General features: G+C 72.0%; 79 protein-coding genes, 4 pseudogenes and 1 riboswitch. Of the genes and pseudogenes, 30 read left to right on the top strand and 53 right to left on the bottom strand.

Annotated features, from left to right (window positions below; genetic code table 11):
* Positions 1-108: 108 nt before the first annotated feature.
* The 9 genes from AB0K51_RS15950 to AB0K51_RS15910 all read right to left on the bottom strand — a co-directional run bounded on the left by AB0K51_RS15950 (position 109) and on the right by AB0K51_RS15910 (position 7626).
* Positions 109-1158, bottom strand: coding sequence for a hemolysin family protein (locus AB0K51_RS15950; protein WP_363454835.1), 1050 nt, complete (start codon positions 1156-1158; stop codon positions 109-111).
* Positions 1155-2495, bottom strand: a complete 1341-nt coding sequence (locus AB0K51_RS15945; protein ID WP_363454832.1) for a hemolysin family protein — start codon at positions 2493-2495, stop codon at positions 1155-1157. The genes AB0K51_RS15950 and AB0K51_RS15945 overlap by 4 nt, the downstream gene beginning before the upstream one ends.
* A gap of 215 nt (positions 2496-2710) precedes the next feature.
* Positions 2711-3160, bottom strand: a complete 450-nt coding sequence (locus tag AB0K51_RS15940) for a PH domain-containing protein (protein WP_363454829.1) — start codon at positions 3158-3160, stop codon at positions 2711-2713.
* A gap of 77 nt (positions 3161-3237) precedes the next feature.
* Positions 3238-4086 (bottom strand): ATP phosphoribosyltransferase, encoded by an 849-nt coding sequence (gene hisG, locus AB0K51_RS15935; RefSeq protein ID WP_363454826.1) that lies wholly within the window; start codon positions 4084-4086, stop codon positions 3238-3240.
* 38 nt (positions 4087-4124) lie between these two features.
* Positions 4125-4397: a phosphoribosyl-ATP diphosphatase gene (locus tag AB0K51_RS15930; protein WP_363454823.1), complete on the bottom strand. Its 273-nt coding sequence runs from the start codon at positions 4395-4397 to the stop codon at positions 4125-4127.
* Positions 4398-4485: 88 nt separating this feature from the next.
* Positions 4486-4971 (bottom strand): 6,7-dimethyl-8-ribityllumazine synthase, encoded by a 486-nt coding sequence (ribH, locus tag AB0K51_RS15925; protein ID WP_363454820.1) that lies wholly within the window; start codon positions 4969-4971, stop codon positions 4486-4488.
* A gap of 83 nt (positions 4972-5054) precedes the next feature.
* On the bottom strand, positions 5055-6317 hold the full coding sequence (locus tag AB0K51_RS15920) for a bifunctional 3,4-dihydroxy-2-butanone-4-phosphate synthase/GTP cyclohydrolase II (RefSeq protein WP_363454817.1): 1263 nt from the start codon (positions 6315-6317) through the stop codon (positions 5055-5057).
* Positions 6314-6895 carry a nicotinamide mononucleotide transporter family protein gene (locus tag AB0K51_RS15915; RefSeq protein WP_363454855.1) on the bottom strand — a complete coding sequence of 194 codons (582 nt, stop codon included), beginning with the start codon at positions 6893-6895 and terminating at the stop codon, positions 6314-6316. The genes AB0K51_RS15920 and AB0K51_RS15915 overlap by 4 nt, the downstream gene beginning before the upstream one ends.
* 56 nt (positions 6896-6951) lie before the next feature.
* The gene (locus AB0K51_RS15910) at positions 6952-7626 is read right to left on the bottom strand and encodes a riboflavin synthase (protein ID WP_363454814.1); all 675 of its coding nucleotides are present in this window, start codon (positions 7624-7626) and stop codon (positions 6952-6954) included.
* Positions 7627-7803: 177 nt separating this feature from the next.
* Positions 7804-7931: riboswitch (FMN riboswitch) on the bottom strand.
* Positions 7932-8083: 152 nt separating this feature from the next.
* On the opposite strand from AB0K51_RS15910, the gene AB0K51_RS15905 reads away from it, so the two are divergent.
* From AB0K51_RS15905 to AB0K51_RS15895, 3 genes are all read left to right on the top strand, one after another.
* Complete coding sequence (locus tag AB0K51_RS15905) at positions 8084-8332, top strand: SCO4226 family nickel-binding protein (RefSeq protein ID WP_363454811.1); 249 nt, start codon at positions 8084-8086, stop codon at positions 8330-8332.
* An 80-nt stretch (positions 8333-8412) separates the two neighbouring features.
* The gene (locus AB0K51_RS15900) at positions 8413-9021 is read left to right on the top strand and encodes an MSMEG_1061 family FMN-dependent PPOX-type flavoprotein (protein WP_363454852.1); all 609 of its coding nucleotides are present in this window, start codon (positions 8413-8415) and stop codon (positions 9019-9021) included.
* A 212-nt stretch (positions 9022-9233) separates the two neighbouring features.
* Positions 9234-10628, top strand: a complete 1395-nt coding sequence (locus AB0K51_RS15895) for an FAD-dependent oxidoreductase (RefSeq protein WP_363454808.1) — start codon at positions 9234-9236, stop codon at positions 10626-10628.
* Positions 10629-10672: 44 nt separating this feature from the next.
* Here AB0K51_RS15895 and AB0K51_RS15890 read toward each other — a convergent pair whose 3' ends face one another.
* Both AB0K51_RS15890 and AB0K51_RS15885 read right to left on the bottom strand, forming a co-directional pair.
* On the bottom strand, positions 10673-11572 hold the full coding sequence (locus tag AB0K51_RS15890; protein ID WP_363454806.1) for an aldo/keto reductase: 900 nt from the start codon (positions 11570-11572) through the stop codon (positions 10673-10675).
* 58 nt (positions 11573-11630) lie between these two features.
* Positions 11631-13016 carry an FtsW/RodA/SpoVE family cell cycle protein gene (locus tag AB0K51_RS15885; protein WP_363454803.1) on the bottom strand — a complete coding sequence of 462 codons (1386 nt, stop codon included), beginning with the start codon at positions 13014-13016 and terminating at the stop codon, positions 11631-11633.
* Between the two features lie 252 nt (positions 13017-13268).
* On the opposite strand from AB0K51_RS15885, the gene AB0K51_RS15880 reads away from it, so the two are divergent.
* A complete protein-coding gene (locus AB0K51_RS15880) occupies positions 13269-13487 on the top strand; it encodes a hypothetical protein (protein WP_363454800.1) in 219 nt (72 codons plus the stop codon).
* A 100-nt stretch (positions 13488-13587) separates the two neighbouring features.
* A complete protein-coding gene (locus AB0K51_RS15875; protein ID WP_363454797.1) occupies positions 13588-14136 on the top strand; it encodes an alkylhydroperoxidase in 549 nt (182 codons plus the stop codon).
* 88 nt (positions 14137-14224) lie between these two features.
* On the opposite strand, the gene AB0K51_RS15870 is transcribed toward AB0K51_RS15875, so the two are convergent.
* Positions 14225-14917 (bottom strand): HAD family hydrolase, encoded by a 693-nt coding sequence (locus AB0K51_RS15870; protein WP_363454794.1) that lies wholly within the window; start codon positions 14915-14917, stop codon positions 14225-14227.
* 174 nt (positions 14918-15091) lie between these two features.
* Between AB0K51_RS15870 and AB0K51_RS15865 the strand changes: the two genes are divergently transcribed.
* Complete coding sequence (locus AB0K51_RS15865; RefSeq protein WP_363454791.1) at positions 15092-15289, top strand: hypothetical protein; 198 nt, start codon at positions 15092-15094, stop codon at positions 15287-15289.
* A gap of 7 nt (positions 15290-15296) precedes the next feature.
* Here the strand turns inward: AB0K51_RS15865 and AB0K51_RS15860 are convergent, their stop codons facing one another.
* The 3 genes from AB0K51_RS15860 to AB0K51_RS15850 are packed head-to-tail and all read right to left on the bottom strand — an operon-like array spanning position 15297 to position 17896.
* A complete protein-coding gene (locus AB0K51_RS15860; RefSeq protein ID WP_363454789.1) occupies positions 15297-16088 on the bottom strand; it encodes a hypothetical protein in 792 nt (263 codons plus the stop codon).
* A gap of 35 nt (positions 16089-16123) precedes the next feature.
* Entirely contained in the window at positions 16124-16867 is a 744-nt protein-coding gene (locus tag AB0K51_RS15855; protein WP_363454786.1) for an SOS response-associated peptidase, read from the bottom strand.
* A 57-nt stretch (positions 16868-16924) separates the two neighbouring features.
* On the bottom strand, positions 16925-17896 hold the full coding sequence (locus AB0K51_RS15850) for an aldo/keto reductase (RefSeq protein ID WP_363454783.1): 972 nt from the start codon (positions 17894-17896) through the stop codon (positions 16925-16927).
* A 188-nt stretch (positions 17897-18084) separates the two neighbouring features.
* Between AB0K51_RS15850 and AB0K51_RS15845 the strand changes: the two genes are divergently transcribed.
* Positions 18085-18774, top strand: a complete 690-nt coding sequence (locus AB0K51_RS15845; protein WP_363454780.1) for a (2Fe-2S)-binding protein — start codon at positions 18085-18087, stop codon at positions 18772-18774.
* 89 nt (positions 18775-18863) lie between these two features.
* Here AB0K51_RS15845 and AB0K51_RS15840 read toward each other — a convergent pair whose 3' ends face one another.
* The 3 genes from AB0K51_RS15840 to AB0K51_RS15830 form a co-directional block, all read right to left on the bottom strand.
* Entirely contained in the window at positions 18864-20057 is a 1194-nt protein-coding gene (locus tag AB0K51_RS15840; protein ID WP_363454777.1) for a hypothetical protein, read from the bottom strand.
* Positions 20058-20142: 85 nt separating this feature from the next.
* Positions 20143-20871: a helical backbone metal receptor gene (locus AB0K51_RS15835; protein ID WP_363454849.1), complete on the bottom strand. Its 729-nt coding sequence runs from the start codon at positions 20869-20871 to the stop codon at positions 20143-20145.
* A gap of 128 nt (positions 20872-20999) precedes the next feature.
* The gene (locus tag AB0K51_RS15830) at positions 21000-24440 is read right to left on the bottom strand and encodes a carbohydrate binding domain-containing protein (protein ID WP_363454774.1); all 3441 of its coding nucleotides are present in this window, start codon (positions 24438-24440) and stop codon (positions 21000-21002) included.
* Positions 24441-24728: 288 nt separating this feature from the next.
* Here AB0K51_RS15830 and AB0K51_RS15825 point away from each other — a divergent pair, with 288 nt between their 5' ends.
* On the top strand, positions 24729-25964 hold the full coding sequence (locus tag AB0K51_RS15825; RefSeq protein ID WP_363454771.1) for a serine hydrolase domain-containing protein: 1236 nt from the start codon (positions 24729-24731) through the stop codon (positions 25962-25964).
* A gap of 214 nt (positions 25965-26178) precedes the next feature.
* Here AB0K51_RS15825 and AB0K51_RS15820 read toward each other — a convergent pair whose 3' ends face one another.
* Positions 26179-27429 (bottom strand): helix-turn-helix domain-containing protein, encoded by a 1251-nt coding sequence (locus AB0K51_RS15820; protein ID WP_363454768.1) that lies wholly within the window; start codon positions 27427-27429, stop codon positions 26179-26181.
* Between the two features lie 325 nt (positions 27430-27754).
* Here AB0K51_RS15820 and AB0K51_RS15815 point away from each other — a divergent pair, with 325 nt between their 5' ends.
* Positions 27755-28189 (top strand): SsgA family sporulation/cell division regulator, encoded by a 435-nt coding sequence (locus tag AB0K51_RS15815; protein ID WP_363454766.1) that lies wholly within the window; start codon positions 27755-27757, stop codon positions 28187-28189.
* A 52-nt stretch (positions 28190-28241) separates the two neighbouring features.
* Here AB0K51_RS15815 and AB0K51_RS15810 read toward each other — a convergent pair whose 3' ends face one another.
* From AB0K51_RS15810 to AB0K51_RS15795, 4 genes are all read right to left on the bottom strand, one after another.
* Positions 28242-29687, bottom strand: a complete 1446-nt coding sequence (locus AB0K51_RS15810) for a CehA/McbA family metallohydrolase (RefSeq protein WP_363454846.1) — start codon at positions 29685-29687, stop codon at positions 28242-28244.
* Between the two features lie 243 nt (positions 29688-29930).
* Complete coding sequence (locus tag AB0K51_RS15805; RefSeq protein ID WP_363454763.1) at positions 29931-31160, bottom strand: cytochrome P450; 1230 nt, start codon at positions 31158-31160, stop codon at positions 29931-29933.
* The gene (locus AB0K51_RS15800) at positions 31153-34236 is read right to left on the bottom strand and encodes an amino acid adenylation domain-containing protein (protein WP_363454760.1); all 3084 of its coding nucleotides are present in this window, start codon (positions 34234-34236) and stop codon (positions 31153-31155) included. Before AB0K51_RS15800 ends, AB0K51_RS15805 begins: the two co-directional genes overlap by 8 nt.
* A 367-nt stretch (positions 34237-34603) precedes the next feature.
* Positions 34604-34741: a hypothetical protein gene (locus AB0K51_RS15795; protein ID WP_363454857.1), complete on the bottom strand. Its 138-nt coding sequence runs from the start codon at positions 34739-34741 to the stop codon at positions 34604-34606.
* On the opposite strand from AB0K51_RS15795, the gene AB0K51_RS15790 reads away from it, so the two are divergent.
* Complete coding sequence (locus AB0K51_RS15790; RefSeq protein WP_363454844.1) at positions 34680-35879, top strand: ABC transporter substrate-binding protein; 1200 nt, start codon at positions 34680-34682, stop codon at positions 35877-35879. The genes AB0K51_RS15795 and AB0K51_RS15790 overlap by 62 nt on opposite strands.
* Before the next feature lie 96 nt (positions 35880-35975).
* Here the strand turns inward: AB0K51_RS15790 and AB0K51_RS15785 are convergent, their stop codons facing one another.
* Positions 35976-39167, bottom strand: a complete 3192-nt coding sequence (locus AB0K51_RS15785; RefSeq protein WP_363454757.1) for a M28 family peptidase — start codon at positions 39165-39167, stop codon at positions 35976-35978.
* Between the two features lie 240 nt (positions 39168-39407).
* Between AB0K51_RS15785 and AB0K51_RS15780 the strand changes: the two genes are divergently transcribed.
* Both AB0K51_RS15780 and ligA read left to right on the top strand, forming a co-directional pair.
* Positions 39408-40832, top strand: coding sequence for a helix-turn-helix transcriptional regulator (locus AB0K51_RS15780; RefSeq protein WP_363454755.1), 1425 nt, complete (start codon positions 39408-39410; stop codon positions 40830-40832).
* Between the two features lie 128 nt (positions 40833-40960).
* On the top strand, positions 40961-42997 hold the full coding sequence (ligA, locus tag AB0K51_RS15775) for an NAD-dependent DNA ligase LigA (protein ID WP_363454752.1): 2037 nt from the start codon (positions 40961-40963) through the stop codon (positions 42995-42997).
* Positions 42998-43026: 29 nt separating this feature from the next.
* Here ligA and AB0K51_RS15770 read toward each other — a convergent pair whose 3' ends face one another.
* The gene (locus AB0K51_RS15770; protein WP_363454749.1) at positions 43027-43401 is read right to left on the bottom strand and encodes a hypothetical protein; all 375 of its coding nucleotides are present in this window, start codon (positions 43399-43401) and stop codon (positions 43027-43029) included.
* Positions 43402-43808: 407 nt separating this feature from the next.
* Between AB0K51_RS15770 and AB0K51_RS15765 the strand changes: the two genes are divergently transcribed.
* A complete protein-coding gene (locus tag AB0K51_RS15765; protein ID WP_363454746.1) occupies positions 43809-44321 on the top strand; it encodes a hypothetical protein in 513 nt (170 codons plus the stop codon).
* Between the two features lie 217 nt (positions 44322-44538).
* Here the strand turns inward: AB0K51_RS15765 and AB0K51_RS15760 are convergent.
* Positions 44539-44796, bottom strand: a pseudogene (locus AB0K51_RS15760) (Uma2 family endonuclease); the annotation flags it as partial.
* 158 nt (positions 44797-44954) lie between these two features.
* On the opposite strand from AB0K51_RS15760, the gene AB0K51_RS15755 reads away from it, so the two are divergent.
* Positions 44955-45233 (top strand): hypothetical protein, encoded by a 279-nt coding sequence (locus AB0K51_RS15755; protein WP_363454744.1) that lies wholly within the window; start codon positions 44955-44957, stop codon positions 45231-45233.
* Between the two features lie 110 nt (positions 45234-45343).
* Here the strand turns inward: AB0K51_RS15755 and infA are convergent, their stop codons facing one another.
* The 5 genes from infA to AB0K51_RS15730 form a co-directional block, all read right to left on the bottom strand.
* Complete coding sequence (gene infA / locus AB0K51_RS15750) at positions 45344-45568, bottom strand: translation initiation factor IF-1 (protein WP_363454741.1); 225 nt, start codon at positions 45566-45568, stop codon at positions 45344-45346.
* Positions 45569-45618: 50 nt separating this feature from the next.
* On the bottom strand, positions 45619-46419 hold the full coding sequence (locus AB0K51_RS15745) for a GNAT family N-acetyltransferase (protein ID WP_363454739.1): 801 nt from the start codon (positions 46417-46419) through the stop codon (positions 45619-45621).
* Between the two features lie 287 nt (positions 46420-46706).
* Positions 46707-47231 (bottom strand): gamma carbonic anhydrase family protein, encoded by a 525-nt coding sequence (locus AB0K51_RS15740; protein ID WP_363454736.1) that lies wholly within the window; start codon positions 47229-47231, stop codon positions 46707-46709.
* A gap of 130 nt (positions 47232-47361) precedes the next feature.
* Positions 47362-48867, bottom strand: a complete 1506-nt coding sequence (locus AB0K51_RS15735) for an FAD-binding oxidoreductase (RefSeq protein WP_363454733.1) — start codon at positions 48865-48867, stop codon at positions 47362-47364.
* A gap of 153 nt (positions 48868-49020) precedes the next feature.
* Positions 49021-49722, bottom strand: a complete 702-nt coding sequence (locus AB0K51_RS15730; RefSeq protein WP_363454731.1) for an SDR family oxidoreductase — start codon at positions 49720-49722, stop codon at positions 49021-49023.
* A gap of 161 nt (positions 49723-49883) precedes the next feature.
* Here AB0K51_RS15730 and AB0K51_RS15725 point away from each other — a divergent pair, with 161 nt between their 5' ends.
* Positions 49884-50468, top strand: a complete 585-nt coding sequence (locus AB0K51_RS15725; protein ID WP_363454728.1) for a TetR/AcrR family transcriptional regulator — start codon at positions 49884-49886, stop codon at positions 50466-50468.
* 66 nt (positions 50469-50534) lie between these two features.
* Here the strand turns inward: AB0K51_RS15725 and thpR are convergent, their stop codons facing one another.
* Positions 50535-51152, bottom strand: coding sequence for an RNA 2',3'-cyclic phosphodiesterase (thpR, locus tag AB0K51_RS15720; RefSeq protein WP_363454726.1), 618 nt, complete (start codon positions 51150-51152; stop codon positions 50535-50537).
* 117 nt (positions 51153-51269) lie between these two features.
* Positions 51270-52964 carry a glycoside hydrolase family 71/99-like protein gene (locus AB0K51_RS15715; protein WP_363454723.1) on the bottom strand — a complete coding sequence of 565 codons (1695 nt, stop codon included), beginning with the start codon at positions 52962-52964 and terminating at the stop codon, positions 51270-51272.
* Between the two features lie 366 nt (positions 52965-53330).
* Here AB0K51_RS15715 and AB0K51_RS15710 point away from each other — a divergent pair, with 366 nt between their 5' ends.
* Positions 53331-55301 carry a sigma-70 family RNA polymerase sigma factor gene (locus AB0K51_RS15710; RefSeq protein WP_363454720.1) on the top strand — a complete coding sequence of 657 codons (1971 nt, stop codon included), beginning with the start codon at positions 53331-53333 and terminating at the stop codon, positions 55299-55301.
* Positions 55302-55372: 71 nt separating this feature from the next.
* Here the strand turns inward: AB0K51_RS15710 and AB0K51_RS15705 are convergent, their stop codons facing one another.
* From AB0K51_RS15705 to AB0K51_RS15695, 3 genes and pseudogenes are all read right to left on the bottom strand, one after another.
* A complete protein-coding gene (locus AB0K51_RS15705; RefSeq protein ID WP_363454717.1) occupies positions 55373-57106 on the bottom strand; it encodes a glycosyl hydrolase family 18 protein in 1734 nt (577 codons plus the stop codon).
* Between the two features lie 217 nt (positions 57107-57323).
* Positions 57324-57734 (bottom strand): carbohydrate-binding protein, encoded by a 411-nt coding sequence (locus AB0K51_RS15700; protein ID WP_363454841.1) that lies wholly within the window; start codon positions 57732-57734, stop codon positions 57324-57326.
* Positions 57714-58511 (bottom strand): annotated as a pseudogene (locus tag AB0K51_RS15695) (Tat pathway signal sequence domain protein); the annotation flags it as partial. The gene AB0K51_RS15700 and the pseudogene AB0K51_RS15695, both read right to left, overlap by 21 nt.
* 347 nt (positions 58512-58858) lie before the next feature.
* Between AB0K51_RS15695 and AB0K51_RS15690 the strand changes: the two are divergent.
* Together AB0K51_RS15690 and AB0K51_RS15685 are read left to right on the top strand one after the other, a co-directional pair.
* Entirely contained in the window at positions 58859-59230 is a 372-nt protein-coding gene (locus tag AB0K51_RS15690) for a recombinase family protein (RefSeq protein WP_363454714.1), read from the top strand.
* 195 nt (positions 59231-59425) lie between these two features.
* Entirely contained in the window at positions 59426-61825 is a 2400-nt protein-coding gene (locus AB0K51_RS15685; protein ID WP_363454711.1) for a SpoIIE family protein phosphatase, read from the top strand.
* Between the two features lie 34 nt (positions 61826-61859).
* Here the strand turns inward: AB0K51_RS15685 and AB0K51_RS15680 are convergent, their stop codons facing one another.
* Positions 61860-62309: a MarR family transcriptional regulator gene (locus AB0K51_RS15680; protein ID WP_363454708.1), complete on the bottom strand. Its 450-nt coding sequence runs from the start codon at positions 62307-62309 to the stop codon at positions 61860-61862.
* Between the two features lie 110 nt (positions 62310-62419).
* Between AB0K51_RS15680 and AB0K51_RS15675 the strand changes: the two genes are divergently transcribed.
* Together AB0K51_RS15675 and AB0K51_RS15670 are read left to right on the top strand one after the other, a co-directional pair.
* A complete protein-coding gene (locus AB0K51_RS15675; protein ID WP_363454706.1) occupies positions 62420-63499 on the top strand; it encodes a substrate-binding domain-containing protein in 1080 nt (359 codons plus the stop codon).
* 178 nt (positions 63500-63677) lie between these two features.
* Positions 63678-65375 carry a hypothetical protein gene (locus AB0K51_RS15670; RefSeq protein WP_363454704.1) on the top strand — a complete coding sequence of 566 codons (1698 nt, stop codon included), beginning with the start codon at positions 63678-63680 and terminating at the stop codon, positions 65373-65375.
* A 110-nt stretch (positions 65376-65485) separates the two neighbouring features.
* Here AB0K51_RS15670 and snpA read toward each other — a convergent pair whose 3' ends face one another.
* Positions 65486-66112, bottom strand: coding sequence for a snapalysin (gene snpA / locus AB0K51_RS15665; protein WP_363454702.1), 627 nt, complete (start codon positions 66110-66112; stop codon positions 65486-65488).
* Between the two features lie 218 nt (positions 66113-66330).
* Between snpA and AB0K51_RS15660 the strand changes: the two genes are divergently transcribed.
* The 4 genes from AB0K51_RS15660 (at position 66331) to AB0K51_RS15645 (ending at position 72747) form a co-directional block, all read left to right on the top strand.
* Entirely contained in the window at positions 66331-67314 is a 984-nt protein-coding gene (locus tag AB0K51_RS15660) for a LysR family transcriptional regulator (protein ID WP_363454700.1), read from the top strand.
* A 101-nt stretch (positions 67315-67415) separates the two neighbouring features.
* A complete protein-coding gene (locus tag AB0K51_RS15655; RefSeq protein WP_363454698.1) occupies positions 67416-68090 on the top strand; it encodes a hypothetical protein in 675 nt (224 codons plus the stop codon).
* 1427 nt (positions 68091-69517) lie between these two features.
* A complete protein-coding gene (locus AB0K51_RS15650; RefSeq protein WP_363454838.1) occupies positions 69518-71116 on the top strand; it encodes a ricin-type beta-trefoil lectin domain protein in 1599 nt (532 codons plus the stop codon).
* A gap of 188 nt (positions 71117-71304) precedes the next feature.
* Entirely contained in the window at positions 71305-72747 is a 1443-nt protein-coding gene (locus tag AB0K51_RS15645) for an arabinofuranosidase catalytic domain-containing protein (RefSeq protein ID WP_363454696.1), read from the top strand.
* Between the two features lie 27 nt (positions 72748-72774).
* Here AB0K51_RS15645 and AB0K51_RS15640 read toward each other — a convergent pair.
* Positions 72775-74022 (bottom strand): annotated as a pseudogene (locus AB0K51_RS15640) (solute carrier family 23 protein); the annotation flags it as partial.
* A 70-nt stretch (positions 74023-74092) separates the two neighbouring features.
* Between AB0K51_RS15640 and AB0K51_RS15635 the strand changes: the two are divergent.
* Complete coding sequence (locus tag AB0K51_RS15635) at positions 74093-75772, top strand: recombinase family protein (protein ID WP_363454694.1); 1680 nt, start codon at positions 74093-74095, stop codon at positions 75770-75772.
* A 775-nt stretch (positions 75773-76547) separates the two neighbouring features.
* Here AB0K51_RS15635 and AB0K51_RS15630 read toward each other — a convergent pair.
* Both AB0K51_RS15630 and AB0K51_RS15625 read right to left on the bottom strand, forming a co-directional pair.
* Complete coding sequence (locus tag AB0K51_RS15630) at positions 76548-77039, bottom strand: hypothetical protein (RefSeq protein WP_363454692.1); 492 nt, start codon at positions 77037-77039, stop codon at positions 76548-76550.
* 12 nt (positions 77040-77051) lie between these two features.
* On the bottom strand, positions 77052-88850 hold the full coding sequence (locus AB0K51_RS15625) for a LamG-like jellyroll fold domain-containing protein (RefSeq protein WP_363454690.1): 11799 nt from the start codon (positions 88848-88850) through the stop codon (positions 77052-77054).
* 947 nt (positions 88851-89797) lie between these two features.
* On the opposite strand from AB0K51_RS15625, the gene mycP reads away from it, so the two are divergent.
* Both mycP and AB0K51_RS15615 read left to right on the top strand, forming a co-directional pair.
* Positions 89798-91006, top strand: a complete 1209-nt coding sequence (mycP, locus tag AB0K51_RS15620) for a type VII secretion-associated serine protease mycosin (RefSeq protein WP_363454689.1) — start codon at positions 89798-89800, stop codon at positions 91004-91006.
* Between the two features lie 31 nt (positions 91007-91037).
* The gene (locus AB0K51_RS15615; RefSeq protein WP_363454687.1) at positions 91038-91571 is read left to right on the top strand and encodes a hypothetical protein; all 534 of its coding nucleotides are present in this window, start codon (positions 91038-91040) and stop codon (positions 91569-91571) included.
* A 531-nt stretch (positions 91572-92102) separates the two neighbouring features.
* On the opposite strand, the pseudogene AB0K51_RS15610 reads toward AB0K51_RS15615, so the two are convergent.
* A pseudogene (locus AB0K51_RS15610) lies at positions 92103-92270 on the bottom strand (nitrate reductase); the annotation flags it as partial.
* A gap of 508 nt (positions 92271-92778) precedes the next feature.
* On the opposite strand from AB0K51_RS15610, the gene AB0K51_RS15605 reads away from it, so the two are divergent.
* Positions 92779-98256, top strand: a complete 5478-nt coding sequence (locus tag AB0K51_RS15605) for an AAA family ATPase (protein WP_363454685.1) — start codon at positions 92779-92781, stop codon at positions 98254-98256.
* A 12-nt stretch (positions 98257-98268) separates the two neighbouring features.
* On the opposite strand, the gene AB0K51_RS15600 is transcribed toward AB0K51_RS15605, so the two are convergent.
* The 10 genes from AB0K51_RS15600 to lanL form a co-directional block, all read right to left on the bottom strand.
* Positions 98269-100047, bottom strand: a complete 1779-nt coding sequence (locus tag AB0K51_RS15600; RefSeq protein WP_363454683.1) for an ABC transporter ATP-binding protein — start codon at positions 100045-100047, stop codon at positions 98269-98271.
* Positions 100029-101795 carry an ABC transporter ATP-binding protein gene (locus tag AB0K51_RS15595; RefSeq protein WP_363454681.1) on the bottom strand — a complete coding sequence of 589 codons (1767 nt, stop codon included), beginning with the start codon at positions 101793-101795 and terminating at the stop codon, positions 100029-100031. The genes AB0K51_RS15600 and AB0K51_RS15595 overlap by 19 nt, the downstream gene beginning before the upstream one ends.
* Before the next feature lie 79 nt (positions 101796-101874).
* A complete protein-coding gene (locus AB0K51_RS15590; RefSeq protein ID WP_363454679.1) occupies positions 101875-101991 on the bottom strand; it encodes an ALQxL family class IV lanthipeptide in 117 nt (38 codons plus the stop codon).
* A gap of 45 nt (positions 101992-102036) precedes the next feature.
* Positions 102037-102153 carry an ALQxL family class IV lanthipeptide gene (locus tag AB0K51_RS15585; protein WP_363454677.1) on the bottom strand — a complete coding sequence of 39 codons (117 nt, stop codon included), beginning with the start codon at positions 102151-102153 and terminating at the stop codon, positions 102037-102039.
* 41 nt (positions 102154-102194) lie between these two features.
* Entirely contained in the window at positions 102195-102317 is a 123-nt protein-coding gene (locus tag AB0K51_RS15580) for an ALQxL family class IV lanthipeptide (protein ID WP_363454675.1), read from the bottom strand.
* A 48-nt stretch (positions 102318-102365) separates the two neighbouring features.
* Positions 102366-102500: an ALQxL family class IV lanthipeptide gene (locus tag AB0K51_RS15575; RefSeq protein WP_363454673.1), complete on the bottom strand. Its 135-nt coding sequence runs from the start codon at positions 102498-102500 to the stop codon at positions 102366-102368.
* 53 nt (positions 102501-102553) lie between these two features.
* Positions 102554-102688 carry an ALQxL family class IV lanthipeptide gene (locus AB0K51_RS15570; RefSeq protein WP_363454671.1) on the bottom strand — a complete coding sequence of 45 codons (135 nt, stop codon included), beginning with the start codon at positions 102686-102688 and terminating at the stop codon, positions 102554-102556.
* A gap of 44 nt (positions 102689-102732) precedes the next feature.
* On the bottom strand, positions 102733-102861 hold the full coding sequence (locus AB0K51_RS15565; protein WP_363454669.1) for an ALQxL family class IV lanthipeptide: 129 nt from the start codon (positions 102859-102861) through the stop codon (positions 102733-102735).
* A gap of 6 nt (positions 102862-102867) precedes the next feature.
* The gene (locus AB0K51_RS15560; RefSeq protein WP_363454667.1) at positions 102868-104682 is read right to left on the bottom strand and encodes an alpha/beta fold hydrolase; all 1815 of its coding nucleotides are present in this window, start codon (positions 104680-104682) and stop codon (positions 102868-102870) included.
* Complete coding sequence (lanL, locus tag AB0K51_RS15555) at positions 104679-107375, bottom strand: class IV lanthionine synthetase LanL (RefSeq protein ID WP_363454665.1); 2697 nt, start codon at positions 107373-107375, stop codon at positions 104679-104681. The genes AB0K51_RS15560 and lanL overlap by 4 nt, the downstream gene beginning before the upstream one ends.
* A gap of 237 nt (positions 107376-107612) precedes the next feature.
* Between lanL and AB0K51_RS15550 the strand changes: the two genes are divergently transcribed.
* Together AB0K51_RS15550 and AB0K51_RS15545 are read left to right on the top strand one after the other, a co-directional pair.
* Positions 107613-110363, top strand: coding sequence for a LuxR C-terminal-related transcriptional regulator (locus tag AB0K51_RS15550; RefSeq protein ID WP_363454663.1), 2751 nt, complete (start codon positions 107613-107615; stop codon positions 110361-110363).
* Positions 110364-110511: 148 nt separating this feature from the next.
* Complete coding sequence (locus AB0K51_RS15545; RefSeq protein ID WP_363454661.1) at positions 110512-110919, top strand: hypothetical protein; 408 nt, start codon at positions 110512-110514, stop codon at positions 110917-110919.
* Positions 110920-110995: 76 nt separating this feature from the next.
* On the opposite strand, the gene AB0K51_RS15540 is transcribed toward AB0K51_RS15545, so the two are convergent.
* The coding region (locus AB0K51_RS15540) for a non-reducing end alpha-L-arabinofuranosidase family hydrolase (RefSeq protein WP_363454659.1) at positions 110996-112291 on the bottom strand (1296 nt) is incomplete at its 5' end.

The raw sequence follows: 112291 nt of genomic DNA, 5'->3' as shown, positions 1-112291 counted from the left end.
CTCCTTCTGTTTATTTACCGTGGCGCGTGTGAGTGTGGGTCTCGCGTCTGTTCACCCGTGCGCGCGTGGGGGGGCGGGGGCCCGGCGGGCGCGGCACCGCGGGCGGGGTCAGCGCGAGGCCGCCGCGGGCGGGCGGTGGTCGGGGTCGTGGACCTCGCCGACCAGTTCCTCCAGCACGTCCTCCAGGGCGACCAGGCCGAGCTGGCGGCCGTCGGCGTCGACCACCGCCGCCAGGTGGGCGGCGGCCCGGCGCATCACCGCGACGGCGTCGTCCAGCGGCAGGGTGGCGCGCAGCACGGTGATCGGCCGCCACAGCCGGGCCGGGACGGGCACGGTGAGGTCGTCGGCCTCCAGGGTGTCCTTGACGTGCAGGTAGCCCAGGACGGTGCCGGTGTCGTCGAGCACCGGGAAGCGCGAGAAGCCGGTGCGCACGGCGAGCTGCTGGACCTGCTCGCCGGTCACCTCGCCGGTCACCGTGACCAGTTCGGCGGCGGGCAGCATCACCTCGGTGACCGGCCGCTCGCCCATCTCCAGGGCGTCCTCCAGGCGTTCGCGGCGGCTGTCGTCGAGCAGCCCGGCCTCGCCGGAGTCGGCCAGCAGGAGCAGCAGCTGGCCGCTGGTGAAGACCGAGTCCACCTCGTCCTTCGGTTCGACCCGGAACAGCCGCAGCACCGAGTTGGCGAAGGCGTTCAGGAACGCGATCACCGGGGTCAGCCAGCGGGCCAGCCGGTCGAGCGGCGGGCCGAGCCACAGCGCGGCCTTCTCCGGTCCGGCCAGCGCCAGGTTCTTCGGCACCATCTCGCCGATCACCATGTGCAGGAAGACCACGAGGCTCAGCGCGATGGCGTAGCTGAGCACGTGCATCGCCGAGTCGGGCACGCCGAGCGCGTGGAAGACCGGCTCCAGCAGGTGCGCGATGGTCGGTTCGGCCAGCGCGCCGAGCAGCAGCGAGCAGACGGTGATGCCGAGTTGGGCGGCGGCCAGCATCGCGGAGACGTTGGACAGCGCGTGCAGCACGGTGCGGGCGCGCTTGTCGCCGGCCTCGGCGAGCGGTTCGATCTGGCTGCGGCGAACCGTGATGACGGCGAACTCGGCGCCGACGAAGAAGGCGTTGCCGAGCAGCAGGAGCAGCGAGAAGGCGAGTTGCAGGGCGCTCATCGGTGGCCGTCCTCGTCGTCCCGGTCGTGCTCGGAGCGGGTGCGGCGCACCTCGACCCGGCTGGTGCGGTGCCGGTCGACCGCGGTGACGGTGAACTCCCAGCCGGGGAGTTCGGCCGTCTCGCCGACCGCGGGCAGCTTGCCGAGCCGGTCGGCGAGCAGGCCGCCGAGGGTCTCGTACGGGCCGTCGGGCGCCTGCAGGCCGATCTTGGCGAGCTGGTCGAGCCGGGCCCGGCCGTCGGCGTCCCACACCGGCAGGCCGTCGCGCGGGCTGAGCGCGCGCAGTTCGGGGGTGTCGGCGGGGTCGTGCTCGTCCTGCACCTCGCCGACCACCTCCTCGACGATGTCCTCGATGGTGGCGACGCCGGCGGTGCCGCCGTACTCGTCGATCACCACGGCCATCGGCTCGCGGCGGCGCAGCAGGTCCAGCAGCCGCTCGGCGGGCATGGTCTCGGGGACCAGCAGCGGCGGGGCGGCGAGGTGCCGGATCCGGGTGTGGTCGCGGCGCTCGGCGGGCACCGCGAGGGCGTCCTTGAGGGTGACGGTGCCGGTGACCTCGTCCAGGCTCTCGGCGTAGACCGGGAAGCGGCTCAGGCCGGTGGCCCGGGTCAGGTTGAGCACGTCGGTGGCGGTGGCGTCCTGCTGGAGCGCGGCGACGTCGATCCGCGGGGTCATCACCGACTCGGCGGTGAGTTCGCGCAGGCCCAGGGTGCGGACGAACAGCGTCGCCGACTCCTCGTCCATCGCGCCGGCCTGGTACGAGTGCCGGGCGAGGGCGACCAGTTCGTCGGGGGTGCGGGCGTGGCCGAGCTCCTCCTGCGGTTCGACGCCGAGGGCCCGGACGATCCGGTCGGCGGAGCCGTTGAGGAAGGCGATCAGCGGGCGGCAGACGGCGGAGAACACCCGCTGCGGGCCGACCACGGCGTAGGCGACCTGCATCGGGCGGGAGATCGCCCAGTTCTTGGGCACCAGTTCGCCGATCACCATCTGGATCACGGTGGCCAGCACCAGGCCGACGATCAGCGCGGTGCCGCGCGCCGCCGAGGACGGCAGGCCGAGGGCGGTGAAGACCGGCTGCAGCAGGGTGGAGAGCGCCGGTTCGGCGAGCATGCCGACCACCAGCGAGGTGATGGTGATGCCGAGCTGGGCGCCGGAGAGCTGGAACGACAACTTGTGCAGGGCCCGCAGGAGGCTCTTGGCGCGCCGGTCGCCGGCGGACGCGGCGCGCTCCACGGCGCCCCGGTCGGCGGTCACGAACGCGAACTCGGCGGCCACGAACAGGCCGTTGGCGAGGATCAGCAGGAAGGCCGCGAGCAGCAGGAGCCAGGCGGTGGTCACTGGGCCGCCCGCCTTCCCTGGCGTGGAAGCTGCATGGCGGCGCGGGTACTACCGGACGGATCGTCCATCGAGGGGAGGTGTCACTCCTCTGGTCGCGGGTGATCGCGGCGGGGCGGATTCGGGTGCCTTTGCCGCGGTTTTACCAGCGTAGACCATACCCGAACGGCTCCGGGATCTTGTTCGACCCGCCCGTCCGGGGGCGTGCCGCGCCGCGGTCAGCGCGCCGCGGCGGCGTGCTGCTCGACCAGGTCGCGCAGCGTCCGGGCGGCCCGGATCGCCTGCTCGCGGCCGCCCGCGGGCTGGATGCCGACCGCGGCGAGCGCGGTGCCGTCGGCGAGGTCGAGCACCACCCAGGGGTCGCCGGCCCGGAAGTTGACCCGGACCACCTCGGCCCAGGCCAGCCGGCGGCTGCGGACGAAGTTGACCACGGTCAGGCCGTCCGCGTCGGCGACCACCTTGGGGCGGGCCAGCATCAGGGCGACCGCGGCGAACAGCAGCCCGCTGCAGACCATCATCACCCGGTCGTTGAACTGCCAGTTCTCCGGCAGCGCGACGGCGAGCGCGGAGAACAGCAGCACCATCACCGCGCACAGCGTCAGCAGCACGGCACGGTTGCGGCGGGGGGCCCAGGTGACGGGCAGGGTGTCGGCGGCGGGGGCGGTCACGGGTGGCTCCAAGGACAGGCGGGGCCGGCGGGCGGCCCCGCCTGATGGCGGATCAGATCGGGTCGGCGATCGGCGGGTCAGAGCCGGCAGGCGTGGATGTTGGTGACCAGGATGGCACGGGCGCCGATCGCCCACAGGTCGTCCATGATCCGCTGGGCCTCCTTGCGGAGCACCATCGAGCGGACCGCCACCCAGCCCTCGGTGTGCAGCGGGGAGACGGTCGGCGACTCCAGGCCCGGGGTGAGCGCGACCGCCTCGCTGACCTTCTCGGCGCGGATGTCGTAGTCCATCAGCACGTAGCGGCGGGCCACCAGCACGCCCTGCAGCCGGCGCAGGAACTGCTCGACCCGGGCGTCCTCGCCGGCGCCCTTGGGCCGGATGATCACCGCGTCGGAGATCAGGATCGGGTCGCCGAACACCTCCAGGCCCGCGTTGCGCAGGCTGGTGCCGGTCTCCACCACGTCGGCGATCACGTCGGCGACGCCCAGGTGCACGGCGGTCTCCACCGCGCCGTCCAGCTTGGTGACGGTGGCCTTCACGCCGTGCTCGGCGAGGTGCTGCTCGACCAGCCCGGTGTACGAGGTGGCGATCCGCAGCCCGTCGAGCTGCTGCACGTCGGCGAAGTCGGTGCCGACCGGCTTGGCGAACCGGAAGGTCGACCCGGCGAAGCCGAGCGCCAGCACCTCCTCGGCGTCCGAGGCGGAGTCCAGCAGCAGGTCGCGCCCGGTCAGGCCGACGTCGAGCCGGCCGGAGCCGACGTAGACGGCGATGTCGCGGGGGCGCAGGAAGAAGAACTCGACCTGGTTGTCCGGGTCGACCAGGACGAGTTCCTTGGCGTCCTTGCGCTGCCGGTAGCCGGCCTCATGGAGCATCTCCGCCGCGGGACCCGAGAGCGAACCCTTGTTGGGGACGGCGATGCGGAGCATGAGAGCGGACCCTTCGCGTTGACTGAAATGGGGTGGATCTAGAGGTACTTGTACACGTCTTCGAGCGTCAGCCCGCGGGCGATCATCATCACCTGAAGGTGGTACAGCAGCTGGGAGATCTCCTCCGCCGCCGCCTCGTCGCCCTGGTACTCGGCGGCCATCCAGACCTCGGCGGCCTCCTCCACGACCTTCTTGCCGATCGTGTGGACGCCCGCCCGCACCAGCTCGGCGGTACGGGAGGTCGCGGGGTCGCCGGTGGCGGCCTTCTGCTGGAGCTCGGTGAAGAGCTCCTCGAATGTCTTCGAAGCCATGATGAGCTCACCTTACGGGTTCAGGGCTGACGGACGGTAAACGGTCCCGCACCGTGGACAGTCCGGTGGACAGCGGGCGGACGTCGGCTCAGCGCCAGGGCTCGGAGACCGAGCGCAGCGCGGCGGCGGTGGCGACCGCGGCGGTGACCGCCTCGTGGCCCTTGTCCTCGGCGGAGTCCGGCAGCCCGGCCCGGTCCAGCGCCTGCTGCTCGGTGTCGCAGGTGAGCACCCCGAAGCCGACCGGGACGCCGGTGTCCACCGAGACCTGGGTCAGGCCGAGGGTGGCGCCCTGGCAGACGTAGTCGAAGTGCGGGGTGCCGCCGCGGATCACCACGCCGAGCGCCACCACGGCGTCGTACCCGCGCTCGGCCAACTGCTTCGCGGCGACCGGGAGTTCGAAGGTGCCGGGGACGCGGACCACGGTCGGCTCGTCGATCCCGAGCTCCTTCAGGGCGCGGTGCGCGCCGTCCAGCAGTCCGTTCATCACCTGCTCGTGCCACTGCGCGGCGATCACCGCGACCCGCAGGTCGGCGCAGTTCTTCGGGGACAGGACGGGGGCTCCGTGGCCGGCCATGGGGTGTTCCTCTGCTTTCCGATGGTGCGTCAGGTGGTGGTGCGGGGTTGCTCAGGTGGTGGTGCGGGGTTGCTCTGGTGGTCTTACTTCTGGTCGTCGTCGAGCCACGGCAGGTCGTGGCCCATCCGGTCGCGCTTGGTGCGCAGGTAGCGCAGGTTGTGCTCGCCGGTCGCGGTGGGCAGCGCGCGGCGGGCGGCGACCTTGAGGCCGTACTCGGTGAGCGCGGTCTGCTTGGCCGGGTTGTTGCTGAGCAGGGTGAGCGAGCGGACCCCGAGGTCGGCGAGCATCTGCGCGCCGATCGAGTAGTCGCGGGCGTCGGCGGGCAGGCCCTGGTCGAGGTTGGCGTCGACGGTGTCGCGGCCCTCCTCCTGGAGCTGGTAGGCGCGCAGCTTGTGGGCCAGGCCGATGCCGCGGCCCTCGTGGCCGCGCAGGTAGAGCACCACGCCGCGGCCGGCCTCGGCGACGGCGGCCAGCGAGGCCTCCAGCTGCGGGCCGCAGTCGCAGCGCAGCGAGCCGAACACGTCGCCGGTGAGGCACTCGGAGTGCAGCCGGACCAGCACGTCCTCGCCGTCGGGGAGGCGTCCGTCGGCGTCCAGGCCGCCGGCGACCAGCGCCAGGTGCTCGACCCCGTCGATCGTCCCGCGGTAGCCGACGGCGGTGAACTCGCCGTGCTCGGTGGGCAGTGCGGTGACGGCGGCGCGGTCGACGTGCAGTTCGGTGCGGCGCCGGTAGGCGATCAGGTCCTCGATCGAGATGATCGCCAGGCCGTGCTCGCGGGCGAAGGCGTGCAGTTCGGGCAGCCGGGACATGGTGCCGTCGTCGTTGACCACCTCGGCGATGGCGCCGGCCGCGGGCAGGCCGGCGAGCCGGGCCAGGTCGACTGCGGCCTCGGTGTGGCCGGGGCGGACCAGCACGCCGCCCTCGACCGCGCGCAGCGGGAAGACGTGGCCGGGCCGGGTGAGGTCGGCGGGCTCGGTGCCGGCCGAGGCGAGCAGCTTGACGGTGCGGGCCCGGTCGGCGGCCGAGATGCCGGTGGAGACGCCGTCGCGGGCGTCCACCGACACGGCGTACGCGGTGCCCTTGCGGTCCTCGTTGACCTGGGTCATCGGCGGCAGCTTGAGCCGGTCGAGCTCGTCGCCCGTCATCGGCACGCAGATCACGCCGGAGCTGTAGCGGATGGTGAAGGCCATCAGCTCGGGGGTGGCGGCGGAGGCGGCGAAGACGATGTCGCCCTCGTTCTCGCGGTCCTCGTCGTCCACCACGATCACCGGGCGGCCGAGGGCGATGTCGGCGACGGCGCGCTCGACCGGGTCGAGGGCGAGCTGTTCGCTGTGCTGGGCGCTCATGCGGCGACTCCCTTGGCGATCGAGGCGGTGGGGGCGGTGCGGGCCTTCGTCCACCAGCTGACCAGGCCGGCCAGCACCAGGACGAAGTAGATGCTGAAGGTGAGGGCGGTGAAGGTGTAGCCGTGGTTGTAGGCGTACGGCACGCCGATCAGGTCGACGGCGAGCCAGGCGAACCAGAACTCGACCCAGCCGCGGGCCTGGGCGTACATCGCGGCGAGCGTGCCGACGAAGATGTAGGCGTCGAACAGCGGGGCCCAGGACAGCTTCGGGACGGCGTGGAACAGCGCGGTGACGGCGGCGGTGCCGGCCGCGGTGGCGACGACCAGCAGGGCCCGCTCGCGCCAGGTGGCGAAGCGCACCGCGATGTCACCGGCGTCGCCGCGGCCGCGGTTCCACTGCGTCCAGCCCCAGACGGCGGTGACCACGACGATCACCTGCTTGCCTATCAGGCCGGGCACCTGCCCGCCGAGGAAGGCGGTGATCAGGACGGCGCCGGCCAGCAGCTGCGCCGGCCAGGTGAGCACCGAGCGGCGCCAGCCGAGGGCGAGCGCGCCGAGGCCGATCAGGTTGCCGATCATGTCGGCCCACTTCACCTGCTCGCCGAAGGCGGTGAAGGTGAGTTCTCCGAGGCCGCTCACTTGGCGTCCTCCCGCACACCCGCGGCGAGGCCGGCCGGCAGGGCGCCCGCGGTGAGCAGCCGCTCGACGTACTTGGCGAGCACGTCCACCTCGAGGTTGACCGGGTCGCCGACGGCCTTGGCGCCGAGCGTGGTCATCTCCAGCGTGGCGGGGATCAGCGAGACGGTGAAGGAGTCCTGCGCCGCCTCGACGACGGTGAGGCTCACTCCGTCCACGGTGATCGACCCCTTCTCGACCAGGTACCGCGCGATCGGCTGCGGCAGGGAGAAGCGCAGCACCTCCCAGCGGGGGGTGCCGTCCGCGTCGAGGTCGCCGGGGCTGCGGGAGATCAGGGCGCCGGTGGCGTCGACGTGGCCCTGCACCAGGTGGCCGCCGAGCCGGGCGCCGAGCGACATCGCCCGCTCCAGGTTGACCCGGGAGCCGGGGCGGAGCGCGCCGAGGCTGGAGCGGTGCAGCGTCTCGGCCATCACGTCGGCGCTGAACTCGCCGGGCTGCGCGGCCAGTTGCTCGTTGTTCTCGAGGACGGTCAGGCAGACGCCGTTGACCGCGATGGAGTCGCCGTGCCGGGCGTCGGCCGTGACGACCGGACCGCGCAGGCGGATTCGCGAGGATTCGCCGATCTCCTCGATGGAGACGACCTCGCCGAGCTCTTCGATGATGCCGGTGAACACCCGGGTTCTCCTCGCGCTTGGGGCGCGGACTCCGGGGCGGCTCGAGGGAGTTGACTGCGGACGGGGATGCCGGAACGCACCCGGTTGCCAGGGCGTCGTCGCCATGGCACGGGTTCGACTCCGTGCACCTGCACACCCCGGCCCTCGGGTGGGCCGTGGTCACTGCAAATCGTCCGCCGCGCACGCCTCCCATCCGGACTTTAACCGTCGGTCCAGGAGTTTCACCTGGTCAACCGGCCGCTGGCTGCGGACGGGTCGCGGACTGTAACCGCCGGTTCGGATTTTCACCGACCCCGGAGTGCGCTGAACGTCACTGCTACTGCACTGAGTATTCTGCCACGCCCCCTTGCCCGGTCCGCAAGGATGCGCCGTGTGGCCTGGTTCACGTCGCCGCAGGAGTCTTGGAGGGAATAGTCCTCCGCGGTGGAGGACTCGGCCGCTCGAGGAGTTGAGCGCGATGGCGATGTTCATGGACGTCCACCACGGAATGGCGGGCATCACCGCCGAGCAGTTGAAGGCCGCGCACGAGGCGGACCTGGCGGTCCAGGGCGAGGAGGGCGTCAGCTTCGAACAGGCGTGGGCCGACCCGGAGTCCGGCACCGTGTACTGCCTGTCGTCGGCACCCGACGCCGAAGCGGTGCAGCGCGTCCACGAGCGCACCGGGCACCGCGCGGACGAGGTGCACCCCGTCCCGCTGCACGTCTGAGGCACCGACGGGGTGTCGGAGCACGATCGGGCGGCGTAGCGTCGCCCGACGTGATCTTCGATGCCCTCGCCGCGGACGCGATCCGCGACCCCGCCCGACTCCGGGCCGTCTACGAGCAGCCGAGCGAACTGGTGCGCCGCAAGCAGGTGGACCACCTGCACGACGCGGCCCGCCGGTTCATCGGCTGCTCGTCGCTGCTCTTCCTCGCCACCCACGACGCCGACGGCAACTGCGACGCCACCCCGCGCGGCGGCCCGCCCGGCTTCGTCTCGGTCCTCGACGACCGCACCCTGGCCATCCCCGACGCCACCGGCAACCGGCGGCTGGACAGCCTGCACAACATCATCGCCACCGGGAAGGCCGGCCTGGTGTTCACGGTGCCCGGCCGGGAGTCCACGCTGCGGGTCAACGGCCGGGCCTGCGTCAGCACCGACCCGCGACTGCTGGAGCAGCTCACCGCCGTGGGCAAGCCGCCGCGCACGGCGATCGTGGTGGCCGCCGACGAGGTGTACCAGCACTGCCCGAAGGCGCTGCTGCGCGGTTCCGCCTGGCGCCCCGAGCAGTGGCTCGCCCCCGACGCGGTGCCGAGCTCGGCGGAGATCACCCTCTCCCACCTGAACGACCCGGCCCTGACGCTGGATCACATCCTGGCGGCCGAGGAGGAGTCGCTGCGGCTGCGCTACGAGTGACCCCGGGCGGTGTGGCCGGTGAACCCGCTCCGGCCGGCTTCCGTGCACTCTGGTGCATCCTTGAAGGACCGCCGCATAGGCGGATCTTTGGGGGGCCATAGGTCCGGCTTATGACCACATAAGCCGGACCTCCGTACCGGGACGGCCCGCCGGCCGGAAGGCTGGCGGCACGCGCCCCGAAGCGAACCCGAAGCGAATTGGAGAACCCGCCCATGACCCGCCCCGTCCGGGTGGCCATCGTCGGTGCCGGCCCCGCCGGGATCTACGCCGCCGACGCGCTGCTGAAGTCCGAGCTGGCCACCGCCCCCGGCGTCTCCATCGACCTGATCGAGCGGCTGCCCGCCCCCTTCGGCCTGATCCGCTACGGCGTCGCCCCGGACCATCCGCGGATCAAGGGCATCATCACCGCGCTGCACCAGGTGCTCGACAAGCCGCAGGTCCGCCTGCTCGGCAACGTGGACTACCCGGGCGACCTGTCGCTGGACGAGCTCCACCGCTTCTACGACGCCCTGGTCTTCGCGACCGGCGCGGAGGCCGACCGCGACCTCACCATCCCCGGCATAGAGCTGGACGGCTCGTACGGCGCCGCCGAGTTCGTCTCCTGGTACGACGGCCACCCCGAGGTCCCGCGCGAGTGGCCGCTGGAGGCCGAGCAGGTCGCCGTGCTCGGCGTCGGCAACGTCGCCCTCGACGTGGCCCGGATCCTCGCCAAGACCGCCGACGAGCTGCTGCCCACCGAGATCCCGCCGAACGTGCACGCCGGCCTGGCCGCCAACCGCGCCGTCGAGGTGCACGTCTTCGGCCGCCGCGGCCCGGCGCAGGCCAAGTTCTCGCCGATGGAGCTGCGCGAGCTCGACCACTCCCCCACCATCGAGGTCGTCGTCGACCCCGAGGACATCGACTACGACGACGGCTCGATCGCCACCCGGCGCGGCAACAAGCAGGCCGACATGGTCGCCGCCACCCTGGAGAACTGGGCGATCCGCGACATCGGCGACCGCCCGCACCGCCTCCACCTGCACTTCTTCGAGAACCCGGTCGAGGTGCTCGGCGCCGACGGCCGGGTGGTCGCGCTGCGCACCGAGCGCACCCGCCTCGACGGCACCGGCAACACGGTGGGCACCGGCGAGTTCCGCGAGTGGCCGGTCCAGGCGGTCTACCGCGCGGTCGGCTACCGCTCCGACGAGCTGCCCAAGCTGCCCTTCGACGCGCTCTCCGCGACCGTCCCGCACGAGGCCGGCCGGGTCCAGGAGAACGGCTCCCCGCTCCCGTCGGTGTACGTCACCGGCTGGATCAAGCGCGGCCCGATCGGCCTGATCGGCCACACCAAGGGCGACGCCAACGAGACCGTCGCCTGCCTGGTCGAGGACCACTCCGCGGGCCGCCTGCGCCCCGCCGCCGACCCCGCCGAGGAGGCCGTCACCGACTTCCTGCGCTCGCGCGGCGTCGACTTCACCACCTGGGAGGGCTGGCACCGCCTCGACGCCCACGAGCGGCAGCTGGGCGCCGCCGAGGGCCGCGAACGCGTCAAGGTGGTCGACCGGGTCGCCATGCTCGACGCCTCCGCGAGCGACCGCGCCGCGGACCGGCGCCCGACCGCCGAGTAGCCGTCGACGGGGCGCCCCGCGGCGCCCCGTCACCTGACGGTCGGTCAGCCCGCCGCGTCCAGGCGGGCGAGGTCCTCCGGGGTGAGCCGGACCGCGGCCGCGGCGAGGTTCTCGCGCAGGTGGGCGGGGTTGCCGGTGCCGGGTATGGCGAGGACGTGCGGGCCCTGGTGCAGGGTCCAGGCGAGGCGCAGCTGGGCGGGGGTGATGCCGTGCGCCGCGGCGACGGCCTCGACCTCGGGGTGCTCGCCGGCCGCCTGCTCGGCCAGGGCGCCCTCCCGCCGGTCGCCCGCGATGGCGAAGAACGGCACGAAGGCGATGCCCGACTCGCCGCAGCGGCGCAGCAGTTCGTCCGAGTCGCGGCTGCCCAGCCCGTAGCGGTTCTGCACGCAGACCACCGGGGCGACGGTGAGCGCCGCGTCGAGCTGCTCGATCGAGGCGTTCGACAGGCCGAGCTGGCGGATCAGTCCGGCGGTGCGCAACTCGGCGAGGGCGCCGAAGTGTTCGGCGACGTCGACGGGCCGGTTGGGCAGCCGCAGGTTGACCACGTCGAGGTGGTCGCGGCCGAGCTGGCGCAGGTTCTCCTCGACCTGGCCGCGCAGCTGGGCCGGCTCCGCCCAGTGCCACTCGCCCCAACTGTCCCGGCCGGGACCGACCTTGGTGGTGATCACCAGCTCCTCGGAGTACGGTGCGAGCGCGCTGTTGATCAGCTCGTTGGCGGAGCGCAGCGCCGAGAAGTAGAAGGCGGCGGTGTCGATGTGGTTCACCCCGCGCTCGACCGCCTCCCGCAGCACCGCGATCGACTGCTCCCGGGGCCGCACCGTGCCGCGGTCGAAACCGCCGCTGCCGGTGGTCCGCATCGCCCCGTACCCCATCCGGTGGACCGTCAGGTCGCCCAGCTTCCACTGCCCGGCGGCCGCCGCGTCGATCGTCGTCTGCTCACTCATGGGCGGAGTCTCGCATGCGAACGGCCGTGCGGGTCAAGCCGCGTGGGCGTCGTCGGGGTCACGCCGGGCGGGCGTCCGCCCGAGCGCGGCCGGCGGCGTCGGAGAGCTTGATCAGGACGGCGGTGAGCAGCCAGTTGGCGGTCAGCGAGGAGCCGCCCGCGGCGAGGAACGGCAGCGCCTTGCCGGTCAGCGGGATCAGTCCGGTGACGCCGCCGACGACCACGAACACCTGCAGGGCGACGGCGGCGGAGAGCCCGGTGGCCAGCAGCTTGCCGAACGGGTCGGAGAGCCCGACGGCGGTGCGCAGGCCGCGCTGCACGAACAGCGTGTAGACCAGCAGCACGGCCATCGCCCCGGCCAGGCCGAGTTCCTCCCCGATGGTGGTGAAGATGAAGTCGCTGCGCCCGGCGAACCCGATCAGGAACGGCCGGCCCTGGCCGAGTCCGGTGCCCAGCACGCCCCCGCTGCCGAGGCTGAACAGCGCCTGCGCGGGCTGGTCGGAGATCAGCGACTTGTCGTGCACCGGCAGGTAGTAGTCGAGCGGGTGCAGCCAGGCCTCCACCCGGCCGTGCACGTGCGGCTCCAGCGAGCCGACCACGGCCGCCCCGCCGACGGCCATCAGCAGGCCGAGCAGGATCCAGCTGGTGCGCTCGGTGGCGACGTACAGCAGCACCACGAAGACGCCGAAGAAGATCAGCGAGGTGCCGAGGTCGCGTTCGAAGATCAGCACCAGCAGGCTGACCACCCAGATCGCCAGCACCGGCCCGAGGTTGCGGCCGCGCGGCAGGCTCAGGCCCCACACCTTGCGGCCGACCAGGGAGAGCGCGTCCCGATTGGCCGTCAGGTAGCCCGCGAAGAACACGGTGATGGCGACCTTGACGAACTCGCCGGGCTCGAAGGAGAGTCCGCCGAGGTCGATCCAGCGCTTGGCGCCGAAGTTGTCGCCGGGGAAGAAGGCGGGTGCGGCCAGCAGCACCAGCGCGCCCGTCATGAGCAGGTAGACGTACTTCTGGAACACCCGGTGGTGGCGCACCACCACCAGCACCCCGACCGCCACCACGGCGCCGAGCACCGTCCACTGCACCTGGGAGGGCGCGGCGGGCAGCTTCTGCCAGTCGCCCTTCTGCGCGTGCCACAGCGCGTACGACTGGTCGAGCCGGTCCAGCAGCACCAGGCCGAAGCCGGTGAGGAAGACCGCCAGCGGCAGGATCAGCGGGTCCGCGTGGCCGGCGAACCGCCGCACCGCCAGGTGCAGGGCGAGGGCGAGCGCGGTCAGGCCGAGCCCGTACGGGAGCAGGCCCGCGGGCAGGGCGTCGTTCAGCGCCAGGTTGGCGCTGGTGTAGCCGGCCAGGCAGACCGCCACGGCCACCAGGAGCAGCCCCAGTTCGAGATTGCGCCGCCGCACGTCCGTCCCGCCGCCGCTCCTGCGCGCGCTGGCTGCCACCGGGCTCCCCCACTCGGTCGTCGGTGCCCGGCCCGGTCGGGCCCGACCCTGCGACGACGCCGACGCGCCGGTGCCGGGTTCCCTCGCGTGCGATCCAACTCACCCCGGCGCACGGCGCGCCGGGGAATGACGGTGGTCGTCCACCCGGTTGAACCCGACGTACGATATACCCATGGGGGTATCGGCGGGTGAGGTTGGGCCCCCTCCCTCACCGCCCGACCCCCGCGCCCCGCTTCGAGAGGAACCCCACCCATGTGCCGACGCGTCACCTGCAAGTCCTGCGGCAAGGCCACCTACGCCGGCTGCGGCATGCACGTCGACCAGGTCCTGTCCGGCGTCCCGAAGGCCCAGCGCTGCAGCTGCGCCGCCGACACCGCCGCGACCGGCTCGGGCTCCGGCTCCGGCTCCTGGCTGTCCCGGCTGTTCGGTCGCCGGGGCGTGGCGGGCGGTGGCACGAGCAGCACGAGGTGAGGTCGGGCCAGGAGAGCAAGCCGGGAGTGGGCATCCGGTCGGCCGGGGCCTCAGCATGGACCGTCCGTTCCGTCCGGCCGACCCTGCGGAGACCACAGCCATGCCCCACATCAGCATCACCAACGACCTCCCGGGCATCAGCGGCCTGATGGCCCAGCGCCCCGACACCGCCGCCCCGTTGAACCAGCTCGCCGAGACGCTGCTGCGCAGCCCGCAGTCCCTGGCGCTGAGCCGAGGCGAGCGCGAGCTGATCGCGGCGTACACCTCGGAACTCAACGAGACGGAGTTCTGCTCGGGATCGCACAGCGCTTTCGCCGCGGCGCAACTCGACGGCGGCCCGGAGCTGGTGAAGGCGGTGCTGCACGGGCTCGACGAGGCGCCCATCTCCCCCAAGCTGCGGGCCCTGCTGCGCATCGCCGCCGCCGTCCGCGGGCCGGTCCGGGCACTGCCGCCGGAGCTGGTGGCCGAGGCGAGGGCGGCCGGCGCCGACGACGAGCAGATCCACGACACCGTGCTGATCGCGGCGGCGTTCTGCCTCTACAACCGCTACGTCACCTGCCTCGACACCGAACTGCCCGCCGACCCCGGCTACTACGAGGAGGGCGCCAAGCGCATCGTCGCCCGCGGCTACTCCCCGGCCGCCGGCTGACCCACGCCGTCAGGCCCGCCCAAGCCGACGAGCAGTCAGGCTCACCCCGACGAGCCGTCAGGCCGCACGCCGCCGCTCCGACGGATCGTCAGGTGAGCAGGCCCGCGACCTCGGTCAGGTCCCGGACTCGCGGCACCTGGCGGTCGGTGCCCAGGTCGTGGCGGTCCAGCCAGATGCCGAGCAGGCCGGCGTCGGTCGCGCCCAGGGCGTCGGTTTCCAGTCGGTCGCCGACGTACGCGGTGCGCTCGGGGGCGGCGCCGAGCCGCTCGCAGGCCAGTCGGAAGATGGCCGGATCCGGCTTGGCGATGCCCTCCTCCGACGACGCGACGGTCCGCTCGGCGAGCTCGCCCAGGCCCATCGCGTGCAGCTTGCGACGCTGGCGCGGGCCGTCGCCGTTGGTGACCACGCCCAGCTGCCGGCCGGCCGCCAGTGCCCGCACCGCCCTGGGCACCTCCGGGTACGCGCGCCAGGACCGCTCGTAGCGCCGCAGGTACCCCGCGAACCAGGCGTCGGCCCGCTCGTCGGTCCACTCGCCGAGCCCGAGCCGCGCCGCCAGCCCCACGGCCCGCGCGCGGCGCTGCTCCTGCTGCGTCAACTCCCGCGCCACGTAGCGCTCGTAGAAGGTCTCCTGCAGCTCGCGCCAGTGCTCCAGCACCTCGGACCGCTCGAACGACCGCCCGGGGAACTCGGCGGCGACGGCCGCCAGCAGGGCCGCCGAGGAAGCGCCGTCGTGATCCAGCAGCGTCCCGTCGAGGTCCAGCAGCACCGCCTCGATGACCATCCCGCACCCCTCCCACGACCCGACCCGGCTCCGGCCGGAACTCCCCACCCTACCCGCCCCTGACGGAGCGCCACCGCGCCGTCGGCAATCCGGCCGACGTCCACCACCCCGCCCGACCCGACCTGCGATCATCGAACCGCACGGTACACACACCACCACGAAAACGGGGATCCCATGATCGGCACCCTCCTGATCGGCGTCCTGCTGCTCACCCTGGGCGGCTGCGCCTGCGTGATCTGGGCCGAGCGCGGCGGCCCGACCTGGACCCGCCCCGTCGCCCGCGCCACCCTGGCGGCCGGCGCCCTGGTCCGCCACGCCCAGCGCCGCCGCCGCGGGCTGGGCTCCGACCGCAGCTCGGGCGACACCGACTGACGGATCGTCAGGAACGCCGAAGGCGCTGAGCCGCGCGGGTGCCCGGCAGGTCGACCTGGTAGTAGCTGCTGTTGGCGCCGCGCAGCCGCTTCGCCAACTCGGCCGCCTCCAGCGCCTGTTCCGCGGACAGCCGGCGCGCCGCCCAGAGCAGCGCGGCGCCGTCCGCCGCCTCCGGCTCGCGGGCGGGCGGCGGTTCGGGAAGGACGACGCCGACCAGGGCGGCCAACGCGCCCGGGTCGATGCCCAGCACCGTCGCGATGTCGGTGACCAGACGCGAAGTCAGTTCCACCGCGCCGCGGGCGATCCCGACCCAGGTGGTCGCCGACAGGTAACTGGGCGTCAGCACGGCCATGACGTACGCCGTGCCCGCCCGCGCCAGGTTCCGGCAGGCGACCATCCGCATCAGCCGATGGCCCGGCCCCGACCGGTCGCCGGCGGTCCAGTCCCACTCCCCGCCGCCGGTGTGCGGCGCCGCAGGGAAGGCGCGGACGAAGCGCAGCACCTCGCCGCGCCGCTCCGGCGTCAGGTGCACGGCGTCCTGCACCAGCCTCGCCACCGAGCTCGCCGCCCCCGGATCACCCGGCGCCAGCTCGTCCGGGACGGGCCGGCCCGCGAGGATCAGCAGATCCGCCTCGTGCAGCCCCAGCAGCGGGGCGAGGTGTCGCAGCCATGCCTCCGTCGGCTCCGCGCCCGCCAGGACCCCGTCGAACTCCGGACCCGCCGCCCACTCCCCCGCGCCCGGCCCCCGGTACTCCAGCAGTCGGGCCAGCATCGCCCCGAATCCCCCGTGCTCGTCCATGTCCGGGAGCGTAGCCGCCCGCAGGCGACGGGGCGTCAGTCGGCCAGGCCCAGCGGGTCCGGGGCGTCGGCGAGCAGGTCGGGGCCGTTGTTGGCGACGCGGTTGACGGTGGTGGGGACGGCGCGGACGCGGAGGTTGCCGTCGGCGGGGCGGTGCAGCAGGTGGTGCAGGTCGGCGCGGTCGGTGTTGGCGGGGTCGAGCCAGTCCCCGAGGTCGTCCCGGGTGACGGTCAGCGGCATCCGGTCGTGGACCCGGCCCGCGCTGTCGGTGGCGTCCTGGGTGATGATCGTCGCGGTGGTCAGCCAGGCGGCCGGGTTGTCGTCGGGGAGCGTGGCGTCCCGCCAGAACTCGTACAGCCCGGCCATCAGCATCACCTCGCCCGTGCTGAGGTAGTACGGCTGCTTGAACGCTTTGCGGCCGTCCCCGGCCGGGACCTGCTTCCACTCGTAGTACCCGTCCGCCGGGATCACGCAGCGCCGGGCGGTGAACGCCTTGCGGAAGGACGGCTTCTGGTCGACGGTCTCCGACCGGGCGTTGATCATCCGAGCCCCGCCGGACGGGTCCTTCGCCCAGGACGGGACCAACCCCCAGCGCAGCGCCCGCAGTTGGCGCACCACCTCGCCGCTCTCGGGGTCCACCCGCTCCAGCACCGCGGGCACCGGATCGGTGGGCGCCACGTTCCAGCTCGGCGCCAGCGCCTCGGTGGGATTCCACCGCGCCACGGACAGCAGCGCGACGAGGTCGTTGGGATCAGTGGTGGAGACGAACCGACCGCACATGGTCCCCACCTTGCCACCGAACCCCGCCCGCCGCACGCACCTCGGCGGTCCCGCCCGTCAGGAGTAGTAGTTGCGCACCCAGCGGTGCCCGGCCAGCACGGCGAGCTGCTCGGCACCGAGCGGGACGCCGTCGCCGACGGGCACGTTGCGCTCGACGTTGCGGACCGAGCGCATCCCGGGGATCACCGTGGAGACGGCCGGTGCGCTGAGCACGAAGCGCAGCGCGGTCTCGGCTAGTTGGGAGCGGTCGATGCCGAGGTCGGCGGTGATCGCCTTCACCCGGCGATCGACCTCGGCGAGGCGGTCGTCGCGGAAGTAGCGGCGGCGGAAGTCACCCTCGGGGAAGACCGTGCCGGGGGCGAGCTGCCCGGTCAGGCCGCCCTCGTCGAGGGCGACCCGGACGATGACGCCGACGCCGTGCTCCTGGCAGGCGGGGAGGAGTTCGTCCAGCGGGGACTGGTCGAAGACGTTGAAGATCACCTGGACCGCGTCGACCACGCCGCTGCGCACCAACTCCAGGGCGTTGTGCGGCTCGTGGTCGTTGATGGAGACGCCGAACAGCCCGATGGCGCCGGACGCCTTGAGGTCGGTGACGGTCTCCAGCCAGTCGCCGCGGCCGGTCCACTCGTCGCTCCACACGTGGAACTGCACCAGGTCGAACCGCTCCAGGCCGCTGGCCCGCAGGCTGGTCTCGACGCTCTGCCGGATGTGCGCGCCGGGGAAGGTCTCCGCCGGGTCGACGCCGCGGCCGGCGGGCCACTGGCGGTTCAGCGGCGGCACCTTGGTGGCCACCACCACCCGCTCGCCGTTGGCGGCGCGCTCCCGCACCACCCGGCCGACCAGCCGTTCGCTCTCACCGTAACCACGGGCGGTGTCGATGAAATTGACGCCGAGGTCGACGGCGCGGTGCAGCGCCCGCAGCGACTCGTCCTCCTCGGCCCCGATCCAGCCCGAGGCGCCGATGCCCCACGCGCCGTAGCCGACCTCCGACACCGAAACCCCGCTGCGTCCCAACTCCCGGTACCGCACCCGGCATCCTCCTCGCGTCACGACCGACCGGCAGACTGCGCCGCCCGTGACGATAGATCGTCAGGCCGCCGGCCGCCAGGGCACATTGCCCGGCGCCGGCGCTACCGGCCGGTACGGCGGCTCGGGCACCGGGCAGCCGTGCGGCTAGCATCGACGGCGCAGGCAGCACCCGCACCGGAGAGACGGCCATGACCCCCGACCCGCACCACCTGACGGCCGCCCGACTCACCGCGCTCGGTCCGTACTTCGCCGTCCGCACGGACCCACCACCGGCCGCCGCCCGCCCGTTGCGCGAGCTCTCCGCCGCGGACGGCCCGCTCGCCGCGCGGATCGCCGAGGTCGGCCGGATCCTGCGGACCCGCGAGCCCCGGGTCGCCGCCTCCACCGCCCACCTGGGGCTGGCCGCCCGGCTCTGGTCGGTCGGCCTCGGCGTCGCCGCGCTCACCGGCCGCACCCCCGCCCTGGACGCCGCGCGCTTCACCCTCCCGCCGCAGGGCCCGCTCGACCTCTGGCTGTCCGAGCCCGCCGGCCCCGAGCCCGCGACGGCCGACACCCTCGCCGCCGCCGTCCTGGACGCCCACCTCACCCCGCTCGCCGAGGCCGTCCGCACGGTCGCCCCCGTCGCCCCGGGCCTGCTCGCGGGCAACACCGCCTCCGCGCTGGTCGGCACCGCACGCCAGCTCACCGCCCTGCCGGTCGCCGCCGTCCTCGCCAGGCAGCTCCTCAGCCACCCGGCCCTCGCCCCCACCGGCACCCTCACCCCGCCCGGTCGTCCGCTCGCCTTCCGCCGCACCTCCTGCTGCCTCTACTACCGCACCCCCGCCGGCGGCCTCTGCGGCGACTGCGTCTTCACCCGCCCACCGGCCCGCCCGCGCTGACGGAGCGTCACGGGGCGTACCCGGAAGCGCCGCCGCCCGGCCGGACCGCCGCCGCTGCGCGGGGTGGTCCGGCCGGGCGGGCGGGGGGATCAGCCCTTGGTGATGCGGGTCCAGCTGAACGGACCGAAGGAGGTGGCGGTGGTCGGGTTGTGCGCGCCCGGGGTGACGGTCAGCTTCAGCCACTCCAGCGGCACGGTGCTGCCGTGGACCACGATGCGGTGGAAGTTCGGGACGTTGTAGCTCGGGTGACTCGTCCAGGCGTCCTCGGCGCAGACGCCGGCGTCGCCGGTGCAGGCCGAGCCCTGGGTCAGCGGGTCGTCCGAGCGGTAGACGTGCGAGTCGCCCATCAGCAGCAGCACCGGCTTGCCGAAGGCGGTGGTGTGCGAGGCCAGGCTGGAGATGATCGGCTCGTAGTTCGCCACGTGCGCGGCGGTCTTGCCGTCCAGGTCCCACATGTCGGCCTGGGTGGTGACCACGACGGAGGAGACGCCGCCGAGGTGGGCCAGGGTGAAGGCGGTGTTCAGCCAGCGCAGGTCGGCGGCGGTGCGCTTGGCGGCCTCGTCGAGCTGCTCCTGGGAGGCGGTCGGCGCGCCGTACCAGGGGTCGGCGTCGTTGTTGGAGCCGCCGGGCACGTTGATCGTGACGAACAGGGTGCCGTTCTTGACCCACAGCACGTTCTCGACGTACGTGGCGTCCTCGGGGTGCAGCCAGTTCGGCAGCTGCGCCTGGGAGAGGACGCGCAGCGAGTCGCTGCCGAGGGTGTGGCCGGGCCGGGCGAAGAACGTCTTGCGGATCAGGTCGAGGTTCTTGGCCGGGTTGCCGGCGGCGTAGTCGACGGGCTGGCCGGTGGCCGGGTCGAGGACCGGGTCGATCTGGCCGGTGGCCGCGTTGTACTTGCCGCCGCCCTCGCCGGCCTTGTGGCAGTCGGCCCACTCGTTGTCGCCGGGGGTGTAGACCAGCGGGTCGGCGAAGGTCTTCCACAGCGCGGCGATGGACTGGTCGTACGCCTCGGTGCAGTACTGCTTGCCGGAGTGGATGTCGCCCACGTGGATGACCGTGCTGACGTCCGGGTCGGCGTTGACCGAGGCGATGAACGCCGGGGTGGCCTGGAACTCGGCGGTGTCGGTCGGGCTGGTGCCGTACGGGGCGTCGCCGTAGACCGCGAGCGTGAACGGCGCGCGGGCGCCGCGGGCCGGACCGTCCTGGTCCGCCGAGGCGGCGGTGGCCGGTATCACGGTCATCGCGAGGGCCAGGCTGGCGGCTGCGTAGAGGCGTCTGTTCATGCTGTCTCCCGGTGTGTTCGCCGTGTGCTGGTGCATTGTGCTGGCGACGCGCACCGCCGCGGGCAACGGCCGGATGAACGCTGGTTCAAGACAGTGGCGGGAAACCGCTCCGCAGGCTCGCCGCGAGCAGCGTGGGCGCCTCGGCCAACGACGGTCCGTACCAGGTGAGATGACGCCCGCTCACCAGGGCGTGCGGCAGGCCGGGGAACGCCTCCGGGCCGTCGGTGGCGGTGAAGCGGTAGGGCTCGTCCGGCAGGATCACCAACTCGGCGCCGCAGGAGCGCAGTTCGTCGATGGGAACGCGCGGGTAGCGCTCGGGGTGGTCGGCGTGGACGAGGGTGACGCCGAGGCGCTGCAGCAGGTCGCCGGCGAAGGTGTCGCGGCCAAGCACCATCCAGGGGCGGCACCAGATCGGCACCACGGCCGGCACGCCGTCCAGTCGCGGCACCGACTGCCACGCCGCGTCCGCCGTCGCCAGCCAGTCGGGAGGCGGGGCCTGCAGGGCGTCGACGAGCAGGCGGCGGAGCGAGGCGAGCGCGGAGTCCAGGTCGCGGATCCGGGTGGTCCACACCGGTGCCCCGGCTGCGCGGAGTTCGGCCAGGTCCGGGGCCCGGTTCTCCTCCTCGTTGGCGATCACCAGGTCGGGCGCGAGCGCCAGCACCCGCGCCACGTCGGGGTTCTTGGTGCCGCCGATCCGGGCGGCGTCGAGCCCGGCGGGGTGGGTGCACCAGTCGGTGGCGCCGACCAGCAGTCCGGGCGCGGTCACCGTGACCGCCTCGGTGAGCGAGGGCACCAGCGAGACCACCCGGCGCACCGGTCCGAGCCGGACGGGCGTGCCCTCGTCGTCGGTCAACTCCCGTGCTGCGGCCACGGAACCACACGCTAGCAGGGGTCGGCGGGCCCGCCCCCTGAGCGCGCCCGCCGACCGCTGGAGAAGAAAAACTACTTCAGGTACGGACCTGCTGTCCCGATCTTCCCGGGCGCGGGGTTGCCCGGGAGATCGAGGACGTAGACCCGCAGGTTGCCCTTGCCGGGTGCGGCGATGGACAGCGTGCCGTCGGTGACCGTCCGCACGTCGCCCGAAACCGCGTCCCGGTAGGTGCCGTTGGGGATGCCGGTGAACGCGGCCGCGTCGGTGACGGTGACCAGCGCGAAGGAGTCGACGCCGCTCGCGGCGTCGGTGTAGCGGCGCTTGAAGGCCATGCCGCCGTTCACCCCCTCGGTGGAGTACTGGCCCATCTGGAGCGCCGGGATCGCCCGCCGGATCTGGTTGAGCCGCTGCACCTGCTGGACCAGCGGCTGCTGCAGCGTGGTGGCGACGGGGCCGCTCGCGCCGGAGACCACGGAGAAGTCGGAGGCGACGACGGTGCCTTCGACGTGGTCGCCGTAGTAGGCGCGACCGGTGGTGGCCAGCGGGCAGGACGGCCCGCAGTCGATGGTCTTCCCGGCCTGGAACTCGATCTCCGAGCCGTAGTACAGCGTCGGGATGCCGCGGAAGGTCCACATCAACGCCATGTTCTCGGCCCAGGCGTCGGTGCCCCCGGTGTAGCGGACGGACGACTTGTTCGGCCCGTAGTCGTGGCTGTCCACGTACACCACGTTGTAGGTGGCGTCGTTGGTGGAGTCGTCGGAGTCCTTGCCGTTGCTGAAGGCGTTGTGCGCGTCACCGAAGTTCATGTGCATCCGCATGTCGATGATGTTCATGCCGGAGAACTTCGAGTGGTCGGGCGCGTGGTAGGCGTTGCCGTTCAGGAACGCGTTGGTGGACGTCGGCTGGTTGCCGGTGCCGAGCTGCTCCTCGTAGGTGTACTGGTCGAGCGCGGCCTGCACGTCGTCGGCGGTGTAGTCCTTGCGCTCCTTCCAGGTGTAGAACTGCGCGGAGTGGTTGACCGAGCCGCGGTTCCACTTGTCGTTGACGAACGCGGCGACCTCGCCGAAGACGAAGAAGTTCTGACCCTTCGTCGGCCCCCAGTCCTGGGTGACGCGCTGCTGGATCGCGGGCAGGAACCGGCGGTTCCAGGTGACCCGCGGGATGTGCACGGCGGTGTCGACCCGGAAGCCGTCCACGCCCATGTCGATGTACTTGTCGTACGCGCCGATCAGGTAGTTCTGCACCTCGGCGTTCTCGGTGTTGAAGTCCGCCAGGTCGTCGGCCAGCCAGCAGGAGCGCGAGTCCTCGCCCTCCCAGTTCCCGATCCAGCAGCTATGAAAGTAGCGAGCCGGGAACATGCCCGACGTCGGGCTCGGCCACTGGCAGTTGTAGATGGTGTAGCCCTCGGGGCTCTTGTACTGGGTGGGGTTGCCCCAGCCGACGCAGGTCTGGCCGGACGGCTGGGTGGTCGACCACAGGTCGCCGTTGTAGTACGACTTGCCGCTCTTCGGCTCGACGGTCAGGCCGTCGTACTCGAAGCCGGGCTGCTTCTCGTCGTAGTACCAGGACCACTGCGCGTCCCGGACGCCGTACACGGTCGGCACGAACAGGCCCTTCGCGCCCCACCGGGAGCTGTGGTTGTAGACCACGTCCTGGTAGATCTTGATGCCCTTGGCGTGCGCGGCGTTGATCAGGTCCTGGTACGAGGCGCCAGCCGACTCAAGGCGCGGGTCGACCTGGTAGAAGTCCCAGCCGTGGTAGCCGTGGTAGTCGTAGTCGGAGCGGTTGAGCACCACCGGGGTGATCCAGACCGCCGAGAAGCCGAGGCCCTTGATGTAGTCGAGCTTCTGCACCAGGCCCTTGAAGTCGCTGCGGAACATCGGGTCGTTGTTGGCGGCGTTGCCGGACTTCACGTCCTGGTTGCCGCCGCGGTCGTTGGAGGTGTCGCCGTCGTAGAAGCGGGCGGTGAGCACGAAGTAGATCGGGTCCTTGCGCGGGTCGGTGCCGATCATCTCGCCGGGCTTGGCGGCCGGCGGGGCGTCACCGGTGGTGGCGACCGCGGCGGCGGAGGCGGCGGACACGTTGCCGGCCGCGTCCAGCGCCTTCACCGTGTACGTGTAGACGGTGCGCGCCTCCAGCCCGCTGTCCGAGTACACCGTCGAGCCGACGTTGATCACCGAGCTGCCCTTGGTGCCGCCGCTGCGGGTGACCTGATAGCCCGTCACCCCGGTGTCGTCGGTGGACGGCTCCCAGGTCAGCACGATCGAGGTGTCGGTGGCACTGGCGTTCACCGAGCCGGGCACGCTCGGCGCGGTGGTGTCCGGCACCACCGCGGCGCACGGGTCGGCCGCGTTGGCGGTGACCCTGCCGTTCTGCACGGTGCTCAAGCCCGCCGGGACGACGTAGTTGGCGCCGTTGTTGTTGTCCCAGGTGCCGTTGCCGTTGTTGAACGTGGCGGCCATCGTCGCGGCGCTGCCGAGCGGGACGGTCCGCTTGTACCAGCCCGGGCAGGCGAGCGTCATGCCGACGCCCGGCACCGCCGTCCACGCCCCGCCGGCCGGCGCGTAGTGCAGGTTGACGATGCTCCACCCCACCACGGCGGTCGAGTAGAAGACCGTGGCGCTGTTCCCGGACGGACTAGGGCTGGTGCTGGGGCTGGCCGACGCGGACGGGCTCGGGCTGGCGCTCGGGCTCACGCTGGCGGACGCGGACGGGCTCGGGCTCGGGCTGGCGGTGGTGCCGCAGGGGTCGGTGGCGTCGATCACCCCGTCCTTCACCGTCACCGTCCCGGTGCCGAGCGCGTAGTTCTTTCCGCCGTTGTTGTCCCAGGTGCCCGTGCCGTTGTTGAAGGTCGCCTGCAGGCCGGTGGCGGTGCCGAGGTCCACGGTCCTCTTCACCCAGTCCGTGCAGGCCGCGGCCATCGCCACGCCGGGCACCGTGGTCCACGTCCCGCCGTTGGGGGCGTAGTGCAGGTCGTAGGCCGACCAGTTGCGGGTCCTGGTGTAGTAGTAGACCGTCGTCCCGGCCGCACCAGTCGACGCGCTCGGGCTCGGACTCGGCGACGCGGTACCGCCGTTGTCGGTGCCGCACGGATCGCTGTGGGCGACCACACCGTCCTTGACCACCACGGTGCCGGTGCCCAGGGCGTAGTTCTTCCCGCCGTTGTTGTCCCAGGTGCCCGTGCCGTTGTTGAAGGTCGCCTGCAGACCGGTGGCGGTGCCGAGGTCCACGGTCCTCTTCACCCAGTCCGTGCAGGCGGGCTCCATCGCGGTGCCGGGGACGGTCGTCCAGCTGCCCCCATCGGGCGCCCAATGCAGGTTGTACGTCGACCAGTTGCGGGTCTTGGTGTAGTAGAAGACGGTGGCGGTGTTGCTGCTCGCCGCCGTGGTCGCGGTCACCGCGCCTGCGGAGAGGCCGAGTTGAGTGGTCGTCAGCAGTCCGGCGGTGAGCGCCGTGACGGCTGTCAGGACGGCGGCGATGGGGCGCCGCCGGTGCCGAGCTCTTCTGGTCAAGGGAGTGTCCCTCGGTCAGGCCGCGGGCGGTGGGGACTGCCTCGCGGCAGAAGTGGGTGGGGGAGTTTGCGCAAGAAGCTGCAAGAACTTCCAGGGAGATTACTGAGCCATGACCGGCCTGTAAAGACTTCATGACGCCGCCGGATAGCGCATTCATCGGGCGAAGTCCGGACACCGTACGCAAGAAATTTCCGCAACACGTCAACCCCCCCGCCTGACGGGTGACCTTCCCTGCGCGCCGCCCGGGCGTGTCTGAGGGACCGTCAGGGACCGGCCGATACTGCGGCCATGAGACCCTCTCGGCCGAACACCCTGCTGCGCCTCTGCGCCGTCGTCGCCCTCCTCACCGTCGGCGCCCCGGTCGGCACCGCCACCGGCGCGCCGGGCGACGACGCCCACGCCCACCGCCGACACTGCGTCAGCTCCCCGGTCCCCGGGAGCGGTCCGGCCGCCGAGATCCGCCGGATCGCCGAGCAGGCCAAGGAGGAGTTCGACCTCAAGTCCGTGATCCTGCGGGTCACCCGCGACGGCCAGGAGATCACCACCGCCGCCCTCGGCGAGTCGATGACCGCCGTCCCGGCCGAGCCCGACATGCACTTCCGCAACGGCAACATCGCGATCGCCTACATGGGCACCGCACTGCTGCGGCTGGCCGACGAGGGGGTGGTCGACCTCGACGACACCGTCGGCCGCTGGCTGCCCGACCTCCCGCACGGCTGGGGCGACCGGTTCACCCTGCGGATGCTCGGCAACTCCACCACCGGGCTGATCGACTACGTCAAGGACCCGAACTTCGGACCGTCCGTCTACGCGAACCCGTTCCGCCAGTGGACGGCCGACGAGCTGCTCGACATCTCGCTGCGCCAGGACCTGCTGTACGACCCGGGCACCAACTGGAGCTACTCGCACGCCAACTTCGTCCTGCTCGGCGCCGCCCTGGAGAAGATCACCCACACTCCGCTGGAGGTGCTGCTCCAGCAGAAGGTGCTGGGCCCGCTCGGCCTGACCGAGACCAGCAACAGCTTCACCCCGGACATCCCCACCCCCGTCCTGCACGCGTTCACCGCCGAACGCGGCACGTACGAGGAGTCCACCTTCTGGAACCCGTCCTGGACCACCGCCCCCGGCGCCGTCCAGACCACCGACATCTGCGACCTGGCCCGGTCCGCCTCCGGGATCGGCTCCGGCGAACTACTCTCCCCCGCCGGCTACCGGCAACTGCTCGACCCGGGCACGGTCGGCCTCGGCCACGCCACCGACCGCTGCCCGGCGGACATCTGCCTGCACAACAGCGAGGCCACCCACTACGGCATGGGCGTCGTCGTCCTCGGCGACTGGATCGCCCAACACCCGCTGTTCTTCGGCTACTCCGCCGCCCAGGCCTACCTCCCCTGCGACCACCTGGCCATCGCGGTCTCCACCACCAACGGCCCGAACGCCCCCGCCACCCACAACGCCCACGTGATCACCCAGCGGATCGCCGCCGCCCTCGAACCCGACCACCCCATCCCCGACTTCGGCTGACCCACAGGCCGCTCTCCACTCCCCACTCCCCGCCCCCGGCCGGCCGACCCACCCGCTACGCTCCGCCCGAGGCAGCCGCACACCCGGGGGGACACGTGATCGACTACGACCAGGAGGCCCGCGCCTACGACGCCACCCGCGGCGGCGAGCCACGCGCCGAAGCCGCCGCGGAGGCTCTCGAACGACTCCTCCCACCACGGGAGTTGACGCGGCGTCACTCCAGCGGGTCGCGCACCACGTCCGGCAGGTGCAGGACGGCCTGCAATGCGATGTACAACTCCGCGGAGTCCAGCCGGCGTTCGAACGAGCGGCCGGAGAGCTGCTCGATCCGGCGCAGCCGGTAGCGGATCGTGTTCGGGTGGCAGAACAGCAGCTTGGCGGCCTTGTCGGCGGAGCCGTCCACCGTGAAGAAGGTCGACATGGTGGTGAGCAGCTGGTCCCGCTGGTTGGCGGGCAGGTCCAGCAGCGGGCCGAGCACCTGGTTGCCGATCCGGGACGCGGTGGACGGCGCGCTCGCCACCAGCATCGGCAGCGGATTGGCGTCGAACAGGGTCACCGTCTCCTCCGGCCGGGCCGAACTCGCGAGCGCCACCTGGGCCAGGTGCAGCGCCTGCGGCGTCTGGTCCAGCCGGGTGTAGCAGGGGCTGACCCCGGCCCGGCGGACGGTCTGCCGGCGCAGCGTGTCCACCAGCAGGTCGATCGCCCCGGCGGCCCGCATCGAGACGATGCCGATGTGCGCGTCCGGGGTCAGCCGCCAGGCCGAGCCCATGTCCTGCTCCCGCAGCGTGGGTTCGATGTCCGGCAGCGCCTGCCGGGCGAGACCCGGCGCGTGGGCGACCACCACCGCGAAGGTGCCGTCGTACGGGAGGGTGAGCATGTCGGCGGCCTCCAGCACCGAGCCGGGGTTGCCCATGCCGCCGCGCAGCACCACGTCCACCAGGGCGGAGCGCTCCTGGTCGCGGCGGACCATCAGCTGCGCCGCGGTCGCGGTGAAGGAGTTCATCATGGCGGTGGTCGACTCCTCGTTGAACCGCCAGACGTCGGTGGCCATCTGCACCAACTCCGCGTCGGAGGCCAGCCCGTGGCGCAGCGCCTCGGCGGCCATGGTCTCCCACAGGTGGGCGAAGCCGACCCGGAACGCCGACTGCACGGTCGCCAGCGGCACGCCCTGCTCGGCGCGCAGCCGGCCGGTGCGGCGCGGCGCGTCCAGGCACGGCGCGTCCTCGCGGGCCAGCCGGCGCAGCGTGAACTCGATGTTGCTGCGCACCGACTCGGCGAGGTCCCCGGCGGGCAGCGGCCCGGCGGAGCGGTACACGCTCATGCTCTCGCGGATCCGCCGGACCGTTTCCTCGGTCAGCGACGCGAGGCGCGCCAGCAGGTGCGCGGCCAGCCGCCCGGCCGAGTCAGACCGCGGTGCCTCGTCCACTGGCCGGTCGGGGTGCGGTGCGGTCCGTGGGGTGCCCATGCGGCGAGCCTAGGCAGCACGTACCGGGTGGACGTGACCGCGCCGACCTGCCCGCCCGTCGGCTCCGCGCCGTGATCGCGCCCGCGCCCGCCTGCGCCGTACGGACGTTCCACGAGTGAGCGGTGCCGGTCCGGTTGACGCCGTGTCCGGCGGTCGGGGGACGCGTTTGTCCGGCCCGACAGGCCGGGGCGGTGCCCGGCTGTCCGTGGCGACAGCGTTGGTGGCATCGGTGGTCAACGGCGCCGCCGCGCACTCCGGGCGGCCCTACCCTCCTGCGCAGAGCCGCCCGGAACCGCCGCGGCGGACCGAGTGGAGAGACACCGCGATGGAGAGCCCCGCCGAGCTGCGCCTCGACCTGGTGATGGAACTGCTGCTGTCCCCCGAGGAGTTCTTCCCCCTCCCGGCCCGGCTGGTCTACTCCGCCGACGACCCCTACGCCCTGCACGTCTCCTTCCACGTCGACTCGGCCCAGCCGGTCGGCTGGTTCTTCGCCCGCGACCTCCTGGTCCAGGGCCTGCTCCGGCCGACCGGCTTCGGCGACGTCCGGATCTGGCCCACCACCTCGGCCGGCCGCCGTGTGGTCACCCTGATGCTCTGCTCCCCCGGCGGCGACGCCTTCCTCCAGGCCCCCGCCGCCGCCCTCGCACCGTGGCTGCACCGGACCCTGCGCCTGGTCCCGCCCGGCAGCGAGACCGTACGCGACCGGGTCGACCGCGCCCTGGACACCCTCTTCGCCGGTGACGGACCGTCAGGCCGCTGACCGGCGGCTCCCGTTGCGCTCCGGGAACCGCCGGTAGGCTCGTCCGCTGCCGTTAGCGCGTCCGCAGGACGATCGGGTTGGTGAGCGCGGCCATCGGGCCCCACGGCAGGTCTGGGCCCATCGCGTTGCCCTTGCCCGGCGCGCCGTCCGCCTTCGGGTGGCGCACCTCGGCCCGGACGTACGCGGCGAGCGAGGCGGTGGTGCGCCACACCACCGTCCCGGTGCCGTCGGCGGGCAGCGACTCCTGGTGCATCTGGCCCTCGTCGGTGATCAGCCGCACCGTGCCGCCCGGCACCCCGGAGACCGTCAGCCGCACGTCCACCGGCGCATCCGCCGGGACGCTCAGCTCCTCGCCGATCCCGACCTGCCGCCCGTGCCCGGTCGCGGTCAACTCCAGTTGCACGGAGGACGATTCGGCCAGCCAGCTGCGCCCGGCGCGCAGGCCGGCGAGCACCGCGTCCCGGGTCAGGTCCTCCGCGTACACGACGTTGTGCGGCGAGCCGATCACCTGCGGCACGCTGTGCGCGTCGCTGTTGCCCATTGCCGGCAGCCACCTGCGGTTCTCGCGCAGCGCGACCGCCAGCCGCCCGTCCCAGGTGTCGACGGTCGACTCGTCGTCGTACGTCCAGGGGCCGTTCCACACCTCGACGGCGTCGGCGTCGTCGTAGCCGAACTTCCACTGGCAGGCCACGTACGGGCAGTACGGGTGCGCGGGCACCACCAGGCCGCCGGCGCGGTGCACCTGGCGGGCGAAGCGCGGGAACTGGTCGTCCCGCGAGCGGTAGCGCCAGTCGACGAACTGCCCGGGCTCCAGGCCGAGCGCCAGCCAGTGTCCGTTGCGGGTGGTGATCTCCTCACCGGTGACGATCAGCAGGTCGGGTCCGGCCAGCGGGCCCCACACCCCGTGCGAGGAGCTGGTGTTGTGGTCCGTCGACACGATGAAGTCCAGCCCGGCGGCCCGGGCGCCCGCGGCCACCTCCTCCGGCAGGCGGCGGCCGTCGGAGTGCACGGTGTGCAGGTGGCAGTCGCCGCGGTACCAGGCCCGGCCGCGGCCCTTGGCCCGCTCCGCCGGGTAGCTCGGCGTGAATGCCGGGCCCGGCGCGCCGAACCGGAGGGTGACCTGCACGCTGTAGTCCAGGCCCTGCGGCGCGACCTGGTAGGGGCCGAGCACCACGTGCCACGTCCCGGCGTTGACCGGCCCGGGCAGGTACCCGGGCGTCGCCTGGTCCCGCGCGATGCTGAACGCCGTCCGGAACCCGCCCGACCAGCCGCGGAACCCCTCCCCGCCGAGTTCCGTCCCCCGTTCGTCGAAGATCCCGATGTCGCACGAGTTCCCCGGCGTACCCGCCGGCACCGCCGGCTTGTCGTAGCTGTACGAGACGGCGATCTCCCGCACGCCCTTCGGCACCTCCACCGGCAAGTACACGAAGTCCGCTGCGCCCGTGGGCAGATGACCGGTCAACGTGACCACCCGATCCGCCGGCACCCCCTCCGCCACCGCCTCTCCCCCACCGAGCCCCACCGCGGCGACCGCCCCGGTGGCGATCCCGCTCCGCAACACGACCCGACGGCTGGGCTGCTGATCACTGGTCACAATGGTCTCCCGATCGACAGGTCCACAAGAACACGTCCGCCCGGCCCCCTACCCCGCGCGATGAACCCCGGGTGCCCACGACCCCACCACCGTGCGCCGGATCGGTGAAGGCCCCGACGCCCCGCTGCGCTTGCACGCCACGGCCGGTCAGTCCTGGTGCAGGACCAGGTGCTGGCTCACGTAGCAGTTGATCAGCGTGGTGGCCCGGCGCTGCGGCGGGCCGAGCAGCTCGATCCGGGCCACCCGGGCCAGCAGCGCTTCGAAGACCAGCCGGATCTCCGTCCGGGCCAGGGGGGCGCCCAGGCAGAAGTGCTTGCCGCTGGTGAACGAGTAGTGCAGGTTGGGGCTGCGGTCGATCCGGAAGTCCTGGGGACGGTCGAACACCTCCTCGTCCCGGTTGGCCGAGGTGATCCACAGGCAGATCAGCTCGCCAGGCTCCAGCGCGGTGCCGCCGACCACCCGGGGCTCCAGCACGGTGCGCACGAAGTGCTGGGTCGGGGTCACCCAGCGCAGTACCTCCTCCACCGCGCTGTCCAGCAACTCCGGCCGCCGGCGCAGCAGGTCCCACTGGTCGGGGTGCTCGGCGAAGGCCACCAGGCCGCCGGTGACCGCGTTCTTGGTGGTCTCGTTGCCGGCCACCGCCAGGTTGAGGCAGTTCACCAGCACCTCCTCGCGGCTCAGCCGGTCCCCGTCCACCTCGGCGTCGAGCAGGCGGCGGATCAGTCCGTCCGGGGCCAGCTCGGCGTGGTCCAGCAGGCCGGCCAGGTGCATCAGCAGCTGGCCGTTGGCGGTGGCGGTGGCGGCGCGGCGGGCTGCCAGGTCGCCGGCCCGCGGGTCGTCGGCGGACAGCGAGCCGGTGATCGCCCGGCCGGCCCGGTCGGCGAGCTTGGCCCACTCCCGCTCCGGAAGCCCGAGCAGCAGCCCGGTGGCCGCGGCCGGCACCACCGCGCTGACGGTGGAGACGATCTCGCACTCGCCGTCCCGGACCGCCTGCCCGACCCGCTGGGCGACCAGCTCGCGCAGCTGCTCGGTCATCGCCCGGGCGATGGACTTGTTCAGGCCGCCGCTGAGCAGCCGACGCAGCCGGGTGTGCGCGGGCGGGTCGGAGATCTCGACCATCAGACCCGCCGCCGGGTCGCGTTCGCCCAGCGCCGAGTCCAGGGTCATCCCGGACTCGGCGCTGAACCCGGTGGCGTCACGGAAGACCGCGTCCAGGTCGCGGTAGCGGGTGACCGACCAGAAGCCGGGGGCGCCGGTGCGCGGCTGGAAGTGGAGTCCGTCGCGGCGGCGCAGTTCGGCCAGCGCGGCGTACGGCGCGGCCGGGTGGAAGGCGCGCGGGTCGGACAGGTCGGGAACGGCGGTCAGGAGCTCAGCCATCGAGGCCTCCGGCGGTGAGCGCGGGCTCGGTGAGGAAGCCGCTGGCGTGGAAGTAACGGATGTACCCGTCCAGCAACCGGGCGTCGGCCGGCGGGCAGTCGATGCCGCTGCCGGCCAGCCCGGCGAGCGCGTTGGAGCGGTCCAGCTCGGGGCTGATGCTCGCCCGGAACAGGTCCATCGCGGTGAACCCGCCCGGCCCGGTGCGGGTGAAGGAGGGCAGGATCGGGGCGAACGGGTGGCCCGGACGGTCCGTCAGGTGCGCGGCGACGGCCGCGGTCCACTCCTCGAACGGCACCGTGGCGATCCGGTGGCCGTGCGCGCGGAGCCGCTCCACCACCTCGCCCAGCAGCGCCTCCCGCGAGTTGCCCAGGTGGTAGCTCTGACCGGTGGCGGGCACCTGCCGGGCCAGCCTGACGATGGCGGCGGCGACGAAGTCGACCGGTACCAGGTTGAGGGCGAAGTCCAGATCGGGCGCCAGCTCCAGTTCGGCGATCACCCGGAACAGCTCGCAGACCGCGGCCCCGCTGTTCCACACGTGGTGCACGGTGTCGCCGGATATCTCGTGCGGGCGGTGCACCGCGACGGGCAGCCCGGCCCGTCCGGCGGCCCGCACCACCTCCTCGGCCACCCACTTGCTCTCCGGGTAGCCCATGCCGAGCAGTTCCACGTGATCCAGCGGGGTCCGCTCGGTCACCCGCCTCAGCCCGGCCGCGCCCATGCCGTGCACCACGGCCAGGGTGGAGACGTAGTGGACCGGCACCGACCGGCCGGCCGCCAGTCGCAGCACCTCCTGGGTGCCGTGCACGTTGGCGGCCCGCAGCTTCTCGTACGGGTAGAGGAAGTTGACCTCCGCGCCGCAGTGGTGGACCACGTCCACGGTGGCCGCCAGCTCGCCCCAGTCCCGGTCGGCCAGGCCCAGCCGGGGGCGGGCCAGGTCGCCGAGCACCGGGTGCACCCGGTCGGCGGGCAGCGCGGCCAGGCTGCCGTAGCGCTGCTGGGCGCCGGCCAGCCGCTCCCGGGCGTGCTCGACGTCGCGGGCCCGGACCAGGGTGTGCACCCGGGCGTCGGTGCGGGCCAGCAGTTCGCGCAGCAGCCAGGCGCCCAGGTAGCCGGTGGCGCCGGTGAGCAGCACGTGCCGCGGGTCGCGCCAGTTCGGCCGCGGCTGCGCGGTGCCGGCCGCCGGGACCTCCCAGGAGGTGTCCGGACGCCAGCGGTCGGCCGGGCCGGTGCCGGGACCGGCGGCCCGGGCCTGTTCGACGGCGGTGGTGAAGGCCGACCGGGTGGGCTGCTCGAGCAGGTGGGTGATCAGCTCGAAGTTGGCCTCGTCGTCCAGCTCCAGGCGCTGCTGCACCCGGGCCACCAGTTGCACGGCGAGCAGCGAGTTGCCGCCGGCCTCGAAGAAGTCCTCCTCCTGCCCGGCCGGCAGCAGCTCGGCCCAGGCCGCGCCGACCTCGGCGGCCGGGGAGCCGTCGGTCGGCGCGTCGCCGTCCGCCGGACCACCCGCCGGGCCGGCCGGCGACGGCTGCGGCAGCGCGGCCCGGTCCAGCTTCCCGGCGGTGGTCAGCGGCAGCCGGTCCAGCACCGTGACGGTGGCCGGGACCATGAAGGCCGGCAGCCGCTCGCGCAGGTGGGCCAGCAGCTCCTGGCCGGTGGGGACCCGCCCCGGCCGTCCGCCGGTGGCGGCGTAGGCGGTCAGGTAGCGGCTCACCCCGTCCTCGCGCGGCAGCACCGCGGCGTCGGTCACGCCCGGGTGGGCGACCAGCGCGAGCCGGATCTCGCCGGGCTCGATGCGGAACCCGCGCACCTTCACCTGGTCGTCCCGCCGACCGCGGAACTCCAGCCGCCCGTGGGCGTCCCGGGTGACGACGTCGCCGGTGCGGTAGACGCGTTCGGGGGCGCCGCCGGGGCCGAGCGGCAGTGTGGTGAAGCGTTCGGCGCTCTCCCGGGGCGCGTTGAGGTAGCCCTCGGCCAGTCCGCCGCCGGCGACGCAGAGTTCGCCCTCCTCGCCCGGCGGCACCGGCCGGTCGTCCGGGCCGAGCACGTGGCAGCGGGTGTCGGCGATCGGGTGTCCGATCGGCACCGAGGTGGCGTCCTCGGGCAGCTCGGTGAGCTCCTGGCAGGTCGCCATGCAGGTCACCTCGGTCGGCCCGTAGGCGTTCAACAGGTGCTGCGGCCGGCCGAGTTCGAGTACCCGGCGGACCGCGTCGGGTTGCAGCGCCTCGCCGCCGGTGGCCACCACCCGCAGCCCGGCGAACACCTGCGGCCGTTCCTGCGCCAGTTGGTGGAACACCCCGGTGGTCAGGAAGGCCGCGGTGATCCGGTGCCGGGCCAGGAACCCCTGCAGGGCGGGCGGCGAGAGCAGGACGGCGGAGTCCACGGGGACCAGGCAGGCGCCGTTCAGCAGCGCTCCCCAGATCTCCAGGATCGAGAAGTCGAAGGAGAGCGACCCCGCGTGCAGCACCCGGTCCTCGGGCCGGAAGGCGAGGAATCCGTTGTCGACGGTCAGCCGGGCCACCCCGCGCTGCGGCAGCGCCAGGCCCTTGGGTCGCCCGGTGGTGCCGGAGGTGAACATCACGTAGGCGGGGCGGTCCGGATCCGGTGTCGGCAGCGGCGCATCGCCCGCCGCCAGACCGGCCGCCAGCACCTCGGACAGCTCCAGCACCCGGACCCGCTCGCCCAGTTCGGCCGGCACCGGACCGCCGCCGGGCAGCGCCACCACGGCCGCGGCCGCACTGTCGGCCACCATCAGGGCCAGCCGCTCGGCGGGCAGCCGGGCGTCCAACGGCAGGTAGGCAACCCCGGCGTGGACGCTGCCGAGCATCGCCGCACAGGCGTCGGTGCCTCGCCTGCCGACCAGGCCGACCACCGCCCCCGGGGCGATTCCCAGCCTGCCCAGTCCGCGGGCGAACTGCTCGGCCAGGGCACCGAGTTCCGCATAACTGGTGGTCCCGTCGGGACCCGACACGGCCGGTCGGTCGGGTGCGCGGCGCAGCTGTGCCGCGAAGAGTTCGACCAGTGCCTGCCGGTGCGGATGTCGCCCGGCCGGCAATCTCCTCAGTTCGCCGTCCACGGTCATGGTGGCCCCCCACCTCTCGTCGGTCCCGGGCTGGATCGCGGCGGAAGGTGCAGGCCGCGCCATCGCAGGACGAGCACAACTAGCGTGACAGGACTGCCAACTGAGAGTCTCTGGACTCCGGCAGCCAACTGTCGGCACGCTAGCAGGTCGGGCCCGCCGCCACACCGCAGAAAGTGCCGTGTTCCCCCGGCGCCCTCCACCAACTCCACTGACACAGACGGTAACTGACGGATAATCTGAATCCGCGCGTCGGCTCCGTGGGCCCCTGCCGCTGCCCGGCCGGAACTGGGGTCGGGTGACGCTGTTCCGACGTAGGACTTCCGCTGTTCTTCCGGTGGCTGCCTGTGCGTTCGCCTGGACAACTTGGCTAGACAACATTGGTCGGGTCGGGGAAGGGCGCGGAGATGATCAGGCGGACGGTGTCGGCCGCGGCGGGCGTGCTGGTGCTGCTGGCGGTGGCCGGGTGCGGCGGGGCCGCTGCCGGGGCGGATGGGGACGGGTACACGGTGATGACGTGGAGTCCGTCGGGGACCGGGGGGACGGACCGGCCTGGGGTGACGGCGCTCGCGGCGGCGATCGCGCGGGAGACCAACGCCAAGGACACCCTCGCCGGGCACAAGCTCAAGGTCCTCACCTGCAACGACCACAACTCGGCGGACGGGGCGACGGCTTGCGCCCGGCAGGCGGTGGACGCGCACGTGGTCGCGGTGATCGGCTCGTACAGCCAGCACGCGGACGCGTTCATGCCGGTGCTGGAGAGCGCGGGGATCCCGTACCTGGGCGGGTACGGGCTGTCGGGGCCGGAGTTCAGCAGCCCGCTGTCGTACCCGGTGGCGGGCGGGACCCCGGCGCTGGTGGCCGGCAGCGGACGGCAGCTGGTGGAGGCCGGGTGCAAGTCGGTGGCGCTGATCCGCCCCGACACCCCCGCCGGGGACACCATGGCGCGCTACCTCTCGGCCGCGCTGAAGCCCGCCGGCATCACCGCCGTCGACGTCAAGGCACCCGAGAACAAGGCGGACTTCGCGGCGCTCTCCAAGCGTGCGCTCGGCGACGACGCCACCGGGAACTGCGTGATCGCCGCGCTCGGCCCCGACCAGACCAAGCCGCTGCTCACCGCCTACCGGGCGCTGAACCCCAAGCGCACCCGGCTGGCCTCGATCGCCGGCTCCGTGGAGCAGTCGGTGGTCGACGCGACGGGCGGCGCGAGCGGTCCGCTGGCCGACGCGTACGTCACCGGCTGGTACCCGCCGGAGTCCGCCGCGGCCTGGGACGACCTGCGCACCACCGTGAAGGACCAGGCGGCGTCCGATGCCGGCATCCAGCCGTCCGACCTCGCCGTGCAGACCACCTGGGTGGCCTACCAGGTGTTCTTCCAGGCCGAGTTGAGGCTGCGCTCGGCCGGGAAGCCAGTCACCGCGAAGACCCTGCGCGACCAGCTGGACGGCGAGGACACCATGGACGTCGGCGGCGTCACGCCCCCGCTCACCTGGGGCCTCACCGACATGCTGCCGAGCGCCGAGTCCCCGCGCCTGGTCAACACCTGGGTCACCTTCCAGCAGGTGAAGGGCGGTCGCCTGGCCGAGCAGCAGCGCGGCTTCGTCGACGTCCGCTGGGCACTGACGGGCCGTAAGCCGCCGCAGTAGCACCCCCGTTGGCCGACCGGACTGAGAACTCCCGGGCATGCCGGTGTGCCGCGGTCCGTCCCCATACCGGGCCGCGGCACGTTCCGTGCGGGTGGGTCAGATCTGTTGCCAGAGGGCGGGGACGATGGGCGGCTCCCAGCCGGTCTGGGCGGTGTGGCCCTGGATGCAGCGGTAGGTGACGCCGTTGTAGGTGACGAGGTCGCCGGCCTTGTAGGTGACGCCGGCGGCCCAGGTGGTGGTGCCGCCGCCTCCGCCGTTGACCACCAGGGTGTAGCCGGTGGTGTGGGTGGCGCTGCTTCCGGCGCCGGTGACGGTGATGGTGTAGGTGCCGGCCGGGGTGGTGCTGCCGGTGGCGATGGTCAGGGTGGCGGTGGCGCCGCTGGTGACGGTGGACGGGGAGACCGTGACGGTGGCGCCGGTGGGGGCGCCGGTCGTGGTGAGGGTGACGGACTGGGCGCTGCCGCTGGTGGTGGCGGTGCCGACCGTCGCGGTGGTGGTGGAGCCGGCCTGGACGGTGCCGGTGGCGGGGTTCAGCACGAGGCTGAAGTCGTTGCCGGGCGTGGTCGTGGTGACCGAGGTGGTCCAGATCGCGCTGGCCACGCCGTCCGCGCTGCGGTTCAGGGCGGTGGCGTTGATGTTGGCGCTGGTGTCGCAGGACTGGTGGTAGCAGGAGTCGTAGGCGCGGTTCGCGGTGCCGCCCCACTTGGTCGCCTGCGCGGACGTCTTGGTGGCGTCGGCGCCCGCGGCGTAGCCGGAGGTGGGGATGCCGGCCTGCTGGAAGGAGTAGTCGTCGGAGCGGCCCTGGCCCTCGACGTTCTCCTCGGGTTGCAGGTTGAGCGAGTCCCAGTACGCCTTCAGCGGCGCGGCGGCGGTGGAGGTGAGGTTGTTGATGAAGTAGCCGGCGTTCGGCGAGCCGACCATGTCGAAGTTGTAGTAGCCCTTGATCGCGCTGCGCTGGGCGGAGCCGAGCTGGCCGACGTAGAACTGCGAGCCCTGCAGGCCCTGTTCCTCGCCGGTCCACCAGGCGAAGCGGACGTGCCGGCTCATGGTCGGGTTCTGCTGGGCGAGCACCAGGGCGTTCTCCAGCAGGGTGGCCGAGCCGGAGCCGTTGTCGTTGATGCCCGGTCCGGCGGCGACGCTGTCGAGGTGCGCGCCGAACATGGTGACCTGGTCGGACGGTCCGCCGGGCCAGTCGGCGATCAGGTTGCTGGAGGCGTAGGTGCAGCTGGTGCAGGTCTGCTCGGTCACGGTGTAGCCGGCCGCCTGGAGCTTGCCCTTCACGTACGCCACCGACTGGGTGTACCCGGCGCTGCCGGCCCGGCGGGTGCCGCCGTTCTGGCTGGCGACGGTGTTGAGCTGGGTCAGGTGGGCCTGGACCTTGGCGACGTCGATGTCGGGCGCCGGGCCGCCGGGGTTGCCGCCGCCGCTCACGGTGAGCTGGTACTGGGCGGTGTGGGTGGCCGATCCGGTGCCGGTGACGGTCAGCGTGTAGGTGCCGGCGGGGGTGGCCGCGCCGACGGCGACGGTCAGGCTGGCGGAGCCGCCGGCCTGCACGCTCGACGGGCTGACCTGCGCGGTGGTGCCGGTCGGGGCGCCGCTGACGGTCAGTGAGATGGCCTGCGCGGTGCCGGAGGTGACGGCGGTGCCGACCGTCGCGGTGGTGGAGGCGCCCGGCTGGACGGTGCCGGCGGACGGGCTCAGCGCCAGCGAGTAGTCGTTGCTGCCGGACGGGGTGCAGGTCGGGTCGCCGCTCTGGGCGGGGACGCTGACGGCGTCCCAGGCGGCCTTGGCCCGGGTGAAGAAGGTGCAGCTCGGGTCGAGGTTCTTGGCCGCGGTCAGGGTGGCGGTGCGGTACTTCTTGTACGTCATGCCGCTGGTCTTGAGCAGCATGCCGCCGTAGAAGACCCGGCCGGCGTCGCGGATGCCGAGGCCGGTGACGCTGCTGCTGTTGCAGGTCGGGCTGGTGGGCTTGCCGCCGCCCGGGTTGGAGCCCTCGGCGAGCAGGTAGAACCAGTGGTTGAGCGGGCCGGCCGCCGCGTGCTCCTCGGTGTTGGGAATGGAGGAGGAGTAGCAGTTCGGGTTGCCGCTGATCTGCGAGGGGTTGTACATGATCCGGATCGGGCCCGACCCGACCAGGTTGATCATCTCGCCGACGGTGTAGTCCGGACTGTCGTACGGCGCGGGCTCGTTGGCGTACGCCTCGGTGAGCGCGCCCATGATGTCCCCGGTGCCCTCGCCCAGGCCCGCCTCGTTGTTGGCGCCGCCCGGGGTGTACTGGTCGATGCCGTGGCCGAACTCGTGGCCGACCACGTCGATCGAGGCGATCCACTCGTTGGCGTTGTTGTGGCCGATCGAGACCGACGAGCCGTCCCAGTACGCGTTGACATCGCTCAGGCCGACCTTGACCGGCCAGCTGCCGCCGTTGCCGTTTTGGCCGTTGCGGCCCAGCCAGTCGCGGAGCATGTCCCACTCCTTCTGCGCCGCGAACATCACGTCGGCGCAGCCGGTCTCCTTGGCGGTGGGGTTGCCGGTGCCCCAGGAGTCGGTGGACTTGCTGAACACCTGGCCGGTCGAGTAGTCGGCGCAGCTCAGACCGGGGCGGTTCGGGTCCCGCAGGGAGTACGAACTCCCGGACCCGGTGGTGGAGATGGTGACCGGGGCCGGCCCGTTCCACCTGCTGTTGGCGGTGCCGGCCCGGACGTCGTCGTAGCTGTCGGCGACCTCGCCGGTGGTGGCGTCGACGAAGACGTGCAGGTGGCTGGGGGCACGGTCGGTCCGGCCGGTCAGGACGGACTCCCAACTCAGCTTGGCCGCACCGTCCTTGACCCGGACCACCAGGCGGGCCGGGTCGGCGCCGTCCACGGTGGCCAGCCTGCTGCGGGCGGTGCGTTCGGCCGCCGCCGCGGTCACGGTGGGCGTGGTGGGGACGCCGACCGGACCGGACGCGGCGGACTGCACGGCGCGGACCTTGCCCTGGCCGTCGGCGAGCACCACGGCGTCGCCGCCGACCACCGGCAGGCCGCGGTAACTGCGCTCGTAGGACACCGAGTAGAGGCCGCCGAGCCACGGGGTGACGGTGCGTCGCTCGTAGCTCTCGTCGGGCCCCTTGGCCAGTGCGTCGAGTCCGGCCGCGGCGGCCAGGTCGGCAGCGGAGACGGCCGCGGCCAGCGGGTTGGGCGGGGTGGGGGTTACGGGGGCGGGCGCGGCGTACGCCTGGGCCGCGGTGCCGCCGAGCAGGCCGGCCAGCACGGCCAGGGTGGTGCCCGCGGTCAGCAGTCTGCGTTTCATCAGAGCTCCTCGGGGGTGTGGGGGTGCCCGGAACCCTCACACCCTCGCCATGGCCTGGTCAACGCTCCGAACGGGTGCCCGGGTCGGCTGACACGTTCCGTCAAGTTCCGCGATCAGGAATGGAGTTGGCAAAGCGCTGCGCCCGCCGTCGGCAAAGAATTGGTACAGACCACACCATGTACGGGTGAGCCCGCGTTCGGTACGGTCTCGATACGGCCGGGCGGGCCGGGCGACCACACGATGGCGGGCAGCGGGAGTTGGCAGGAGTTCGGGGCACTGCTGCGGCACTGGCGGCGGCGGGCCGGCTGGACCCAGGCGCAGCTCGCCACCGCCGTCGGCTACGACCACACTGCGGTCAGCCGACTGGAGCACGGAACCCGCCGGGCCACCCCCCGGCTCTCCCGACGGCTCGACGAACTGCTGGAGACCGGCGGAGAGTTGGAGCGCTCCTGCGGACGCGCCGAGCGCTCGGACGGCGGGCCGGCCGTGCCCGCGCAGCTGCTGCGTCCGCCGCTGGCGCGGTCCCCCGAGCCCGGCCCGGCCGGATTCGCCGCGGCACTGCCCGCCCCGGCGGCGGACGACGGCCCGTCACGGCTGCCCGAGTACGACCTGCTCTGCCCGCTGCACGGCGCGTCCGGCTGCGAACTGCCCACCCCCGCAACGGCGGTGGCCTTGCACGCGGTCTTCTGCGGCGAGCCGCGCGGACCCCTGGACACCGAGACGGTGCACGCCCTGGCGGCGGTGCTGGCGGCCCAACTGCGGGCCGCCGCCCGGCAGAACGCTTCGGCGGAGGTCACGTCGCCCGACGGTCCGTCACCGGGAGCGGTCGTCGAGGGAACGTTGCGGGCGATCGTGGCCCGGCTGGCGCGGGCGCCCGGGCGGCAGCGCCGCGTGCTGGCCCGCCTGGCCGCGGAGTACGCCCACGCGGCGGGCGCGCTGCGCCTGCACGGCGGGCGGGCGGCGACCGCGATGGCCTGCTTCGACCGGGCGCTGGGCTGGGCCGAGTTGGCCGACGACGCCATCACGCAGGTGGCCGCGCTCAGCGACATGGCGGTGCTCGGGCTGCTGGACGGCGACCCGGCCGCGTCCGCCGACTACGCGCGCGAGATGCGCCGCGCCGCCCCGGGCCGGCACTGGTCGGGCACGCTGTCGCAGCTCGGCGAGGCCCGGGCCGACGCCCTCGCGGGCGACGTCCGCGCGACCGTACGGCACGTCGGCCGGGCCCGCATGCACCTCGACCACCTCGACGCGGCCGACACCGGCATCGACTCGGACGTCCCCTGGCTGACCCCGGCCTCGCTCCGGCTGCGCGTCGAGTCCGGCGCGGCGGCGGCCCTGCGCGACGTCGCGGCGCGCTCCGGCGAGACCCGCTTCGCCCGGCTCGCCCTGGCCGCCGCCGAGTCCGCGCTGGACCTGCTGGGAGGCGGTCGACTCCCCTCCACCCGGGCGATGTTGACCGTCCGGATCGCCGACTGCCACCTGTGCGCGGGCGACCCCCGCACCGCGCTGGCCGTGCTCTCCCCGCTGCTGGCGACCGACGGCGGGACCCTCCCCGCACTCGTCCGGCACGAGCTGCGCGGCCTGCGCTCCCGCCTGCCGGCCGGCGCCCGCGGCTGGGGCGACGACCTGGCCGAGACCGCACTCCACCTCGGCGCGGCACCCTGACCCCCGGTGCCCACCAACCGGGCACCGGCCCCGGGGCACGCCCGCCGGCGGCTCGCGCTCACACCCGCCGCGGCCGCACCCGCGAGCCGCCCGGTCGAGTGTCAGTGCGGTTCGCCATGATGATGCACATGATCAACGACGCGCTGCTCTCCCCCGGCGACTACGCCGCTGCCGTTGCCGACGCCGTCCGGGCCGCCGCCACCTACTACGGCGACGGCACGACGCCGCTCGGCGACGACGAGTACGACGCGCTGGTCCGGGCGATCGCCGCGTACGAGGAGGCGCACCCGGACGAGGTGCTGCCCCAGTCGCCGACCGGGAAGGTCGCGGGCGGCGCCGTCACCGGCGACGTGCCGCACAGCGTGCCGATGCTGTCGTTGGACAACGTCTTCTCCGGCGAGGAGCTCGCCGACTGGGCGGACGGCCTGGCCCGGCGGCTCGGCCGGCCGGTCGACGGCTGGTGCGTCGAGCCCAAGCTCGACGGCCTCGCCGTCGCCGCCCGCTACCGGGCCGGGCGGCTCCAGCAACTGCTCACCCGCGGCGACGGCTTGGCCGGCGAGGACATCACCCACGCCGCAGAAGCCGTCCTCGGCCTGCCGAGCGTGCTCACCGAGCCGGTCGACGTCGAACTGCGCGGTGAAGTCCTGCTCACCCACGAGCAGTTCGAGGAGGCCAACCGGATCCGCATCGCCCACGAGGCGCCGCCGTTCGCCCACCCCCGCAGCGGCGCGGCCGGCACCCTGCGCGCCAAGGACCGCCCGTACCGCATCGAGCTGACCTTCTTCGCCTACGGCGCCGTCGGCGCGGACGACGCCCTCGCCCACAGCGAGCTGCTCGACCGCCTCGCGGTGCTCGGCGCGAACACCGCCGCCGGCACCGACGCCCGGCCGCTGCGCTGCGCCACCGTCGAGGAGGTGCAGCAGCGGGTCGAGGAGATCGCGGCGCTGCGCGCGGCGCTCCCGTTCGGGATCGACGGCGTGGTGGTGAAGGCCGACGCCGCCGCCGACCAGCGGGACTCCGGCTCCGGATCGCGGGCGCCGCGCTGGGCGGTGGCCCGCAAGCTCGCCGCCGAGCACAAGGTCACCCGCCTGCTGGCGATCGAGTGGAACGTCGGCCGGACCGGGATCATCGCCCCGCGCGCCGTCCTCGAACCGGTCGTCATCGACGGCGTCACCGTCACCTACGCCACGCTCCACAACCCGGCGGACATCGAACGGCGCGGCCTGATGCTCGGCGACCAGGTCTTCGTCCACCGGGCGGGCGACGTCATCCCGCGCGTCGAAGCGCCGCTGGTCGACCAGCGCACCGGCGCGGAACTCCCCATCGTCTTCCCGGAGTCGTGCCCGCGCTGCGGCGACGCGATCGACACCGGCGAGCAGCGCTGGCGCTGCGCGCGCGGCCGCAACTGCCAGGCCGTCGCCTCGGTGATCTACGCGGCGGGCCGCGACCAGCTCGACATCGAGGGCCTCGGCGGGACCCGCGCCGTGCAGCTCGTCGAGGCCGGACTGGTCCGCGACCTGGCCGACCTCTTCACCCTGACCCGCGATCAACTCCTCACCCTGGAGCGGATGGGCGACACCAGCGCCGACAACCTGCTCGCCGCCATCGAGACCGCCCGCAACCAGCCGCTGGGCCGGGTCTTCTGCGCCCTCGGCGTCCGCGGCACCGGCCGCACCATGTCGCGCCGCATCGCCGCGCACTTCGGCTCGATGGCGGCGATCCGCGCCGCGGACGCCGACACCCTCGCCGAGGTGGACGGCATCGGTGCCGAGAAGGCCCGCGTCGTCGTCGCCGAACTCGCCGAGCTGAGCGACCTGTTGGACCGCCTCGCCGCTCAACGCGTGGGCATCGCCGTCACCGCCCCCGAGGCCCCCGCCGCCGGCCCCGCCGAAGCCGCGGCGGCGACCGGCCCGCTGGCGGGCGAGTCGGTCGTCGTCACCGGCAGCATGACCGGCCCGCTGGCCGCCCTCTCCCGCAACGAGGTGAACGAGCTCATCGAGAGCGCCGGCGGCAAGGCCTCCTCCTCCGTCTCCAAGCGCACCACGCTCCTGGTCGCGGGTGAGAAGGCCGGCTCCAAGCGCGCCAAGGCCGAGGAGCTCGGCATCCGCATCCTCTCCCCCGACGACTTCGCCGCCCTGGTCGGCCTCACGGCGGACGCGGACTGACTGATCGTTTCAGAATGAGGGTCGGACGGTCATTCGTCATCAAGCCGCTGGAGAACCTGTGTGAAGTCGCCGTCGTCGAGGAAGCCGACCAGCACCTGGGTCATGCTGTCGATGCCGGGATCCCGAACGATGAGGCCATCGGAGCACCAGAAGTAGCGGCCGCCCAGTGCCTCCCCGGTGCGGGACCACCTCTCCATGAGGCGTTCGACCTCGGCAAGGGTGAACACGGTCGCGCTCCAGCGTGAGCCGTCCGCTGTCAGCCGGACCTCGACGTCGACGTTGCAGATGCCGTCCAGAGGCTCGCCGGCGCTGGGCAGGAACGACGCCTCGAACCGATCCGTTCGGACGCGGTACCAGGGTCCGTCCCACCCCTGCTGTGCGGCCTCGGTCCCAGTGTTGGTCATTCGGGGAGTATGTCGAGCCGGCCCGGAGGGCTCAACTCCTGGTCCGGCCGGTGAAGCGGCGGGAGTGGTGGTCGGATGGCGGCCTCACGTACGACTACGTCTTCGCGGACACCGGGACCGCGCTGGTGGTCGGCGGCGTCGCACGCCAGGAGAGGTTCCGCCGGCCGCCGGATCGCATCATCCACGCCCGCGGGCACGCCGCTCACCTGAGGGACTGAACGTCCGCGGCTCTCACGTGCTGCGGCCGTCCGCCCCAGCGCAGGCCCTTCGCGCTGCGGATGCGGGCGCGCTCCTCGCGCTGCGCTGCACTCCTACCTGCGCCGGCGCAACGCCAACGCCCGCCATCCCGACGTCCTCGCTGTGAAAACCCGCTCGACCGGGCCACCTCTTGCACGGATCATGTGTCAGTGCGGTCGACCCAATCAGCAGCCAGAAACCTGCAGGACCACGCCGTTCTCTGGAGCACCGGTGAGGTCCGAGCAAGCGACGTCGTCAGCGCCGCGTGCGATGCCCTCGTTGCCGGACTCGACAGTCCCGCCCTGCGGGCCCTGGCAGCGTGCACACGCGCCGAAGCGGACTACGACGTGCCCGAGATTCTCCCCTCTGCGCTCGACGAGCTGGGCCTCACCTTCTACCCGGTTGACAGCATCGCCGGCCAGGAAGCCGCCGCCCGGGCACTCGCAGGCCAGATGCTCGCCGGCGAGCTGACCCCTCGGGAGCTCGCTTTCCGTATCCATCAGCGCTTTGGGCATGAACTGCCCCTTGCAGAACGGCTCGCCGCGCTCGACGACGAGTACGGCATGCTCGACTACGGGGGCGGCAGGGCCCCATCGGAGATCGACGAAGAGGTCACGACCGAAGCACGCCGGCTGGCTCAGCGCCCTGGCGTTTCACTCGAACCCACGGATGCACTGATCTGAGGCAACGTTCCGCACCGTGCTCGTGCCGCCCCGACGCGCGATCCGATGTAGCTGCTGTCCCTCGTGGCCCGTGAACCTCCGGACCCTGACCGGCTCCGCCGTCGAGGCCCTCCGAGCTGAACGTCTCGCGACATCCAATCGGCGGACGGCCCGCCCGCCAACCCGGCGAACCTACACGGTCACAGCACCAGGCGAGCGGCTCACGACGTGCGGACAGCTACCGGCGCAGCACGGCGGGGTCGAGGTCGAACGGGAACGGTTCGGTGAGGGCGGTGCTCTCACCGGCGTGGATGAGGCGGTCGACGTAGTTTCCGCGCTCCAGGTGGCCGAGGTGGAGGCGGGGCGCGGGGTCGAGTTCGACGCGCCAGTAGTGCGGGATGCCCGCGGCGGCGTAGAGGCTCGGCTTCATCTTCTTGTCGGTGACCCGGGTCGAGGGGGACGCGATCTCGATCACGACGGCGATTGTCTCGGAGGACCCGTGTTCGCTTACCGTCGCTCGCCTGCCCGCGCCACCGTCGCCGCGCTCGCGGCGCTGCTCGCCGTTGCCGGGCGGGCGTTGCCGCTGCTCCCGCGAGTGCCGTCGTTCCGCGGGCGGCCCAGTCCGTGCGGGCGGCGGGCTTCTATGCCGGTGGGGTGTGGGACGTCTTCCAGACCAATGCGACCGTGCGGGTGGACATCACCCAGGACGGCAACGGCAACCTGTTCGGCACCGCCTCCTCCGGCAGCACGGTGGCGACGCCGAAGGACGGCGCGGTGGACGGGGACAGCATCCACTTCACCCTCTACTGGTCGCACGGCCCGGTCGGCCGCTACACCGGGAACCGCGGCACCGACGGCCGGCTCTCCGGCACCACGGTGGACCTGACCAACCCGGGCAGCCAGTCCACCTGGTTCACCGAGCGCACCTTCTGACCGGTCAGACCCTCGCCGTCCCCCGTCCCCGCCCCCGCCCCCCGTCCCCCCGGCCCGCGGTCGGGCCAGAGGGACAGGGAGACGGGGGGACGGCGAGGCCTGACCCACCGTCAGGTGCGGTAGCGGAAGCGGATCCGACCGCGGGTGAGGTCGTAGGGGCTGAGTTCCACGAGCACCCGGTCCTGCGGGAGGATCTTGATGCGGTTCTTGCGGATCTTCCCGCTGATGTGGGCGAGGACTTCGTGGCCGTTCGCCAGCTCCACCCGGAAGGTGGCGTTGCGCAGGCATTCGGTGACGGTGCCCTCGACGTCGATGCCGGTGGATGTCTTGGTCAAGTCGTCTCTTCTCTCGGGAGATGTCGTCGTGCGGTGGTGCTGACGGGGTGTCAGGCGCGGACCAGTTCCAGGTTCCCGCCGACGCGGGTCGCCCCGGCGCCGTCCAGGAGGGCCAACGCGGCGGCATTGGCCTCGTGCACCTCGGCGCGGGCGCTGGGGCGGCCGGCCTGGTGCAGTGCGGTCATTGCGTGGGACAGCAGGGCCCGGCCGATGCCTCGGCGCCGGTGGTCGGCGCGGACGGCGATCAGGCCGATCCGCGCCTGCCGGGTCCGGGTGGCCAGCCGGGCCAGGCCGACGTAGGCACCGCCGACGGTGGCCACCGTGTAGTTCGCCGGGTCGACCGGCAGTGGCGCACCGACCGGCCAGGGCAGTACCTCGGCGGGCATGGTGTGCCAGCCGACGGTGGCCTCGACCTCCTCGCGGATCGTGCGGTCGAGGGCCCGCAGCGGTTCTTCCTCAGCCTGCCCGGCGGACAGGATGGCCACACCGGGCGGGACGACCGAATCGAGTCCGGTGAGCTGCGGGTCGGTGGGCACCAGGTACTCCCACTCGCGGCGGCCGGGGACGAATCCCGCGCGCTCCCAGCCGGAGCGGAGTTCGGTGTCGTCCGCGTCCACGAGGGTGTGGAGGGTGTCCGGCAGGTCGGCCGCCATCGCGGCGGCGAGCCGGTCGAAGACCGGGCGGTGCCAGGCGTCGATGCTGAGGAAGATCCGCCCGTCGGGACGGCTCGTGCTGTCGCCACGGCCGACCACCTGGCCGTCCGCGAGGGCGTGCCACTGCGTCGGGGCGACGCGCACGACCTGATGGACCGCGGGTGCGGTGGCGGGGGAGGTGAAGTGTGAAGTATCCATCGGTGTCACCTTTCGGGAGTTCCCTGCTGGAGGGGCGCTCCCGACGACACCTTGGTCAGTCGGCCACCGTGGGGAGGAGAAGGAGCACCCACCTGCGTCCTGCGTACATGGGTCCCACCTCCTACGGTTCGTTCACGGCTCCGCAGACACTACCGCCCCTCCCCCGCCCGTCCAACCGATTAAATTCCACCGGCCGCCCGACACGGCGTCAGAATGCCTCGCGCCCACCGCCAGCACGCCTCGCCCTACCGTCAGCACGCCTCGCGCCACCGCCAGCACGCCTCGCCCTACCGGACGTCGGCCGCGTGGGCCGCCGCGAGCAGCTGGTAGCCCTCGCCGTTGGCCTTGATCCCGGCGCGCTCCTCCTCGGTCAGCTCCCGCTTGACCTTGGCCGGCACCCCGGCCACCAGCGAACCGGGCGGGACGACCATGCCCTGCGGCACCACCGCGCCGGCCGCCACCAGCGAACCGGCGCCGATCCTGGCCCCGTTGAGCACGGTGGCGCTCATCCCGACCAGGACGTCGTCCTCGATGACGCAGCCGTGCAGGACGGCGTTGTGGCCCACCGAGATGCGCGCGCCGAGCACCGCGGGGAACGACGGGTCGGCGTGCACCGTGCAGTTGTCCTGGATGTTGGTCTGCGCGCCGACGGTGATCCGCTCGGCGTCGGCCCGCAGCACCGCCCCGTACCAGATGCTGGCTCCGGCTCCGACGGTCACCGCGCCGACCACCACCGCCCCGGGCGCCACGAACGCCGACGGGTCGATCTCCGGTTCCAGTCCGCCGACGGCGGCGATCAAGGGCTCGGCCACGGGTTGCTCCTTCACTCGGGTACGCGGGTCGCAGGCCAGTCTCCCCCGAGCCCACGACCCGTCACCCGCACCCCCTCCCCCCTCCCACGCACCCCGCCCCTCCCCCTCGCCCTCCCTCTCGGGCAGACCGCTAGGCCGCCACCACCGACTGCGGGAAGGCGAAGACGCCGTCCGGGTCGTAGCGGCGGGCGGCCGCCTGCAGGCGGGGGAGGTTGGCGCCGTAGTAGGCGTGGCCCCAGTCGGGGAGGGTGTCGTCGATGTAGTTGACGTAGGCGCCGGGTGCGCCGAGGTCGGCGAGGCCGTCGCGGATGGCGTCCGCCGTGGCGCGGGCCTGCTGTTCGGTGGACGGGGTGGCGCCGACGTAGACCTGGGCGCTGGCGAGCGAGTCGCGGTGCGGGAAGGCGGTGGCGTCGGGGGCGAGGTCGCTGATCACGCCGCCCAGTGAGTCGAGCAGCAGGTCGACGCCGTCGCGGCCGGCCATCAGCGCGGTGACGCCCGCCGGGTCGAGCGGACCGGGACCGTACATCCGGGAGACCGCGACGAACCCGGCCCGGGTCAGGATGCCGCCCTCCCAGGTGGGGTGGCACTGGGCGATGGTGTCGTTGGCGCAGCCCGCCATGAACTTCATCGCGTCGAGGTAGTCCTTGGCGGCGACGGTGCGCGAGGTCGGGGCCGTCCCGGCGGCCTGCACCAGCTGGTCGATCAGTGCGTTCGCCCCGGCCGGGTCGCCGACGAAGCAGCCGACGATCCGACAACTCGGCGGCGTGCCACCGGAGATCTGGCAGCTCGCCCAGAGCTCCTCGGGTGCGTCGGCCACCCAGCCCTGCCACGCCCCGAGCACCTCGGTCACCGATCCGGCCGGGAAGCGCAGCACGAAGACGGTCAGGCCGGGCGCGGGCGCGGTGGCGAAGCGGAACCGGCTGACCACGCCGAAGTTGCCGCCACCGCCGCCGCGCAGCGCCCAGTACAGCTCGGACTCGGCGTCGGGCGCGGCGGTCAGCAGGCAGGAGTCGGCGGTCACCACCTCGGCGCCGGCCACCCGGTCGCAGGTCAGCCCGTACTTGCGGGCCAGTACGCCGATGCCGCCGCCGAGCGTCAGCCCGCCCACGCCGACGGTCGGGCAGCTTCCGCCCGGCAGCAGGCGGCCCGCGGCGGCCAGGCCGGCGTACACCTCGATCAGCCGGGCGCCCGCGCCGACCTCCGCCGTCCCGTCGGGGTGCACCCGGATGTCGCGCATCCGGCGCAGGTCGATCACCAGCCCCTGGTTCGGGATGCTGTAGCCGAGGTAGCCGTGGCCGCCGCTGCGCGCCGCGATCGGGATGCCGTGGCCGCGGGCCACGTCCAGGCAGGCGCGCACGTCGTCGGCGGACGCGCACTCGGCCACCGCCGACGGCAGCTGACCGTCGTTCAGCTCGTTGAAGCCGAGCCGCGCCGTCGGGTACCCGCTGTCGTCCGGCAGGACGAGCCGGGAGCCGAGCCGCTGCCGCAGGGCCTGCCAGTCGGGCGGCATGGCCCGGCGGCTGCGCGGCCGGGCCGGGAAGGTGGTGAGTGCGGCGGCGGGGCTGCCGCCGACGGCGACCGCGGTGGCGGCGGCGCCGAGGGTGGTGAGGAAGCGGCGGCGATCGATGGTGGTCATGGTGCGGTACGCCCTTCTCCCGGCGGGGCGGCCGAGGGTGACGGGTCGTCAGTTCGCCGCCGGTGACACCAGGGTGCCTGCGCATCCGCCCGCGCAGCGGTTGCCGCGCCGGGTCGCTCCGGACCCGAACCGTCGCCGCCCGAACGGGGGCCGCTACCGCGCCAGGTGCGGGTAGAGCACGGCGAGGTCCTGCGACAGGGCGGACTTGACCTGCCGGGTGACGTCGTCGGCCAGCACCTCGTACGCGTCGGCCTCGATCCCGTCCAGCGCCAGCGCCGCCACGGCCTCCGGGCTGGACTTGGGGGCGTCGATCGCGGCGGTCAGGTCGGTGTCCACGTAGGCGACGTGCAGGCCGGTGACGCCGATGCCGCGGGGCTGCAGCCGCAGGCGCAGCGAGTTGGTCTGGGACCAGATCGCGGCCTTGGAGGCGCTGTAGGAGTCGGCGGTGCCGAGCCAGGAGAGCACCGAGTGGACGTTGAGGAGGTGTCCGCCGCCGTTGCCCTCGATGACGGGCACCAGGGCGCGGGTGACGTACAGCGGCCCGTAGAAGTTGGTCTCGAAGTCCCGGCGGACGTCCTCGACGGGCGAGTCCAGGAAGTCGGCGCCGGAGGAGGACCCGGCGTTGTTGATCAGGATCGTCACGTCCTTCGCCTGCGCGGCGACGGCGGCGACGGAGTCGGGATCGGTGACCTCGAGCGCGAGCGGCACCGCGTCGGGGTGGGTGACGGTGCGCGGGTCGCGCGCCGTGGCGTAGACCTTCGCCGCGCCGCGGGCGTACAGCTCCTGCACCAGCGCCTTGCCGATACCGCGGCTGCCGCCGGTGACCAGCGCCACCGCGTTGTCGATCCGTGTCATGGCCGTCTCCCATTCGCTCCACGCGGAAACCGATCGGTTTCTCGCTGCGCCCGACCACTGTAAAACCGATCGGTTTCCGACCGCAAGGCGTCATGCCGCCGCACGCGAGACCGGGAAACCGTTCGGTTTTCAACGGGCCGCCCGCGGCGTACGCTGTGCACATGACGAATCCGGCCGCCGCCCCCGCCGCCTCGACCCGCGACCGCCTGCTGGACGCGGCGGTGGAGCTGTTCTACCGGGAGGGCGTCCACGTGGGCGTCGAGGCGCTGTGCCGGGCGGCCGGCGTCTCCAAGCGCTCGATGTACCAGCTGTTCGACAGCAAGGACGAGCTGGTCGCGGCGAGCCTGGAGCGCCGGGCCCCCGGCCACGCCGCCGCGCTGCTCCCGGCGGCCGACGACGGGCGGTCGGCCCGCGAGCGCATCCTGCACGTCTTCCGCAGCCTGGAGGGACTCGCCGCCGACCCGCAGTTCCGCGGCTGCCCGTACGTCGCGGCGGCGGTCGAGCTCAAGGCGCCCGACCACCCGGCCCACCTGGTGGCCCGTCACCACAAGGACGCGCTGACGTCCTTCTTCCGCCGCGAGGCCACCCGCGGCGGCGCGGCCGATCCCGCGCTGCTGGCCCGCCAACTGACCGTCGCCTTCGACGGGTCCAGCGCCTGGGGCGTCGTCCAGGCGCACCCGCTGGACGGCCTGGCGGTCTCCACCGCCGCGACGCTGCTCGACGCCGCGGGCGTGCGGGACGTCTGACGTCCCGTCAGGCTCCGGCTACGGGTCCGGCTACCGATCCGGCGCCGGCTCCGGGTTCGCTCCCCGCTACGGGTTCGCGGCGGCGCCGCCGCCCGCGGCCCGGACGGCGGTGCCGAGCGGCCACGCCTCGATGTCGCGGTAGTGGATCGGCCCGGGCCCGCGGCCGATGTTGCTGCCGACCAGGTGGAGGCGCTCGGTCCACCACGTCCGGCCGGCGAAGTCGGCGAGCCCGGCGGCAGCCGTCGGCACGCTGGTCGGATCGTCGCGGCGGGCGCGCGCCAGGGTCAGGTGCGGGTGCAGCGGGCGGTCCCGGAACCCGATCCCGCAGGACCTGACCAGGTCCCGGACGTCTGCGGCGAGCCCGCGCAGCCCGTCCAGGTCCCCGTCGATCCCGGCCCACAGCAGCCGCTCGTCGAAGTGGCCGCCCCCGCGCAGGCCGAGCTGCAGGGCGGGGTGCGAGGCTGCCGCGTCGGCGATCGCCGAGCGCAGCAACGGCACTGCCGTGGCGGGCAGTTCGCCGAGGAACGCGAGGGTGATGTGCCAGTCCTCGATCCGGTTCCACCGCAGCCGCGGATACGACGCGTAGGCGGGCTGCAGGGCGCGGGCCAGCTCGTCCTTGGCGTCGTCGGGCGGAGCCAGCGCCACGAAGACGCGCAGGGTCGGGGGCTCCGGGTGATCGTCCACGAGAGATTTCTAGCACCCGCGGCCACCGGGGCGTCGCCGGCCGGGTGCGGCCACCGGACCGGGCGGCCGCCCCCGCGTGCCCGCGCAGTCAGTGGAGATCCGTCCGGCTGGTGGGGGTCAGACCGTGGTCTGGGTGAACTGCTCCCAGGCGCCGATGCTCGCGCGGTTGGCGACCAGCGGGCTGGCTCCGCCGTTCTCGGCGGTCACGTACTTGCCGTTGACCTGCGCGAGCAGGCTGATCGTCCCGTTGGCGTTGGTGACCGGCTTGAAGGTCTCCCACGGGCCGAACGCGGTGCGGTTGGCGATCAGCGGGCTGGCGCCGGCGTTGTCCGCGCAGACGTACCGGCCGTTGGCCTTGGCGCGCAGCGCGATGTTGCCGCCGCCCGCGTCGACCACGTCGAACTGCTCCCACCCGCCCACGGCGGTGCGGTTGGCGATCAGCGGGCTGGCACCGGCGTTCTCGGCGGTCACGTAGTCGTTGTTCGCCACCGCGCGCAGCGAGACCGTCCGGACCACCCGCGGGGCGCTGACCACCGGCGGGGTCGGGCGGGTGGCGGTGAGCGCGATCTGGCCCTTGAGCATCCGGCCGCCGTCGCCGGTCAGGCGCAGGTAGTAGTCGGAGGAGCAGGCCGTGCCGTCCTCGTCCAGGCTCAGCAGGCCGGAGCCGGTCGGGACGGTGGCCTGGGTCGGGGTGGTCTTGGCGATCTGGTTGCCCTCGTTGTACTCGTCGAACATCGAGATGTAGATGCCCTGCGCGCCGAGCCGGACCATGTTGTAGAACTGCCGCCACATGAAGTCGCCGTGCGCGCGCTGACGGGCCGACAGGTCGCCGGGCAGGACGCAGGGCTGGTAGGCGATGCCGTGGGCGTTGCAGTCCGCCTGGTCGGGGACGTTGACGTTCTGGTACGTCGAGTCGGAGTCCGCCGCGTTGCCGATCGCGCCCACCATCCACGGGCTGAGCATGTCGAACGCGTGGTACACGTCGGAGAACCCGGCCCGGGAGCCGTTGACCCCGGTGCGCCACTCACGCGGCACCCCGCCGATGACGTAACAGCCCTGCCCCTTGAACCAGTTGACGACGTCCAGGCAGGCGGCGGCGTCGAAAGCGTGCTTGCTGTCGTTGAAGCCGAAGCCCCAGATGCAGACGACCGGCTTGCCGTTCTGGACGGCGTAGGCGGCCGACGCGGTGTGGGCCTTCATCTTGTTGGTCCAGTCCGCCTTGATCTCGGACTGCATGGTGGACCAGCCGCTGACGTCGTACATGATGTAGAACTTGCGGCCGTGCGCCTCGGCCGCGCTGCGGACCTTGGTGGCCATCGCGTCGCGGGTCGGCCCCTCGCCGCCGACGGGGTTGAACCGCTGCAGGGCCGCGGTGTCGATGCCGTTCTGCTGCATCCACAGGAAGTGGGTGTCCACGGTCTGCTGGTCGTAGGAGGAGAACAGCGCCGCCGGCGACCCGTTGCCCAGGGCGCCGTAGGCCGTGCGGTAGCTCTTGCCGTAGTCGGTCATGTCGGGCCAGGCCTTGATCGAGTTGTTGCTCGGCGACGGCGGCTGGCTCATGCTCGTGCTCCAGTGCCACCAGCCGTTGATCGGCGCACCGTCGCCGGAGCAGGCGAACCAGCCCTGGTAGCCGACGGTGACCTTCCCGACCACGTCCCCGACCTGGGCGGCAGCCGCGGCGGCCTGGGGTGCGGTGCTGGCGGTGGCCGCCTTGGTGACGGCGAACGCCCCGACGGCGGCGGCGGCCGCGCCGCCGATCGACGTGGTGAGGATCGTGCGGCGGGACATCTTCCTGCGGTGGCTCTGCGACATGGCGTGCTGCTCCATGGGGAGGTGGAGGGGGGACGGGCCGGCGGTGGAGCAGATTCAACGGGCGCGGGTGACGGCGGGTCAATCGGTTCGGCGCCGATGTGGGGATCAGCTCTTCCGGCCCGATTTCTGATATCGGCAGGGGCCCGTGCTCCCCGTCCCCTGGGCCCGCGGCGTCGCTCCGACCGGGACAAGAGCCCAGGTTGGACCGCTAAATCAACGCCTGCCATGATGCCGGGGAGTCGGCCCGCGGCCCTTGGCCGAGACCCATTTGCCTAGACCTCTGCCGAGCCCCGCCGCCGAGCCGCTCTGCCGAGACCTCCTGCCGACCTCCGCTGTCCCGACGACACCCGGGAACCTCCGCGAACCATGACCGAGACACCACCGAGCGGGTACGACGGCCCGCGGCTCCCCGAAGCCCGGACCGAGCTGGTGCGCGCCGCGCAACGCGGCGACGCCCGCGCCCTGGACGTGCTCGTGGCCGACCACCTGCCCCTGGTCTACAACCTGGTCGGACGGGCCCTGGGCACCCCCGCCGACGCGGACGACGTCGTGCAGGAGGTCATGCTGCAACTGGTACGCGACGTGCGGCAGCTGCGGGACCCGGGGGCGTTCCGGTCCTGGCTGGTCACCATCGCCCTGCGCGAGGTGGGCCGCCACTCGCAGGCGCGGCGCAGCGCCCCGGCGACCGGCGGGAGTGCGGCGCTCGACGCGGATGCGGTGCAACTCGCCGACCCGGCGGCCGACTTCGTCGACCTGACGATCACCGTGCTGAGCCTCTCCGGCCAGCGGCGGGAGGCGGTCGAGGCCACCCGGTGGCTGGACGCCGACGAGCAGCACCTGCTGTCGCTGTGGTGGATGGAGGTCGCGGGCCGGCTGACCCGGGCCGAGCTGGCCGGCGCGATGGAGCTGACGCTGCCGCAGACCGCGGTCCGGGTCCAGCGGTTGAAGGCCCGGCTGGAGGTCGCCCGGGCCGTCGTCCGCGCGCTCGCGGAGGACCCGCGGTGCCCCGGCCTGCGCGAGACGCTCCGGGGCTGGAACGGGAAGCCCGACGGCCTGTGGCGCAAGCGGATCGCCAAGCACCTGCGCACCTGCCCGGTCTGCGGCGACGAACCCGTCGGCCTGATCGCCTCCGAGCGGCTGCTGGCCGACCTGGCGCTGGTCGCCGTCCCACCCGTGCTGCTGGCCCTCCTGGCGCCGCACCCCGTGGACCTCGCCACCGCCGGGGCCTCGGCCACCGTCGACGGTGCGGCGAGTCACGCGGCGCGGGCCGGCAAGGTCTCCGCCGGGAAGGCCGTGCTCGCCGGCGCCGGTGCCGTCGCCCTGGTGGCGGTCCTCGTCCTCGGCTACGTCGTCGGCCTGCCCCAGCGGCACGGGGCGAGCCGCGCCGCAGCCGGCGCGCCGCCGCCCGCCACGGTGGCCACGGCCCTCGCCGCGCCGAGTTCCGCACCGTCGGACCTGCCCTCGGCGACGGCGGCGACACCCGACCCCACGGCGTCGACCGGCTCCCCGTCGCAGGCGCCGGGAAAGGAATCCGGCACCGGGCTGCCGGTCCGCGCCGCCTTCTACTACCCCTGGTACCCGGACAACTTCACCCCGGGCGGCAGCCACTACACGGCCTCCGCCGGCCGGTACTCCGTCGACGCCCCGGCGACCGTCAACCGCCAGATCGCGGACATGCAGTACGGCGGCCTCCAGGCCGGGATCGCCTCCTGGTGGGGCGTGGGCCGGCGCGAGGACACCAGGCTGCCGCTACTGATGGCCGAGGGAGCCAGGACGGGCTTCTCCTGGTCGGTCTACTACGAGCAGGAGGGCTACACCGACCCGTCGGTCGCCCAGATCCAGAGCGACCTGACCCACCTGCGCACCTTCGCGGACCAGAAGGCGTGGCTGCACGTCGACGGAAAGCCGGTGGTCTTCGTCTACGCGGAGGGCGACGACGGTTGCGACATGGCGACCCGCTGGGCGGAGGCCAACCGGACCGCCGGGTACTACGTCGTCCTCAAGGTGTTCTCCGGCTACCGGAGTTGCGCGAACCAGCCGCAGGGCTGGCACCAGTACTCCGACACCGTGGACGTCCAACCCGGATTCTCGGCGAGCCTGTCGCCCGGCTTCTGGAAGAACGACGAGGCGACGCCGCGAGTCCCGCGCGACCTCGCCCGCTTCCGGCGCGACGCCGAGACCGTCGCCGCCTCTGGCGCGCCGTTCCAGCTGGTGGTGACCTACAACGAGTGGGGCGAGGGAACCGCGACCGAATCGGCCACCGCCTGGGCCAGCCCCAGCGGCCACGGCGCCTACCTGGACATCCTCCACGACGCCTTCGCCGCGCATCCCCGATGAGTGACAGCGAGGCCGTCCGGCCCCACACCGGACGGCCTCACGCTGTCACCTCGGGAGGAGTCCCGCCGGTGTCAGCAGGTGCCGTCGTCCTGCCAGATGTTCCAGGCGATGGGGGTGCCGGGGGTGACGTTGGTGCTCCAGTACAGGGAGGTGTAGTTGTGGCCGCCGTAGGAGACCTTGTCGCCGGGGGCGTAGGACGCGGTGGCGCTCCACGCCGGGTTGCAGGTACCGCCGGACGCCGCCGTCACGGTGAGGCTGTAGGTCGCGCTGTGGCTACCGGTCGCGGCAGTCCCGGTGACGGTCACCGAGTACGTCCCCGCCGGAGTCGACGCGCCGGTCGCGATCGTCAGCGTGCTGCCACCACCGGAGGTCACCGACGCCGGACTGAACGACGCACTCGCCCCGGACGGCAGACCCGACGCCGACAGGGACACCGACTCCGCCGCACCCGACGTCACCGCGGTCGACACCGTGGTCGAGCCGGTCGTGCCGGCGGTGACCGTGCCGGAGGCCGGCGACAGCGAGACGGAGAAGTCGTTGGCCGTCGAGCCCGTGGTCACGGTGAGGCCGTAGGTCGCGCTGTGGCTGCCGGTCGCGGCAGTCCCGGTGACCGTGACCGTGTACGTCCCCGCCGGGGTCGACGCGCCGGTCGCGATCGTCAGCGTGCTACCACCGCCGGAGGTCACCGACGCCGGACTGAACGACGCACTCGCCCCCGACGGCAGACCCGACGCCGACAACGCCACCGACTCCGCCGCACCCGACGTCACCGCGGTGGAGACGCTCGCGGTCACGGAGGAGCCGGGCTTCACGCTGCCCGAGGCGGGTGCGACCGCCACGGAGAAGTCGTTGGCGGCGGTACCGCCGGTGATCTTCTGGAAGATCTTCGAGTAGGCGTAGTTCAGCGCCTTGTCGTAGCCGTCGACCTCCCAGAACGACAGTTCCTGCACGCCCTTGGACGCCGCGAACGTCTCCAGGGTCTGGGCGTTGGCCTGGCTGAAGACCTCGTTGTCGTCGTTCTTCCCGGCGATCGGGGTCAGGCCCATGCGGTTGAAGGCCTGCGCGCTGGTGATGCCGTACAGCGACGCCAGTTGGGGGGCGGTGCCGTTCGCGGCGGACTCGGCGTCGTTCAGGGCGTTCTCGCCGTCGCCGAAGTCCATCGTCATGATGTTGACCAGGTTCACCTTCACGCCCTTGGACTTGGCGTCCTTGAGCATGTTCATCGCGTTGCTCGGCAGGCCGCTCGGGTCCACCGGCAGGGTGAAGTCGATCTGGACGTTCGGGTTCTGCGCCTGCAGCGCGGCCAGGGCCTGGTCGCGGCGGGCGTTGGAGGCGGTGTCGTCCAGGACCGAGCCCTCGATGTCGAAGTCGAGGCGGGTCACGCCGTAGGTGTTGACCACGTTGGCGTACGCCGCGGTGAGGCTGGACACCGAGGTGCAGGTCTGCGCCAGTTCGCCTCCGGCGGCCCCGCCGAAGGAGATGATGACGTTGCCGCCGGCCGACTGCAGCGAGCCGATCTGGGACTTGAAGGCGCCGACCGGGTCGTTGCCCCGCTCCCACATGGGGGTACAGCCGGACTTCGGGGTCAGGAAGGCCAGCGTGTAGAACTTGTCGCCGCTGGCACTCAGGTCGGCGGCCAGGTCGCCCGCCGTGGTGCTGTCGATCTCCAGGTACGGCGCCGAGTAGTGCGCGGGGAAGGCACCACCGGCGGCGTGGGCGGGCGGTGCCGCGACCAGGGCGAGCGCGGCGGCCGGAAGCGCGGCGGCCACGGCCGCCGTGAGCGCCCTGCGGGCGGATCGGGACATGGGGGGATCGGTTCCTTCGCTGTGGAGGAGTGATGAGCGAGGTGCCCCGGCGCTACGGCACGAAGCAGGCCGGGGCCGGTACGCAGGCAACCCGGGCAAATAGTAAGGAAGCTTTCCTAACGGCCTGTAAGGTAGCGGCCGGGAAATGACGCGTCAATGGTCTGCACCAACTCAACGCCCCACGGAACGAAGCACCTTGACGAGACGTCGAGCGCCGTCAGTGGAGGGTGATCCGGTCGAGGTTGGGGCCGCCGTCGGCGGTGGTGGAGGTGACCCGGACGGTGTTGGCTCCGGCCTTGAGCGTGATCGGGAGCGAGGTGGTCGCCCAGGTGTCCCAGTTCGCGGTGGGCGCGAAGGGGCGCCCGGCGGCGATCCGGGTGCCGTTGACCGTGATGTCCATCGGCCGGCCGACCGTGGTGCCGTTGGCGTAGCGCAGGTCGAGGGTGGCCCCGGCAGCCGCGCCCGCCTGGATCGTCCACTCGGCGTAACTTCCCGCGGTGTTGGCGAGGTTGACGAACCCGGTGCCGCTGTAGCCGGTGTGGTTGGACTCGACGACGCCCTGGGAGATCCGGGCCTCCTCGGCCTGGTAGACGCCGGAGCTGCCGGAGACCAGCTGGTAGCCGCGCATCCCCGTGGTCAGCAGGTAGCAGTCCTGGAGCGAGCCCGAGGTGTCTCCGAGCGAGCGGTAGATTCCCCACTTGGGCCGCACCCGGTCGGCGAGGAAGGTGTCGACGCCGGTCCTGGTGACGTCGATGAGCGTGGTGCCGGCGCTGCGCAGGACCCAGCGGACCGACCCCGAGGCGCCGTCCCCCACCTTGATCTGGAAGTCCACGTCCACCCACCGGTCGTGCAGCGGGTCGAGGCTGGTGCTGCCCACCGAGACTCCGCTGACCGGGAGCTCGAGTTCGATCGTCTGGGCGCCGGACACCCGGCGCAGCGACTGGACCACGATCGGCGACGATCCGGCGCCGGGTTCCTTCATCTGCATGATGTGGGTGAAGGTGGTGGTCGCCTTCAGCGAGGCGGGGATGTACATCGAGTAGGTGGCCCGCCAGGTCTCGCCGGGCAGCCACTGGAGGTAGTCGCCGCCGGCCGGGCTGCGCATGCCGGTGACCTCGTGGCGCTGGCGGTCGGTGGAGGTGTCGCGGTCGACCATGTGCATGTTCCAGCGGAAGTTGTCGCCCTCGACGCGGATGTGCGGGGCGCCGGCCGGGTGGGAGTCGGCGCGGTCGTCCTCGACGGTCTCGAAGGCGGCCAGGCCGTCGACGGCGGCCGACGGCGACCAGCGCTGCTGCCAGCTGGAGACGATCGGGGTGGCGGCCGAGGCGGTGGCGCGGGGCAGTGCGGTGGCGGCGGCCGCAGTGAGGGCGGCGCCGAGGACGGTACGACGGGACGGCCTGTTCACGGGACGACTCCTGGGGGAGAGAGGCGGCGATCCGGCATCGGCTCGCGCGGTCCACGATGAGGTTAGGAACCTTTCCTAACGCGACGAGAAAAGCAGCAGCCTCCGGTCGCGTCAAGAGAGGTGACGATGCGCCAGATCACCCACCGGCACGCCGCGGGAGCCTGGGCGCCCCCGACCCGCCGCTCCGGCCACTCGCGCGGTTCGACGACCTCCCTGCGGCTACGACCTGCAGGTTTTCGTCCACAGCGTGGATTGGTCTGGACGTTTGACATTGGTCCAGGCCATCATGGGCAGTGCGTCAGTGGGCGGCGCCCGAGTGGTGTCGTCCGGCTCAACGAGGAGCAACCATGACCATCGGCCAGGACCGCGAGGTCTGCACCAGTACGGCGCTGTACCTGCGCTGTTACCCGTACGACAGCTGGCAGATGGAGACCCATCGCCGGGCCCTGGAGGACCACGCCGAGCAGCTCGGCGTCCGTCACCCGCGGGTCTACCTCGACAACGGCGCGTCGTCGCGGACGATCCGGCCGCAGCTGCGCCTGCTGCTCGCCCGGGCGTCGATGGGGCAGATCTCCACCGTGCTGATCCCCGGGCGGTGGGTGCTCTCGCTCGACGCCCGCACCGCCGACGCGGTGGTGGAGTTCCTCCGCTCGACCGGAGCCCGCGTCGAGGAACTGCCCGGGCACGCCGCCCCCGGCGAGTACCGCGTCGCGTCCTGACGCACCCGACGGGTTCGCCCCGCCGCTGCCCCGTCCGACCGGCGGCTCCCTCGGTGCTGTTGTTGCTGCTCTCCGGGCCGGGCTACGGTGGTGTTTCCCGGGGGTTCTGTGAGTGATCGTGCCGTGACGAAACAGGATGGGCGCCCTCCAGAGGGCCGGCCGACCCCGCGGGGCGGTAGCGAGCCGGGCACGGCGATGGCGATCGTCGATGTTCGCGGGTACGTGACGCGCTGGAACGCCGACGCCGAGCGACTGCTGGGCCATCCCACCGCCGAGGTCGTGGGCCGGCCCGCGGCGGACCTGCTGGCCGAACCCGTTGCCCCCGACGAGGTACGCCGCGCACTGGCCGGGAGACCGGAACGGTGGAGCGGCCCGCTCACCCTCCGGCACCGCGACGGGCGGCGCGTGGAGGTGACGGTGATCGCGCACCGCGGCGTACCGCGCGGCGAAGCACCGGACGACCCGTCGGGCAGTTGGCGCGTCGTGTGCGCGCCGACGGGGTCGCAGCCCCGGCCCGAGGACGAGGACCTCGCGCGGTGGGCGTTCGAGCAGCTGCCACGCTGCGCGGTCTCGCTGTACGACGCGCAGCTCCGCTACCGCCGCTCCAACCAGGCCATGGTTCCCGTCGTCGGCCTGCCGGACGACGCGGTGCGCGGCCTGGGCATCTGCGACATCACCAGCCAGCCGCAGGCGGCCGACCTCGCCGACGGCATGCGCCGCGCGCTGGAGGGCGGCGAGCCGGTGCACCTGGAGAGTTACCAGCGCACCGGGGGCGAGCGGCGGATCCATGCCTGGTCGGTCGACTTCGCCCCCCTGAAGGACCCCGACGGCACGGTGCACGGCGTCGCCCTCGTCGCCCACGACATGACCGAGCAGTTCTGGGCGCGCAAGCGTCTGGTGCTGCTCAACGACGCCGCCGGCCGGATCGGCAGCACGCTGGACCTCAGCCGGACCGCGCGCGAGCTGCTGGAGGTGGCGGTCCCCGAGTTCGCGGACTTCGCCAGCGTCGACCTGCTCACCGCACTGGAAGCCGACGTCGAACCGGTCGAGGGCGAGCTCTTCGGCGATGTGATGCTCCGGCGCATCGCGCACCGCTTCGCCCCGGGCACGCGGCTGCCGACCGTGCTGGCGATCGGCACCACCGACAGCTATCCCGAGTTCTCACCGCCGGCCCGCGCGCTCGCGACGGGCGCCGGGGTGCTCAGCAATGCCGAGGACGCCGAATTCGTCCACTGGATGGCGGTGGACAGCCGCCGCGCCGCGATCATCCGGGACCAGGGCTACCACTCGATGATGGCGGTCCCGCTCCGCGCCCGCGGGGTGACGCTCGGCGTCGCCGTGTTCTACCGCCGCAGCCGCCCCGACCGGATGGAACGGTTCGGGCGGGACGACCTCCTGCTGGCCGAGGAACTGGCCGCCAGGGCCGCCGTCGCGATCGACAACGCCCGCAGGTACACCCGTGAGCGCGAGACCGCGCTGTCCCTGCAGCACAGCCTGCTGCCGCAGCACATGCCGGAGCGGGCGGCGATGGAGGCGGCCTCCCGGTACATCCCCGCCTCCACCCGCTCCGGGATCGGCGGTGACTGGTTCGACCTGATCCCGCTCTCCGGCGCCCGCATCGCCCTGGTCGTCGGCGACGTCGTGGGCCACGGCATCCGCGCCACCGCGACCATGGGCCGGCTGCGCACCGCCGTGCGCACGCTCTCCGACGTGGACCTGCCGCCGGACGAGCTGCTGACCAGCCTGGACGACCTCGTGGTGCGGCTGTCCTCGGAGGCCGGGGCGTCGGGGGAGGTCGGCGAGATCGGGGCCACCTGCTGCTACGCCATCTACGATCCGGTGTCCCGGACGTGCACGATGGCCAGCGCCGGACATCCGCCGCCGGTGATCATGCCGCCCGAGGGCGTCCCGGCCGCGGCCCGGACGCCGATCGGCGCGCCGCTCGGCGTCGGCGGGCTGCCGTTCGAGTCGACCACGGTGGAACTGGCGGAGGGCAGCCTGCTGGCGCTGTTCTCCAACGGCCTGATCGACGACCGCGAGCGCGACGTCGACGAGGGGTACCAGCGGCTGTGCCAGGTGCTCGCCCGCACCGGACCCTCGCTGGAGGACGCCTGTGACGCGGTCCTCGACGACCTGGTGGTGGGGCGGCCCCGCGACGACGTCGCCCTGGTCATCGCGCGTACCCGCGGTCTGGACGACGACCACGTCGTCACCTGGGAGGTCCCGCCCGACCGGTCCGCGGTCGCGGCCGCCCGCAAGGCGGTCTCGCAGCGGCTCTCCGAGTGGGGAGCGAGCGAGCAGATCTACCCGGCGGAGCTGATCGTCAGCGAGCTGGTGACCAACGCGATCCGCTACGCGGCCCCGCCCATCACCCTGCGCCTGATCCGCGACCAGGTCCTGATCTGCGAGGTCTCGGACGCCAGCAGCACCGCCCCGCACCTGCGCCGCGCCCGCGACTGGGAGGAGGGCGGCCGCGGCCTGATGCTCGTCGCCCAGCTGGCGTACCGCTGGGGCACCCGGCACAGCCACACCGGCAAGACCATCTGGGCCGAGATGCCGCTCTCCGACACTCCCCCGCCGACCTGGACCGCCTGAGGAGCCGGGTCGGTCGGCCGTCGAACGGCCGGTGTCAGCCGGCCGGCTCCGCCCGGGCCAGCCGGCCGCCGCTGGCGGCGGTGAGGCGGGTGAGGGCTCGGGCCAGCTCGCCGTGGTCGTCGATCGCGGCCAGGAGGCGGGCCTGGTCCTCGTGGACGCGATGAGCGGCGCGCTGGTGGGTGATGCGACCGCGGGCGGTGAGGTGGAGCAGCACGCGGCGGCGGTCGGTGGGGTCGGGGCGGCGGTGGACGAGATTGTCGGCCACCATGCGGTCGACCAGCTTGGTGAGGCTCGGCGGCGGCATCAGGACGTGCTCGGCGATCTCGGTCATCGGATGCCCCTGCCCGTCGGCGACCAGCGCCAGGACGCGCCACTGCTCGACGGTGCATCCTTCCTCGGCCAGTAGCGCGGCCAGCCGCCGGGCCATCCGGTGTTCGGCGCGGCTGAGCAGGTGGGCCAGGTCCTGCGGCGGTTCGGAAGGCATTGCCGGGTTCCTCACGGTCGGTCTAGTGTGCGGCGGGATTGCGAGCCTCGGTCAGGGTGCCGGGGCGGGATCCGTTTCATCGCGGCTGCGCCCTTCAGGAAGGTGGTCCGGTGCATCTGGGGCTGCCCGGCGACGGTGGTCACCGTGACGTGCTGGCGGTCGCCCTCGTCGTGCCGCTGCAGGGGTCGGCGGGGATCTTCGGCCCGTCCTGCGAACTGGCCGCGCGCCTGGCCGCCGCCGAGATCAACGCGGCCGGCGGCATCCTGGACCGCGAGGTGCGGCTGGTGGTGGTCGACGGCGGGGCGTCGCCGGAGCGGGTGGCGGCCGAGGTCGAGGCACTGGTCTCGCTGGGAGCCGTGCAGGCCGTGGTGGGCTGGCACACCTCCGCCGTACGCCAGGCGCTGGCACCGCGGATCGTCGGCCGGGTGCCGTACGTCTACACCGCGCAGCACGAGGGCGGCGAGCACACCCCGGGCATCTTCCTGACGGGCGAGTCGGACGCCGCGCAACTCCTCCCGGCGATGCGGCTGCTGGCCGAGGCCACCGGGGTGCGGCGCTGGTGCACGGTGGGCAACGACTACGTCTGGCCGCAGGTCACGGCCCGGGCCGCGCGCGGGTACGCCCGCGCCTGTGGCGGGCGGGTCGTCGGCGAGGTGTTCGTGCGGCTCGGCGCGGAGGACTTCGGGCCGGCGCTGCGGCGGGTGGAGCGCTGCGAGGCCGACGCGGTGCTGATGCTGCTGGTCGGCGAGGACGCGGTGCGCTTCAACCGGGCCTTCGCCGCGCGCGGCCTGGACCAGCGCTGCCAGCGGCTGAGCACCCACATGGACGAGAACATCCTGCTGGCCGCCGGGGCCGAGGCCACCGGCGGGCTCTGGGCGGCGTCCGGCTTCTTCGAGACCCTGGCGACCGCCGAGAGCCTGGACTTCGGACGCCGCTACGTCGACCGCTTCGGGACGGAGGCGCCCGTGGTCGGCAGCCTGGGCGAGTCCTGCTTCGAGGGCCTGCGGCTGCTGGCCGCGTTGGCGGAGCGGGCGCGGTCGCTGGACGTGGGCGCGATCCGGGCCGCCGGCGGCGCGGTCGCGTACGAGGGCCCGCGAGGTGCGCTGCGGCTCCGCGGCAACCATCTCGACCAGCGCTTCTACCTCGCGCGGGCCGACGTCTTCGACTTCCACGTCGTCGCCCAGCTCTGACCGTCCTCCGCGCACGCGGCCGACAGTATCGTGAGCTGGGAATATTTTCCACGGGAAGTTTTGAGCCTGGAATTAAATGCCGGGGAAACTCACCGGAAACGACCTGCCGCAACTCTTCCGTCGTCGGCCGGGCCCACGCGCCCGGCCCTGGCCTCGCCCCGCGGAGGAGTGACGAGTCGTGACGGAAACCATCGACGAGCTGAAGCCGAGCACAAGCTCCGGCAGGCGCTACAACGACTGGACGCAGAACAGCACGCTGGAGGACTACTCGCTGCGCTACGCGCCCAAGTCGTTCCGGCGCTGGACCCCGTACGTGGTGGCGACCACCGCCCTGGGCGGCATCGCCTACCTGGCGGACTTCGCCATCGGCGGCTCCATCGCCATCTCCAACGGCTTCGGCAGCGCGATGGTGGCGATCCTGGCCGCCGCGGTGGTCATCTTCCTGACCGGCATCCCGATCTCGTACTACTCGGCGAAGTACTCCATCGACATGGACCTGCTGACCCGGGGAGCCGGATTCGGCTACCTGGGCTCGACCCTGACCTCGGTGATCTACGCCAGCTTCACCTTCATCTTCTTCGCGCTCGAGGGGTCGATCATGGCCCAGGCGCTCCAGCTCGGCCTGGGGATCCCGCTGGCGGTCGCCTACCTGATCGCCTCGCTGATCATCCTCCCGCTGGTCGTCTACGGCATGACCGCGCTGTCGAAGATGCAGGTCTGGACCCAGCCCATCTGGCTGGTCCTCATGGTCGCCCCCTTCGTCTCCATCGCCGTCCAGGACCCCGGCAAGTTCTCCGCGTTCACCCACTTCGCGGGCAACTCGCCCACCGGGTCCCGGATCAGCATGATCGGGATCGGCGCCGGAGCCGGCGTCGCCCTGTCCCTGATCGCGCAGATCGGCGAGCAGGTCGACTACCTGCGGTTCATGCCCGACAAGACCCCGCAGAACGCCAGGAAGTGGTGGGGCGCCGTGATCAGCGCGGGACCGGGCTGGGTCGTCCTCGGCGCGGCCAAGCAGATCGGCGGCGCCTTCCTCGCCTTCTACATCGCCGGCAGCGTGGGCCTGGGCAAGGCCGACCAGCCCATTCAGCAGTACCTCGCCGGCTTCAGGACCTTCGCCGCGCCGATCGCACTGGGCCTGGCCACCTTCTTCGTGATCCTCTCCCAGATCAAGATCAACTCGACCAACGCCTACTCCGGCTCGCTCTCCTGGTCCAACTTCTTCTCCCGCCTGACCCACCGTCACCCGGGCCGGGTGGTCTACATCTTCCTCAACGTCGGCATCGCCCTGGCGCTGATGGAGGGCGGCGTCTTCGGCTTCCTCAACACCGTGCTCGGCTTCTACTCCAACGTCGCGATAGCCTGGATCGGCGCCGTCGTCGCCGACCTGGTCATCAACAAGCCGCTGAAGCTCAGCCCGTCCTACATCGAGTTCAAGCGCGCCCACCTGCACAACTTCAACCCGGTCGGCTTCGGCTCGATGCTGATCGCGTCGGCGGTCTCCATCGCCGCCTACTTCGGCGCCTTCGGCAGCTACGGCACCGCGTACTCCCCGTTCATCGCCCTGCTCCTCGCGATGGTGCTCTCCCCCCTCCTCGCGGTGCTCACCAAGGGCCGGTACTACATCGCCCGCACCGACGACCAGGACGAGCCACTCTTCACCGAGGACGGCCTGCTCTCCGCCGCGACCCTGACCTGCACCGTCTGCGCCGAGGCCTTCGAACGCCCGGACATCGCCGGCTGCCCCTTCCACCAGGGCGCCATCTGCTCCCTGTGCTGCAGCCTGGAGAAGGACTGCCACGACGCCTGCAAGAAGAGCGGATCCGGCAGCGGCCCGGTCGACCTCGCGATGCCCGCCGTCCGCTCCACCGCCTGACCGCACCTGAACGGCCGCCGACCCCCGTCGCTGTGATGCGCGGCGGGGGTCCTGCGGTGCGGTGGTCGGACGTCGGCCCGGATCGGGGCCCGCGTCCCGGACGGGCGGGGTCAGCCTACGAGGGCGAGGCCGTTCACCCAGAGGTTGTTGACCCGGTTCCGCTCGTTGGTGTTCGGGTACGGGTTGGTGCACGAGGTGCCGGGGCCGCCGCCGGACATCAGCTCGCTGCACGGGCCGGAGTAGTGGTCGGGCAGGCCGAGCACGTGGCCGGTCTCGTGGGCGGTGACGCGCAGCGAGCTGTACTGCCGGTTCTGCGCGTAGTCGAGGAAGATGTAGCCGCTGCCGTGGCCGTCGGTGGAGGCGTAGGAGCCGCGGGAGTCGTTGCCCTCGTAGTAGCGGAAGTCGGCGTTGGTGCCGGAGCGGAGCTGGACCTTGGTGACCGAGGAGTTCCAGATCTGCGCGCTCTGGGAGATGACGGTGCGGAAGGTCGGGGCCTGGCTGGCGTCATAGGTGACGGTGACGCTCGCCAGGTAGGGGCTGGCGGCCTGCTTGGCGCGGGCCGACTTCATCACGGCCTCGTAGAACGCCTTGTTGTTGGCGTCCTCGGAGGAGTTGGCGGTGATGCCCGCGGACGGGGTGTAGCCCTGGGTGGTGGCTGCGGTGGCGGGCACGGCGGCGGTACCGACGGCGAGGACCAGTCCGAGGGCAGCGGCGAGCACGGTCATGGAGCGGTTCATGTGGGGACTCCATTTCGCGGGTCCCGGGGCCGTGGGGAGGCCGTCCGGGACGCGGTGACGAGGTGTTGCACCGAGCTTGGGGCAGGGCGGGCGGGGCGCGGAGATGGCAACCGGCGATAGCTCGGGTCAATACCCGTGCGCAGCCCGCGATTTGACGGCCCGTGGGCTGGATTTGACATGCTCTTGGCAGATTGTGGGCGCCTGGCTATGCTCCCGTGATGGAGCTCGACGTCCGACACCTGCGGGTGCTGTGCGCGATCGCGGATACCGGCAGCGTCCGGAAGGCCGCCCGTCGACTCGGCATGACCCAGCCCTCGCTGACCACCCAACTTCACCGCATCGAACGGACCATCGGCGGGCGGCTGTTCACCCGCGAACAGACCGGCAGTCGCCCCACCGCCCTCGGCCACTCGGTGCTCTCCCGCGCCCGACCCGTGATCACCGAGATGGACGCCCTCGTCGTCGCCGCCCGCGCCGAGGCCGCCGGACCCGGCCGCCGCCGGCTGCGCATCGGCAGCGTCGGCAGCCGCGCGGTCGCCGCCTGGCTGCGCCGCATCCACGATCGGCTCCCGGAGACCGACACCACCATCCACATCGACATCTCGGCGATCGCCCTGCTGCAACTGGTCGCCGCCGAACAGCTCGACATCGCCTTCGTCCACGAGAGCGAGGGCTTTCCGCTGCACGTGCCGGCCGGCGCCGAGCAGCGGGTGCTGGTCGCCCGCGAACCCCAGTTCGTCGCCCTCGCCGAGACCCACCCCGCCGCCGCCCGGCCGGTCGTCAGCCTCGCCGACCTCGCCCACGACACCTGGATGGTCGACCCGACCGCCGACCACGAGTACGCCGCACTGCGCCGCGTCTTCGCCGAGGCCGGACTCGACCCACGCGTCGTCCAGGTCAGGGACAACGCCACCGCCGCCGAGCTCGTCGCCTCCGGCGAAGCCGTCCGCCCCTGCCAGCCCACCTCACCGCCCGGCCCCGGCACCATCCTTCGCCCCGTCCACGGCGACCCGCTCGCCGTCCGGCTGCTGCTCACCTGGCGCCCCGACACCGTCGGCGGCCCGGCACTCGACGGCCTCTGGGTCGACCTCTGCCACGCCTACCTCGACCTGGCCAGCGTCAACCCCGCCTACCGGGCCTGGCTGCACCGCCACAACCGCTCCCTGCACACCCTCCTCGCACCGGCGGGGCCGCCGACCTGAGGTCCGTTGACATGAGGTCCGCCGACCTGAGGTCCGTTGACCTGAGGTTCGTTCCCGCTCGCACGGGATTCGCCCGGTCGGGCCGGGGAAGGAGGCGTCCCATGGGAGAGGTTCCGGGTGCGCGTGCGGAGTTGGAGCGGTTCGGGCAGGTCCTGCGGGCGCAGCTCGTCGCGCTGATGGAGGAACTGACCCCGGGTGCCACCGACTCCGGGCGTCTCCCGCTCGGTGCGCCGGAGGCCGTCGAGGGGCACGAGCCGTCGGCTCACGCCTACTCGGTCGTGTTCCACGGCGAACGCCCCGACGGGGTCCGTGCCGCCGACGCCGTCTCCCGGGCGGCCCAACTGCTCGGCGCGGCGGGCTGGGAGGCCACCGGTCCGCAGGAGGAGGGCAACGGGCCGTCGCGCAGGTACGTACTCACCGCCCTCCACCCCGACGGCATCCGGATCGAGATCCGCTCGGGCGACGGCGGCCCGGGCGTGCTCCACAGCGGGCGGACCCCCGCCGTGGCCCTGCGCGAACCGGAGCAGGCCCGGCGGCCGGAACCGGTCCGGACGCCGGAGACCGTCACGCCCGGCTTTGTCCTCCGCTACGAGTGCGACGGTCTCGGCGCCTGCGACCACTGCGGTGGGCGCGGCTGGGTGCCGGGCGAACCACGCAGGCGCGAGCGCTGCCGCGTGTGCTTCGCGCGACGCGTCTGTCCGATCTGCCAGGGTGCCGGCGAGCTGGCGATCTCCGACCTGTCGACCTATCAGCTGGGCTACTACCCCGGGCTGTGACCCGGTGCTCTCCGACCGGACAGGTTGACCGGGGCGGCGCTCGGGAGACCGCTACCGGTCTGGCTGTCGGCGACATTCAGCCGGTGCTGGGTGGGGTGGTGGCGGGGCCGGTCAAGGTCCGGTGGCCGGCGGAGCGTGAAGCAGCAGCAGTCGCAGCGGATCGTGCGACCAGGCTCGACCGAATCTCGTACGTCCTGGACCGCTTCCCTGACGGACGTTCACCTTCGACGAGTTCGGGCTGCTCGGTATCCGCCCCATTGCGGGCACCTGTTGGGTTGGACGGAGCCGGTCCGCCCGCAAGGGCACCGCGAATTCCCTGGCCGAGGAATACCGACGCCCACCGCCGTCCCACCCCGGCCTTCGGACCGCACGCGGTCCGGACCCCCGCCCTACATGTCGGAGTCCGGCACCGATTCCACGGTGGTGAAACTTTCACCGGCATACCGGCGGCGTGCACGATTCGCGCGCTCGACGATCGGACCGGCGCCCGCCGAACCGTCTCCGTCCACCACGCACGCCCGACTCCCGTGCCACGCCGGGACGGGACGACTCCCCGCGACAGCTCCGGGACCTCAGTGACAGAACCGAGATCATCCGCCCTGGTCCGTCCCTCGACCTGGTGCGCCGCCCTGCGGCCTGCCCGGACCCGGCCATGCCCGACCACCTCGCACAGCCCCCACACCCCCGGCCCCTCGCCACGCCACCCCACGGGGAGGGGGGTATCCCGTGCGCGGAAGCAGCGGAGCCGGGCGATCGCGGTGCCACAACTCGGGGACCGGCCACCGGGAGGCGCGCATTGTTGCAAGAAGGGTTGACACTGCGCGCGGGGTATTGGAAGCTCCCATTGGCCCACACCGGGGACATTCACCTCGGTGATCTTTTTTGCGATTGATTGTTAGCGCTAACAGTCAGCCGTCGAATCCACCGCCGATCGGGAGGCCGGCATGCGGACCTGAGCGCCACGACCGGCCACCGGCAGGCCTCGTGCGACCACTCGGCGCACTGCGCGGCCGGACGGCGAGCGAGGAGTCGCGCCGGCTTGCCGGCTTCTTCCGCTCATTCCGGCACTCACGAAGCCGAACCGGAGATCCCGGTTGGATTCGCCGTCCCGATATTCCAGGAAAAGCCGCACCGGAAATACCGGCGCACAGTCCGCCATTTCTTCGCGCGGCGACCTCGATGCCCAGTCGAGCCTCCCCGAGATCCCCGCCCGCAACCGTGAGGCCCTCCACCGAGACGCGTTTGTCATGCTCACAACCATGCGCCCGCGAATGCCGAACCGCGAGAAACAGACACCTCCCCCACCACTCCCCTCAGGAGGCGACCACATGCTCCACGCGAACCTGCGCGTCACCCCGCCCTCGGCGCGCACCCGGCTGCGGAGGACGCTTGCCTGCGTACTCTCGGCGTTACTCCTGTCCTTGGCGATTCCGCTGCTTTCCCTGGGCGCGGCCCAGCCGGCTGCGGCCGCGGGCGCGGCCCCTTCTGCGGCGGCCCTGGGCAACGGGTTGGCGGTCACGCCGCCGATGGGTTTCAACGACTGGAACGCCTACGGCTGCAACGTCTCCGAGGCGCTGATCAAGAGCACGGCGCTGGCCATGCACAACAACGGCATGCAGAGCGCCGGGTACGAGTACGTCAACATCGACGACTGCTGGATGACCCACAGTCGGGGCTCCGACGGGCGCCTGGTGCCCGACCCGACCAAGTTCCCGGACGGGATCAAGGGCACCGCCGACTACGTCCACTCGCTGGGGTTGAAGCTGGGCATCTACGAGGACGCCGGACTGCAGACCTGCGCCGGCTTCCCGGGCAGCCTGGGCCACGAGACCACGGACGCGCAGACCTTCGCCGGCTGGGGCGTGGACTACCTGAAGTACGACAACTGCTATGCGGGGCCCGGCTGTTGGCTGAACTCCTGCCCCAACGGCAGCAAGGCGCCCGCGCAGACCCGCTACACCACGATGCGTGACGCGCTGGCCGCGGCCGGCCGGCCCATCCTGTTCAGCCTGTGCAACTGGGGCGAGGACAACGTGTGGACCTGGGGCGCCGGCGTCGGCAACAGCTGGCGCACCACCGGCGACATCAACTCCAGCTACGGCAGCATGCTGTCGATCTTCCACAGCAACGTGAACCTGGCCGCCTACGCCGGGCCCGGCCACTGGAACGACCCGGACATGCTCGAGGTCGGCAACAGCCCGCTCACCGACGTCGAGGCCCGCTCGGAGTTCAGCCTGTGGGCGGAGATGGCGGCTCCGCTGATCGTCGGCACCAACGTCGCCTCGGCGAGCCCGGCCACCCTGGCCACGCTCACCAACACCCGGGTGATCGCGGTGAACCAGGACTCGCTCGGCAAGCAGGGCACCCTGGTGTCCTCCGCCGGCGGTCTCGACGTGCTGGCCAGGCCGCTGGCGAACGGTGACGTCTCGGTGGCCCTGTTCAACGAGACCGGATCGACCGCGACCATCAGCACCTCCGCCGCCGCGATCGGGAAGACCGGAGCGTCCGGCTACAACCTCACCGACCTGTGGACCGGCGCGACTTCGACCACCACCGGCACCATCAGCGCCTCGGTCCCGGCGCACGGCACCACCATGTTCCGCGTCGCGGGCGGCACCAGCGGCGGGACGAACCAGACCGGCCCGGTGCGCGCGGTCGGTGCGAACAAGTGCCTGGACGTGCCGAACTCGACCACCACCCCGGGCACCCAGCTGCAGATCTGGGACTGCAACGGCCAGCCGAACCAGACCTGGACCCGCACCTCCTCCGGCCAGCTGACCGTCACCTCGGGCGGCACCCAGCTGTGCCTGGACGCGTACAACAACCAGACCTCGCCCGGCACCAAGGTCGAGATCTGGACCTGCAACGGCCAGGCGAACCAGCAGTGGAAGGTGAACGCCGACGGCACCATCACCAGCGCCCTGTCCGGGCTCTGCCTCGACGTCACCGCCAAGTCCACCGCCAACGGCGCCCTGATCGACCTGTGGACCTGCAACGGTCAGACCAACCAGCAGTGGGCCGTCTGAGCGGTCACCGGGTGCAACTGCCGTGCTGCCGCCGAGATCCCGACCTCGTGAGGCAGCACGGCAGGTGCACCGTCCATCACACCCGTTCACCCCACGAGATGCAGGGAGCTCAGATGCGCGACAGTCAAGGCCCGGGACGACGACCGAGGATCGCTTCGCTTCACCGCCGGCTCGGCACGCTGACCCGGGTGGCCGCCACGATCCTGCTGGTCGTCGCCGGTCTCACCGGTGCGGGGTCCTTCGTCGGCAGTGCGAGGGCCGCCACCGCCGGCCCGTGCGACATCTACGCGGCGGGCGGAACTCCGTGCGTGGCCGCGCACTCCACGACCCGTGCGCTCTACTCGGCGTACGGCGGCGCGCTCTACCAGGTCCGGCGGAGCTCGGACAGCAGGACGCAGAACGTCGGCGTCGTCAGTGCCGGGGGCGTCGCCAACGCGGCCACCCAGGACGCCTTCTGCGCTGGCACCTCGTGCGTGGTCACGGTGATCTTCGACCAGTCCGGCCACGGCAACGACCTCGCCTACCAGGGTCCCGGGGGCGCCGGAGGCAGTGACACCCCGGCCAGCGCGACCAGCGAGGCCCTGACGCTCGGCGGCGCCAAGGCGTACTCGCTCTACATCAACCCCGGGAACAGCTACTGGCACGACGGGTCCTCCTCCGGGATGCCGCTCGGCAGTGCTCCCCAGGGCGCGTACATGGTGACCAGCGGAACGCACGTCAACGGCGGCTGCTGCTTCGACTACGGGAACAGCGAGACGGACCGCAAGGCCGACGGTGCGGGCGCCATGAACGCCATCTACTTCGGAACCAGTTGCTGGTTCGGCGGCTGCTCGGGCACCGGTCCGTGGGTGCAGGCCGACCTCGAGTACGGCCTGTACTCCGGCGGCAGCCAGTCGTGGAACCAGAACCAGCGGGCCTTCTCCAGCCGCTACGTCACCGCGATGCTGAAGAACAACGGCGTCTCGCAGTTCGCGCTCAAGGGCGGTGACGCCCAGTCCGGCGGGCTCACGACGCTCTGGAACGGCGCGCTCCCGCCCGGCTACAGCCCGATGAAGCAGCAGGGCGCGATCATCCTGGGCAGCGGCGGCGACTGCTGCGCCGGCAACACCAACCAGAGCCTCGGCACCTTCTACGAGGGCGCCGTCGTCAGCGGCTACCCGTCCGACGCCACCGACAACGCCGTCCAGGCCAACATCGCGACCGCCGGCTACAGCGCCGGCACCGGCGGCGGTTCCAGCACCGGTCCGCTGCACGCCGTCGGCGCCGCGAAGTGCCTGGACATCCCCAACTCCAGTACCACCAGCGGCACCCAGGCCCAGATCTACTCCTGCTCCGGAGCCGCGAACCAGACCTGGACCGCCACCTCCTCGGGCCAGCTGACGGTGTACTCCGGCAGCAGCCAGCTGTGCCTTGACGCCAGCGGCAAGGGCACCGCCAACGGCACGAAGGCGATCACCTGGCCCTGCAACGGACAGTCCAACCAGCAGTGGACCCGCAATGCCGACGGCACCATCACCGGCGTCCAGTCCGGACTCTGTCTGGACGTCAGCGGAGCATCGACGGCGAACGGCGCCCCGGTCCAGTTGTGGGCCTGCAACGGGCAGAGCAACCAGCAGTGGAAGCTCGGATGACGTCCAGGATCACCCGCGCCGACCCGCTCACCGGCCACCACCCTCGGCGTCGTCGTACTCGGTCGTCCCGGCGTCCAGGAGCGGGACGGGCTGCTTGAGGTGGGCGGGGGCGAGGGCGCGTAGGCCGTGGTAGCCGAGGAGCGTGATCAGGGTGCCGAGGGCGATGCCGCTGAGTTCGAAGGTGTCGGTGAACTTCAGGGTGACGTTGCCGATGCCGATGATGACGCCCGCGGCGACCGGGACCAGGTGGAGCGGGTTGGTGAGGTCGACCCGGTTGTGGATCCAGATCTGCGCGCCTAGCAGGCCGATCATGCCGTACAGGACCACGGTGATCCCGCCCAGCACCCCGCCCGGGATCGCCGCGACCACCGCCCCGAACTTCGGGCACAGCCCGAACAGGATCGCGAAGCCCGCCGCGCACCAGTAGGCGGCGGTCGAGTACACCCGGGTCGCGGCCATCACGCCGATGTTCTCCGCGTACGTGGTGGTGGCCGGGCCGCCGACCGCGGTGGACATCACCGTGGCCGCGCCGTCCGCCATGATCGCGGTGCCCATCCGGTCGTCCAGCGGATCACCCGTCATCTCGGACACCGCCTTCACGTGCCCCGCGTTCTCCGCGATCAGCGCCACCACCACCGGCAGCGCCACCAGGATCGCGGACGCGGAGAAGCTCGGCGCGTGCAGCGACGGCAGGCCGATCCAGTCCGCGCTGCCGACGCCCGACAGGTCCAGCCGCCAGTGGTCCACGGCCGCGCCGCCACCCGCCGGGGAGTGGATCCGGCCGAAGATCCGGTCGAACAGCCAGGACACCACGTACCCGAAGACCAGCCCCAGGAAGATCGCGATCCGCGACCAGAACCCCCGCAGCACCACCAGCGCCAGCGCCGTGAACGCCATCGTCAGCAACGCCCTCCACTGGTCCTGCGGCCAGTACGTCCCCGCCGCGACCGGCGCCAGGTTGAACCCGATCAGGAGCACCACCGCACCCGTCACCACCGGCGGCAGCACCGCGTGGATCACCCGCGAGCCGAACCCCTGCACCACCGCCCCGCACGCCGCCAGCACCGCACCGACCACCAGCAGCGCACCCGTCAGCGTCGAGGCGTCCCCACCCTGCGTCTTGATGACCGCCGCCACCCCGACGAACGACAGGCTGGAGCCCAGGTACGACGGAATCCGACCACTCGTCACCAGCAGGAAGAAGATCGTCGCCACACCCGAGACCATCACCGCCAGGTTCGGGTCCAGCCCCATCAACACCGGCGCGACGAAGGTTGTTGCGATGAACGCATGATGTGACCACCTCTGACCTGGCCTGATCGGGTGCTGCCTTGGGGAGGCTGCTGTGGTGGTGGGTGTGCGTGGGCTTCTTCGTCGTGCGTTGGTCTATATCCGGGTGAGTACGGCGCGGCCGGACATGATCAGTCCGGAGTTGCAGGAGTTCCAGTGCCGGGGGCTGGTGGACCGGGAGTCGATGCTGCTGGTGCGGGAGCCGTTGGTGGATCTGGGGAAGTCGGGGCGGGCGTTCAGCGACCGGCAGATCGCGGAGATCATCGCGATGGCCGAGCGCGGCGAGTTCGACGTGCTGGTGCTGTGGGTGTGGTCGCGGTTCGGCCGCAACACCCTCGAGTCGTTGCAGAACCTGGAGCGGCTGACCGAGCTGGGTGTGGAGGTCCGGGCGGCGAAGGAGGACTTCGACGGGCGGACGGTGATCGGCCGGTTCGCGATCCGGCAGATGCTCAACATCGCCGAACTGTTCTCCGACCAGCTGTCGGAGACATGGAAGGACACCATCGCCCGCCGGCAGCGCAAGGGCCTGCCGCACGCCAACCAGGGACGCTTCGGCTACTACCGGTGCGACACCTGCCCGCCGAAGCAACGGGGCCTGCCCCTGGAGACCTGCCCCAAGTGCAAGGAAGGCGTCCTGAAGGTCGATCAGGAACAGCTGGGGCCGCGGCTGTGGGACGCGTACGAGCGGGTCGCCGACGGGGTGAACACCGTGTCGATCACACACGAGTGGTACCGCGACGGCATCGTGGACCCAGTCACCGGGAAGCCCGTGACGCCGGCCCGCCTGTACGACATCCTCGACTCCGGCTTCGGACTGGGGCTGGTGCGCTACCGCCTGCCCGAGCAACTGCACGTGGTGGCCCCGGACAAGGACGGCGTGCCGCACAAGCGGCGCAACCGCTCCAGACGCCCCGAGCAGTTCGGCCTCTACCTCCCCGGCCGACACGAACCCGTCACCGGCGACCGCGCCACCGCCGAACACCTCTGGGACCGCTACACCGAACGCCGCGGCACCATGCCGAAACGACCCACCATCAACGACCGGCACCTCCCCCGGTACTCGGTCAGCGGACGGATGCAATGCCCCTACTGCCACGGCGGAATGCAGCCGCTGCTCCGGGCGAAGAAGAAACGCCGGCCCGAAGTGAACGGCCGACCGCACCCGTTCGACGTCACCTGGCGATGCCGCAACCACGCCGAACTCGGCAACTGCCCCGAGTCGGGGTACGGCAACCTCGAACACATCGAGACCCGCCTCCTGGCCTGGCTCCGCGAGCAGGCCGAAGCGCCCGAGGGCATGGTCGACGCCGCGGTCGCCGCGGAGCGGGCCACTCTCGTGGCCCGCGAGGAGGAGGTGCGGGCGGAACTCGCCGACCTGGTTGCGGAGGAAGACGCGATCGCCGACGCGGTGGCGGCACGGGTGATCGACTACCGGGCCGCGCAGCGCAAGAAGGAACGCATCGACAAGCGCCGCACCGAACTCACCACCGCACTGACGAGGTTGGAGGAAGCAATGGCGAAGGTGACGCGACACCCGGGGGCCGCAGCGATCGAGGCTGTCCTCGCGGCCTGGGACGGCGCCACGCCGGCGATGCGCAACGCCATGATCAAAGACGTGGTCCGCCACATCACCGTCCGCAAGGGCCGCAGCCTGCCCCTGGACGTCAAGTACGAGATCACCGCCACATGGGAACCCCCGCACGAGCTGGGAAGACTTCCGAAGTCCGGTTCCTAGATCGCCCGACTGACCCCACGCGGGTGGGGCTGACCATGCGTCCTTCTCGCAAGCACTGGCGGCCTTCGGGCTACCCCCACGCGGGTGGGGCGGACGGTGCCGCGTCCCTCGTCGCGGGACTTGCGCAGCGGTTCGCCCCACGCAGATGAGCGCGACCCGATCTAGGACCCGCTCGCACACCGGCCGGGGCCGCTGCCACACCGGTGAGGGTACGGCACTGTGGTACCCGCCAGGCGGGCGGTGCGGTGGGGGCGGGTACCCTCGGGCGCGGCAGTGCCCGAGGAGTGGGTGAGTCGCCATCGGTGGACGAGTGGGTAAACGCGGTTGGCGTAGGTATTCGGGACGGTTGCCAACGAATGGTACGTGCCGCCGTCGGCCTTCACCGCGGCGCGCGGACGCTGTGGCAGCCGGGCCCGGAAGGCCGGAGACCGACCGCTTGCCGCGACGATCGAGGCGTTGCACCAGCCACACTCGCCGTGTTCACGGTGACTTGGCTGGTGCGCCGCTGCTGCGAGGAGGTCAGCTCGTCGCTGGAGCTCGGCCGCGCACTGCGTGACGCCCAGGAATCCGCCACAAGCCCGAATCGACGCCACCCGCAACTGTCCGGGCAACGCCACCGCCTGGTCGCCACGTCGACCGAGCACGCACGCCGGGCGATGGGCTCAGCGCGGCATAGCTGCGGGAGGTGGAACAGGCGATTCGTACTGCATTGACGGACGAGCGGGCGGCAGATCGGCTGACTTCCCGGGCGCGAACAGGAGACAGGCAGGGAGAATCATCGCTCAACCATAGGTCTGACAGCGTGCGGCATTTTCCCCCACTCGGGGAGCCAGTCAGTAGCAATCTCGCCCGCCAATGCCGCATAGAACCATTCGCTGAATTCCAAATCCGACTCGTACCAGTCGCCCCAACCTCGACGGAACGCCGAAACCGTCCATTTGCCCCCCTTGCGTGGCACCAGGAAGAACTGGTCCCCCTCAAGCGTATTCCCCCAAACTAGCGCACCACCCGGCGAAGGGAGAACCAGCTCTGGAACCTTTCGAGACTGCTCCAGCTTTCTACCCATGCCCATGGCATACTTTTCAAGTCGGCGAGCTCCACAAAAAAAGATGTACTCGGAAATGGTCGCATCACCATACGCGCCGGCAATCTCACAGAAATCTGACGGGAATTCAATACCCCACCCTGCGCCAACGCTACAAACATCTTCAGAATCGCTCCTGATCGGAAATCCGAGAATCTCCACAAAGTCGGCCACGCTTCGCACGTCCAGCTCCTATTAATTGCACCAACTGCCGGCGGCAGTCGAATTATTCATGATGATACACCTTTCCGCCACCGCACCGAAGGTTACATATTCAATCGCCGTAGGCACCGGCGACGCCATGTTTCCATAAATTGGTCGGGCCTCCACGAATACAGACCCGCCGCCCTTGAGTGCCTCGACTACGGGATCTTCCGCATTATCATACATCCACTGGTTGGCCTCTTGGTACATGGGAACAAAGTTTCGAGTATCCTTATTTGATCCCCCCATTGCATATCCAATTAGATGCCCTCGCGCCCTGTTGTCGTCCGGCAACGAGGTCAGCCCGGGTAGCGCAAAGCCCAACTTTGGCCGTGGCGGCGGCGTGTAGTCGCTTGGCGTTAGGTCTGCAAAAGCGCCGGCCGCCACGCACTGTCCAGCTTGCATTTTTCTTGGCAGATATACCTTGTTTATTCCGGTGAAGCCGGCGCCAGTGTTACAGCCATCTCGATCGGGCAGGTTCCCATTAAATCCTGGACTGAATCCGAGGCCTTGATTCGAATCAACTTGGCCAACCTGGAACGGGGATCCACCCGGCGTTGCAGTTCCGGTGGTCGGGGTTCCAGAGTTTGTCGGGCCTGCTTCCGGTCCGTTCATTCCGCTTGGTGGGGCGGGGGTCGTGCAGACTACGCAGGGTTTCGGCGTGATCTTGTGGGGGTCAGGCCTGGGCGGTGCGGGCCGATGCGGGGGCGGGCCGTCGGTGTCGCAACCGCTATACGCGGCGACCTCACCTAGCGCGATGTCTTCTTCCTCAAGATAGCTGACTAGCGAGAAGATGCTGATTACTTGTGCATCTGCGGCCTCGGCTTCAGCAAGTTCGGCTTCGGTGGCGGAGACCGGATACCAAGCATATCCATTGTATGCCGTCAGATGCCCACCATGGGGGTGGCCTAGTTCATACATGAACTCGTTGCCTGATGAGCTCTCGCCGTAGCTCATCATGTTGAAGTATGCGGAGTAGTTGAAACCGTCATCGCCAAGGTCAAGGTATCGGTTGTGCCCGGGCCACTTTGTGTCCTGCGGTTGTGGGTCTCCGGGGGGTGTGTCCGGATCGCACGAGGGGTTGTGTCCGGTTGGGTCGGTGGTGTTGAGGGGGTCGCCTGCGCCGTAGCTGTAGAGGTTTGCGTGTGCTGCGGTGGTGGGTGCGAGGTTGGCGGTGTCTCGGCTGGTGAATCCGGAGGTTGCTGGGTCGTATCGGCGGCTGGCGGTGTTGATTTGGCCGGTTGTGGTTTCGGTCCAGCCGCCTTGGTAGCCGAGGTTGTGGTTGGTGCCTGTGGTGTTGAGGGGTTTGCCCCAGGGGTCGTAAGCGGTGGAGCCACTGGGGGTGGTGGCGGTGGGGGTGAAGGTGGCGATGAGGTCGCCGTGGCGGTCGGTGTAGGCGAGGGCGGCGTTGGTGCCGGTACCGACTGCGGTGAGGGCTCCGGCGGGGGTGCGGGTGTAGTTCTCGGTGCCGTCGGAGGTGAGGCTGCTGGTGGTGGTGTCGTAGGTGAAGCCGTGGCCGTTGGATGTGGTGAGGCGGCCGAGCGCGTCGTAGGTGTAGCTCTGGGCTTGCTGGGTGGCGAGTTGGTCGAAGGCGTCGTAGGTCGCGCTGGTGGTGCTGCCGCCGGTGGTGGCGGCGGAGCGCGTGCCTCGGGCGGTGTAGGTGTAGCTGGCGCCGAGGCTGTTGCTGGTGAGCTGGTTGCGCTGGTTGTAGGTGGCGGTGTTGATGCCGTTAGCGGTGAGGTTTCCGTTGCCGTCGTAGCCGTAGGCGGTGGGGGTGGTGCCGTTGTTCCAGGTGGCCAGGCGGCCGGCTTGGTCGTAGGTGTACGTGTTGGTCGTGGCGCCCGCGAGGCCTGTGGTGGTCTTGGTCTTCAGCCGGCCTGACGGGAAGTAGGTGTAGGCGAGGGAGGAGACGGTTGCGCCGGTGCTGGTCTTGAGGTTATCGGCGGTGGCGTTGCCCTGGTCGTCGTAGGTGTAGCTGCGGATGTCGCCGGTGCCGTACTGGACGGTGCTGACCTGGCCTCGGGGGGTGTAGCCGTAGGTGAGGGTGGTTCCGGTCAAGGGTTCGGCGAGGGTCTTGAGGTGCCCATCCGGGTCGTAGGTGAAGGTGGTGGTTCCAGCCTCGTTGCTGCGCGAGGTGAGGTTGCCGTCCGGGTTGTAGGTGTAGGTGGCGTGGCTGAGCGGGCCGCTCGCGGTGAGGGTGAAGCCGCGGTCGTCGTAGGTGTATGCCTGGTTACCGCTCGGGGTCGACAGCGACGTGAGGTGGCCGTCGAGGTCGTAGCCGAGGGCTCGGGCGGGGGTGGCGGCTTCGCCGCCGGTGCCGGTTTGGTTGGTCAGGTGTCCGAGCGGGTCGTAGGTACTGGTGATGGTGACGCCGCCGGGCTCGTTCTTAGTGACGGGCTCGCCGAGGATGTCGTAGCCGATCGTGTAGGCGCGGTCGGCGACGTTGGGGTAGGCGGAGGTGGCGGGGTCGATGGTGGACTCGGGCAGTCCAAGGGTGTTGAAGGTGTAGTAGGTGGTGTTGCCGTTGCCGTCGGTGTACGCGGTGCGGTTGCCCGCAGCGTCGTAGCCGAAGGTGGTGGTGATGCTCTTGTCTGCGGTGACGCGCTCCGTGTGGTGCCATACGTGGCCGTTGGCGTAGTAGTCGGCGGCGGTGGTGTTGCCGTCGGCGTCGGTGGCGGAGGTCGGGTTGCCGGCGACGTCGTAGACGTTGCTGGTGGTGGCGAGCGTGGTGCCGGCGGTGGACAGCTGAGCGGCTGAGGTGACGCGCCCGGCGTGGTCGTAGGTGATGGTGGCCGACGGGCCGGTGGCACCGGGCTGGCTGCCGGGGAGGATGGTCTTGGTGGGTTGGCCGGCCAGGTTGTAGCTGGTGCTGGTGGTGTTGTTCAGCGGGTCGGTGACGCTGGTCCGTTCACCGGCCGCGTCAAAGGCCGCGGTGGCGGCAGCTCCGCCGGGGGTGATGACGGTGATGCCGTTGCCTGCGTCGTCGTAGCCGAACGCTGCGGTGTAGGCGGCGGTGGCTCCACCGGTGGTGCTGCGGACCAGTTGGGTTTGGGTGATGCGGCGGCCGAGGTCGTCGTAGGTGGACTGCGCCTGGGCGCCGATCGGGTCGGTCGTGGAGAGCTTCTCGCCGTCGAGGTCGTAGGCGCTGATGACCTTCGGGGTGGTGGTGTTGACCGGTGGCAAGTCGGTTTCCACGAGGTTGCCGAGTTGGTCATAGGTGTTTTTGGTGACCTGGCCCTTGGCGTCATGCACCGTCCCAACACGGCCCATCGCGTCGTAGTCGATCTGGGTGACCGCGGTGACGGCGGTGGTCTGGCCGGGGGCCGTGTAGGAGTTCTTGGCGGCGGAGTCGTGCTCGCCCGCAGTGTCGTAGGTGCGGGTGTACGTGGTGATGTTGCCGTTCGGATCCTGGACGGAGGTCGGGTTGTCGAACACCCCGTACCCGACACGAATGAACGGGTTGGCCGAGGGCAGCGTCACGGGCGCGCCGGTCGCCATGTTGAACGTGGTGGTGGCGATGGCAGGGCCGGTGGTCGTGGTGAGCCGGCCGAGGGCGTCGTGAGTGAAGCTGGTGGTGTATGCGGTCGGGTCGGCCCCGGTCACGTTGCCGAGCGGGCTCACTGTGGTTGTGAGCCGACCGCTCTGATCGTAGGTGTGGGTGGTGACCGAGTCGGCCGGCGAGTTCTTGACCGTCTCGCTCAACGGGTTGCCGAGCGCGTCGTAGGTGTAGTCAGTCTCTCGGCTGTCCCCGCCACCGGTGAGGACGCCGCTGAGAGCGTTGTTCGCGGCGTCGTACTTATAGGTAGTGGTGCGGTTGAGCCCGCCGGGGTCGAGGGTGGTGCTGGTGGTGCGGCCGGCGGCGTCGAAGGTGTTGGTGACGGTGGTCTTGCCGCCGCCGGTGACGCGTTGGGTGAGGTGGCCCGCGGGGTCGTAGGTGTTCTGCTGGAGAACCACGTCGCGGGTGGTGCCGTCGAAGGACTGGGTGCTCACGTTGAAGCTGTGGAAGCCGTCGAGGTCGGTCTCGGCGACGGTGTTGTCGTCGTTGTAGTACGTGTGGGTGGTGCGGCCCATCGCGTCGGTGACCATGGCGAGTCGGCCGGCGGGGTCGTAGGCGCGGGCTTCGATGATCTGGTAACGGGAGCTGACGGGGTGGTTCGGGTCGCCGGTGTAGTTGGAGATCGCTACCTGGGTGAGTTGGCCTCGGGCTGAGTAGACGTGGTTGTACGTGGTGCCGGCGGCATCGGTTTCGGTCTTGGTGCGGCCGAACGCGTCGTAGGTGTAGCTGGTCTTGTGGCCGGCCGGGTCGGTGACCTGGGCGAGGAGGTCATTGTTGGCGGTATAGGCCCAGGTGGTGGTCCGGGACGCGTCGCCGCCGACAGCGGTGTCGGCGACGGTCTCGTTGATCGGGTCGCCGTCCGCGTCGTAGGTGGTGGTGGTCTGCCGGGTGTGGCTCTTACTGGTGACGGTGTCGGTGGTGCCGGGGTCCTTCTGGCTTACGGGGTTGCCCTCGCCATCCCAGCCGTAGGTGGTGGTGCTGACCATCCTCGTCTGCCCGATGCCGCAGTTGGCGCAGGTCTCGGTCTTGGCGGTACGGCGGCCGAGGTTGTCGTACGTGTAGGTAGTGGTCAGCCCGAGCGGGGTGACGGTCTTGGTGAGGTTGCCGGCGGTGTCGTAGGAGTACTGGGTCTTCTGCTCTGCGGGCAGTGACGTGGCCTGCGGGTAGGCGTTCGCATCGACGGTGACGGACTGGGCGGCGGTCAGGCCTGCGGGTTGGGTGCCGCCGGTGATGGGGTTTCCGTTGCTGTCGACGGCCTGTTCGGTGCCGGCGGTGATGGTGGAGTAGGTGGTGCGGCCCTTGGTGAAGTCGCTGGTCGCCGGGGTGGTGACCGAGGTCAGGTCACCGGCCGCGCTGTATGCGTACGTCGTGGTGTAGGTGGGCGTGTAGGCGGGGTCGGTGGGGCTGAGGGACCGGGCGTCGCTGAAGGTGGCGAGCTTGTCGTTGGTCGGGTTGTACGGGTTGACGGTGTCCAGCAGGTACGTGCTGTAGCTGGTCTGGCAGCTCGCGGGGTTCTGACAGGAGGTGCGGGAGACCGCGTTGCCGCGGGCGTCGTGGCCGGTGGTGACGGCGTGGCCGTCGGCGTCGGTGACGGTGTGCAGGAAGCCCGAGGTGTCGTAGGTGTAGGAGGTGATGTTGCCCGTGGCGTCGGTGAAGGAAGTCAGCTGCCCGGTACGGGTGTCGTAGCGGTACTTCAGCTTGCTGCCGCCCGGGTCGGTCACCGTCGCGAGCGTGACCGCCGTCGGCGTGGACGCGTTGCCCATGGCCTGGAAGTGGGCGCTGACGGTGGCCGCGTCGAGAGTCGTCTCGTAGTAGGAGGCTTCGGAGATGGAGCCGTTGAAGTGGCCGCTGGAGTCCGAGGGGGCGGCCGGCCATGCGGAGGAGACGGCGCCCGCGCCGAGGTAGACGTAGGAGGTGCCGTTGTAGGAGATCGTGCCCGTGTTCTCGGTGCCGGCCTGCTGGCCGTCGAGGTAGAGCGTCTCGGAGTGGGCGGTCGCCGCGAGGACGGCCTGGTGCCACTTGCCGTCCGTGACGGTCTGACTGGTGGTCAGCTGGTCGCTGGTGCTGCCGGGCTGGTCGAGGAACAGGCCGTGCAGCTTGCTGTCGGTGCCGACGTATAGGGCGGGGTTCCAGGACATGCCGGCGCCGTTGACCGGGGCGGTGCCGATCGGCATCGACTGGTACGAGTACAGGACGCCGGCGGTGGTGGTCTTGAACCACAGCTCCATGGTGGCCGGGCCCTTGACCGGGGCGGCGCTGGAGGGCAGTTGGAGGACCGACGTGGTGCCGTTGAAGGTGGCGGATCCCTGGTTGGGGTCGCCGGAGGGGCCGGCGGTGCCGAGGTTGGTGCTGGTGTAGGTGCCGGAGGAGGTCTGGTCAGGCAGGGCGGTGCCGAGCTCGTCGGCGGCGTAGGCGGAGCCCGCCGGGTCGTCCAGGCGCCAGTAGGCGCTGGCGTGTTGGTCGACGACCTGAGCCCGGTAGGCGCTGGCCGCGTCGAGTCCTCCGGTGCTGCCTGCAGTGGTCGCGGTGGTGTAGAGGGTGCTGATGGTGCCGGCGGCGAGTGCGTACTGGTAGATCGCGAAGTCGGCGATCGCCCCGTTGAGGTGGCCGCTTGCGTCCGTGGGTGCCGAGGGCCAGGTGTCGACGTTGCCTGCGCCGAGGTAGGCGTTGCTGGCGCCGTTGTACTTGAGGGCGCCGCTGATGGCACCTCCGGTGGCCTGCCCGTCGAGGTAGAGCTGCTGGCTGCTGCCGGTGGCGGAGATCGCGGCCATGTGCCACCTGCCGTCGTCGACCGCGGCGGTCGAGGTGGCGGGGGCGACGCCGCCTCCGGTCCACAGCAGGCCGTGGAGCAGGTGGTCGGAGCCGACGTACAGGGCCGGGTTCCACACGTTCGACGTGGTGTGGGATCCGCCGAGCGGGAAGTCCTGGTAGCCGTAGAGCACGCCGGGGCTGCTGGTCTTGAACCACAGGGCGACGGTGGCGCCGGCGCCGAGCTTGGGGACGGCATTCGCCGGGAGCTGCGTGGAGGACGTTGTGCCGTTGAAGCTGGCGCCGGTCGTCGTGCCGGATGCCCACGGGCCGGTGGTGCCGAGGGTGGTGTTGGTGTAGGTGCCGCGGTTCTGGGCGAGCGCGGCGGAGGACAGCAGTTCGTTGGCGGTGTTTCCGGTGGCGTCGTTCAGCCGCCAGTAGCCGGTGGGGAAGGCGCCCACCACGGCCGCGTCGTACGCGGACGCGCTCGCGCCGGCACCGGTCGCCTGCGTGTACAGGTTGGAGACCGTGGTGGAGGTCAGGCCGTGGGCGAACATCGCCACGTCGGCGATCTGGCCGTTGAAGTGCATCCACGGGTCGGTGGTGGAGGCCATCGGCCAGTTGGCGGCCGCGCCCGCGCCGATGTAGACGTGCCCGGTGCCCTGGCCGATGATCGCGCCGGTGCGCGGTCCCGCGGTGGCCTGGCCGTCGAGATACAGGGTCTGGCTGGTGGCGCTGTCGGCGGACAGCAGCGCGAAGTGCCAGATGTTGTTGTTCACCTTGGTGGCGGACTTCAGGCTGTTGTTCGCGCTTCCGGTCCACATCTGGCCGTAGAGGTAGCCGTCGGTGCCGACGTACAGGGCGGGGTTCCACATCTGCCCGCTGGCGCCGGTGGCGCCGATCGGCGCGTCCTCGTATCCGACGAGCACGCCGCTGGTCGTGGTCTTGAACCAGACGCCGATCGCGCCGGGGCCGGACTGCGGCGCGTAGGAGGCGGGCACCTCCGCCCAGGACGTGGTGCCGTTGAACGACACCGCTGTCGAGCCTGCGACCGGTCCCGCCGCACCCAGGGTGGTGTTGGAGTACGTGCCGTTGTTCGGGGTCGGGCGTGGGACGTAGACCTGGTTGTAGGCCTGGGTTCCCTGCCCGTCCGACAGTCGCCAATACCCTGCCGGGTTCGCGCCCATCACCGCGCTGCGGTATTCCTGCGACGAACCGGACACCGTCGGCGGGGTGATCGTCCAGTTGCCCTGGTAAGCGTCGGTGACGATGCTCGCGCGGTCGTTGACGGCGTCGTAGCTGACGGCGAGCTTGGTCTTCCCCGAGGGCAGTGTCTGCTTGATCAGTTCGGTGGAGGCGTGCTGCCGGGCCTGCCACAGCGAGGCCACCGCCGGAGCACCGAGCCCGTGGTCGAACACGGCGGCCTCGGCGATCTGACCGTTGAAGTGGTTGTTGCCGTCCGATGCGGCACTCGGCGCGGACGGCCAGGGCAGGTTCGTCGCGTAGCCGGCTCCGAGGAACACCGAGTCCTGGTCGAGGTGGTCGATCTGCCCGGCGAGCGGGGCCTGGTTGACCACGGCCCCGTCCAGATACATCGTCTGCGAGGCGCCCTGGCCGGAGAGCACCACCAGGTGCCACTGGCCGTCCGTCACCGTGCCGGTGGTGGTGATGGGGTGTGTGCCGACGGTCGGGCTGTACAGCTCACCGCGAAGCAGGCCGTCGGCGCCGACGTACAGGACCGGGGAGGCGTGGGAGGGCACGGCGGTCAGTGCCGTGTTCTGGTAGGACATCAGAATGCCGGCGCTGGTGGTCTGGAACCACAGGGCGACGGACTGGTAGCTGTTCTTCAGCTTCCCGCTCGGCAGGGCGACCGAGGAGGTGGTGCCGTTGAACGCGGCCGCCTTCGGCGCGGCCGCCGAGGCGATAGGCGACAGCGGTCCCTGCGCGGTGCCGAGGCCGACGTTGGTGTACGTGCCCTTGTCGTTGCCCTGGTTGGCGATCACCTCGCTGGCCGCGGTCGTGCCACTGGCTTCGCCGAGGCGCCAGTACGACGACGGGACCAGGTCCAGCGTCGCGCTGCGCAGGTGAGAGCCGGCCTGGGAGGTGTACTGGGTGCAGGACGGGGTGCTGTTGCCGCCGGTCGGCGGCGCGCAAACCTTGTCCAACTCGTCCGGGTTGTTGGTCCCGTTGGTGTTGTAGCTGTACGTCCACGTCAGCGCGGGGTCTGTGCCGGAGACGGGGTCGGTGGTGACGCTGGCGACGTGCCGGCCGTCCGCCGTCCAAGTCAGGTGCAGCACCCTCGCCGAGGTGCTGTCGGTGACGGTGTCCAGCTTCCCGGAGGTGTTGTAGTGCAGCACCTGGGTGTGCTTCTCACGGTCGGTGATCTTCGACAGCTGGAAGCCGCTGTTCGCGGTCGGCTGGTTGAAGCTGTAGACGGTGCCGGTCTTGTCCTGCAGGACCCAGCCGCCGCCTGCCGTGGCCGTGTCGGTCGCCAGGGTCTCGAACTCGCCCTGCGCCGAGCTGTAGAGCGCCATGCCCGTCGTGGTCTTGGCACCGCCGCTCTGGGTGGCGTTGTTGTGGTACAGGTACTGGATGCCGGTGTCCTTGGCGACGGTGAGGACGCCGGTGCCGCTGTCGCCGGGTACGCCACGGATGGGGGCGAGGTTCCGCATGCCGCCCCAACCCGTGCCGAGCACCGTCGGGTTGCCGAGCGTGCTGGTACCGAGGGTGGTGTTGCCGGTGCCCTGGTACTGCACGAGGTTGCCGGTACCGGTCTGGATACCGACGAGCGAGCCGATGCCCGTGCTGTTGAAGTTGCCGCCGATCAGCTCGGTGATTCCATTCCAACCGGTGCCCAGCGAGGCGCGGCCCGCGGTGTTCAGCGTGCCATCGGAGTTGAACGGGTACGCCCACAGGAGCCCGGTCGTGGAGTCCACCGCGACCAGGTCCTTGCCGCCGCCGCCGGCCAGCGGTGCCGTGATCGCAAGGTCGGTCATCGAGCCGAACCCCGAGGCGACAGCCGTCTTGGTGCTGTAGCCGCCACCGGCGACGCCCTTGTACTCCCACAGCGTGCCGTCGGAGTTCGCCACCCCGAGGAGGTCGCCGACATTGTCACCGGTCACATCCGCACCAGTCAGGTGCGACAGGCCCCACCAGCCGACGCCGAGCATCTTCCGCTTCGACGCAGAGAAGTCAGGCCCCGGGTACAGCCACAGCTGTCCGTTGGTCGAATCGACAGCGACCGCGTCGTCGATACCGTCACCGGTCTGATCCCCCGCGCCGGCCATCTGGGTCAGCTGGAAGTCGTTGCGGCCGAACCGCTCCTCCCGGCCGCTGGCCCCGGTCACCAGGACCGAGCCGGTACCGTCCGCGTCGGGGACCACGCTCATGTCCCACGTCGACGACCAGCCCGCTCCGAACAGCGCCGAGGTCCGCGGGTCAAGGGAGTTATAGGAACGCTGCACCTGCAGCGCGGGGCCTACAGCCGCCACCGCCGCGTCCGTCGCGTCGGTGGTGTAGTTGCCCACCTGCGCGTTGAACGTGTGGCCTTCGACGTCGCCTGCGGCGCCGCCCAGTTGGCCCGTGATCACCGGCTGCTGCACCTTGGTCGAGAACGGGATCGGGCTCGACCACGCGGACGACGCCTGACCGTCCGTCACTCGGACGATCCAGTAGTAGCTGGAGTTCCACGCCAACAGGCCCGATGGCACCGACCAGGAGGTGTTCGCCTGCAGACCCGAGTCCGCCACCGGGGTCGAGCCGGCCGCCGGGAACACCTGGAACTGGTACTGCAGGCCGGTACCCGGGAAGTTGTCCGGGTCATGCCCCGACGCGTAATACTGGGGAGTCAAGACGCCGACAACGGTGCCCCCGAGTGGTGACGCCGTATCAATCTGCGGTGCAACATTGGCCGCCTGGATCCAAGTGCAGTGCGATACCGGAACGCGGTAGGAGTCGCTGAGCGAGGTAATGCCTTGGACGTATCCGTCCCAGCACAACTGGTACTGCTGCCCCGGTGGGATCGGCGGGATCGTCGCCGTGAAGGTCACCGTCTGATTGCTATGTACGGGAGTCTGGGATCCAGGTATCGCGGTAAGCGGAGGACTGCTGGCGGGGAACTGCTCGTGCCAGTTGGCGTCGTAGAACCTGGGCTTCACCTGCATGCTGGTTGAGTCCCACCAATTGGCACCCTGGTTGGTCATGGTGAGCTGCTGCGAGCCTGCCGTGTTGTACGTCGGCGGGTTGTAGGTCCCATCGGTGGAGTAGGTCGCGGCCCAGTCCACGTAGGTGACCTTGAGGTACGGCGGGAAACTGGTGTTGACGCTGTTGAACTTCTTCCATGCCGCGACATCGCCCGTGTCGGCGGTCAACGCCACGCCGAAGTTGCCGCCACCATGGGTCCAGCCGTTCACATACTGGACACCAGCAGTCGTCGGGTCATCACCGAGATCGAACGGCACCCAGGTCGGGCCGCTCGGCGAGTTGGAGCAGTTGTAGTTGTATGCCTGGAAATTCGCCGTTCCGATGACTGAGCTGCTGGTGGCGACCTGGGATGCACTGGTGACGCTTCCCGGATCCCACGACCCGTTGATGGGGTGCACATCCACTGACCGGGAGGAGCATCCGCCGCCCCAGATTGCGTCCATGTCGAGCTCGGCCTTCTCGACGTACATGTTCTGCAGCGTCGTGCCGATGTTGTCGAAGACGACGTAGCCGACGTTGGAGTCGGTGCCGCCGTTGTAACTGCCGACGCGTAGCTCGTTCTCGGACGAGTGGTTGCTCGGGTACTGGGTCGAGACGTATGTGGTACGCGTGGAGTTGATCTGGCTCGTGGACGGGTCGACCTTCACCGGGAACACGCGGTGGGAGTCGTGCAGCCATGCCGTATCGAGGTCCATTTCGAGTGCCGGGGCTCCGTCGACCGTCGTGAGGTGGTACGCGACTCCGTCGGAGATGACACCGTCACCCGAGTGGGAGTCGACGGCCGAGTCCTCCATGAACCCGTGGGGGATCTTTAGCCTGACCTGCCCGGTCTCGTCGGTGAACTGCACGTCGCCCGCGTCGTCGAGCGTGGCGGTGAGGCCATTGAGAGTCAGCGGGAACACCCAGGTGGTCGGTGCCGATGCGTCGTGGAGGACCAGCGACTCCTTGATCCCGGACGCGAGGGTGTTGTAGACGACGTCGGTCGACTGCGCGGCCATCGGGTAGGTGAGTGTGTCCGCCTTGGCCACGGCGGTGGCCGCCTGAGCTCCCTTCAGGCTGTAGGAGAGGCTGTGGCCGGCATCGACCGACCAGTTCAGCAGAGCGGTGCTGTCGGCCTTCGGGGAGAAGCTGATGTCCTGGCCGTTCGCCGTCTCGCTCCAGCGCCTGTCGCGACGCTGAGCGAGCCCAGTGTCGATGTTGTCCCAGGAACCGTCGGACTTCTTGTAGTGCACGGGGCGGCTGTAGATCCGCACCGTCTTGGTGCCATCCGGGTTCTGGAACACCGACGTGGTCGCCGTCCGAGAAGCCGTGAGCTCAGTCGCGCCTGCATCGGAACCTGCCGGACCGATCCAGCTAGCGGCGTCCGTAGGTGCCAAGGACGGCACGGAAGCGGCCGAAGGCGCCGCAGACGGCCCGGACTTGCGCTGATTCATCCACTCGGGTGGCGTCGTTTCCTCACCCTTCACCGCAGGAGGGGGAACATCAGAAAGCCGAGGCCCACCGGTTCTCGTCGGGCCTGACTGCTCCGGGAGCTCCCCCGCCGCAGGCACGTGGTCGCCCTTGTCCTTCCCCGAATTGCGGGACGTAGCAGAGGCCGAGACCACGGATGAGCGGCCCGCTGCGCTGCCACTGAGCTGCTCCGGCGTCTTCGGAGCACTTCCCGCCTTACCGGCCTGCAGGAGCGTAAAGGCGCTGGCTGACTGTGTCGACAACATGAGCAGCACAGCCAGGCCGGTGACCACGGCGGTCCACTGGAGCGCGGCCCAGCGCAGACGAGGTCGCGTAGTCCGCCGAGCGAGCCGCATAGCCGCCGCGGCCATCCTCACAAGCGAACCGAACGAGTACAGCGACGAGCGGCGCACAGCCGACCCCCAGAGCGCAGAAGAAGTACGCCCACTCCCGAGAGCAGGCGAACAACCTTCTACCGATCACACGTATGTTCTGTCGATCATTCGCCGAGGGTGACATGCGGCTTCTACATCTATTCGCGTCGATATGACTCAGCGTTGCTTGCCAAGATTTTGCAGTCCGCCGACATGAGGAAGATTTGATGGTCCATCAGTCATGCCGCCGTCTCTATGTCCCATCCGGGCAGCGGGTACTATCACGCTCCGTCCCCTAGACGCCTGACAGTCAGTGGCCAGTTCCGGGCACGCAGGCGCAAACCGCCCGCTGATCGCAGGAGGCCGCCGTGCCGGGAACCCGCCCGCCTTTGCTGAGATGTACGGCCGTGTTTCTCGCCGCCTCAGTCGCAGCGCTGACAGGCAGCTCCGCGCAGGCCGACTCCGTACGCAGCGCCGAGTGGCCGCTGGACAGTCACCACTTCCAAGCCGACAAGGTCTGGCAGCTCTCCCGCGGCGGGGGGATAACCGTGGCCGTCGTCGACAGCGGCGTCGCTGCCAGTCATCCTGACCTGGCCGGCCAAGTGCTTCCCGGCACCAGCCTGCTCGGCGATGGCGGAGACGGCCGAACCGACACCTCGGGTGATTCCCACGGCACCTCCATCGCCGGAATCATCGCGGCCACCGGAGGTCCTGCCCCTGGGACGGGCCTGACAGGACTCGCCCCCGACGCGAAAATCCTCCCCGTCCGCGTCGCCCAGGGCAGCCAGGTCTCACCGTCAACACTTGCCCAGGGCATTGTCTGGGCTGCGGATCACGGTGCCAGAGTCATCAATATCTCCATAGGATCTCCGAGCCCCGACCCACTGCTTCGACAGGCCGTCACATACGCACTGAGAAAAGACATCGTTCTTGTCGCATCAGCCGGCAACCAAGGAGAGAGCGACAACCCCGCCCTCTACCCGGCCGCGTTCCCGGGCGTCGTCTCGGTCTCGGGAATCGACCAGAATGGCCAGTTCTGGAAGCCCAGCGAGTCCGGCACCGGAATCACCCTCGCCGCACCCGCAGAGGAAATCTATTCCGCCAACGACCAAGGGCAATACGTCAACGCGAGCGGCACCAGCTACGCCGCCGCCTACGTCTCGGCCAGCGCCGCTCTCGTCCGTGCCCGCTACCCCCAGTTGACCAACGGTCAGGTCATCCGCCGCCTCATCACCACAACCGACGGCCACCACAACCAACCGGACCCGAAGACCGGCTACGGCAGACTCAATCCCTTGGCCGCTCTCACAGCCCGCGTCGACACGGCCGACACCGGAAACCCGCTTCTTCACCCCGCCCCGAATCCCCCGGTACCTACGGGACACTCGCCCAGCCTCGCCCTCGCCCTAGCAGCTCTGGGCGTAACAGGACTAGCAGCCATGGCAGTTGTCCTCATGTGGCGCCGCAAGCGCCGTACGACCGGAAACACACCGACCCCCGAAGATCGGCCCCTGAACAAGATCAAGCACCCGCACCGACCGAGCGCCCGTCCGAGCGCCGCAGCCCGCCAGGGCGGATCGCGGCCCAGGAATCAACCCAATCGTCGACACCGATGATCGGGACACCCACCTTGCAAGGAGCCATCCGATGAAGTTCCCCGCATCCAGGCGGGCCCGAGTCATCCTCATCGCCACCGCGGTCACCTGCGTCGCCGCATTCACGGTCCTCCTGCTCGTGTACGGCGAGGGCCAACCGAAACACCCGCCGAAGGTGGTCGCCAACAATGTCTCCGGTCGCCCAACGGTGTGCCTGGCTTCGGACAGCGCCACCGCCACCAAGTCCGCGACTGTCGCCAAGGTCTGGGCAGCCATTCAGGACGCGGCGAAACCGAACGCCGAGAACGCCCAGCAGCTCACCATGCCAGTCAGTGATCCCGCCCAAGCGCAGTCATACCTCGCAGGTCTGATCAGCCAACGATGCACCCTTATCGTCACGGTGGGCGCACCTTTCGGCCAAGCCATCGCCCCACTGGCCAAGCTGGTACCGACGATCCAGTTCACCGCAGTCGAACCCACGTCGTCGACCACCATCGCGGGTGCGACCGTAGTGACCGCCGACGAAGCACCCGACCGCATCCGCCAGCAGATGCAAAGCATCCAGGAGTCCACGCCCATCCGGTAGCCATAGGTGACGCGCGACTTCAGCCCGCCCTCGAGCGGCCAGCCTCACGGTAGGAGTCCGGAGCCCTGGACCCTGGCTCGCCTCCATCCTGCTCGTCGGTGTCGATCTCACCACGCTGTCCGCATTCGGCCGCGAAGCGGAGACGGCCGTCGGCAGCGGTACCGGCACCGCGGCGCCAGGAACAGCACGGCGTCCGCCCGGGCGGACTTTGAGACCTCAAACAGGGCTCTGCCCGCACCCCACGCAATCACCGCCGTCGGCAAGGGCAGTTGTGGATGGGGCTGACGAGTGGATCGATCTTGACGCGCTCGTGGATGACGGGCTACCCCCGCGCGCGTGGAGCTGGCCCGGACACCTGCACCAACACCATCGGGCTGTTCATGTCCGACTGAACTCTCGTCGAGGTGGCCGTGCTGTGCCTGCCGGCAGGCAAGTGCACCAGATGAGCTGAGGTTGCCCTAACCAAAGCTGCCCATCTGACGATTCCTCATAGTTCAAATCCCCTTATCCAGAAGGGACTTGGAGAACTCATCCCACCAGTACTGGTTCAACCAAGGTGGCCCCGAACATCGCCACCACGTGCTGCGCGCCGAGCCCGACCGTCCTCCCCCACGACAGCCGCTCGTCCGGCTTCACCACCGCCCCGGGCCGCGGGGAGCGCCCGTCGCCGTGCAGCTTCCACCCGAACCCGACGTTCATGCCGCTCTCCGCCTCTGCGCTCGACCATCCGTACGTCGCGCCATGATCTCCCACGGCGGCCGGCGCACCGACGCAGGCCACCCGTGTCATCGATCGACGGACCGCGGGGACGGCCACCACAGCTCCATCACTCCGCGTTCGGCAACGACTGAGTGCAGGCCCGGCAGGGAAGATCCTCGGGGAACCCGTTCCGGGGCCGGCATCGCTATGCTGACCCTCCTCATCGACGCCGATTCCGGCTTGGTCGTCATGATCGGACGCCGAGCGCCGGGCAGCCGCCACGAGTGCGAGGCCCGGGCGGAGTCCGGTGCCGAGGTCGCCGTGGGCAGGACCACCGCGACCGCCGGCAGGGGCGTTCCGAGCCCCGCACGTGTGAGCGGGTTACTGACGGAGCATCAACTACGCTGCTGCCAGCCGTAGAACCCGTGTCCGAGATCCGAGGTTTCGGCCTACCCTCGCAGTTCGGCGCCTTGAGCCTGGCGGAGGATTCATCTGAAGGGAGCCACCCGTGGTCGAAGCGTATGGCGGCCAACCGGAGCGCGCCGGCCAGGTGCCGTTCGTCGGCAGAGCTGCCGAAGTCGGGCTGTTGGACTCGGTGTTGGATCAGCTCAAGGGCGGCGGACTGGCCATCATCGACGTCACGGGTGAGGCCGGGATCGGCAAGAGCCGGCTGCTGGCGCAGTTCTGCGCGCGGATCCGCAGCCGGGGGCTGACCGTGCTGAGCGGGCAGGCCACCGAGTACGAACAGCACAGCCCGTTCAGGCCGTTCGCGGATGCGTTCGCCGACCTCAGCCCCGTGGTGCTGCGCCGCTTCCCCGCGCTGGCGGAGCTGTCGCCGGCCCTGCGGGGCGTCGCCGAGACGCCGGTCGCCCCGGGCGACACCAACCGGTTCGCCCTGTACCAGGCCACCGCGGCCCTGTTGGACCGGCTCGGCCCGCACGGGCTCGCCGTGGTGCTGGACGACCTCCACTGGGCGGACCCGGCGTCGCTGGAGTTGGTGGACCACCTGGTGCGCCATCCCGTCTGCTCTCCGCTCCTCCTGGTCGTCTCCCGCCGGGGCCGGCAGACTCCGCCCGTGCTGACCACGTCGCTCGCGCGTGGTGTGGACTCCGGGACGGTGCTCCGGATCACGCTGGGCCCGCTGGCCGAACGTGACTGCGTGGAGGGCCTGGCCGCAGATCTTCCGCAGCCGCAGGCTTCGGAGCTGTACGCGGCGAGCGACGGCAACCCGCTGTACTTCCTCGCCCTCCTCCAGGCCCACCGCGAGGCCCGCCAGTCACCGGGGCGCCCCTCCCCCGTCGCGGGCCGGGCGGTGTCCGGAGAGCCGGACGGCCTGCCGGTCGGGCTCGGCACGCTGCTGCTCGACGAGTTGGCGCCGCTGAGCCCCGTGGAGCGCCGGATCCTGGAGGCGGCCGCCGTCCTGGGGGACCACACCACCCCGCGGATGATCGGGCTACTGACCGGGTCCGGCTCCGAGGAGGTCATCCACGCGCTGCGGGGGTTGATGCACCGTGACCTCCTGCGGCGAGGACAGGGCGGACGGCTGGCGCTGCGGCATCCGCTGGTCCGGGAACTCGTCCACGAGAACATCGACCCGTGGCTGCGGGAGGACTTCCACCGCCGGGCCTCGGCGGAGATCGCCGCCGCCGGAGCCACCGTCATCGAGCGGGCCTACCACGTCGAGCGGTCGGTGACCTACTGGGATCCGCAGGCAGCCGGTGTCCTCGTCGCGGCCGCCGAGCAGAGCGCCGCGACCGCTCCGGCCGCCTCCGCACACTGGCTCGGCGTCGTCCTGCGGCTGCTCCCGGACGGCCCGGAACACCTCGCCGCCCGCCGCGAACTGACGCTCCTGCGGGCCCGCGCGCTCGGCGTGAGCGGCGGGCTGCAGGAGGGCCGGGACCTCCTGCAGCAGGTGATGGACATGCCGGCCCCGGACCGCTACGACGACATCCGCGCCGCTGCGGCCACGCTGCGCGGCCAGTTGGAGCGGCAGCTCGGACGCCACCAGGAAGCCGAGGCGATGCTCCGCCGTGAACTGGCCCGCACCCCCGGGCCGTCGGCGTCCCACGCGGTCCGGATCGGCCTGGAGCTGTGCTCCTGCATCCTGTCCGCCGCCCGCTACCCGGAGGCCCGTGCCGACATCAACGAGGTTCTGGCTGCGGCGCGTTCGCTCGGCGACGAGATCGGCGAGCTGGGCGCCCTGGCCCGGATCGCCCTGGGCGAGGCGTACGAGGGCGACCTGGGCACGGCCCGCACCGTTGCCGCATCGGCGGCCGCACTCGCCGAGACCCTGGCCGACTCCGACCTCGCCGAGCTGTGCGAATCGCTGTGCACCCTGGGCTGGACCGAGGCGTTCCTGGAGGACTACGCCGCTGCCGAGAGCCGTCTGGACCGCGGGCTGGAGATCGCCCGGCGGACCGGCCAGGTCTGTCTGGTCCCGCAGTTCCTGACCGCGAAGGCCTACGTCCACTTCAGCACCTGTCGGATCACCAGCGCGCTGGAACTGGCCGAGGAGGCCGAGCCGATGGCGCGCGCCGTGGGGAGTGACGAACTGCTCGCCTTCACCCTGGCGTTCCGCTCCCAGATCCTGCAGCAGGCCTGCCGGCCGGAACCACCGAGCGCACTGGCCGTCGCGGAGGAGGCCGCGGCCGCGGCCGGCGGCAACGACCACTGGTGGGCGACCCTGGCGCTGTGCATGCTCGCCTCCGCCGCACTCGACGCCGCCGATCCGCACCGGGCGACGGACATCCTGCTGCGGGCCGGCGGCGGAAGCGACCTGCGCCGGCTGCAGCCCTCGACCCGCCCCAACTGCCTGGAGATGCTCAGCAGCGCCGCCCTCGCCGTCGGCGACACCGACGCCGCGGTGCGCTGGGCGGAGCGCGCCCGCAAGGAGGCGGAGCAACTCGGTCTGCCGGCCCAGCGCGGCGCGGCGCTGCGCAGTCTCGGCCGGATCGCCGCGTACCACGGCGACTCGGCCGAGGCGGCCCGGATGTTCACCGCGGCGGCCGAGCAGAGCGTCCGGTCCCGGGCGACGCTCCGCGAAGCGCAGTCACTGCTCCTCGCCGCTCCGCACGCGCGCGCCGTGGGCGACGGCACCGGCGCGGCCGAGATGTGGCACCGGGGATCACGGCTGGCTTCGGAGGGAGGGGCCCGCCTGCTCTCGGGCCTCGCCGAACGCATCCGTCCGGTGGTCTTCGCCGCCCCGGCCGAACCGGCCGGTGAGCTGGTCTCGCTGACCGCCCGCGAACGGGAGGTGGCCGAACTGGTCGCCGAGGGCCTGACCAGCGCCGCGATCGCCGACAAGCTCGTGCTCAGCCCGCGCACCATCGAGTCCCACATCGCCCGGATCTACCGCAAGACCGGCGTGTCCAGTCGCGCCGCGCTGGCCGTCATCGTGAGCCGCAACACCGGGCCTGAGCAGGCGTACCTCAAGGCCCGCCGGCCTGCCCCCGAGGTGCCGCTTCCCGCTGACGGTCCGGAAGCGGGCGACCTCGCGCCGGCGACGCCGCGGGCCGTGGTCGACGCGCCCCGGCTGCTCGGCCGGGAGGTCGAACTCGACGCGGTGACCCGGGCGTTGGAGGCGCTGAAGGCGGGCTCCGGTCGGGCGGTCGTCCTGGTCGGCGAGCCGGGCATCGGGAAGAGCTGCCTGCTGTGGACGGCCGCCGCGCACGCCCGGTCCCAGGGCGTGCCCGTGCTCGCCGCGCGCGGCAAGCACGCGCCGCTGCCTCCGCTGCCCGCCGGACCCGACCTCGTGGACGTCTACGAGCTCGCGGCGCGCGCCGACGACCGCGCCGCCGTCCTGGCGGTGGTGGACGACCTGCACGAGCTCGCGCCCGAGCGGATCGCGGACGTGGAGCGGCTGTTGGAGGCCACCGTCACCGGTCCGGTGCTGTGCCTGATGGCCTACCGGCAGCGCCAGCTCTCGTCCCCGCTCGCCGCGGTGCTCTCCCGCGCGTCGTCCGCCGGGCTCCTGGAGGTGTGGAACCTCGGACCGCTCTCCCGGGCGCAGGCCCGCGAGTTGCTCGGCGACCGGCCGGACCTGGAGGAGGTCCACGGCGTGGCGGGCGGCAACCCGCAGTACCTCAAGGTGCTGGCCGCCGACGGTGGGACGGCGGCCGATGCCGGGACGGCGATCCTCGGCGAACTCGACGGTCTCGACGCCGTCGCCCTGTCAGTCGTCCAGGTCGCGGCGGTCCTCGGCGATCACGTCCACCCGGAACTCCTCGCCGCCGTCGCGGACTTGGACCCGCAGGAGGTCATGGCCGCAGTGGACGGGCTGACCCGGCTCGACCTGGTCCGCCCGGCCGAGCCCGCGCCGCGGCTGTCGCTGCGTCACCGGGCGGTCGCCGACGTCGTCTACGAGCGGCTGGAGCCCAGCCGCCGCATCGCCCTGCACCAGCGCGCGGAGGCCGAACTCGCCCGGCGGGCGGCGCCGATCGCGGAGCGCGCCCACCACGTCGCGCGGGCCGCCGACCCGTGGCAGCCGGAACACGCGACGACGCTGATCGCGGCGGCCCGCGGCATGCTCTACACCGCTCCGGCCGTGGCGACGGGCCACCTGCAGGCCGCCCTGTCGCTGTTGCGCGAGGGCGGGGCGCACTGGTACGAGGCGAAGGTCCTGCTCGCCCGGGCCCGGCTGCTGACCGGGGACGCCTCGGAGGGCCGGGCGCTGCTCGAGGCGCTGCGTTCGGAGATTCCCGGCGGGCCGGCCGACGGTGCGACCGCGCTCGCCGACTCCAGCCGGATCGAACGGCGACTGGGCCGGTACAGCGAAGCCGGCGCCCTCGCCCGTGCCGGACTCGCGGCGTTGACCGACGACGACTCGGCCACCGCCGCCGCCCTGCACGCGGAACTGGCCGACTACGCCTACGACGTGCAGGACTACGAGACGTGCCAGCAGCACGCCGAGACCGCCGCCGGGCTCGCACGGGCGCACTTCGACCCGGTCGGCGAGGCCAACGCCCTGGGCAAGGCAGCACTCGGCCACCTGTTCACCGGAGACCAGGCGGGCGCGCTGGCGACGCTGGCCAAGGCCGCCGACATCCTGGACACCGTCCCCGACACGATGCTGGTGGCCTACCTGGAAGCCGCGTTCCAGGTGGGCATCGCCGAAGGCATGATGGGACGGCTGGCCGACTCGGAGCGCCACCTCGCCCGTGGCGCGGACCTGTCCCGGCGCACCGGGCAGACCTACATCCATCCGCAGATCCTGACGGTCCTCGGCAACGCCCGGCTGCGCGCCGGGAACCTGTCCGGCGCACTGACCACGCTGGACGAGGCCGACCAGCACGTCAGACGGATCGGCGACACCACCACCGAGACGGTCCTCATGACGCTGCGGGCCGAAGTACTGCTCTGGCGCGACGGCCCCGGTGACCTGGCGGAGGCGTCCGCCACCGCCGAACGTGCCAGGGCGGCCGTCGGCAGCACGCTGACCTCGTGGGCGGTCTCCGTGCGCTGCGCCCAGGCCGAGTTCATCCTGCACACGGGCGACCCGGCCCGGGCCGGCTGGCAGTTGCTGGACGTCGCGGGCGGCGAGGAGCTGCCGAGGCTCACCGCCTGGCGCAGGCCCCGCTGGTGCGACCTGCTGGCGCAGGTGGCAGCCGCGGACGGCGACCCGGCCGCCACCGACCGCTGGGCGCGGCTGGCCGAGGAGAGCGTCGCCCAACTTCCCTCCGTGGGCCGGCAGGGCTTCGCATTGCGGGCCCGTCTGCGGGCCCACGCGGTGGGTGGGGACACCGACGGCGCACTGCGCTGCGCCCAGGACGCGATCGCGGACTTCGCCGACGCCGGTGACCGCATCGAGCTGGCCCGCACCCTGCTCACGGCGGCGGCGGTGTCGCTGGACGCCGGGCGGACCGACGCGGTGGGCGGTTGGCTGCACCGGGCCGCGGTGCTGGCCGACCAGTGCGGCTCGGCACGCCTGGGCGCCGACGCCGCCGACCTGCGGGCGCGACTGGCCACCGCCGCCCCGCCGTCCCGGTGAGCGCCACGCCGCTCACGACGCAACGGTGGCGAGGGGCTCATTGGTCGTCAGCCGGTGTGCCTCGCCGTCGAGGTGGAGGATCCGTCGGGCGCGGGCGGCGGAACCCGTGCGGTGGGCGATCACGATGAGCGTGCCGGGGCGGGCCCGGAAGGCTCGTTCCGCCCGCTCCTCGGCGGCCGGGTCGAGGTGGGCCGTGGCCTCGTCGAGGATGACGACCGGTGCGGGTGAGAGGTAGGTGCGGACGAGTGCCAGGAGTTGGCGTTCCCCGCTGGAGAGGTCGGCCGGATCGCCCACCTGCGCGTCGAGGCCGCCGAGCCGGGTGAGCAGGGGCTGGAGCCCGACGCACTCGGCGGCGTGGAGGACGGCGGCGTCCTCGGCGAGCGGGGCGAGGTAGCGGAGGTTGTCCCGGACCGTTCCGGGGAACACGTACGCCTCCTGGGGGACCAGGACGACCAGGCGGCACCGGGTCTCCTCCGGCAGCGCGGTGACCCGGCGACCGGCGAACGCGACGGCGCCGGACGTCGGTTCGTGGAGGCCGGCGAGCAGGGCGGCGAGGGTGGACTTCCCGATGCCGCTGGCTCCGGTGATCACCAGGTGGTCGCCGAACGGGACGGTGAGGCTCAGGTCGTGCAGCACCGGCTCGGCGCCGACGCCGTAGGCGAAGCACAACCGGTCGACGGTCAGGTCCGGCATCGGCACGGACTCGGCAGGGCTCCCGAGCGGCGACCCGTCCGGCCCCGGGCGGGCGGGCGCCGACCGTTCCGGCGCGACCTCGCCGAGGCGGTGCAGCAGCACACCCAGCTGGCTCCAGTAGCCGCCGACCGTGCCGGTCATCAGCTGCAGCGCCGGAACGACGGACCCCGCCACGTAGACGGCCGCGCCGATCAGGGCGCCGACGGTGATCGGGTGACCGTCCGTCAGGCGCGGGCCGAGCAGCAGGCCCAGCAGCGGGACGTACCCGCCGAGCAGCACCACGGGGATGCGCAGGGTGACGGCGCGTCCGACGCGCAGCAGGGAGTTGCGGGCCCGGTCCGACTCCGCCTCGACCAGCGCCGCCGCGTGCTCCTCGGCCCCGAGCGAGGTGACGTCGCGGGCGGCGGCGAGGACCGCCCCGACCTGGCGCGCCACCTCCTCCGCGGCGAGGAGGGCGTCCCGGCGCAGCGCGGTCAGCCGGCGCATGGACCAGGCGAAGAGGGCCACCGCCGCGGTGAGCGGGACCAGCACCAGGACGGCCAGCAGCGGGTCGAGCCCGGCCAGTCCGACCAGCGCCGCGAGGAGGGTGACCGCCAGCGGGCGCGCCGTGCGCAGCAGGGACGCGATCAGGCCGCGGGCGGAGTCGATCTGGCCGCTGAGCCGGGACACGCTCGCCGTGCCCGGGTCGCGGCCCAGCTCGGTCGCCTGGCGCAGGGTGTTGTGGACGACCCGACGGGTGAGGTGGTCGCGCAGCGGTTCGACGACTGCGGCCATCGGGTCGAACATGGCGCGCTCGGCGCAGGCACGGACCAGGTACAGCAGGGCGAGGACGCCCAGCCAGGCCAGTCCGGTGCCGGTGCGGTGGGCCAGGAAGCCGTGGTCGAGGGCGGCGGCGGTCACCCAGCCGGAGGCGAGTGCGGGGGCCGCCTCGACCGCGGACAGCCCGGCGATCCGCAGCAGTGGTCGCCGGCTCCCGTGCAGGCCGTCGGCGAGCAGCGCCGCCGCGGTCGGTGTCAGGCCCAGGCGCGGCGTCCTCCTGAACCACGGTGCGGCGGCGGCCGGTTCGGCTGCCGCGCCGGTCAGCGGTCGGCTGTGCATCGCTGCTCCTTGCCGGGGAGGTCGTCGTCGGTGGGTTCGGCGGCGGTGGGTTCGGCGGCGGTGGGTTCGGCAGCGGGCGCGAAGACGGCCCGGTAGGCGGGGTCCGCCCGGAGCACGGCGTGCGGGGCGAAGCCGCGGATGCGTCCGTCGTGCAGCCAGGCCACCAGGTCGCAGCGGGCGGCGGTGGTGGCGCGGTGGGTGACGATCAGTCGGGTGCTGCCGCCGAGCCGTTCGGTGACGGCCTCGCTGACCAGGGTCTCGGTCACCGTGTCCAGCCCTGAGGTGGCGTCGTCCAGCACGTGCAGCAGGGCCGGGCGGGCCAGGGCACGGGCCAGCCCGATGCGCTGGAGCTGTCCCCCCGACATCGGCGCGAGGCTCGGCGGGGTGTCGTAGCCGGCGGGCAGGCGGCGCACGAACGGGTCGGCCTGCGCGGCGCGGGCGGCGGACTCGACGGCGTGGCGCGGGAGTTCGGGACGTCCGAAGGCGATCGCCTCGTGCAGGGTGCCGCCGGGCAGCGCGGGGCGCTCGAAGGCGTAGGCGACGGCGTCGTGCAGGGTACGCAGGTCCAGCTCCCGGACGGGCACCCCGCCGAGCAGCACCTCCCCCTCGTCCGGGTCGGCCAGCCGGCCCGGCAGCGCGGCCAGCAGGCTCTTGCCGGATCCGGTCGCGCCCACCACGGCCACTGACGCTCCGTCGGGGACGTCCAGGTCGAGCCGGTCCAGCACGGCGGTGCCGGAGCGGCGGACGGTGACGCCGCGCAGCGACAGCGCCCCGCTCGGCGGCGGCGTGCGCAGCGGCCCGCCCTCGACGACGGGCCGGTCCAGGACCTCGCCGAGCCGGGACGCGCCGGCCCGGGCGCTCGCCAGACCCAGGAACACGTCCACCTGGTCGAGCAGGCCGGAGGCCAGGGTCAGGTAGCCGGTGACGGCCAGCAGGCTGCCGGGGCTGATGCGTCCGGCGACCAGGTCCAGCCCCGCGGTGGCCAGGACCAGGACCTGGGTCAGCGGCATCAGCAGCCCGATCTTCCACACCACGTCCCGCTGGACGCGCCAGATCGCGTGTCCCGCGGCGGACAGGTCCGGCAGCGGGGCGACCACGCGTTCCGTCTCGACGGCCAGGGTGCCGACCGCGCGGATGGTGCGGGCCCCGGCGAGCGCGTTCACCAGCAGGGTCGCCATGCCGGTCTGGGCGGCCAGGTAGCGGGCCTCGGCGTCGCCGGCCTCGGTGATGAACCTGCGCGCCACCAGCGCGGTGAGCGGGAACAGCACGGTGAAGACCAGGCCGGCCCGCCAGTCCACCGTCCAGAGCGCGACCAGCGCCACGGCCGAGCCGGCGGACGCGACGGCTGATTCGGTCGCCTGGGCGGGGAGGGTGGCCGCCTGGGGCGCGGCCTGGACCACCTGTGTCACCGCCTCCCCGACCGGGAACGGCGATCGCGGCCCGAGGCCGAGCAGCCGACGGACCGTCAGCATCCGTATCCAGGCGGTGCCGTGCGCACCCGCCGAGACCGAGAGCCGCACCGTGGCGGTCTCGCCGATCGCGCCGGCGGCCAGCACGGCGGCCAGGGCGGCGACCGGCCGGACGGTGTCGCCGTGCCGCAGCACCGCGTCCACGGCCCGGGCCAGCAGGACCGGGAGGGCCAGCCCCGCGGCCACCTGCGTACCGAGTGCGGCGGTGAGCAGGATCAGTCGCGTGCGCAGGCGGATCGCGGTGGCGACCAGCAGTCGGCCACCGGGGGTGGCTGGCATGGAACCTCCGGGAGGAGAAAGGGGGCGTGGGCGCGGTGCCGGAGCCGGGTCGCTCCGGCACCGCGGTACCGCTACGGCGTCAGACGCCCGTCGAGTGGCAGGTGGACCGGCAGCTGACGGAGCAGCTCAAGCCGCAGTTCCCGGCCAGCTCCTCGTCGGCGGGGAGTTCCTGCAGGGCGTCCAGGTCGAGCTCCATGTACGGCACCTCTTTCGGTGTGTGGGTCGGACTGGTGGCGGGCTGTCAGAACCCGGTGACGGTGCAGGTCGCCGGACAGGTGCCGGAGCAGCTCCGGCCGCAGTAGCCGGTCTGCTCCTCCTGCGCGGGCAGTTCCTGCAGCGCGTCGAGGTCGAGTTCCATGCGAGGTCCTTTCTGGTGTGGGTTGTCCTTGCGGGCGCCGGTCACGGGTCGGTGATCGTGCAGGTGGCCGGGCAGACCGTCGGGTAGCAGCTCTTGGTGCAAGCGCCGGTGGTCTGCGTCTCCTGCGGCGCGAGCTGCTGCAGGGCGTCGAGGTCGAAGTCCATGGGTGATCACCTCCTCTCACGGGATCGGTGGCGCGGGCTGAAGGGCTGTCAGACGGTGCTCACCGGGCAGGTGGACGGGCACACCGTCACCTGGCAGCTCCGGCCGCAGCTCCAGGCACAGGCGGCAGCCGCCTGCTCCTCCTGCGAGGCAAGCTCCTGCAGGGCGTCGAGGTCGAACTCCATGAATGATCACCTCCTCTCACGGACCGTGATCTGACGGACCGTCACCTACCGGCTCACTGGTTGCCGGTGGCCAGGCAGGTCGCCGGGCAGGACCCGCCGCAGCTGACGCCGCAGCTGAAGCGGCAGCCGATGCCGGCCTGGTCCTCCTCGGCGGGCAGCTCCTGAAGCGCGTTGAGGTCGAATTCCATGGGTGATCACCTCCTCTCACGGACTGGCACACGGGCCGAACGGATCACTGGCCGTAGAGGGTCGTGGACGTCAACGCGGAGCAGGCGGAGAACCTGCAGCTCGCCTTGCACGTACCTGCAGCCAGCTCCTCCTCGGGGGGAAGCTCCTGCAGGGCTTCCAGGTCGAACTCCATGAACGGTCACCTCCTCTCGTGCGCGGGTACACCGGCGGGGTCGGCGGCCGGCTCGCCGTCGATGAGGAACCGGGTCACCAGGGCGGCGATCGGGTCCTGGACGGAGGAACCGAGGGCGGCGTGGCCGCGGTCGGGGGGTTCGAGATACCGGAAGTCCGTGCCCTCGCGGCGGCCGAGGTCGGCCAACTGGCGTGCCAGGGAGCGGGAATGCTCCACCGGCGTGGACTCGTCGCGGGCCCCGTGGACCAGCAGCAGCCGGGCCCGCAGGTCGGCGGCGAACCGGGTCACGTCACGCGGCCCGAGGGCGTCGGTCGCCTCGGTGAGCCCGTCGAGGCGCTCCACCATGCCGCGCACTGTGGCGAAGCCCTCGGCGTGCAGCCGGGGTCCGGACAGGAACGGGGCGACGGCCACGCAGCCGGACCACAGGTCCGGTCGGGTGCCGGCGGCCAGCAGCGCCAGGTAGCCGCCGTAGCTGATGCCGAGCACGGCGGGGCGCTGCAGTCCCGCCGCGCGGTGGTCCCGGACGTGGGCCGCGACGGCCGACACGTCGGCGAGGTCGGGCACGCCCCAGGCTCCGACGAGCGCGAGCGTGTGCGCCGCCCCGTAGCCGGTGCTGCCGCGCTGGTTGGGTGCCACGACCGCGATGCCGGCCGCCGCGAGGAGTTGGAACAGCGGGTTGAAGCCGAGCGTCCAGTGGCTGGTGGGGCCGCCGTGCAGGGCCACCACGACGCGCGGGCTGGTGCGCCAGTCCGGTCCGTGGACCACGGCCTCGACCGGCCCCTCCGCCCCGGGGAAGGTCTCCACCCGGCCGGGCAGCCAGGGCTCCACCGGCGCGGCGGGGAGCCGCAGTTCCGGCGAGCCCGGTGGCAGCCAGGCCATGGTCCGGGGCCGCCGGGGGTCGGAGTGCGGGAGCCAGAGCCCCGCGGGGGTCCAGGCCGCGAGCGGGAGGAGTTCGCCTTCCGGCACCGCGATCCGGTGCACCGCCCCGGACTCGGTGTCCCAGCAGCTGAGCAGCGAGTGGGCGCCGACGGTCTCCAGGACCGCGACGAACGTCCCGGTCGGGTCCAGCGCCAGCGGGTAGACGGTCCCCCGTGGCGGAGTGTCCGGGTCGAACGGGCGGATGCTGCCGTCGGCGAGGTCCGCCCGGGCGAGCGACGATCCCTGCGGCCCCCGCCGGGCGAGCAGCACCTGGTGCTCGGTGCCGGCCAGCACGCGGGAGGCGTCGTCGGGGAACGGCACCGGGACGGTGGTCCCGTCGCGGGGATCGACCAGCAGGCGCACCCGGCCGGACGCCGGTTCCAGGGTGAACAGGACCCGCGGGCCGCAGACCGTCACGTCCCGGACCGGCCCCGGCAGCCGGACCAGCTCCTGCAGCCACGGGGTTCCGGTGGTCACCCGGTACAGCGCCGTCTCCTCGTCCGCCGCACCCCCGCCGCGGCTCGACCAGGCCAGTGCCAGGCCGGGTGCTCCCTCCGGCAGGCCCAGCAGGGCGAGCGGTGCGTGCTGCGTGCTGCCCACGGCGCTGAGCCGCCCGTCGTCGTGCAGCAGGCTCAGGGTCTGGGTGTCCTCGGGGCCGTGCCGGGAGACCAGCAGGCGTTCGCCGTCCAGCGGGAGGACCATCGTGTAGGTGAGGTCGCCCGTCAGCTCGGCGGAGAAGTCCAGGACCGGCCCGTTCTCCCGCAGGCTCCAGCTCTCGGCGTACTGCCGGCCGGACTCGGTGGTGGCCAGGCAGGCGGCCCGGGTGCCGGAGGCGGAGAACCGGAAGCTGATCCGCGCCGTCACCGTGGTGTCATCGATGCGCCCCCGCCAGGGAGTTGTCACCGCGTCACCAACTGCATCGAGCACCGGGCCCCGTCGACGGCCTGCTCCGAGGCCCCGTCGACCATCCAGGGCCTGACCCCGCCGTGCGCCAGCCGCAGCAGGAAGCCGACGGCGCCGCTCAGCCCGACGTTGTAGTCGACGGCCACGCCCTGCGAGGACTCGTCGGGGATCACCAGGCGTCCGCCGCGGATGCCGTGGCGCAGCGCCATCGCGCAGGCCAGTTCCTCGGCCCACTCGCGGTACGGGCCGCCGACGGCGTCGGCGAGGTCGAGCAGGAACTCGCCGTTGCCGGCCAGGCCGTGACAGGCCGCGGTGCCCGAGTACCACCGGGCCCGGCGGACCGCCTGCGCGGCCTCCTCCGTCAGCTGCAGGTACTCGGCGTCACCGGTGGCCTGCCACAGCCGCAGCAGGAAGGTCCCCACGCCGGAGGCGCCGCTGCACCAGTGGGTGCGCATGCCCGTGCCGGGCTCGTCGGCGCGGTCGTTGCGCCAGTGCGCGCCCGACGGTTCGCGCTCGGCCTCGGCGACCAGGGTCCTCCCGGCGGCCACCGCGGCCGCCAGGTACCGCTCGTCGCCCGTGGCCTGCGCGATCGCCAGCAGGGTGTACCCGACTCCGGCCACGCCGTGCGCGAACCCGAGGTGGGAGATGCCCGCCAGGAGCGAGTCGACGCTGGCGGGGACGGGCCAGTAGACCTGGCCGTCGCTGTGCTCGGCGGCTGCCAGCAGCGCCTCGCCGCCCTTGGTCGCCCGCTCCAGGAACTCGCCGCGGCCGGTGCCCCGCCACAGGTGGAGCTGGGTCAGGACGGACCCCGCGACGCCGTGGCAGACGTCCGGGTTGGGCCACTCCACCGGCACCGCGAGGGCCAGGTCGACCGCCTGCCGCTCGAGTTCCGCGTCACCGAGGTGGCGGGCCGCGTCGAAGAGCGCCCAGGCGGTGCCGGAGCGCCCGAAGTAAAGGCCGGGCAGCAGCCGGGGGATCGCGTCGCGCCGCCGAGCGGTCCAGTCCGCCGCCCGGACGACGGCCGCGCGCAGGTCGTCCCGGTGCAGGTGGCGGTCGGCGAGGGTGAGCACGCCCAGGACGCCGGCCGAGCCGTGCTGGACGTTGCAGGGGTCGGTGCCGTCGCCGAAGTCGGTGCTCGGCCACAGCCGGCGGGCGTCGTCACCGGGGGCGGCCATGGTCGCCAGCAGGTGGGCGAGACCGTCGTCGGTGAAGCGCTGCCGGTCGGCGTCGGACAGCCGGTCCGCGGCTGCGGTGTCTCCGCCGGCCGGGACGACGGCCGCCGGGACGGTGCAGGTGGCGAGGAACTCCCGGAGCCGGTCGAGCGACCAGCGCTGCTCGGGGTCGTCGGCGGTCAGGCCGCGCACCGCCGGTGCCACCATCCGCGCCGCGGGGTAGTGCACGCCGGCCGCGTGCAGGACCGCGGCGAGGCGCTCGTGCACGGAGAGCGGCTTCGGGCCGTCCTTCCCGAACATCGGCGCCGTCCCCACCGCGAGGAAGGCCAGCACCGTTCCCAGCGAGTACAGGTCGGCCGTCTGCTGCGGCACCCAGCCCTCGCCGGGGTTGCGCACGACCTCCAGGGCGGCGAAGCCGAGCGTGTGACCCCGGACGCCCCACTCGCCGGGGACGCGTGCCATCTCCGGGTCGATCAGCTTCAGCTCGCCGTCCGGGGTCACCATGATGTTGAGCGGGGTGAAGTCCTGGAACACCAGCCCGCGCGCGTGGACCTCGGCCAGCAGCCCGGTCAGCTTCCGCGCCATGTCCAGCAGCCGCGCCGGTTCCAGTCCGCCCCGCCAGTCGCCGTCCGCCAACTGCTCGTCGAGCCACTGGGCCAGGGTCACCCCGGGGACGAGGGACTCCACCAGGAAGGTGTGGCCGTTGAGGTCGAAGAGGTCGACCGGCTCGGCGGTGATCCCGGCCAGGGTGCTCAGGGCCTGCCACTCGCTGCGCAGGCCGCTGCGGCAGTCCTCGCCGTTCAGCCGCCCGCCCACGTGCGCGCGGGCCTGCTTGACGATCACCTCCGCGCCGGTCCGGTGGTCCAGCGCCCGGTACACGCCGCCGCGGGCGGAGTGCCGGATCGCCTGGCGCACCTCGAAGCGGTCGGCGAGCAGCGCGCCGGGCTTGGACGCCTTCGGCGGGCTGGGGTACGGGAGTTCCGCCCAGGACGGCGGGCAGAACCACGGCTTGCGGCGGTCCTCGACCGGGGTCCCGTCCGGATCGGCGACCCGGATCTCGAACACCCCGTCGTCGGTGAGCACCGGAACGCCCCGGAACGCGCCGAACCGGTAGTGCACCAGGCTGCCGGGCCGCAGCGGCCGGTCGTTCAGGATGGCCGGCCCGGGAAGCCCCGCCGTGGCCTCGTCGAGCGCCGTGGCGAGCTCGCGGAACTCGTCCTCGTCGGACGGGTAGACGGCGATGATCTTCCCGCACTGGGCCCGGTCGTACCGCTCGCCGGTCATCTCCTCGACCATCCTGATGCTGCGGGAGAACTTGAACGCGACCCCGCGCGGGACCAGGACGTGCGCGACCCGGTGCAGCACCTCCGGAGCGGACAGCCGCGTCGCGGAGACGTGGAGCTTCCACCCCTGTACCCGGTCGACCCCGCCGTCGCCGGCCGGTGTCACCCGGCACCAGACCTCGTCCTCGGTGAACGACCAGCCGTCCAGCCCGCGCTCGGCGAGAACCGACTCCACCACCCACTGCAAGCGAAAGTCATGCACGTGACTACCCCATCCGACGATCCGCCGCTCGGCAGCGACCTTGACGGCCAATCTGGCAGCGGACCGGGGGGACCAGCATGAGGGTGCGACCCTCGTTTCTCCCGCGCCGCCGGCAGTTGCGTAAGGGGCTGGCGTAGTTCAACGGACGCTGCCTGGGCGGGACATGACTGACGATCAGCTCCACGGGGCCTCAGCACGTCAGAGGGGATGCCTATGAGGGAACAGAACCCGCCGCCGACCGGCCGGGCGCACGAGATGTCACTCCTCCGGTCGGCCGTCACCGCATGCGCCGACGGAGCGTCCACCGTCCTCGAGATCACCGGCGACCCCGGCCTGGGGAAGTCCACCCTGCTCGCCGAGCTCGAACGGCTGGCCCGGGCCGAGGGGTTGACCGTCCTCTGCGACCGCTCCTCGGCCTTCGAACGGCAACGCCCGCTCCTGCTGGACCTGCTCCGGACCGCCGCGCAGGAGCACCCCGGACGGCACGGGCCGCGCCCGGACCTCGCCCGACTGCTCGCGGACGCCGACCGCGGCCGCGGCGTCCTGCTCTGCCTGGACGACCTGCACTGGGCCGGTGAGGCCACGCTCGGCCTGCTCCACGACCTGCTGCGACGAGCGCCCGGCACCGCGTTGATCCTGGCCTGCGGTCACCGGCCACGGCAGTCCCCGGCCCGACTCCTGGCCGCGCTCCAGCACCCGGCGGCGCCCTACCGGGTCCTCCGCGTCCCGCTCGCGCCGCTGGACCGGGAAGCCTGCGAAACCCTGCTCGGCCCCGGGTACACCTCCGACGACCGGGACCGGCTCTGCACGGCCGGCCAGGGCAACCCGTTCTACCTGAGCCTGCTGGGCGACCTGGCCCGGAACGCCGCCGCCGGTCTGCCGGAGGCCGTCCGGGCGGCCCTGATCCGGGAGACCGCCGTGCTCTCCGCCGACGAACTCGCGGTGCTGCGCGCCGCGTCCGTGCTCGGCGACCCCTTCGACCCGCTGCTCCTCGCGGCGGTGGCCGACCTCCCCGACCAGCGCGCGCTGGACGCCCTCGACGGCCTGTCCGCACTCGACCTCGTCCGGTCCGCGGACCCCGCGGGAGCACCGTCGGACGTGCACCGGCTGCTGCGCTCACGCCATCCCGTCCTGCGCGAGGCGGTGGCCGGGGACACCCCGCCGGGCTGGGCCCTGGCCGCGCACCGCCGCGCCGACCTGGCCCTGCGCGACAGCGGCGCCGGGCCGGTGGAACGCGCCCCCCATGTCGCGCGCTCGGCGCGCCCCGGGGACCGCGAGGCCCTCGCGGTGCTGGTCGAGGCGGCTGCGTCGACCCTCCACCTCTCCCCCGCCACCGCGGCCACCTGGCTGCGCGCCGCGCTGCGCCTGTCCGCCACCGACCGCTCCGGCGAGGTGGCCCCGCTCCGACGCGGCATGCTGCTGGGGCTGGCCGAAGCCGTCGCGATGACCGGCGACCTGGCCGGGTGCCGCGACAGCCTCGGTCAGGCCCTCGACCTGGTGCCACCCGACCGACCCGAGCTGCGGGTGCCCCTGGTGGCAGCCGGGTCGGCCGTCGAACGCACCCTCACCCCGCGGTCGAACGGCCCCGCCCTGGAACGCGAACTGGCCCGCTGGCCGCAGCACGACCCCCGCGCCGACCCGCTCCGGCTGCAACTCGCCATCGTGCGCACGGCGCAGGGCAGGTACGACGAGGCCGCGGGCCTCCTCGACACGCTCCGGGCAAGCCGTTCCGACCGCAGGACCCGGACCGCCGTCGCCGCCTGCCGCGCCCTGGGCGCCGCGTACCGCGGCTGCCGGGAACCCTCCCGAACGCACGCGGTCGAAGCGGCAGCCGCGTTCGCCTCCATGAAGGACGGGGAACTGGCCGCCTGCCTCGACGGGGCCGCCCAGTTGGGCTGGGCCGAAGCACTGTCCGAACGCCACCACGACGCCCTGCGCCACACCACCCGCGCCGTCGCGATCGCCCGCCGGACCGGGCAGACCCACCTGCTGCCCCACCTGCTGCTGTGCCAGTCCTACGCGCAGCAGGCGACCGGCGAACTGGCGGGCAGCGCCGCCGCGGCCGGAAGCGCCGAGGAGACGGCACGTCAGCTCGCCCTGCCCCACCTCGCGGCCTTCGCCCTGACCCTGCGGGCCGCGGCGACCGCCCTGCAGACCGGCCCCACCTCGGCGGCCGAAACCGTCGAGCAGGCGCTTCGCGCCGTCGACCGTCGCGGACGGCTCTGGGAGGCGTCCGCCGGCATGCTGGCCGCGCTGCGCCTGGAGCAGGGCCGACCCGACGACTGCCTGGACCTCATCCGCGCCGTCGTCGAACCGGGCCGCCCGGTGCCCCTGCCCGCCCTGCGGGCCATGTGGTGCTGTACCGCCGCCCGGGCCGAGGCGGCCCGGGGCGACCATGCCGCGGCCCGGGACTGGGCCACGGCCGCCGCCGAGGCGGCCGACACCGTGGACCTGCCCGGCCAGCGCGGATACGCCGCACTCGCCCTGGCCTCGGTGCGGAGCGACGACCCCGACACCGCCGCCGAACTCTGTCGATCCGCAGCCGACCTCTTCGCCTCCGCGGGCCTCTCCCCCGCCGAGGCCCGAGCCCGCCTGCTGCTCGGCCGCAGCCTCGCCGACGGTCACCGGCTCGACGAGGCCGCACTCGCCGTCGGTCGGGCGAAACAGCTCGCCGACGCCTGCGGGGCCGCCCACCTCGGCATCCTCGCCGTCAACGCCCAGCGCCGGATCGGCGGTCACCGCCCCCGCCCCGGCCGCCACGCCCCCGCCCACCCCGCCCTGTCCGAACAGGAGCACCGCATCGCCGAGCTCGTCGCCCGCGGCCGGAGCAACCGCGCCATCGCCGCCGAACTCTTCATCTCCGTCAAGACCGTCGAAGGACACCTGACCCGCATCTTCCGCAAGCTCCACGTCACGTCGCGGTCCGACCTGATCATCGCCCTCGGCATCCTGGAGGCCGCCTGAGCACCCATCACCACGGCTGCTGCGTAGGGGATTTCCGTGAACTTACGGATGCCTCCCGGCCGCACGACCGGAAGGATCACCGCAAGCGAGGAACATCACCGCTGTGCTCTGAAGAACAGCACAATCACGAACAATGTGGAGGTCCCGCATGGGCCTGGCCGAACGCCGCAGCGTCGAGCGGTTCAAGAACGACGACTACCCGGGCTGGAAGTCGCGGATCGACGAGGCGGCAGGCTTCGAGGTGCCGATCGAGGTGGAGTGGCAGGAACTGGCCGTCCCCGACTACGCCGACAGCTACGCCGACTACTTCCCCCAGGTGTACTTCCAGCCGCTGGTGGACGCGCTGAGCGTGGTCGGGGCCGACGACATGGGCAAGGAGGCGCTCCGCGAGGGGATCTCCAAGGTCGTCATCCGGAACACCGGTGAGTACTTCAGCCCGGCCGGGATCTCCTTCACCGACGGCGTGCTGACGTTCGACCACAAGTCGGACACCAACACCCACCACGGCGAGGAGCGCGCGAAGCGCCTCCAGGAGGCCCTCGAAGCCGGGCTCTGAGCTGCAGCCCTGCATCTGCTGTGAATGGGGGGAGCCCCGGCCGTTGTGTGGTCGGGGCTCCTGTGTGCTGGGTGGGTCAGTGTTGGAGGGTGAGGAGGCCGGGGCGCCAGGGGAGTTGGTCGTAGGGGCCGCCGGCGGTGGGGTTCTTGCCCTGGTAGAGGAGTTGGAGGTTGCAGGGGTCGATGGTCATGGTCTGGTCGGGGTTGTTGCGGACGAGGTCGCCGTGGCTGATGTCGTTGGTCCAGGTGGCGCCGCTGTTGGCCTTGCCGGCGAAGGGGTTGTTCTCGTTGGCGGCCTGCGGGGTCCACGACCCGTTGAGGCTGGTGGCGGTGAAGGAGCGGAAGTAGCGGCCGTTGGCGCCCTGGGCTTCGACGATCATGAGGTACTGGTTCTGGTCCTTGACCTTGTAGACCTGGGGGGCTTCGAAGAGGTTCGCGGCGGTGTCGGTCATGACGGTGGTGTAGGTGGAGCCGAAGCTGCTGGGGAAGTTGCCGAGGGGCATGCTGGCGCGGTAGATGCTGCCGTTGTCGCCGGCGAAGAACAGGTACATGTTCTGGCCGTCGGCGATGAGGGTCTGGTCGATCGGTCCGGTGCCGGAGTTGGGGATGCTGCCGGTGAACAGGGGCTGCGGTGCGGACCAGCCGTTGGGGTTGGTGGGGTCGCTGGAGGTGCGGTAGATGAAGGGCCACTGGCCCCACTGGTAGGCGAGGATCCAGATGTTCTTGGGTGCGAAGTAGAACAGGGTGGGTGCGACCGTGGCCTGGCTCATGCCGCTCTGGCCGGTGGTGGCCATGTCGGACCAGTTGGTGAACGGGCTGAACATCATCGACCCGTAGGAGGATCCGGAGACGTTCGAGGCGTAGACGAGGTGCTTGCCGTTGTAGACGACGTCGGTGAAGTCCTTCACGGACGCCCAGCCGTTGGCGGGCTGTGCGAGTGCGCCGCTGGAGGACCAGCGGTAGGAGGAGGGCAGCGCGCACGAGCCGCCGGTGGGCGACGGGGTGGGGCTGGGGGTGGGGGTGCCGGTCAGGCCGGTCCACTTCTGGTTGCTGCCGCCGTTGCAGGTCCACAGTTCGACGGCGGTGCCGTTGGCGGTGGCCGCGCCGGTGACGTCCAGGCACAGTCCGGACTCGACGCCGGTGATCGTGCCGTCCGTGTTCACCCGCCACTGCTGGTTCGCGCCGCCGGTGCACGCCCAGATCTGCACCCTGGTGCCGGCGGTGGTGGCGTGGCCCGGGACGTCCAGGCACTTGCCGCCGTACACGGTCAGCTGACCCGCGGACGTGGCCGTCCACTGCTGGTTCACGCCGTTCGAGCAGTCGTAGATCTGCACGGCCGCGCCGTCGGCCTGACTCGCGTTCTGCACGTCCAG

The sequence above is a fragment of the Kitasatospora sp. NPDC049285 genome, assembly GCF_040678815.1.
Lineage (GTDB): Bacteria > Actinomycetota > Actinomycetes > Streptomycetales > Streptomycetaceae > Kitasatospora.
Note: the sequence above shows the minus strand (reverse complement) of the source record. Positions and strands in the feature narration are given on the sequence as shown.

Bases quoted from the DNA above. Each gene is read 5' to 3' on its own strand.
- AB0K51_RS15950 (WP_363454835.1), bottom strand. From the start codon at position 1,158: ATGAGCGCCCTGCAACTCGCCTTCTCGCTGCTCCTGCTGCTCGGCAAC.
- hisG (WP_363454826.1), bottom strand. From the start codon at position 4,086: ATGCTCCGCATCGCCGTCCCCAACAAGGGTTCGCTCTCGGGTCCCGCG.
- AB0K51_RS15930 (WP_363454823.1), bottom strand. From the start codon at position 4,397: ATGGCTTCGAAGACATTCGAGGAGCTCTTCACCGAGCTCCAGCAGAAG.
- ribH (WP_363454820.1), bottom strand. From the start codon at position 4,971: ATGGCCGGCCACGGAGCCCCCGTCCTGTCCCCGAAGAACTGCGCCGAC.
- AB0K51_RS15920 (WP_363454817.1), bottom strand. From the start codon at position 6,317: ATGAGCGCCCAGCACAGCGAACAGCTCGCCCTCGACCCGGTCGAGCGC.
- AB0K51_RS15915 (WP_363454855.1), bottom strand. From the start codon at position 6,895: ATGATCGGCAACCTGATCGGCCTCGGCGCGCTCGCCCTCGGCTGGCGC.
- AB0K51_RS15905 (WP_363454811.1), top strand. From the start codon at position 8,084: ATGGCGATGTTCATGGACGTCCACCACGGAATGGCGGGCATCACCGCC.
- AB0K51_RS15895 (WP_363454808.1), top strand. From the start codon at position 9,234: ATGACCCGCCCCGTCCGGGTGGCCATCGTCGGTGCCGGCCCCGCCGGG.
- AB0K51_RS15890 (WP_363454806.1), bottom strand. From the start codon at position 11,572: ATGAGTGAGCAGACGACGATCGACGCGGCGGCCGCCGGGCAGTGGAAG.
- AB0K51_RS15880 (WP_363454800.1), top strand. From the start codon at position 13,269: ATGTGCCGACGCGTCACCTGCAAGTCCTGCGGCAAGGCCACCTACGCC.
- AB0K51_RS15875 (WP_363454797.1), top strand. From the start codon at position 13,588: ATGCCCCACATCAGCATCACCAACGACCTCCCGGGCATCAGCGGCCTG.
- AB0K51_RS15870 (WP_363454794.1), bottom strand. From the start codon at position 14,917: ATGGTCATCGAGGCGGTGCTGCTGGACCTCGACGGGACGCTGCTGGAT.
- AB0K51_RS15865 (WP_363454791.1), top strand. From the start codon at position 15,092: ATGATCGGCACCCTCCTGATCGGCGTCCTGCTGCTCACCCTGGGCGGC.
- AB0K51_RS15860 (WP_363454789.1), bottom strand. From the start codon at position 16,088: ATGGACGAGCACGGGGGATTCGGGGCGATGCTGGCCCGACTGCTGGAG.
- AB0K51_RS15855 (WP_363454786.1), bottom strand. From the start codon at position 16,867: ATGTGCGGTCGGTTCGTCTCCACCACTGATCCCAACGACCTCGTCGCG.
- AB0K51_RS15845 (WP_363454780.1), top strand. From the start codon at position 18,085: ATGACCCCCGACCCGCACCACCTGACGGCCGCCCGACTCACCGCGCTC.
- AB0K51_RS15840 (WP_363454777.1), bottom strand. From the start codon at position 20,057: ATGAACAGACGCCTCTACGCAGCCGCCAGCCTGGCCCTCGCGATGACC.
- AB0K51_RS15825 (WP_363454771.1), top strand. From the start codon at position 24,729: ATGAGACCCTCTCGGCCGAACACCCTGCTGCGCCTCTGCGCCGTCGTC.
- AB0K51_RS15820 (WP_363454768.1), bottom strand. From the start codon at position 27,429: ATGGGCACCCCACGGACCGCACCGCACCCCGACCGGCCAGTGGACGAG.
- AB0K51_RS15815 (WP_363454766.1), top strand. From the start codon at position 27,755: ATGGAGAGCCCCGCCGAGCTGCGCCTCGACCTGGTGATGGAACTGCTG.
- AB0K51_RS15805 (WP_363454763.1), bottom strand. From the start codon at position 31,160: ATGGCTGAGCTCCTGACCGCCGTTCCCGACCTGTCCGACCCGCGCGCC.
- AB0K51_RS15800 (WP_363454760.1), bottom strand. From the start codon at position 34,236: ATGACCGTGGACGGCGAACTGAGGAGATTGCCGGCCGGGCGACATCCG.
- AB0K51_RS15785 (WP_363454757.1), bottom strand. From the start codon at position 39,167: ATGAAACGCAGACTGCTGACCGCGGGCACCACCCTGGCCGTGCTGGCC.
- AB0K51_RS15780 (WP_363454755.1), top strand. From the start codon at position 39,408: ATGGCGGGCAGCGGGAGTTGGCAGGAGTTCGGGGCACTGCTGCGGCAC.
- ligA (WP_363454752.1), top strand. From the start codon at position 40,961: ATGATCAACGACGCGCTGCTCTCCCCCGGCGACTACGCCGCTGCCGTT.
- AB0K51_RS15770 (WP_363454749.1), bottom strand. From the start codon at position 43,401: ATGACCAACACTGGGACCGAGGCCGCACAGCAGGGGTGGGACGGACCC.
- AB0K51_RS15745 (WP_363454739.1), bottom strand. From the start codon at position 46,419: ATGGATACTTCACACTTCACCTCCCCCGCCACCGCACCCGCGGTCCAT.
- AB0K51_RS15735 (WP_363454733.1), bottom strand. From the start codon at position 48,867: ATGACCACCATCGATCGCCGCCGCTTCCTCACCACCCTCGGCGCCGCC.
- AB0K51_RS15730 (WP_363454731.1), bottom strand. From the start codon at position 49,722: ATGACACGGATCGACAACGCGGTGGCGCTGGTCACCGGCGGCAGCCGC.
- AB0K51_RS15725 (WP_363454728.1), top strand. From the start codon at position 49,884: ATGACGAATCCGGCCGCCGCCCCCGCCGCCTCGACCCGCGACCGCCTG.
- AB0K51_RS15715 (WP_363454723.1), bottom strand. From the start codon at position 52,964: ATGTCGCAGAGCCACCGCAGGAAGATGTCCCGCCGCACGATCCTCACC.
- AB0K51_RS15710 (WP_363454720.1), top strand. From the start codon at position 53,331: ATGACCGAGACACCACCGAGCGGGTACGACGGCCCGCGGCTCCCCGAA.
- AB0K51_RS15705 (WP_363454717.1), bottom strand. From the start codon at position 57,106: ATGTCCCGATCCGCCCGCAGGGCGCTCACGGCGGCCGTGGCCGCCGCG.
- AB0K51_RS15700 (WP_363454841.1), bottom strand. From the start codon at position 57,734: ATGCGCGGCTACCAGCTGGTCTCCGGCAGCTCCGGCGTCTACCAGGCC.
- AB0K51_RS15690 (WP_363454714.1), top strand. From the start codon at position 58,859: ATGACCATCGGCCAGGACCGCGAGGTCTGCACCAGTACGGCGCTGTAC.
- AB0K51_RS15685 (WP_363454711.1), top strand. From the start codon at position 59,426: ATGGCGATCGTCGATGTTCGCGGGTACGTGACGCGCTGGAACGCCGAC.
- AB0K51_RS15680 (WP_363454708.1), bottom strand. From the start codon at position 62,309: ATGCCTTCCGAACCGCCGCAGGACCTGGCCCACCTGCTCAGCCGCGCC.
- snpA (WP_363454702.1), bottom strand. From the start codon at position 66,112: ATGAACCGCTCCATGACCGTGCTCGCCGCTGCCCTCGGACTGGTCCTC.
- AB0K51_RS15660 (WP_363454700.1), top strand. From the start codon at position 66,331: ATGGAGCTCGACGTCCGACACCTGCGGGTGCTGTGCGCGATCGCGGAT.
- AB0K51_RS15655 (WP_363454698.1), top strand. From the start codon at position 67,416: ATGGGAGAGGTTCCGGGTGCGCGTGCGGAGTTGGAGCGGTTCGGGCAG.
- AB0K51_RS15615 (WP_363454687.1), top strand. From the start codon at position 91,038: ATGAAGTTCCCCGCATCCAGGCGGGCCCGAGTCATCCTCATCGCCACC.
- AB0K51_RS15600 (WP_363454683.1), bottom strand. From the start codon at position 100,047: ATGCACAGCCGACCGCTGACCGGCGCGGCAGCCGAACCGGCCGCCGCC.
- AB0K51_RS15595 (WP_363454681.1), bottom strand. From the start codon at position 101,795: ATGCCAGCCACCCCCGGTGGCCGACTGCTGGTCGCCACCGCGATCCGC.
- AB0K51_RS15590 (WP_363454679.1), bottom strand. From the start codon at position 101,991: ATGGAGCTCGACCTGGACGCCCTGCAGGAACTCCCCGCCGACGAGGAG.
- AB0K51_RS15585 (WP_363454677.1), bottom strand. From the start codon at position 102,153: ATGGAACTCGACCTCGACGCGCTGCAGGAACTGCCCGCGCAGGAGGAG.
- AB0K51_RS15580 (WP_363454675.1), bottom strand. From the start codon at position 102,317: ATGGACTTCGACCTCGACGCCCTGCAGCAGCTCGCGCCGCAGGAGACG.
- AB0K51_RS15575 (WP_363454673.1), bottom strand. From the start codon at position 102,500: ATGGAGTTCGACCTCGACGCCCTGCAGGAGCTTGCCTCGCAGGAGGAG.
- AB0K51_RS15570 (WP_363454671.1), bottom strand. From the start codon at position 102,688: ATGGAATTCGACCTCAACGCGCTTCAGGAGCTGCCCGCCGAGGAGGAC.
- AB0K51_RS15565 (WP_363454669.1), bottom strand. From the start codon at position 102,861: ATGGAGTTCGACCTGGAAGCCCTGCAGGAGCTTCCCCCCGAGGAGGAG.
- AB0K51_RS15550 (WP_363454663.1), top strand. From the start codon at position 107,613: ATGAGGGAACAGAACCCGCCGCCGACCGGCCGGGCGCACGAGATGTCA.
- AB0K51_RS15545 (WP_363454661.1), top strand. From the start codon at position 110,512: ATGGGCCTGGCCGAACGCCGCAGCGTCGAGCGGTTCAAGAACGACGAC.